This is a genomic window from Agrobacterium sp. V1, assembly GCF_030518355.1.
GTDB classification, from domain to species: Bacteria; Pseudomonadota; Alphaproteobacteria; order Rhizobiales; family Rhizobiaceae; genus Agrobacterium; species Agrobacterium cucumeris.
This window is the reverse complement of record NZ_JAULSF010000003.1, coordinates 173015-283010: the sequence shown is the minus strand read 5'-3', so window position 1 is coordinate 283010 and position 109996 is coordinate 173015. Positions and strand designations below refer to the sequence as shown.

Genomic DNA, 109996 nt, shown 5'->3' with positions numbered 1-109996 from the left:
CGCAATCCACAGCAACGATTGTGCCGGTCATGGCGCTGGCGGCGTCCGAAGCCAGAAACAGGATGGGCGCGGCGATCTCATCGGGCCTTGCGACGCGCTTCATCGGTGTCATCTCCATCCAGACCGGCATCAGGGTTTCGTCTGAAAAACCGCCACGCGACATGACCGTATCCACATAGGTGGGCGCAACGCAATTGACCCGAACGCCGCGCTCAGCCCATTCGCCCGCGAGGCACCGCGTCATGTGGTGAACGGCGGCCTTGGCCGTGTTGTAATGCACCTGCCGCTGCGGCTTGTTGGAAATCAATCCGGACATTGAACCGAGGGTGACGATGGAACCGTGTCCGCGCGCCAGCATCGGTCGGGCGAATTCGCGGCATGACCAGTAAGCGCCGTTGAGATCGACATCCACCACCTTCAGCCAAACCTCATCGCTCATCTCTTCGCCCGGCGTGTCGGGCCAAGCGATGCCCGCATTGGCGATCAGGATGTCGACGGCGCCGAAGCGGTCGTTGGCGGCCCGCGCGGCCTCGGCGACGGCCTTCGCATCCGTTACATCCAGCTGCATGGCGTCCGCCGCATGGCCTTGTGCCTTCAGTTCCGACAGACCCGCCTCCAGTACTTCGGCATTCATGTCGGAAATGATGACATGCGCGCCTGCTTCCGCCAGCGCTTGCGCTGTCGCAAGGCCGATGCCGCGCCCGCCGCCGGTGATGAAGGCAGTTTTTCCATCCAGACGAAATCGTTCGAGAAACATCGTTTTTTCCTTCAGGCCTGTTTGAGGGCGGCGGGGGCGGTCGCGACGCCCCGATTGCCGAGAACGAGAAGGCATCCGGCCGTGAAACTGTCGCCGAGGCCGAGCGTGGTGACGGGCTTTTCAACATAGGGTGAGGCGCAGGCAACAAAGGTCCAGCGGCCTTTCCGCACCCGATTGTCGAAGGGCAACGCGTGGAACTGCGCCAGCGCATCGGTACGGATCGCGTTTGCCGGTTCCCCATTGGCGGCCCGGGCGCTGGCAATGGCGCATCCGGCCATCAGCGCCAGTTCCTCCTCGTCGGGGTCGTTGCGTGTCACAGCGGCCGCCCAGGTGTCGGCATGCACGCAGATGCGGTCGACATTCAGCCGGTCTCCGAGAGCGATCAGCGCCTCCATCGGATGCTGGGCTGTGCCATCCATTGCCAGCAGTTCCGAATGGCTCATGCCGAGCGAACTGATTGCGCCACTGGCGTGATCGAGCAGCTCGCTTACGGCGTTCTGCGAAGCATAACCGGCAAGCTCGAAATGCACCGTCTTCAAGCCCGCATCCATCCAGTCGTGGCTGAGCGCAAAGACATGGCGGGCGGCGGCACCGACATTCTCCGCGGCCTCGTCGTTGAGGCCGGACAGAAGGCCGGCAGCGGCGGTGGAGGCGCGCTTTCGAGATACCGCCTCGAATGCCGCATCATGCTGGATACCGCGATCGCAAAAACGCACGATGATGCGTGTCGAACGATTGGGGGTGAGCGCACCGATAGGCTTGCCCGCCGTGAATTCGAAGATGAATATTTCGGGAATATGCCTTTCTGTCGGCGTCACTCCCGCCGCTGTTTTGAGCGCATGGCCCTCGGCCAATAAAACGCCCGGCGGGATCTGGCGAAGCTGCTGCTCGTGGCGGTCCTCCAGCGCCACAAGAGAGGCAACGCCGAGCCGCGAAAGCACCCAGGCGGCCTGCGGCCCGGTGCCGCCCAGCGCGTAGCGAACATCCAGATGGTCGCGCAGCCATTGCGGGCCGTCTACCCAGTCGGCGCGTACTTCGCCGCCGATGCCCTTTGCGGCGCGCGCCAGCAACATGGCGGCGAACTGACCCGCCGGCGTTTCGGCTGCAGCATCGAGAAGCGGCTGCATATTGTGCATGTCGACCCGTGCATCGACACAGGTGGACATGCCGCACAAGAACAGCCCCGCCCGCGAAAGCGCCGATGTTCCAATCGGACCGGAGCGCGGATCCGCAAGCGCGGCATAACGCTCCCCCCAGTCGCCTGTAAAAACGTCACCCATAGCCGAGTATCTCCTCCTCACGCGGCAATGATGTCAATTGCTACCATTATCTCTCAAATCGTCAACGAGATTTTATGCTGAAAATGCTATTTTGCTAGAATTTGCGCAATGCAGCGCATTTTTATAGCGGCGCAGCACATGTTTTGCGCATGCGAACGTCTTGGGTGGCGCGATGATTGTCGACTTTGCGAAAAATAAAGATATTTCAATCGTATGGATGGATGCCCAGTATGGCCCGATGTTTTGTTGGTGTGACATGGAAAAGCGCCGAAAGATGTCTGAATAAAATATTTAAGATATTGATTTATTGTTATAAAATTTGAATTTTTATGAGTTTGGATTTCATCCTTCGGTAAAGACTATGGGGCGAGCTCCCGTCGTTTAGAGAGAAAAAGATAGCTATTGACAGAATATGAGAAGCGGCCGTTTATGAATGCAAGTCTGCGGTCGCAATCGAAGCGCTGGCAGCCGAACTCCAACATTCATTGAGGGCTACGATGGTCACGAGACTCGACAGAAAACTGGCGAATATTCGCGCAGGGCGCTACAAACCGACTGATTTTATCATTGCCGACGCGAAGGATAGCGATGTCGGTGCAGGGGTCTCCGCCACCGGTTTCGATTATTCCGTCAAGCCGCCCCGCCGTCGCACCCGCCAGGAATTCATCACCCAGATCGAGGAGATCATCGATCAGGACGTGGTCGACATCATGCTGGTGTCGCAGTCCAATCTCGATCTGCTGGACGAGCGCGGCGCGTTTTCCGGCAGCGATGTGAAACCGGCTATTCGCGGCAATCTCGAAAGCATGTGCTGGGGTGGCGTCCGGCATGGCACCTATACACAGTCGCCATCCGTGCCTTTCCGCGATACGGGCCTTGCCCGCGCCATCGCCAACTACCCGACCTCGGGCACTGATCTCTGCCTTTATTCGGTGTGCTTCACCAACGACCTCGACCGCGACATATGCACGCTGAAAGCTTTTGCCGAGTTCCGCGCCGAAGCATCGAAGCACAATTTCAAATATTTCTACGAGGTCTTCAACCCGAACATCGATATCGGCCTGACGCGCGAACAGACCGGCGAGTTTGTCAATGACCACATCATCAAGTCACTGGCGAGCGTGCCGCGTGCCGAACGGCCGCTGTTTCTCAAGATGCCCTATAACGGGCCGAAGGCGCTCGAGGAACTCGCCTCGTTCGATTCCGAACTGATCGTCGGAGTGCTTGGCGGCGGAGCGGGCACCACCCGCGATACGTTTGAGCTGGTGGCGCAGTCGGAGCGTTACGGTGCGCGGCTCGCGCTGTTCGGGCGTAAGATCAATCTGGCTGAAGCACCGCTCAATCTGATCGTGCTGATGCGCGCGGTTGCCGACGGCGCCCTGAAGCCGGAAGAGGCGGTTCGCGCCTATCATGGCGAGCTGCAGACACTGGGGCTTTCCCCGGTACGCCCGCTCGCGGACGACCGCGTCATTACCGAGGATGTGCTGAAAGCGGCGGCAGCCAAGGGGGCCTGAGAGCTGCCGGGATTTCGAGTGAACGCGGCTCTGGGGAGGGCCGCGACAAAATCGGGCGGCAGGTCCGCCGGCATCTTTAAACAATGCGTCTTTAAACAATAAAGGGAGGAATATGATGAGGAAGACGTTGTTTCTTGCAACGACAGTTCTGACTGCCGTTCTGTCCGCTGCTGTCGCGAATGCTGCCCAGAAAGAAGTGACCGTATGGTCATGGTTCGTGCAAAGCACCATGAAGAAGTCGATCGCGGCCTTCGAGAAGGCCCATCCAGACGTCAAGGTGAACTACACCTACTACAATTATTCGCCGGAATATATCACGGCGCTGAAGGCGGCGGCGGCATCCGGGAGTTTGCCTGACATCATCGGCCTGCAGCCGGGGTCCCTCACGCAGCAATATCGCGATAATCTGGAGCCCGTAAACGACAGCGCCGCCAAGCAATGGGGTGCAACGTGGGAGGAGAAGATTTTCCCCGTCAACCGCAAACAGATGTTGATGGGCAACCCCGCCGGCGACAAGAATTTCTACATCATTCCCCAGGAATCGCAGGTTCTCTGCATCTGGTACAACCGCAAGCTCTTCGAAAAACACAATATCGCTGTGCCGAAGACTTATGCGGAACTGAAGGCTGCCGCCAAGACGCTGAGCGATAACGGCCTCATCCCGATGTTTCAGGGCGCTGCGGACGGCTGGCAGAACGAAAACGTCTTCCTGATGCTCGCCAACCAGTTTTCCCCCGGCATCGTCGACAAGGCGCAGGAGGGTGAAACGCCGTGGACCGCGCCGGAGCTGGTGGCCGCCATGAAGGCGTGGAAGGGTCTGTTCGATGACGGCATCTTCCAGCAGGGTGCGCTTGGCGCGCACGCCTATCCGACCGGCGCGCAGCTCTTCGCACAGGGCAAGGTGGGGATGATGGCGCTTGGCTCCTGGTGGATGCAGGAAAGCAAGTTCCCGCCGCCGCTCTCCGAATATGTACAGAACATGGACGGGTTCGACTTTTTCTACATGCCTCCCGTCAAGGAGGGCAACAAGGCAAGCCCACCGGTTGGCGGCATCGACATCGGTTATGGCCTGACGAAGAATGGCGGCAAGAATGACGCCGCATGGACTTTCCTTGCCGAGCTGACCAACGGTGTTGGTCTGCAGGAGGCGCTGAACGACCTGAACGATCTGCCGGCCTTCGAGGGCCATACGCCGAAGGGCGATATTACCGACCACGTCAAGCAATTGTCGGCGCGGTTCATGGCAGATCTGCCCAAGGCCCAAAACCAGCGCTTTTCTTCCCCGGCCGTGGCCGAGGCGCTGGACAACGCACTGGCGGGTGTAGCCGCCGGCAGCATCGAAGCCGAGGCCGCGCTGGCCAAGGTGGACGAGGCGACCAAGAAAGCGCTCGCGTCCAAGTGACAGGCGGCCTCAAGATGCCGGGCGTTGCCAAATGCGCCCGGCGTGAAGCGCATCGACCACGACAAGACCTCCCAGGTGCGCTTCAACACCTTTCTATGCCGTTTCGTTTGGTGGCGGCGTGATTATCAATCGGTGAGAACCCATGCGTGCAGAAGTTTTAAGGGCCGGCGCTACGCCTGTTATCATTGAACGCAGCAGAGTTTCGAGGACGTCCATGCTTTATGTCTTCGCCCTTCCTGCCGTTCTGCTGTTCGTCGTTTTCATTGCCTATCCAATCCTTTGGGTGACGGGACAGAGCTTCTATGCGGCTTCCGGCGAGGCACGCAGCTTTGCGGGGTTTTCGAATTACGCCATGGTTCTTGGTGACCCCACCTTCTGGATTGTCGTGCGCAACATGATGCTCTGGGGTGTCATCACAATTCCAGTCCAGATGCTGGTTGGCGGGGTGCTCGCCTGGTTCATCGAACGGCACACGGACCGGCTGCGCGGCTTCTTTCGCACTATGTTCTTCCTGCCCGTCGTCACCTCCGTTTCGGTGGTCAGCCTTGTCTGGGTGCAGATTTATGCGCCCTATTACGGCATCGCGCAGGAATATCTGAAATATGCGGGCATCGTCATGGCGACCTCGCCGATCGGCGATCCGAAAACGGCGATCTACGCGCTCATCGTCGTCAACATCTGGCAATGGACCGGATTTTCCATGCTGATGTATATCGCCGGCATCGCCAACATGCCTTCCGAGGTGCTGGATGCGGCGCGCATCGACGGCGCTAGGGGTTTCAAACTCGCGGTGAATGTCGTGGTTCCGATGCTGGCGCCTGCTACAAAATCGCTGTTGCTGCTCGGCGTCATCGGCACACTTCAGACCTTTCCCATCGTGCATCTGATGACCGGTGGCGGCCCGAACCGGGCAAGCGAGGTTTTCGGCACCTTCATCTTCAAGCAGAGCTTTGTGCTGGGCGATACCGGCAGCGGTGCGGCGCTTTCCGTGATCGTTCTTGTCGTGGCGCTTGGCCTCTCGCTACTGCAGATCGCAGCACTCGGCGCGCGGCTGACGCCTGCCGGAAAGGATCGGTCATGACGGCTTTTGCCCGCAACCGCGCACGCGGCCTTCTCGTTCATGCGGTGCTGTTCATCGTGCTCGGCATCTGGATGATCCCCCAGGTCTATATGCTGTCGGTGGGCCTTAGAACTCCGGCCCAGGCGTTCGATGCCGCGCTCTTCACATGGCCGGTTACCTTCGACAATTTCATCACCATTATCCGCGACAACCCGCTCGGCGGCATCTTCTTGAACAGTCTGATCGTGACCATCGCAACGGTGGCGATCGTGGTCGCCGTATCCTCGCTCTTCGCCTTTTCCATTGCCATCCTTCGGCTCAAAGGCACGCTGTTTCTGTACACCACGCTTCTGACCACGTTGATGGTGCCGCTCGCCTCCATGGTATTGCCGCTTGCCATTCTCCTTAAGAATTTCGGCTGGGTGAACACCTATATCGGTCTCATACTGCCCTATGCCGCACTTGGGGTGCCGTTTGCCATGGTCATCCTGAAATCCTTCATGGAGGACGCACCACGAGAATTGTTCGAGGCGGCGCGGGTGGATGGCTGCAATGCCTGGCAGACCTATTGGCACGTGGCGCTGCCACTGGTGCGGCCTGCGCTTGTGTTTGTCACCATCTGGCAGTTCATCGTCACCTGGAACGAATTCTTCCTCGCGCTGATCGTGCTGACGAAAAGCGAGATGAAGACGCTTACCATCGTGCCTATGCAATATTCCGGCCTTTATATGGCCAATCCCGGCGCGCTGTTTGCGGTGCTGACGCTGATCGCGCTTCCCCTCATTCTTCTATATGTGCTGGTTCAGCGCGCCTTCGTGCGTGGCCTGACTGCCGGTGCGGTGAAAGGCTAGACACATGGCGACGGTTTCGATCGATAAAATCACCAAGGCTTTCGGCAGCCTGACGGTTATTCCCGAGTTGTCGCTGACCATCGAGGACGGCGAATTCTGCGTGCTCGTCGGTCCCTCGGGCTGCGGAAAATCCACACTGCTGCGCATCATCGCCGGGCTGGAGCCGATCAGTTCCGGACGTGTACTCGTGGATGGCGCGGATATGAGCGATGCCGAGCCGCCCGAACGTGGTGTGGCCATGGTCTTCCAGTCCTATGCGCTCTATCCGCATATGGATGTTGCCCGCAACATCGGCTTCGGGCTGGAAATCGCCCGAACGCCCACAGCTGAAATTGGCGAGCGGGTAGGCCGTGCGGCCGGGAAACTGCGGCTTTCGAGCTATCTGAAACGCAAGCCGCGGGAACTGTCCGGCGGTCAACGCCAGCGCGTCGCAATCGGCCGGGCGATGACACGCAAGCCGAAGCTGTTCCTGCTCGATGAACCGCTCTCCAACCTTGATGCGGCACTGCGTGTCGGCATGCGAGTGGAGATCGCCCGGCTCAAGGCAGAACTCGGCTGCACGATGATCTACGTCACGCATGACCAGGTGGAAGCGATGACGCTTGCCGACAAGATCGTCGTCATGAACGGCGGACGCATCGAGCAGATCGGCTCGCCACTGGAGCTTTACCAACGCCCCGCCAATATTTTCGTCGCGGGTTTCATCGGCTCGCCCGCGATGAACCTTCTCAAAGCACGCGTCGTCTCGGTCGCTGAAGGGGTCGCCACCGTATCTCTCGCAGCAGGCCCTTCATGTGAGGTTGCGGTTTTGAGGCGACTCGAACCAGGTGACGAGGTGACGCTCGGTATCCGGCCCGAACATATCGCAATCGGTGACGGGCAGGGCGGGCAGTCGCATCCGATGAAAGCGACAATGGTCGAGCTTCTCGGCAGCGATACCTTCATCCATGTCCGCGAAGGCGAGGAAACGATCACAATACGCGACAGCTTTGGCCGCATGGCGAGGGCTGGTGACCGGATCGTCGTGTCTTTTCCGGCCGCCGCCTGCCATCTGTTCGATGCAAATGGGCAGAGGATTTCGCGGGATATGAAGACCCCACAAGAGACTGCACCGGTACATGTTCGGATCAATTGAAACTATGTGGAAGGGGTGCCGCATATCCGGCACGATGAGGGAGGAAGACGGGAATGACGGATTTTCAGGGCAGAACGATCCTTGTAACGGGCGGCAGCGGAGGTATTGGCGGAGAAACGGTGCGCCATCTCGTGCGCGCCAAGGCCGATGTCATCGCGGCTGGGCGTTCGCAGGAAGCGCTCGATGCCATCGCGAAAGAAACCGGTTGCCGCACATTGACATTCGATCTTGCCCGCGACGAGGAAATCCGCGCCGCGCTGGAGGGACTGGACCTGTGGGGCGTTGTCAATTGCGGAGGTTTCGGCGGCGAAATCGCCACGCCTATGGATACCGATATCGCCATCTTCGACAAGGTCATCACCATCAATGCGCGTGGTGCGCTGCTGGTGACGAAATACGCCACCCAATCCATGGTCAGGCTTGGCAAGGGCGGCGCCATTGTCAACGTGTCTAGCCAGGCAGCTCTTGTGGCACTGCCGGGCCATATCTCCTATGGGTCTTCCAAGGCAGCTCTCGACAATATCACCCGCTGCTCGGCGCTGGAGCTTGGCCGCTACAATATCCGCGTCAACAGCGTCAATCCAACCGTCGTCATGACGCCGATCTCGTCCGGCCACTGGAGCCAGCCGCACGTGGCCGAGCCTTTCCTAAAGCAGATGCCGCTTGGACGGTGGGCCAGCGAAGCGGAAATTGCCGCCCCCATCGTTTTCCTGCTCAGCGACGCAGCCTCGATGATTACAGGTGCTTCGCTGCCCATCGACGGCGGTTTTACCTGCTGTTGATTGGATGCAAATAAACCGCGTGGCATGATCAACTATGATGCATCAATCTTCACAGGCGTAAGGGCAATGAACCGGTCGAGTATCCAGCACCCGAACTTGAGGCCGTCCTTGACAAGACGCTCGGCGTGCCCCTGTTTCAGGAAAGTGCGATGCGGGTCGCCATGTTTTACGCCGGTTTTACCGGCGGTGAGGCTGACTAGCTGCGCAAATCGATGGCCACGTCAATTTCACCGGAGGCGTTTCGCGTTTCAAGGACAAGCTCGGTCTCCGGCATGGTGAAGAACGGCTATTCATCGGAGTTTGCCGAAAAGACGTTTTCGCAGCTCGAAGGTTTTGGTTCCTACGGTTTTCCGAAGAGCCATGCAGCCTCCTTTGAACCGATCGCCTACGCTTCGAACTACATCAAATGCCATTATCCCGATGTTCTTTTGCGCAGCACTTCTCAACAGCCAGCCGATGGACTTTTATGCGCCCGCCCAGATTGTCGGTGATGCGATCAATCATCGCGTCGAGGTGCGGCCGGGTCCACTGTTCCGACCGAAGCGCCTATCCAGTTGGAAGAGGCCGATGCGGTTGGTAAATGCCCTGACCCGCGAAGGCGGGATGATTTCTCCCGATGCGATGTCAGGCGATATCGTCGAAGCTCTAGCCAATGGGGGGTCTCTTTCGACTTCGTGGCGTTCTCATCGGCACGGTGGCCATTCAATGCTATTCAGGGCTGCTGGGCGTGCGCCTCCCCATGGCTGCCATACTGACCGGCGATGCGGACATCGCTCAGGATTATGCCATCAGTCGAGAGGTTGAAGATATTCTGCCGCCGATCGTGGAGTTGCTGCAGGACGTCGACGCCAGCTTCCGACCCGTTCCACATAGATCGGGATCAGCGGCTTCGTTGGCATTTCAGAATGCCGACGGCTACAGGGTGGAATTCTTGACATCGAACCGCGGTTCATACGACTACATCGATCAGCCGGCGAAGATGCCCGTCCTTTGGCGGCGCCAGCGCGGATCCACTTCGCTTTCTCGACTTTCTCATCAGGGAACCCGTAAGTACAATACTGCTCCACCGAAGCGGCATCCCAGTCGTTGTCCCCGATCCAACTCGATATGCGGTCCACAAGCTCATAGTCGCCAGCCGCCGCCACATTGACGGGCAGGGGCCAGCGAAGCGCGAGAAGGACCTTCGCCAGGCCGCGCTGCTTTTTGAGGCACTGCAGCAGACAAGGCGATCCGCCGACTTGGCCCTCGTCTACAACGAAGCATGGGAGCGCGGGCCGGCGTGGCAGGAAGCTATCCGAGTCGGGGCGGGGATGCTGCCCGCACCAGATGCGGACCGGTTCAAAACGGTCCTAATCGATGGCGCAAAAAAAACCGCGAAGATATTGAACTTCCGTTTAGTGAATAGACCATCATCGCATCGAACGCCAGGCTGCTGATTTCGTTCGAAGTGGCGCAGACAAATTTGGTGTCAAGGGTTCATTCTGCTCAAGAGCTTAAAAGTAATGAAGCTGATGCACTCATCGCTGCCACGGCGATCGTGCACGGTCTAGTTGTCGTCACACGCAACATTCAAGATTTCCAAGGAAACCGGCGTTGTTCTCGTGGCCCCCTGGCGCGGCTGAACAAGGCACGCAGGGCGCCGCCGTTCCGAACTCCGCACGGACGCGTGGTTGACTTGGCAGCGTAATGGTCGGCAGTTCGACTCCTATCAAGAGCTAAACCCATTCAGATGAGCTTGACACCTCCTTAATTAGGCGAGACCGTACCATGCGCCGCGGCCAGCACCGCGAAGGACGAGGTGCCCTTGATCCACGAGTGCCTTAAGATGATCCTTGATGGTGTGACGACTTGCATGGGTGATCCGGACAGCCTCCGCAACCGTGATCCGCCCGTGCTCGCGCGCCAACTCGAGCAATGCGACGGATAATTCCGGCATGTCGGCGAGGATAATACGCTCGCGCTCCATTTTCTTCTCAAGCCTGATCTTCTGTCGATGCAGGGCTCTTAAAAAGAACTCGATCCAGGGATTCCAGTCGGGCTCGGCGCTGCGGATAGTTCCCTGCGTGCGGCGAAGCGAGATGTAATAGCTCTCCTTGCTTTGCTCGATGATGCTTTCGAGCGAGCTGTAGGGGACGTAAGCGTAGCCGGCCCGCAGAAGCAACAAGGTGGTTAGAACGCGCGACAGGCGGCCATTACCATCCTGAAAGGGATGGATTTCAAGGAAAACGACGACGAAGATGGCGATGAGCAAAAGTGGATGGAGCAGCTTTTCTCGCCCTTGCTCATCCAGCCAGGCGATAAGGTCCTCCATTCGACGCGGCGTATCGAACGGCGATGCCGTTTCGAAAACGATACCGAGGCTCTCGCCCTGTTCGTTAAACGCTTCGACGTTGTTGGAAAGGGTTTTGTAGGCACCGCGATGCCGCTCGTCTTTCGTCGAATGCGCAAGAAGGTCGCGGTGTAGCTGACGGATATGATTCTCGGTGAACGAAATAGTTTCGTAAGCACTGAAGATGGTTTCCATCACTTCCGCATAGCCGGCAACCTCTTGCTCGTCACGTGTGGTAAACGACCCCAGCCGAATGTTTGCCAGCAGCTTTTCGACCTCTCGGTCGGTGAGGCGTGCCCCTTCAATACGTGTGGAGGAGCCGACACTTTCGATCGTGGCGACACGTCTCAGGCTGGATAACCGCTCAGGTGCAATCCGGCCGATCGCACGCCAAGCACCTTTGAATTCGTCGATTTCGGCGATCAGCGACAGGATTTCGGGCGTGATCCGGACGGTCGCCGTTTTTAGAATTTCCATTTTCCCATCTATTCCCATCCAATTCCTGAAGCGCTGTTATGCACCATTTATTTATCCATTTCCATCCAATTTTCACGGCAGAGCTTGTGAGATCTGACGGTTAATCGTGCGCCACCATACTGATCAGTTTTCACCTCGAGCGGACCCACACTTTTGCAGCGAGACGAGAGAAGATGTGCGAGGACAACAGCTTTCAAAAATTCGAGACGGTCCTCCTATGATTGACGAGGCACTGGCGAACGCGATCGAGGACTGGGATTTCTAAGTCTCTGACATCCCGAAGAGTCCGGATGAGATCGACGCGAAACGATAGCGCGGCCGTAGGTTTGATTCGGTTCAAGAGCAAAAAACTATTTTGGAATAGCGAGGTTGATGGTTCCCTTTAAGGTAACGCTGAATTTTTCAATTGTTGCAGATTACGTTCGCCTGGAAAAGATTGACGATTTTGGCCCGTTGAAAATCTCAACGGCCTATGTCGTATTCCCGTTGTCCGGCTTGCGAAAATAGGTTGACTATACTAGATTTGAGGAAATGTTATAGGGTGCCTCAAATGAAGCAAATCGACCTCATGTTCCGGACGATGGTCGCGGAGTTGCAGCAACGGACTTTTGATGCGCAGTGGTCGGCCGATTTCCCACCCACTGGTCGCTTTGTCTCGGTCAAGGTCGACAACCGCTCATACTGGTATTTCGACCAACCGGATGGCAAAGGTGGTCAAAAGCGGCGCTATGTCGGCCCTGCTGATGATGACGAGATCACAACCCGGGTTGAAGCCTTCAGGGGCGAAAAGGACGATTACCAGAACCGGCGAAAGATAGTGGCGGCACTGACGCGCGAAGCGGGTCTAATTGCTCCGGATCGCTTCACAGGCACAGTTGTTGAGGCGTTGGCATCGGCCGGTTTATTCCGGCTCCGTGGTGTCCTCGTCGGCACAGTCGCGTTCCAATGTTATGCGGCCCATCTCGGTATCCGCCTGCCTATGGCTGCGATCCTGACGGGTGACGCGGATCTGGCTCAAGATTACGCGATCTCGAGCGAGGTCGAAGATTCAATTCCGCCGATTGTCGCTCTCCTACAGTCCATCGATCCGTCATTCCGGGCCGTACCCCATGTTTCCGGTTCCCCTCGCTCCAATGCTTTCCGCAACTCGACCGGTTACCGAGTAGAGTTCCTGACGACAAACCGGGGATCGGAAGATTACGCGGATCAACCGGCGCAAATGCCGGCTCTCGGCGGCGCGTCTGCCGAACCTCTGCGATATATGGACTTCCTCATCCGTGATCCGGTGCGGACGATCTTGCTGCATGGTGCCGGTGTCTCGGTTGTGGTGCCCGACCCATCACGGTTCGCCGTTCACAAACTGATCGTGGCCGGCCGGCGTCAAGATGATGCCGGTGGCAGGGCAAAGAAAGAAAAGGACTTGCGTCAAGCCGGAATGCTGTTTGAGGCATTGCAGGAAACCGGAGCCGGCCGCGATCTGGCAGATGCTCTTCGCGAAGCATGGGGCAGGGGTCCATCTTGGAGAAGTGCGATCACAGCGGGCGTTGATGCCATCCAGCGGCAATATCAACCGTCCGTCCATCGCACGTTCGGCATTCTACCGGCTGATGAAATAGAAAAGTTCCGAATCCTATTACAGGAAAAGAACGCTTAATGAGAAGGGATGTATTCAATTTACTAAAGGAAATCAATTGGATCTGGTTTCTGCCGGGGTGCTTGGGTTCGAATCTCATCAAGAGCTTAACTCTAGCAATCGTTTTAGATTGCGCTTGCACGGAGGGGGTTGATGATCTCAATCCCCTGAAAATCTCGCTCATTGTCGGTGACAACAACACAGCTATTCGATTGAGCGATGGCGGCCACGATCGTGTCCAACGCACTACGGGGGCGGCCGGTTGTCCTTCCTTGTGCCATCAGCTCTCCCCACACGAGAGCTGCCTTCTCGTCAAATGGAAGAATGCGACCTGCGAAGAGTGACTGGGGGCCCTCTTTGCCTCCAAACCAAGTTTCGAGAGCAGCTCGCTTCTTACCTGCCGGCTTCTCGAGTATTCCTCGGTGTATCTCGGCGATAGTGAGTGATGCGATGAACAAATCATCGTCAACTTGTTCAGCCATCCACGTTAACAACGACGCTGAAGGCTCTGGTTTCGTAATATTGCTTAGAATGTTGGTGTCGAGCAAATAGCGCATTACAAATCTATCTCGCGACCTTCTTCGCGTGAACGGGCTGTATCTAGCTCTGCGCCAACCAGTGGCGATCGGCGGAGTGCCGCGAGAATCCCTCCCTTTTTCGGCGGCTCTCCGGCGAGAGTTTCGCTTACAAAGGCGCGTAGATTGGCCGCCTCCGGGCCATCTTCGGCCAATCGGCGGGCAAGTGATCTAATTAAGCCGCGATCACTCTCACGCCCGAGGACCTCAAAACGAGCGAGACCGCGGTCGCCTAGGCGTCTTCTATAATTCTGAATTGCGCGTGTCTGCGAGCTAGCCATGGTACCCTCCGGATATTTCCAGTAATATAGCCAGATGCTGAGATTTCTGCAAGTCGCCCTAGGGAATGATCGTGGCGTAGTTGACGAGCTGATTTGGTCAGAATAGCGGGGTCTGCGGTTCGTAACCCTTCAAGAGCGAAACGAAGAGGTCGGCCCGGACGGGGACTGTCATCACTATCCGAGCCGAATATCTCATCTGATCTTACGCAGCTTCCCAAACCTGATTTAGTATTTTGGCAGCTAAGGCCGCCTTGTCTTGCGGTAAAAAGCGACCGTAGTGTTGCTGTACGACATCGGGCGTGTCTTGAATGGCATAGCTTGCCTGCTCGTAGGATCCGGTCTGCTTCAGAATATGCGTCGCGAGAATGTCCCGCAGGTTATGGGGTCCGTGCGGCAACAGGCCCTTGATGGCACCTCGCCCGGTGTAAGGGTTATAAATGCCGTAGCGTTGGATGACGGTCCTCCAAGCCTCGTAGAATGTGGTCGAGTTGTAAGCTGCGTCGATGCTGGTCGTTTTCACCGTCTTGACGAACAGGGTTCCGGGATCTTTGGCTCTTCCAAGGAGGACACCACGATGACGGTCGATATAGGCTTCGAGATATTCGTAGAGGTCGAGCAGGTTCGGCAGTATCAGCCGAAACGGTTTCTGTCCGAAGAAGGATGAACCGGAGTTTTTGAATGCGACCGACGGGATAAGGACCTCCCACCCATGGTCGCGATCACTCCAGCGCAACTCACCGCATTTCATATCCTCAAGCCGGCGTTCCGAGGTCGGATAGTGTCCGCGCGGGCAAACGCGTAACTGGCGAAGGTTCTTTTGTCTGAGCCCAAGGTGCAGGCCAAGCCGCAGCAACAGGAATGATCTGACGGCTTCGGCCGCCGGTCGGGGGTATCTGTTCTCATCCGGCATACGTCTCACGATCTCGTCCGTGATCTTGCGATATTCCGCTAACGGACTGTCCGCTTCAAGTACACACATGATCGGCTCGAATGGATCGCGATGCACGCGCATCACTCGCTGGATCTCCTTCGACCGGTTGGCTGCATGCCGATGAAATGCGTCGCACGCACCGTGCCAATCACGGGCCGCGACTTCGATTTCCTCCTGCTCAATCAAACCCGCGATGGGCCTGACATTCCGAAGCAGCTCCGGGTGCTGCCGTATCCAGCCGACGTCCGCGCGAGTAAGAGCCTGGGCGACCATCAGCATGTCTTCTTCCCACTTGGTATAGAAACCACGTCGCTGTTCCCGCCACTGCAGATACCAGTCCCAAACACCGGGGAATACGAGAAGCCCAAAGCTCAACTGGCTAAGCGGTACGCCGAAACCTCTTACTGCGCCATTCGGTGAGGAAGCTAGTGCGCCGAACATCAAGCCGAGATGTTCTATCTTCTGAGAGGCCGTTTCCTCTCCCCAGACACCATTCCGTTGAAAGCCAATGGCAGTTAGGGTCGATGTTTTGAAACGGATAAGGTCTGCCATTTCCATTGCAAGCCTTGGCGGTGCATCGATAACCCCGGACAGCAAATCCGGATCATCGTTTTCTACCACTGGATTCTGATTGGTGCCGACGGCGGGTGCAAAGGACCGGGGTGATATGGAACTGCCGCCATAAGTGACACCGGGAAAGCGGATGGCATAACGTTGCTTGCTGGCCGCTGCCTGATATCGGCGATACTCTGTCGATCCGGAAATGATCACCCGGCGCACCCAATCGAGAATCTCCTCGCGCTTGGTAAAGGGCAGGCTGCTGAAGTCATCTGGCAGATGCACTGAAATCCTGCGCCGCTCAGCCGGGCTGATATCGCCGAGTTCATGACCATAAAGGGAGCGCGCCTGGTGCGGTAGCTTGTCCTTGAAATATCCTTCCTGCAACCGATAGCGCCGCTCAATGCGGCGCAGGATATTAAAGCTGGCAACGGAGCGGGGAACGCGCTCCCCCTGCATCCAGGATAGCAGCGTCTTGTTATCGAATGTCTCATCCAGATGAACAACGGCGCGGTAGAGCTGCCAATAAGTGTCGCCGAACCGACGCATATGGTAGACCAATGCGTCCTGAAAGCTCGCCGGATCTTCTGTCGCTTCAAATAGTGCTTCGGGGAACGGGCTTATCGGTTTTGGTTCAGGGCCGCGCTGTGTCGACGCAGACCTGGCAAAGGCACCGTCGGTCGCCGCGCGTTGCGGCTTTCTGATCGAGGATGCGGAAACTGCCTTCTTTGCGGGAACAATTTTGTTCGGGCGAGCCTTTGACTTTGGTGGCCGTCGCTCTTCGGCTGCCGGTGGTGCGCCGAGCCATCTGATGATGGCATCCAGCCCTGGCCGGAGCTGCTTTTTCAGCTCTGCCGTCAGCTCGGCTTCGACCCCACAGGCCTGACCGATCATCGTCCAGTCGATATGGCCATTCAGAAGTGGTGGCGATTTTCGGTCGACAATCAAACTGACCAGATAGGGCCGTATATTCTCCAACGCTCGCCTGGATGCGATTGGAGCGATACGAAGCTCGCAGAATTCCGAAATTTTTCGCTGAAAATGACGTGATGAAAGGTCGTGTTTGGTCATGCTCATTCCGTTTCTCTCGACACCAGTGCCGAGGGCGAGCGGGAATAGGGGGCGCCCGTTAACAAAATATGTTTAGGGCAAGAGGTTATCTGTTGATCGCTGCGTCTTGAATGGAGAGCCGCAGCTTGTGGCACTGAGCGATAGACGGACTTGCAATAGCTCATATATGGCAATAATTATGAGTTATAGAGAGGGGTGCTATAACTCATGAAATGGAACTGGTAAAACACGGATTGGCCAAACTTCAGGCACGACACCGCAAGCCTGGTACCGTTGGAGCAGAAATTCCTGCAGTCCGCTGGCGAGGTGATAGGTGCTGTCCGGCATTTCAACGAGGACGACAGCAACCAACTTCGCATTGAGTTGCTGAGCGACGAAGCGGTCAAGACCTCAGAGATTGAGGGGGAATTTCTGGATCGCGTGAGTGTCCAGTCGTCACTCCGCCGACAGTTCGGGCTAAACACTGATGACAGACAGATCGGCCCCCAGGAGCGGGGGATCGCCGAGATGATGGCGGATGTCTATCGAAGCTGGCATGGGCCGCTGCGTCATGAGGGACTGTTCCACTGGCATTCAATGCTGATGGCGGGAAACCGATATATTGAAACAGTTGGTGCTTACCGCACGCATGGTGACGCCATGCAGATCGTGTCGGGTCGATTGGACAAGCCCACCATCCACTTCGAGGCTCCCCCGTCTCGCCAGGTTAGCGATGAGATGGAGACTTTCGTCGCGTGGTTCAATCGATCCGGGCCAGGTGGTCAAATGTCGCTTCATGCTTTAACGCGCGCAGCCGTAGGCCATCTGTACTTTGAAAGCATACATCCATTTGAGGATGGCAACGGCCGAATTGGACGCGCGCTCGCTGAGAAATCCCTGGCGCAAAACATAGGGCAGCCAAGCCTCATTTCACTCGCCTTCACAATCGAAAAGAGCCGGAAGGCCTACTATTCCGAGCTTGAGCGGCACCAACGCACGCTTGATATCACCGACTGGATCATTTTCTTTTCAGAAACGATCCTTGATGCTCAACGGGCGACGCTTGAGCGCATCGATTTCTTCATTCAGAAAGCAAAATTCTATGATCGTTTTCGGGGCCAGTTGAACGAGCGGCAGGAAAAGGTAGTCGCGCGCATCTTCAAGGAAGGCACGGCTGGCTTCAAGGGGGGGCTAAGTGCCGAAAACTACATTTCGATCACAGATACATCCCGCGCTACAGCAACACGCGACCTTCAGCAACTCGTGGAGATCGGTGCACTGACGCGTACGGGTGAACGTCGGCATACCCGGTACTCGCTGTCATTGCAGAAATAAATTACTGCTAGTCAAATGAACTCCACCAAAGTCACTATCTAGGTGAACGATTGTTCGATTCCCGTCGTTTGCTCGATTTTCCTGCCAGTGGTCGTGTGGGTAGAGTTGCTGGGACACGCGAACTCGTCATCGATGGTACACCCTAATTGCCGCCTACGCCACGACGGAAGCAACAGTTCGGATCCGCTCCACCTCACGGCACGTTCGCCCCTTCAAGAATAATGGATGCTGAAACAAGGGTTTCATCATGGGTGCCGACGTCAAGGATCGCGGCGTCCACGCCTCCCTCCATCAATGCATCCAGAACGTCTGCCAGTTATCGAAGTGGCCCTATATGAGTTGCCTCCGCGTTCACTAGCCGGCATGCCGCAGTCATCATAAGTCGCCCCTCCACAATTTAGGAGCTTCTTGCCTCTGAATTGCCGTAGCACGAGAATGTCCTCGCTCAGGTTGGTGCGGCCTCCACGCCCAACGACGGTGAAGGTCTCTCCTTCGCCTCCACACAACCATCAGCTTCTGAGTGGAAAGGCAAGCATAACAACGAAATCGTATCGTTCGCCACGACCAGAACCAAAATGCCGGTCAGTGGTTCCCGAAAATTGCACGCGGCCTTCCGCCAATGACCCTCACAGGAACAAACGGGTCAAACTGATGGTTAGGGCTGAGAGCGAATACAGGACTTAAAATATGCAGCGGTACTTCTTCCACGTACGGGAAGCTGACGGTCTCTCGGTTGATCTGATTGGCACCATGCTCTCAGATGACCAGCGAGCCCTCGCCGAAGCTGCGCAGGCAGCTAGAGAGATGCTAGCGGAGAAACTTCTGAAGAACGAAGTCGTAGATGGCGCAGAGTTTGAAGTTGTCAGGGGCGACGGTGTTTTGATCGCGAAAATCCCGCTGAAATCGGTGATGCGGTTCGAGTAGACTATCCCCCGGCGTGCAAAGGCGAGAACGCGGTTCGGAACGGTTGCCTTGGATTTCTGCTGGAGAAAACTAAGCAGCGTACAAGTAGCGTTGTACTACCGCTTGCGCACAAACTGACCAGCGCACTCGCAGGCCAACTTGTTAATCGTCGATCACTGGTTGGACTAGCCGCATTGGGATTCAGTATCTTTTTTCAGCGCCTCCTCTATTTCGTCCGCGGACACCTGCAAGAACTGGCGCGTCACTAATTGGGCGGAGATAGCAGGTATCTCAAGGTGCGTTGCGACGGGTTGATACGAAGGAAAACTGAGACCTTCAATAAGTTGTTCATCAACGACTAGACGATATGTTCCAGCTTCTAAAGGCATTACCAAGCCCTCCAGCACGAAGGGATTCGCGAAGGTGATTTCACTGTATGTCTTTCGTTCTTTCATAATCAAATACTCTTTCCTGACGAGAGTTCTGGCGCCCTGAAGGTGATTAAATACGGGATCGCATATTACGACCGGCCTTTGTCGTCCAGGTCTGTTCATCAACCGTCAATCGAGCGATCACGCGGTTTCCTGAAAAAGTTCAAGACGTATATAGTGTTGCGTGGGACACTTTTGATGACAAGCACCGGCGTTGATTGGCAGGAATGGTCAAGTGAGGCCGCATTTCCAAGGCGGCGTTTCAATTGTGCTGTGAGAGCATCGGCAGATGTTTCTCCCGCAAGAAACAGTCTCATTACAAGAAACGCGGCCGTGTTGAATTGTCGCTGGTCATTGCCCAGCAATGTGGCGTTATAGCCTGCACTCTTCAAAACTGACTGGATCATCTCCATCTCTTCCGGGGAGATGGCTGAAAGGCTAGGGCGGGAAGACATATTGTCCTCCTCTCGTTGGGGCTAGGGTAACCGACCCTCAACCAGTAGTGCCCGTGACATCGCTACCGACACCTCACAGTGCGCCTGAATAGCTTTAGACGCAAGCGAATACGGTTTTGGAAAGCCTCAGCAGAGTTCACCGGCTATTCGCGGGTCGTCATTGAACGGCTGCTGAATTTTAGCGCTTTGGAATTTCCTTGCTAATGGACCACAAAGCGCGCAGGCTCTTTTCTTCGGTAGCTTTTTTGAAGGGCGTTACCGCTTCAAGGTGAAATCCCTTGGCCCCAACGAAAGGAGGACACGATGTCTTCCGCGCAAGAATACGGCCCGATTTCGTCTCACGACCTGAATATGTTGCGCTCCCTGTTGTCGGATGCTGGCTTTGAACGCGATGCGCACGTGGATGACGACCGGTCATTCAACAGGGCCACCCGCAAGATAATTGATCTTTTTCAGGGTGGAATGACCGACCCTTCCAAACTCAAAGGAGAAATGCTGTTTCTGTTCGGAGTACAGAAACAGGAACGCGTGCCCTCTCGTACACCACTCCCGAGATACGCAATCCAAGGTCTTCCGGGGTTCGGCAGATAGTGGGGAACACCTGTGCGCGCATATGTTCTTGGAAGCATGATGCTTTGGTCAGCTTTCTTTCTGATCTGGTATTTGTTGACGCTTTATACCGCCAGCAACGACCTTGAGGAAATACGACCCGGTCCAGCGGGAGCAACCGTTATGTCTGCGTCCAGATGCGGTGTCGAACTGGCGGCTCTTCTCGCGATGGGCGACAAGCTCCTGAAGGCCGGCGGACCAGAGGTACCAGCAGAGTTGCGCACAAATATCGAAGGCTGCATATTCTTTGATGCGGTAAGTAGAGACGCGCTTGCGAAGACGCAGCTTAAAAGGTTTTTCCCGGAAAAAAGATAAGCTGCGGAAAGCGGCTTTATGCCGCGGCCAAATACGGTTTATCGGGCACGGACCGTGCGGTGATATCGTACCTTTTCCAGCGCTTCGTTTATGGAACCGCGACAACACGCCTATTGGATCAGCGCGGTAGCAACGGTGATCCTGTATCGTTGACTGTCGCAGATCGAAGCTCATCCAAGCGTCCCGAGAGTCCGTCAGATCTGTCGCCAATCAGCCAAGCTGGCGGGAAAGCGGGTAGCCGGGAGCGTCGTAGAGCGCACGGATCTGCGCTTTGACTGTATCGGGGCCTCGTCAATCTCCAGAAGAGAGCCCCGTTATTGACCGTGTGGCATGTATTCTACAGCGAACCGGAGAGCTTCGGCTGCTGTTTCGAACCGCCGATAGCGAGGGCCGCTTGCTCGCTATCACCTAGTTCGCGCTTGCGTTGCTGCAACTCGTCTGGAGCTTCAGAAGCTTTTCGGCATTGGTTCTTCGAATAATCAGGGAGCATAGTGCCCTTTGGCTGGACGCCTGCAGTCGGAGATCTCCGAGAGACAGGCCCGGTGCATCCGCTACCAGCTCAGCATCGCCAAATTGCCTTTGGCAAAAGACATCGACGGCTTCGACTTCGCCGACACGCCCGTCAATGAATCCCTGGTGCTCTGCCGCTCTTTCGCTCCAGGGCGACAGGATGTTTCGTTTATCGACGGCAGTGGTGCGATGGCAAAAAAGGCAGGTGCGAGCCTTCACGCTCTACCGGTGCTGGTCGTTATCCAGCCAATTCTTTTGTAACCACCTCGAACCGCTTCAAGATGGCCGGCCCGAAAGCGGTAGACAGGGCGACGTCGGTCGCATCGCGTCCTGTCGCCATCAATATGCGTCCGATGCGCGGCATGTTGTGACGGGCATCGACCGTATACCAGCGCCCGCTGAGATAGACCTCGAACCAGGCGCTAAAATCCATCGGGTTGGGGTCTGTCGGCACGCCGATATCACCGAGATAACCGGTGCAATAGCGGGCGGGAATATTCATGCAGCGGCAGAGAGTGATCGCAAGATGCGCAAAATCGCGGCACACCCCGATCCTGTCGGTGAACCCGCCGTAAGCCGTCCTCAGCGGATCAGCTTTCTCGTAGTTGAAGACAATATGGGAATGGACGAAATCGACGACAGCCTGAACACGGGGCCAGCCGAGTGGTGTAGCCGAGAAGTTTTTCCAGGCGAAGTCCGCCAGCCGGTCAGTGTCGCAGTAACGGCTGCCCAGCAGGAACACCAGAACATCGTCTGGTAAATCCTTGATATCGTGTTGGAAGGCGTTTTCGGGAACGGGATCCGGCAGACCGCTGTCATATATGTCGAAGCGCGTGGAGATCGTCGTCAGTCCGGGCGGTGCAGATATGCGGCTGCAGGCGTTGCCGAAGATGTCCAGATAACCCCAGGCCTCGACCGGCCGGTCGAAGGTCAGGACCTGTTCGGTGAGCAGATCCGCGCGCCGGCCGGGATGGATGTTGAGAACCAGCAGCATCGCCGTCTCATTCTCGCACTCATAAGCAATATCGAACCCGGCGCGAATCTTCATGCAGCACTATCCCTGAAAGAGCCATTGTCATGTCCTTCAGGATGCAACGCTTTCATACTCGCGGCGTTCCGGCCGGTGGTCAGGTTTTCCAGGCAGGTCTTGTGCGGACGGCGATAACGGCGCGGATATCGATCAACGTGCGCGGGCGCGTTTGGCGAGCAGAGCGGATGTTGCCGCGGTACGATCAGACAATTCCTTCGCAAGACGGGCTTCCCGAAGGCGCAGGGTCTTTGCATCGCGGGATTGCGCAATGGAATCTAGCTCCTCAAGCGCTTTTTCCTTTGCGAAGAACGGTGTCTGGATATGGCTGAACGCGAGCTCGGCCTTCTGGCGGGAAATACTGTATTTTTCTGTCATGGGTGTTCCGATGATGATGCCCGGAGAGCGAGCGAAAAACAAAAGGCCAGGCAATTTGCCTGGCCTTGATTGGGTTGGCGTGCTTCCGGCAGTGCCAGTACATCCGTGGTCAAAGGGAAGCACAGACCCTTAGGCAACCTGCAGATTGCAGGCCGACATTTTGCCCGACTTGTTGTCGCGCTCGAGCTCGAAGCCGATCTTCTGACCTTCGACGAGTTCGCGCATGCCGGCGCGCTCAACGGCGGAGATGTGGACGAACGCATCGGCGTCGCCATTGTCAGGCTGAATGAAACCGAAGCCCTTGGTGGAATTGAACCATTTAACTGTGCCAGTGGTCATGATGAACCCTTTTCTTAGCAATAGAGAAACCACAGCACTCATGCGCTGCGGATGATGATAGCGATTTTGAAAGGAAAGGTTCGTTCAGAACGCGGTGCCAGACGCGTGACAAGCAAAGCTAAGCAAGCAAATTCGATTGCCCCTTATATCCTGCCTCTGCCGGGATGTCAACTACTGGTTTTTGAAGATATTTCATCTCGTCACAAAGTTGTGTTCTCATTGGATGGCGTGTGGCCGTCCATCGCCTTGTTTTCCGCGCAATCCGGGCGCATGGTCAGGCTTCGTCATGCTAGCCGCATGGCGCTGCGGTGTCAGAGAGGCGCCGTCTTCTTTTCTTCGTCCGGTTGCAAATGTTTGCGCAAGCGCTGCGGTGTCATTTTTGACGATGCCGCGAAGTTTTACCTATTGCGAGAGGCGCGTGCCGGTAGCGGCGATAATACACCATCAGCCATTTCTTTATGCCTCCGCGTAACGTTCGTCCGGCGGAACATGGCAACAGCGGCGTAGAATGAAACGGGCTCCACGCGGACGAAATCCGCGTACGAGTTCCACATGAAAGGCAACACCATGGAAACGTGCAACGAACACCGGCGCCAGGCGCTGAGGATAGAGATCTGGGAGAACGAAGGCGGCGCTCCCGTCTCCGATACGCTCGAGACTCAATATGGAAGACGGATCGAGAGGGATAAGAGCTGGACGATATACCATGTCTTCACCGGCGTGCCGGTGCGCATCGGCGGCCGCAGGCTGACCCGTCTCAGCATAGCGGAAGCGACCGACGGCATGCTGTCCCTCAACCGGCGTAACGCCCTGCGCAGGAAAGAACGCACGGGGAGCAAGTCATGACGCTCGCTTTCCCCAACACGGCCCGCAGTTTTGACGAGGTGCGTAAAGCGGTTCGCTTTTTCGGCCATGACGGCATGTTCGAAATCCGGTTTTTTGTCGAGGCCGAGGCGCTCGCCAAGGGCCGGGGACACGCCATGAGCATGTCGGAAGCCCAGTGCCTTTCCTCTTTCGACGCGATGCGCGTGGCCATCTACGCCGCGGCACAGAAGGTCTACGCCAAATCGCGTCGTAATATGAATATCCTGACTGCCTCCGACCTCGGCTAACCAGTCGCTGTGGATATTCCTTTCCCGAAAGTGCCTGCGCCACCAGGCGCGGCATCGCTGCCGCGCCTGGTGGTGATTTCATTTCACTGGCGGTGAAGCCTTTCCGAGCTTTACCGAAGGTTCCCGACCCCAGATACGAAGCTTGCCGAGGTTCGATACGAAGCCGGCGAGGCCTTCCTCCCCGCGGAGGGCAACGGTGCCCTCATCAAGAGCGTCGGCAATGCCGGCTTTTTCCAGCAAGGGTAGCGCCGACTGATCATAGCCGATGAACTTGCAGTGCTGGAAGGCATCGGCCACGAAGTCGCGCGCCGTTGCCTCATTGACCAGATCGTCTATCGCTTCGACGGAGGTCAGCAGTGCGACCGCATCGAAAAGAACGGACGACCCGCCATCGATCATGTGATGGGCCTTAAACCAGCTGCCATCCGAGGCAGTGACGCCGCCGACTTTCGGCGCGATCAGTTCGCAGACGGCTTTCTCCTTGGCAATCGCCGACATCAGGCCATTCAGCAGCTTGGCATCGACCCCATCGGTGACGAGGATACCGAGCTTGCGGCCTTCGAAGCGCTTGGGGCTGCGCTCCACAATGCTGAGCGCTGGTGAGGGCTCCAGATCCTGACGGGTCGGCATAGCCGCATCCGCCGGCTTCGGCATCGACTTTAATCCCAGCTTCTGCGCAACGGTGGTTGCCAGCGTCTCGTCGATGTTCATCAGATGCGACACCATGCGTTCGCGGATAACAGGTGTTTCCACCTTGCTCAGTTCGAATGTCAGGGCGGCGGCGATGTGACGCTGCTCGGGTGGTGTCTGGCTGATATAGAATTGTCGGGCCTGGCTGTAATGATCGGCAAAGCTCTCCGGGCGCAGCCGCGCCTTGCTTCCCTGTTCTTCGGCCGGGAAATGGCGATAGCCGCGGCGCGGCGATTCCCGCGGACCTTCACCAAACGAGTTCGGCTGGTAATTCGCCCTGCCGACAGGATTGCGCATTGCCATGTGGCCATCCTGCTGGAAATGCGCAAAGGGACACTTCGGCGCATTGATGGGCAGGTGGGTGAAGTTTGGCCCGCCAAGCCGTTTTAGCTGGGTGTCGAGATAGGAGAAGTTCCGGCCCTGCAACAGCGGATCATTGCTGAAGTCGATGCCCGGCGGCACGTTCTGGGTCATGAAGGCGGCCTGCTCGGTCTCGGCGAAGAAGTTGTCGGGCATGCGGTCAAGCACCAGCCGTCCGACCGGCTGCGGCTTCAGTATTTCCTCGGGGATGATCTTTGTCGGGTCGAGCACGTCGAAGTCGAAGCTGTCGGCAAAGTCCTGGTCGAACAGCTGCACCTGCAACTCCCATTCCGGGAAGTCGCCGGATTGGATGGCTTGCCAGAGGTCGCGGCGGTGGAAGTCGGGATCGGCACCGTTGATCTTGACCGCCTCGTTCCAGGCGACCGACTGAAGCCCCAGCTTTGGCTTCCAGTGGAACTTGACGAATGTCGATTCTTCCTTGGCATTGACCAGGCGGAAGGTGTGGACGCCGAAACCTTCCATGAAGCGCAAGGACCGCGGTATGGTCCGGTCCGACATGGCCCACATGATCATGTGCATGCTTTCCGGCGTCAGGCTGATGAAGTCCCAGAACGTGTCATGGGCGGTCTGGGCCTGCGGAAACGCCCGGTCCGGCTCCTGCTTGGCGGCATGGATCAGGTCGGGGAACTTGATGGCGTCCTGAATGAAGAACACCGGAATATTGTTGCCGACGAGATCCCAGTTGCCTTCCCGGGTGTAGAGCTTGACGGCGAAACCACGCACATCGCGCGCAAGGTCGGCCGAACCCTTGTTGCCGGCAACCGTTGAGAAGCGGACGAAGGCCGGGGTCTTTTCGCCCGCTCGCTGCATGAAATCCGCCCTGGTATAGGCGGAAAAGGATTCGTAGGTCTCGAAGAAGCCGTGCGCGCCGTAACCGCGTGCATGGACCACGCGCTCGGGAATGCGCTCGTGGTCGAAGTGGAAGATTTTCTCACGGAAATGGAAATCATCCACGACAAGCGGCCCTTGCGCGCCGATCCGAAGAGAATTCTGGTCGTCGGCAACCGGCCCGCCCTGAGCGGTCGTCAGCACAGGCGAGTCTGTTTCGGCCGTCTGGTGCAGCTCGCCGCCGGCGTCGCGCTCTAGCTTCTAGTCGTGAATAGTGACGGTCTCAGTCTTGTCTTGCGGTGATTTGCTGTTGGTGGTCTTGTTACTGTTGGTGGTCCTGGCCATGGTGTGGCTCCTGAACTGGAAGGGGCCTATCGCGGCCCGGAAATGAAAAAGCCGTCCTGAAAGGCGGCCCGAACAGAGTGGGCGGCTCACGCCATTTTCGGCTGGGCCTTCAGTGTCTGGTTTGCGGAAAAGCCGATGTCCCCGAGCATGTCAGGAAACACGTCGTGCAATGTCTTTTCCGCAGGCATCCGGGAATCCGATCAAATTTTGAGTGCTGGACTTGGAGAACCCTCGAACCGTGGCGACGTTCCTGCGGCGTCAAAATAATTCTCATCCCGCCGCATGCCTGCTCGCGCACCACGTCGGCAAGCCATTCACCGTCACGGAAACGCAAACGCCATCCAATTCTATTTGCAAGGGGGTGGAACCATGCGGCGAGCATAGTGTTTGCTGTGTGAGCCTGCTCGAAAGGCTGCAACGAGGAAAAAATCATGAAAAAACTTCTCTTGGCCGCAGCGCTTGTCGGCGCCTCGACGCTTGCCGCCTTCGCACAGACCACCCCCGCCCCTGCAACCGATGGGAAAACGCCCGCCGTGGCCACGCCCGAGACCAACAACCCGACAGCCCCTGTCGACGGCGCAAACAGCTTTACCGAGGAACAGGCGAAAACACGCCTCACGGAGGCCGGATATACCGATGTCACCGGCCTTATGAAGGATGACAAGGGTGTCTGGCAGGCCAAGGCCTCGAAAGATGGCAAGCCGGTAAGCGTGGCGCTCGACTATCAGGGCAACATTGTCGCTAACTAATTCAATCTTCAGGAGAATCCTATGAAGACCGTTACAGGACTTTTCGACGACTACTCCGATGCCAGCGCGGCCGTTAGCGCGCTCGAAGAACGCGGTGTACCATCCTCGGATATCAGCATCGTGTCCAACAATGCAGATGAACGCCACGGCAAGTCTACTAATGCCGCTGAAGGCGCCGGCACAGGTGCCGGCATCGGCGCCGCCGTTGGTGGCGTGGGCGGTCTGCTCACCGGCCTCGGCGTCATGGCAATTCCCGGCGTCGGGCCGGTGGTTGCCGCAGGCTGGCTTGCCGCAACAGCGGCGGGCGCAGTAGCCGGTGCCGTGGCAGGCGGTGCCGCCGGCGGGCTTATCGGCGCACTGACGGAGTCCGGCGTGCCGGAAGACCATGCTCATGTCTATGCGGAAGGCGTTCGCCGCGGCGGAACGCTGGTAACCGCGAAAGTGGAAGACAGCCTTTATGCGGACGCGCAGGACATCCTGCGCCAGTCCAACTGGGTTGATCCCGATCAGCGCCGTGAGGCCTATGCCAAAGAGGGTTGGTCACGCTTTGATGACACGCTGGATCCTTATGAGCCAGCTGAAATCGAACAGGAGCGTCTGCGCTACAGGCGTTAGACCTGACAACGAAGAAAGGCCGGCATCTGCCGGCCTTTTCTTTCAAATTCAAAGGGCAGACGAGAGTGCCGGTCGTCGCAACAGCATTCTCTGCAGACAGCAGGCGAGGGCGGTCGTAAAACACGGTTCAAAACGCTTCCGGAACGTATCATAAAGCTGGCGAGCAGTTCACTGGCAGCCCACTGCAAAAGCAAGCACCTGCTTTCTGCGGTGTTATTTCCGGAGGTCGTTGTTCATCGCCAGGAGATCAGTTACGATTAAACAAGCGCCAGAATACGAGCCGGTCCTCCTGTCCCGCCGCGGTGGGTTGGCGCGCCAACGACGATTGTCGCTCCCTTGATCGGTAACGCCTCAAGATTGTTCAGCCCTTCGATACCGTAGCGGCCGGCTGGAAGCCAAGAATTATGCACGGCGAAATCGGCAGAGTTGCCCGGATCCAGCGAGAGCGTGTCGACGCCAATCGCAACGGTGTCGCGTTCGAGCAGTAAATCGGTCGCCGACTTGCTGAAGCCGGGAAAGGCGAATTTTCCAGCGTCGTCATTACGGAAGGCGGGGCTCTTAACCTTTGTGGCCCAGCCAGAACGCAACGCCACGACGGCACCTGCGGGAATCTCGCCATTTGCGCTGATCCAGCGTTCTATATCCGCCGCCTCAAGGGTCGAATTGGCATCTTCCTTGGCGCGATCGGTGATGTCGATGATGACCAGAGGCGCGACCAGCTTTTGAGGTTCCAGCTGATCAACGCTGGCGCCATCGGCGCTGAAGTGGAAAGGCGCATCGATATGGGTTCCAGTGTGCTCGAAAACCGTCAATTTATGGAGTTGGTATCCGTCCTTGGCGATATCTGCTGACCATTCGAATTCTATTCCGGGCTTGCCATCAAATGTTGGAAAGGTTGAATCGTACACATGAGTGAGATCAACGACTTTGTGAGCCGTCTGAGCAAGGACCGGTTTCGCCAGGTTTCCCGCAGCCATCGCCACACCCGCAAAGGCCGCACCTTTGAACAGCATACGACGCGACAGCATGTTCTTCTTCACGTCTTCTATCACGCAGTGATTACACATCCCATCTTCCCTCCGTTACGAAATCTCTGTTCATGACGGTATCGGAAAACCCTGGTGAAGCAAGATTGGTCGTTCTCAAGGTCTCAGCTTTGGTAGAAAGACATGTTAAATCCACATCGGCGTCGCGGAGCCAGTTTTTGAATGTTGGCTTCCGTTCCCGGCGAAGAATTCCTGCGCATTTGGAAATAGTAACCGAGTCGGATAAGGCTTGGCACGGGTCTGCTCCCAACTGTCGCGGATCTTTTGAGGTTGGAAGTGACAGACGAATTACCCGGTCAACTTGATAGCCTGCATCGCGCCACCTTTGACTATTTCTGGTCCGGAAGCCATCCTGAGAGCGGGCTGCCCAGGGATAGGATGCGATCCGATGGTTCGCCGATCCATGAGATCACCTCAATCTCGGGTGTCGGGTTTGGTTTCCTCTCGCTCATCGTTGGCGTTCATCGTACGTGGATAAGCAAGCGGGACGCCATTGCGCGTGTGTGCCGTATGCTGGAATCTCTGGCTGGAGTGAAGCGTTTTCACGGCGCCTTTCCTCACTTCGTCGATACATCGAGCGGAAAAACAATACCATTTGCGAAATACGATGACGGTGGTGATCTTGTCGAAACCGCGCTTCTCGTTCAGGCGCTTATCTGCGTTCGCGAGTTCTTCAGCGGCGAGACATCCGAAGAGATTGGTTTACGCCGGTCTGTCACTGAAATAGTCGATGCCGTCGAATGGAACTGGTTTACCAGGGGAGAAACAGGGCCGCTTTTCTGGCACTGGAGCCCTCGGTATGCCTGGGCGAAAAATCTGCCTATTGTGGGCTGGAACGAGGCTCTGGTCTGTTATGTGCTGGCGGCAGGTTCAGTTGCGCATCCGATAAGCCCGGAGTGTTATCATTCCGGGTGGGCGCGTAGTGGCGCAATTCGGAATGGATCGAATTATCTCGGTGTGCGGCTGCCGCTTGGCGAGCCATATGGAGGCCCGCTCTTTCTCTCGCATTATTCGTTCTGTACGCTTGATCCACGAGGCTTGGGGGATGTTTACTGCTGTGATTATCTGGAGCAGGCTCACGCCCATTGCCAGATTAACTACCGCTACTGCCGAACCCGATATGCAATGGAGGTCGGATGGGGTCTGTCCGCCTGTGATGGGCCAAAGGGTTACGTCGTCAACTCTCCGACCAACGATCATGGTATCATCGCGACGACGGCAGCCCTCTCCAGCATGCCTTTTATGCCGCTGCGGTCACAACAGGCGGCGCTACGCTTCCTGCAATGGAGTGACAGCGCGCTCATCGGCCACTTCGGCCTGATGGATGCCTTTCAGCCTTCAATGGGCTGGGTCTCCGGAACGCATCTTGCAATCAATCAAGGCCCGGTGGTCACAATGATGGAGAACCATCGCACTGGTCTCATTTGGGATTTGTTCATGAATGCGCCGGAAGTGAAGAACGGACTGGCGCATCTGGGTTTTTATCAGGACAACTCTCATGAGGGGACGAAGGCGCATGAGGCTGGTAGATCAATACTTCGGGGCAATGCAATGTCGTGATGTGTGCCGAAAGGGTGCCGTTACCTTCAAGGATCGGAGCCGCGGCAAGGCACGCATCCCGAATTTCAGAGCACGGTCGACAATGCAATGTCACGACAGGGGGTGACGGCGCTGGCGCGGAGTTCGCGGTGGTCTATGACAGTGAGATGTTTCTGATGGAGATGGAAGAGGTTGGCAACCTGGCCATGAACCGAGACGGAACGTTGACATTGCCGAGCTGATTTGAAGCGCATCATCCGCCACTGATCTGACGGAAAACTGTATATTTGGGGTGAGTTACTCTTGATGAAAAATAAGTGGTTTTGGGTATGGCTCTCGACACTCGCGATACCGGTCTTCTCGCTGATCGTGGTTCAAATCGATACGAACTCTGGAGCCTCGATCGGCGGCGGCGGTTACGACCTCGGCCCGTTTCTATATTCTTGGCTGTTGATTATCGTCACAGGCGTGTGGTCGCTTTGCACTCTTGTAACCGCGCTAATTCTTCGTGATCGGGCGGCGAAGATACGAGCCTTGGGCTTGACCGCGATGGGTTCTATTACCTTCGTGACGGTCCTGCTCCTTTACCAAAATAACCTTTCATAGATTAATTGGAGAGTTAGCAGCTCAGACTTTTCCCGACAGAGCCCGAAAATTAATCAGGGCGTTCAGCGTCGGGTGGACGTCGATTGAAAGCTGTTTCAATGGTTTAGGGAGTTCAGATGTGGGGCTGGAGGGATGATGTTCCCGCAGCCGGCAAGCTAGTTTGACTAGAATGGCGGGAAGACTGGTTCGAAACCCTTCAAGGCGAAGACGGCTGGTTGATGATCGTATGCGCTTAAGTAGATCTAGGATGTATATCCCATTGACATATCCCAACTAAAAAGCTACATAGGCTACGTCCTTATTAGGCAATTCGGAGGTATCCAGATGGAGCAAGGCTCAGTATTCCAGAGCAATCGGAGCCAAGCAATACGGTTGCCAAAGGCGGTCGCTTTGCCCGATGACGTAAAGCGGGTCGATATCGTTGCGGTGGGACGCACTCGCATCATCGCCCCAGCCGGTGAAATCTGGGACAGTTGGTTTGAAGGAGCAGAGGCGACATCCGACTTTATGATTGAGCGCGACCAGCCTGCTTCGCAAGAGCGCGAGGCATTATAATGCTGAAGTACATGCTGGATACCAACATCTGCATTTTTACGATTAAGAATCGGCCTCAGCACGTGCGCGATGCGTTCAATCGCTCACACGATCAGCTTTGCATCAGCTCGGTCAGCCTAATGGAATTGATTTACGGAGCGGAGAAGTCAGCTAGTCCAGAAAAGAACCTTTCCGTTGTGGAGGGCTTCGTGGCGCGCCTCGAAGTGCTCCCATATGATGATTTCGCGGCAAGCCATTCGGGTCAATTGCGAGCAGAATTGGCGCGCAGTGGAACTCCTATTGGCCCATATGATCAATTGATGGCGGGGCATGCGCGCTCGCGTGGACTGATTATAGTCACCAATAATCGCCGTGAATTTGATCGCGTACCCGGATTACGAGTGGAAGACTGGGCCGCTTAGTTTCAAATATTGATCGCCTGCCGGATTTCCGCAAGCATTCCACCACCGGGTCGTCGCACCGTATCCCATCAATTGCGCGGTTGCGGAATGGCGGGGTCGGTGGTTCGTATCCTTTCAAGATCAGAAAAAGGCGATCCGACATTGTGCTCCATGACGGTTGTGGTCCATTCCGGAAGATGGCCTTGCGCCCTCGTTCCGGCCGTGCGAGCAGCGATTGCATCATGCTACCCTGCTCCTGGGATAGGTTGGGTACACCGTTCGATGATCTCAACCTGAAGCTCGCGATCCCATCCAGCCTGATCGGCAAGACGAATAGATTGTCGGCGTACTGAAGGAGCTTGAGGCGCGCGCCGGTCTCGAAGCTTTGCTGCAAACACGGCATCAACGATGCCAGCATTTATAAGCGGAAGGCCAAGTTCGGCGGTATCGACGTGTCCGAAGCCAAGCGGCTGATGCGAAAGAAGCGGTAACGCCCGCAGCGAAGTGACGCGCCGTTGCGCATCTGATGGACCAACAGCGGATGAGCGAAGGGCGGTCATGTATGGCCATCGGCTTTTGCCGGATGACGATCTGTTACGGAACGAGATGCGATGACGATCGCAACCTTCGGGAACGAATGAAGGCATTGACGTAGGCTTTGGGTATCGCCGCACTCACGGGCTGCTAAGGCGCGAGAGGCACCTTGTGAACCGCAAGATGATCGTTGATGACAGCGGCAGCGAGTTCACCAGACAACGCGATCCTGCAATGGACAGATCGGACTAGGGTGGATCGGCACTATATCGTGTCGGGCAAACCTATCCAAAACATCTTCATAGAGAGCTTCAATGGATGGCTGTGAGACGAGTTCTTGAATAAATGCTCTTCTCGTCACTGATCCATGCCCGATCTAGGTGTTTGATCCCGACATGTCATGGCCTGGGGTTCGAATGAAGATTTCCGGCTTCGTCTCGCTGAGTTGGCGGATGGCTTCGTAGGGTGTTTTGAATCGTAATGCCTTGAGTTGTTTGGTGTAGTTGTAGGCCAGCATCCAGTCCCGGACATGACGCCGCAAGTCAGTGATCGAGGTGTAGTGAAACGACTTAACAGTCGCGTCTTTGATCGTTCTGACCATGCGTTCAGCCTGCCCATTCGTCCATGGATGATTGGGCTTGGTCTGACGATGCTCGATATCGTTCGCTGCGCATACCGCACCGAAAATGTGATCGACGAACCCACGTTCTGTCCGTTTGTCATGCTGCACGAATTGGACGCCGTTATCCGTGAGCACTGTGTGGATCTTGTAGGGTACTGTTTTGACCAAGGCCTTGAGGAAGCTGGCTGCTACAAGCTTTGTCGCCTTGCGATAGATTCTAGCGACGACGATCTTCGAAGTGCGATCGACTGCGACGAAGAGGAAGGCCTTGCTATCCTCGTATCGCAGCTCTGCAATATCGATATGGAAATAGTCGATTTCGTAGGATTTGAACCGCTTAGGCTTTTCACGATCCGCCTTCGGCAGACGGGAGATACCGTGGCGCTGCGAGCAGCGGTGAAGGCTCGAGCGCGATAGATGGGGGATCACATCTTTCAGTGCGATATAGACGTCGTCCAATGGCAACTGAGCTTGAACTCTCAATGAAACGATTGACGCCTCTTCGAGTGCCGACAAGACCGTACTTCTGCGCTCCTTTGGACCCATCGCGCCGTCCTCGACACCCGGTCGAGATCGCCATTTCCTTACGGTTTTCTCGTCGATGCCGTACCGCCGCGCGAGCGCCGCGGTTGGAGCTTTCGATCGCTGTAATTCTGCTCGAATGGCGTGCGTGGTCTTGGCGCTGCCGTGAAGAAATTGGCCCATAGAGTTTCCCTCTGTGATCGCGGCAATGATACGCCATCACACTGCGGGACTAAACACTTAGTGCGTATGAGCCGTTCGACACGATGCAAACCGTAAGAAAAGCCCTCGGTAAGAAGATCATACCGGGCATGGCGGCTTGCAGCACGGTTGCACTGCGAAATTACTTATCGGATACCTCACATAGCTCCCGCTGCACCCGGCCAGTAATACGACGCCGGCAGGGCGCGCGCGCCGAAGACCGCCTGACCGACACGGACAATGGTTGCCCCTTCTTCGACCGCCCATTCAAAATCGCCCGACATGCCCATCGAGAGGTCGCCTAAAGCTGCGCCCTGCGGCGCATCGGAACGCGCGCGGTCGCGGATGTCGCGCAGGAGGCGGAAGCAGCGGCGGACCTCCGTTTCCTCGGGCGTGAAGGTTGCAAGGGTCATGAAACCCCGCGGGCGTATTGCGTCAAATGCCATCAATTCCTTGAGAAAGGGTGCCACGGCATCGGGCGCGAGACCAAATTTGCTGGCTTCGCCTGATGTGTTGACCTGCACCAGAACGTCCAGACCACGTCCAAGAAACTGCAGGCGCTTTTCAAGCGCTGTCGCCAATGACAGGCGATCGAGCGATTGCATCTCGGAGGCGAAACGCAGGACATCCTTGACCTTGTTGGACTGAAGATGGCCGATCATCGACCATTGCGCCGGTTCGCCGGAAAGGGCTTCGGCCTTGCTGCGCCCTTCCTGCACCTTGTTTTCACCGAGATCGCTCGCTCCGAGCCGGATGGCTTCACGGACGCGCTCGGCCTCGATTGTTTTTGTGACCAGTACAAAGCGGACCGCTTCGGGTGGCCGGCCGGCACGCGAGGCGGCGGCGGCGATCCGGGCCGTGACGCTGGAGAGATTGGCCGCAAGCGTGCCCTCAGGTTTGGAGGTGTTGGTCATGCCTCAGCCAGTCCGCGTGTGTTTGAATGTTCGGTTTCGTATTCAAAGTCGAGCTCCCTCAACCATTCGGCGAACATCCTGCGGGCGGCTTCGCGCAGCGCTGGTCCGTGACGCAGGGCATCCCTGCGCATGGTGCGCGGATCGATCCCCGCATTCGCCAGTTCAGCGGCGTGGCCGACGAGCCATTTTTCAAGCCCGGAACCAGCATCAACCTCGGGGTGGAACTGAAGCGCCAGGACATTGCGGTCAATCGCGAAGCCCTGTGTTGCGCAAAGAGGCGTTGTTGCCAGATTGACGGCTTCCCTCGGGGTTTCGAAGGTATCACCATGCCAATGCAGCATGGCGACGCCCTCAAGATGCCGCAGTGGCCCCAGTCGCCCCGCATCGGTCAGCGTCACTTCCGAAAAGCCGATTTCCTTGTAGCCCATAGGTTCGACATTGGCGCCGAGTGTAGCCGCGATCTGTTGCGCGCCGAGGCAGATGCCGAGGATCGGCCGCCCGGTGTAGAGGCGATGACGGATCAAGGCCCGTTCTTCGACAAGAAAGGGATAGGCCTCGGTTTCGTAAACACCAACCGGACCGCCCAGTATGATCAGCAGATCCGGCTCCGCCGGTTTGAAGGTTGCAAGATCCACCTCGCCCAGATCGCAATAACGCAGATCGTAACCGGCTTCGTAAAGCACGCTTTCGAAACTGCCCAGATCCTCGAAATGAACGTGGCGAATGGCTGTTGCAGTCCTCGGCATCATCCTGCTCCCGGTATCAGCGAAGGGCTGCAAGATCGGCACCGTGGTTTATATGATAGACGGTGCCTTCGATGACGAAAGCCGGCACGGACTTGACGCCCGCCCGCTCGGCTTCCGCGAGGCGAAGCTTGTTTTCTCCCAGATGAACGATCTCGACGTCGAATTGGCTTTTATCGAGGAGGGCTGCAAAGCGCTGTTCGGCATCAACGCAGACGGGGCATCCGGCATGGTAGAATATTGCTTTCTCGGCCATCGTATTTTCCTTTCGATTTCATCGGAGCGACGGGGTTGTCGCGCCGGTATCTGCCATGCAATAAATCTTATCCGGCCTAGTGTAGTGAGCCGGATTTGAGAAAATGGATATGCCGGATGGGCAAGGGCACGACGCTTACGATCGAATGGCGGCAGAAGGAGGGGGAACCTGTCTTTCTTGCGATAGCGCAGGCAATCATTACGGAGATCGAACGCGGGCGGCTGAAACCCGGTGATCCCCTGCCGGGTACCCGTGCACTTTCGAAAAACCTCGGTGTGAACAGGAATACGGTGGATGCAGCCTATCATGAGCTGCTGATGCAGGGTTGGTTGGTGGCCGAGGCATCACGGGGCACATTCGTTGCGGGAGATCTGCCGGACTTTGCACAACACCGGCCCATGCAGCAGCCCGGAGGCGTGGAAAAGACCAGTGCTGCATTTGGCAAGCAGCCAGTGCTGAACCTCTCCGACGGGGCGCCTGATTCCCGCTTGGCGCCGACCGTGCCGCTGGCGCAGGCATTTCGCCGTGCGCTGAATTCGCCCGCATTCAGTGCCGATCATGGTTATGGCGATCCACGCGGCAGCGCCCATCTGCGAAGTACGCTGTCTGACTACCTCAAGGACGAGCGTGGGCTTGCGGCGGATGCCGGCGATATCATGGTGACACGCGGCAGCCAGATGGCGCTTTTCCTCGCCGCCGCAACCTGTGTCGAGCCTGGCTCGGCCATCGCGGTTGAAAATCCGGGTTATCCGCTGGCCTGGGCGGCATTCCGCGCGGCGGGAGCCCGGACTGTCGGGGTGCCGGTGGATACCGGCGGGATCGATATTGATGCGCTGGAACAGCTCGCGGTGCAGGACGCAACGCTCAGAGCCATTTATGTCACGCCGCACCATCAATATCCCACCACTGCCACCCTCAGCGTCTCCCGGAGACTGCGTTTGCTCGATCTGGCGCGCCGTCACCGTCTGACGATCATCGAGGATGATTATGACCATGAATATCGCTTCGATGGGCGTCCGGTCCTGCCGCTTGCTGCCAGAGCGGAGACGGAAACGCCTGTTATTTATATCGGGTCGCTTTCCAAGCTCATCGCACCGGGTATCCGTATCGGCTACGCAGTCGCACCGCCGATCCTGCTGCGCCGGATGACCGATCTGCGCGAAGCGGTTGACCGGCAGGGTGACCTGCCACTGGAACATGCCCTTGGTGAGTTGATCCTCGATGGCACGCTCAAGCGTCATGCACGCAAGGCACGGCGGATCTATCATGCGCGCCGGGATCATGCCGCCGCCCTGCTTGCCGAGCATTTTTCCGAAGTGGCGGATTTCACGCTGCCCGCCGGTGGGCTGGCCATCTGGCTGCGCATGCGTCCGGGGGTGAGTGCCGAAAGCTGGGCGCTGAACGCCGGCCGGCTTGGCCTTGGCATTCTTCCCGGGCTTCGCTTCGCGCTTGAGCCCGCGCATCCGCCGGAAGCTTTCAGGTTCGGCTTTGCCAGCCTCAGGGAAGCGGAGCTTGAGCGGGCGGTGAGAATATTGAAACAGGCGGGACCGTAATGGCAGGCCTGCGATCCGCGGGAATGCGCTTTGTGAAGACAGGAAACGCCGGGCTTTTGGCCCGGCGCCGTCCAACAAAGGGGCAAACCCTTCTTATATGGTCTCGATGCAGGTTCAGCGTGTTCGCCTGCTGCTGCGACGGTTTATTTTTTGGATGTCAGCGTGCTGTAGCTGGTCATCAGGTTGCGGTAGTCGGGAATATGGTTCGCGAAAAGCGCGCCCAGCCCTTCAATATCGTTACGCCAGTCCCGATGCAGTTCGCAGGCAACGCCGAACCAGCTCATCAGCTGCACGCCGGCCGCACTCATGCGGTCCCATGCCGAATGGCGGGTGACCTCGTTGAAGGTGCCTGATGCGTCGGTGACGATAAATACGTCGAAACCGGCCTCGATGGCTGATAATGCGGGGAAGGCCACGCAGACTTCGGTCACGACACCAGCGATCAGCAACTGCTTCTTACCGGTCGCCTTCACCGTCTTGACGAAGTCCTCGTTGTCCCAGGCATTGATCTGGCCGGGACGGGCAATGTAAGGCGCATCAGGGAACAGTTCCTTCAGTTCCGGCACCAGCGGCCCGTTCGGCCCGTCTTCGAAGCTGGTGGTGAGAACGGTCGGAAGTTTGAAATATCTTGCAAGATCGCCCAGTGCAAGAACGTTGTTCTTGAATTTGTCCGGATCGAAATCCCGTACCAGCGACAGCAGGCCGGTCTGATGGTCGACGAGAAGAACGGCAACATCATCCTTGTTGAGACGTACATATGGCTTGGTCATTGACGTGTCCTTTCAGGAGCCAGAGGTTGAATCGCCGCCCGCATGATTGGTCTTGCGGTCGGCGTCTGTGGAATGAATTAAAGCTATACCGGCAACAAAATCAGGAAAAGATTGTTATAATCGACGCTGCGTTCTATGAGTGAGACGATGGATGATTTGAATGATCTTTATTATTTCGTGCAGGTGGTGGACCACGGCGGTTTCGCCGCGGCCGGCCGCGCCATCGGCCTGCAGAAATCCAAGCTCAGCCGCCGCATCACGCTGCTGGAGGCACGGCTGGGCGTTCGCCTGATCCAGCGTTCCTCACGCCGTTTCTCCGTTACCGATATCGGGCAGGAATATTATCGTCGCTGCCTGGCTGTTCTGGTCGAGGCGGAGGCCGCGAATGCGTTGATTGCGCAGCATCACGACGAACCCCGGGGCCTGTTGCGGGTAAGCTGCCCCACTGCGCTGATCTCATTCCAGTTTGGCGCCCTGTTCGCCAAATTTCTCACCGCCTATCCCAAGGTTGACCTGCATCTGGAGAGCACCAATCGCCGGGTGGATGTGATCGGTGAACGGTTCGACGTTGCCATCCGCGTGCGTTTTCCGCCGCTGGAACAGGCCGATCTGATGATGCGGAAACTGGACGACAGTTCGCAATTTCTCGTCGCGCAACCGGGGCTCCTTAAAACACCCGTCACGACGCCCGCCGATCTGGCCGGGTTGCCAAGCCTTGCATGGACATCCGCTTCGCAAAATTACGAATGGCGGCTGGAAAGCGAGAATGGTGAACGGGTGGTCATACCGCATCGTCCCCGTCTCCTCACGGATGACATGGCCGCCCTGCGCGATGCGGCGCTTGACGGCGCCGGGATCGTGCAATTGCCGACGATGATGATCTGGAAGGACCTTTCCGCCGGCACATTGGTTCCTGTCCTGTCGGAATGGCGCCCTGCATCGGGCATCGTGCACGCGGTTTTTCCTTCACGGCGCGGTCTGCTGCCATCCGTGCGCACGCTGATAGACTTTCTGGCGCGGGAATGTGCCGCGCAACGACAGGCAATCGATGAGAGTCTTTTCCTGCGGAAAACGGACGCGTTGTAACAGAGGCAGCGTGGGCAGGTTCCGGCTGATGCGCCGCAGCGGTCATTTATTGGTAACGGGTTTTGTCTTCTCCTCGGCCGAAATCATTGCATATTCATCCGCCAGAAAATCCAGCAGCGCGCGTACTGATGGCAGAAGGCCGCGGCGTGACGGGAAGGCGGCATGGATAATGCCGCTTCGCGGCGCCCAGTCAGGCAGGAGGTCGATCAGCCGCCCCGCTGCCACATCCTCCCTGACGACCATGGTGGGAAACTGGCAGACGCCAATGCCCTGGAGTGTCGCAAGCCGCAGGGCGACCATGTCATCGGTAATCAGCAGCGGCTGATAGGGAATGGCAGCCGAGGCACCGTTGGGACCAAGCAGGTTCCATTCAAAACTGCTGTGGGATGAACCCCAGGCGAGGCCGGGCATGTTAACGAGATCGGCCGGAACGGTGATGCCTGATTTGACGATTTTCGGACTTGCGACCAGCAGCTGCTCACTTTCCGCCAGCTTGCGGATGACGAGATCGCTGTCTTCGAGCGGTGGAAACCGCACGCGGATGGCAAGGTCGAAACCCTCGCGGATAACATCCACCCGGCGGTTGGTGCTTTCCAGATGGACTTTCACCTTGGGATATCTGGCCATGAAGCGGGCGATCATTTCTCCGACCTGAAAATAGATCACCGATGCGGGGCAGCTGACCCGCACCGTGCCCTGCGGTTCTGCCCGCATGCGATCGATCACTTCCAGCGCGGCGTCCGCTTCCACCACCATCGCCAGACAATGGCGGTAGAACTCCTGGCCGATCTCGGTAATGGAGAACTGCCGGGTCGTGCGCTGCACCAGCCTCACGCCAAGATCCTCCTCCAGCAGGCCGATGCGGCGGCTCAGCCGTGAGCGGGGTAGGTCCAGTTTTCTGGCGGCGGCCGAGAAGCCGCCTTGTTCCACAACGTCGACGAAAAGGCGCAGATCGTTCAGATCGGGCATGGTGGCGGCCTTTCATTGTCCTGTTTTCAGGACGGTATATCCTGATCTTCGATCTTCCGGCCAGTTTGTTCCAGAACTATTTTGCTCTCACACGATCACCAGTGACCCTTCGCAAGAAAGAAGGGAATCCAGGAGACTATGATGAGACAGGTTCTTGGTATTTACAGCAGCACATCGCCGCATTGGGTGGGGGACGGATTTCCGGTTCGTTCCATGCTTTCGTACATGACCCAGGGCGAACATATCAGCCCCTTCCTGCATCTTGATTATGCCGGGCCGGAACGGTTTGCGCCGGGCAAGATGCCACGGGGCGTCGGCGCTCACCCGCATCGCGGGTTCGAAACGGTGACCATCGTCTATCAGGGCGAAGTGGAGCATCGCGACTCGACCGGCAGCGGCGGTCTGATCGGCCCGGGCGATGTTCAATGGATGACGGCCGCTGCTGGCATCCTGCATGAGGAACGCCATTCGCAGGCCTTTACGAAACAGGGCGGTACGCTGGAAATGGTGCAGCTCTGGGTGAACCTGCCGGCCAGGGACAAGTCCGCGCCGCCCGCCTATCAGACCGTGCTCGACGGCGATATTCCCGCCGTGGCGCTGCCGGACAATGCCGGAACCGTGCGTGTCATCGCCGGCGACTATGCCGGGCACAAGGGGCCGGCGCGCACCTTCACGCCGATCAATGTGTGGGATTTGCGCCTGACGCAGGGAGGGCGCACGATATTCGACCTGCCGGAAGGGCATAGCGCCGGTCTTGCCGTTCTTCGCGGAACCATCACGGTCAACGGCACGCGATCGGCACGGGATGTCCAGTTCGTGATGCTTGATCGCGAGGGAGGCAGTTTCGAGATCACCGCCGACAGCGACGCAACGGTGCTTCTGCTGGGCGGTGCGCCGCTTGGCGAGCCGGTTGCCATGCAGGGGCCGTTCGTCATGAACACGCCTGAAGAATTGCAGGAAGCCTTCATGGATTTCCGGGCCGGAAAATTCGGCGGCATTCCTGCCTGAGCCATTCCCGTGGCTTTGCAAGGGGCCGCGGGCCTCACCGGGCGGAAGTGATTTTTGCCCACAAGTCCATGCTACCAACCAAGGAGACTTACAATGAGTACACCTGCCAATTTTAACGGCCAGCGGCCTGTCATCGACCCTGATGATGCGGTGATGCTTCTGATCGACCACCAGAGCGGTCTGTTCCAGACGGTGGCGGACATGCCGATGCCCGTTCTGCGCAATCACGCCACAGCGCTTGCCAGAATGGCAACGCTGACGAAGATGCCCGTTATCACCACGGCATCGGTACCGCAGGGCCCCAATGGTCCGCTGATCCCGGAAATCCATGAAAACGCACCGCATGCGCAATATGTGGCGCGTCGTGGCGAGATCAATGCGTGGGACAATCCGGAGTTCGTCGCCGCCGTCAAGGCGACCGGCCGCAAGACGCTGATCATTGCCGGCACCATCACCAGCGTGTGCATGGCCTTCCCGGCGATTGCTGCGGTTCAGGATGGCTACCGGGTGTTTGCGGTTGTTGATGCTTCCGGCACCTATTCCAAGATGGCGCAGGAAATCACCCTAGCACGGGTGGTTCAGGCCGGAGTGGTGCCGATGGACACGGCTGCGGTTGCCTCGGAACTGCAGAAGACATGGCATCGCGACGATGCCCAGGAATGGGCGGCAGTCTACACCAAGATCTTCCCTCCCTACCAGCTTCTGATCGAAAGCTACATGAAGGCGCAGGCGGTCGAGAAGAACCACGAACAGCTCGATTCACAACGCGGCTGATCGCAAGAAGCAAAAGGGCGGCGCAGCTTGCGCCGCCCCTGTGGTTTATTTTCAGGAGGTTTCGGGACCATGAGGCAAGCTTTAGGTAAAACGGCTTTTCTGGCGGCGGGCTGGTTTCTTTTGGCCGGTACGGCCCTTGCCGGAGGCCCGGATTTGATCCTCTATAACGGTGCCATCGTAACGATGGATGACAGCAGACCGCGCGCCAGCGCACTGGCGATCGCTGGTGACCGCATTTCCGCCGTTGGTGATGACGAGACGGTCAGGGCATTAAAAACGGACGCCACGCGACTGGTGGATCTCGAAGGAAGAACCGTCATTCCAGGTCTGGTGGATACCCACATCCATGCCATTCGGGGTGGCCAGACCTACAAGTTCGAGACCTACTGGTACGACATGGCTTCGCTTGAAGAAGCGCTGGACCGTCTTGCGCAGGCGGCAAGAGCGCGGCCAAGAGACGCATGGGTTGCCGTTGGCGGCTCATGGATTCCGGAGCAGTTCGATGAAAAGCGGCCGCCCGCCGTCGAGGAACTGGATCGCGCGGTGCCTGATCATCCCGCATATGTGCAATATCTCTACGACTACGCCCTGCTTAACACCAAAGGTATGGAAAGACTGAAGCTCGACAGTCCCGAACCCGCCGTTCCCCCGGGCATCAAGGTCGAACGTGATGAAAAAGGCGTCGCCACCGGCAAGCTCTATGGCCATATCGGTGCGTTCAACGCCCTGTTCGCTGCAATCGACCGGACCGGCGAGGAGGCGAAGACAGCCAGTCTGGTGGCCTTTTTCGAGCGGCTGAACCAGGTGGGCGTGACCGGCCTCGTCGACCCATCCGCCGGTCCGGCGGAGGCCTATGAACCGGTCTTCGCGTTGCAGCGGCAAGGCAAGCTGACGCTGCGCGTGGGTTATCGCATACCCGCGCTGCAACCGGGCAATGAAGCCGCCTGGTTCACCGATGTCATGGCCTTCCGGCCCGCGGTGCAACCGGAGGGAATGGTCAATTTCCTTGGCATGGGTGAAAATCTGGTGTTCGGCATGAATGACGGTGTGCTTATGGGGTCCGGGTTCAATCCGCCGCAAGCCTCCCGTCTTGAGCTCGCGCGGGTCGCCACTTTTGCGGCAAAACGGAAAATTCCGCTGGAGATTCATGCCTATACCGATGATGCGGCGAGCGCGATCCTGGACGTGTTCGAAGTGGTCGATCAGACCTATCCGCTCAAAGGCCTTCGCTGGGCAATGGCGCATCTGAATACCGGTTCCCTGCGGACGCTCGATCGGATGAAGCGGCTCGATATTGCGTTCAGCGTGCAGATGGGTCCCTATTTCGAAGGCCCGTCCATTCTGCGGGCGAATTCGCGCAAGATCGTCGAGATGTCGCCGCCGACGCGGCAGGCGCTGGACCGGGGCATAATGGTTGCGGGTGGGACGGATTCGACCCGGATCGGCGTTTTCGGTGTTTGGCAGGCCATGGAATATCACGTGACGGGACGTTCGCTCGGCAATGCCATCCAGAAGCCGGAAGATCAGTTGCTAACGCGCGAGGAAGCATTGCGGCTTTATACCAAAAACGCCGCGTGGATCAGTTTTGCCGAAGAGAGCCGGGGCACACTGGCGGAAGGCAAGCTCGCCGATCTGGCAGTCCTCGATAGATCCTATCTCACCATTCCCGCCGAAGAGATCGACCGGATCCGTTCGGTTCTCACGATCGTCAATGGCAATGTCGTGCACGACCAGCCGTGCCCGGGCTGCGGCGTTAGCGGCGGATAAACGCTGTCGCGCTCAACTAGGACCGAAGCGCCTGATCCGTGATGCTCCTCTCAAGGGCGCATTCCTGCGCGAGAAAGTCGAGCAGCGCGCGAACCGATGGCAGCAGCCCGCGACGCGAGGCGAATACGGCGTGTACGATGGCAGATCGTGGTCGCCAGCCCGGCAGCAGGTGGATCAGACGTCCGGCCTTGACGTCCTGCCAGACGAGGGATGTCGGAAGTTGAACGACGCCCAGCCCATCCATCGCCGCCAGATGCAGGGTCGTCAGGTCGTCTGTTACGATACGGGGATTGTGGGACACTCTGACGGTTTGCCCTTCATGGTTTTCCAGTTCCCACTGATAAGCCGGCCGCGACTGACCCTGTTCGAGGCTGGGAAGGCTGTGAAGATCGGCGGGTGTGTTGACTTCGCCTGAGACCAGGCGAGGGCTGGCGACGAGGCACTGGTGGCTGTCATCGAGCTTGCGCATAACGAGACCAGTATCGTTGAGCGGTGGAAAGCTTGCGCGGATTGCCAGATCGAAGCCCTCGGCGATAACGTCGACCGGCCGGTTGAAGCTCTTGAGATGTACTTCGACGGCGGGATGCGCCCGGGCAAAACGGGCGACTATCGCGCCGAACTGGAATTGCAGCAGGCCAACCGGGCAAGCCATGCGGACGACGCCGCGCGGCTCGACATGAAATTCGGCAACGGCCTGTTCGGCGGCATCGGCCTGGGTGAGCATGGCGACGCAATGGCGGTAATATTCCTGGCCGACTTCAGTGACCGAGAAGCGGCGCGACGAGCGGTTGAGCAATCGGACGCCCAGCCGATCCTCGAGAACGCAGAGCCGCCTGCTCAATTTGGACTTCTGCAGTCCAACCGCGCGTGCGGCCGGCGCAAAGCCTCCGTGGTCGACGATCTGAACGAAGTAATAGAGGTCATTCAAATTTCGCATCGTTTCCCAGTTAGAACGATGCGTCCGAGAAAGCAACCTATCGAGCTGAAATTGGAACACTCATACTATTTCAACGGCTGCTCCAAAAAGCCTCCGACCTTGCTGTCCGGTATTCGTATGAGCCTGAATTAAAGAGGCTTTTTATCGAAAATGCCGCCAGTCGGTGGCGTGCCCTCCAAATGAAAAGGAAGATCCGCGAATAAAACAGCCAATTTTGAAAGTCTGCATCCTGTTATCAATCCGATGACGCGGTGACGTATCGAATGGCCACCAGACATGCACACGACAAGTTGTTCAGGTCGTTACAGCCGCTCTCCCAATCGTCAATTTCAGAGGTGCGGGGCGATGATAAATTTGCCGAAAGCGCCGAAGCAAGATTCACCAGGAACCTCCCATGACTGCAAAGATAAATGATGTGATAATCCTTCTGGCGCGCTTTTCCATCAGCGCCCTCTTCCTGCAGGCCGGTGTCGGCAAGCTTTTCGAAATTTCCGGTTTTGCCGGGTCTCTGGCTGCAAAGGGCGTGCCTTTTGCCGGCCTTGTCGTATACCTCGTGATCTTGGTGGAAATCCTCGGTGCCGCCGCCTTGATATTCGGAGTGAGGGCCAGAGAGACAAGCGTGATACTGCTGGCTTTCACCTGTGTCGCGACCTTGCTCAGCCACGCGTTCTGGTCGTTTCCGGAAGAGGCGCGTTCTGCCCAGCAGGGGCAGTTTTTCAAGAACCTGGCCATCGTCGGGGGCCTGTTGTTGTATTTTGTAACCGGACCCGGCAGGTACCGCCTGGGGCAGGGTGCGAAGTAGCGCCGGCCGCTGCGGCATAGGGGCAATCCGGTGGTGTTGTTATGTTACCGGATGCTCCTACAAATCGCTACTCAAGGCGAAAGACATCGGCGGTGTCCTGGCGTTCTCGCAAACCCTTGCAGGATTGATGACGCAATTGGCCGTCTGCGGTCCACGCCCGAAACTTGATCTGCGCAATGAGTATGAGCTCAACCCAGCCAAACCGATATCGGCCTTTCCAGTTGGGCAACAGGCCGTGGCTTTCGCTTCCAGCGCAGTCTGTCCAACGTCTTGCACACGGCCTGATCATCTCGGCCTCCTTGAAGCCCGTAACGACGTTTCCGACATTGACGAGCTTGTTGTCGCGCCCGGTACAGAGATGCCGGAACGCGAATTTTTATCGCCATAAGTTCCGTCGACATGCTCGAAGATCTCAGACATCGCGTGCTTGAAGCAAATTCGGGGCAACAGGTGCTGGGTATCATCAAAAATGCCCCGGTCATTGATCTGACTGACTTTTCGATGCCAGGCATGAATGGAGCTCAACTCGCAAAGGCTGTACGCGAATTGCGCCCAGCCCTGCCGATCCTGGTCGCGACGGGTTATGCGGATTTGCCGGCAGGGACCGAAATGGGTCTTCCACGACTGGGAAAACCCTACACGCAGGAACAGTTAGAGCGAGAGATCGCCAGAACTCTTTCCTGAACCATAACGCCCCATTATCCTGCGCCAGAGCGTGGATCTCGAATGCGGGATTGTTAACCGACGACCGTTCCGGGTCCACCGGCACTACCGAAGAAGTCCGTCAATATCAAATTCTTCCCAGCCTTTCAGTTCTGACGCCGTTTGATCAGGTTTGTCCGGGGCATCTTTCTTTGCCTTGCGGTTCGCCTTCAACAACCTTGTCAGTTTCGCTCGATATGCGGCTTGCTGCCTCTTTTCTGCTTTAGCCTCAGCATCCTCTACGCGCCATTCATCGACGACGCCTCGGTCAAGCAGATCTTCGACCACTTTGGGGTCAAAGACATGGAACGTGATCTGACGAGCCCGCCCATTCAGCCGGACCGTTCTGGTCCCCGCGCTCGTGAGACGCCCGTCGGCAAGCCAGCGATGCCTTTCCCCAGCTTTGATGGTGAGAATATCCTGTATCTCCCGGGGAATGATCGGCAGGAGTTCAATTCCTTCCAACGCGCGCGAGATGATCACCGCTGCCGTGTCAAAGGCAGTTTTCTCATCTGCCGGCATCGCGAGGATCAGATCAGGGCCATCGAGTGAAAGGGCTTTTTTAGAAACGAAGGGGAGCCGGGACTTTATCTCCTGAAGGATGCCCTTCGCCCGCACTGCTGACCCAAGCGTGGCGGCGGGCGACAGCGTCCATGTCCTGAGCAGCTCTACGTGGGGTTTTTCGGTTTTCGGCATGCTTGATAAATGGGGAGAGCACCCTGGCAGGTCAACCACAGTATCGCAACGAATGATCGCTGGCGCTCTGCGCTTATGGAAGACATGACTTGGCGCTGAATAACCGGACCTCAACACCTGCCTTTGAGGCGGTGCGCCATGTGGCGTACCGCGTCTGTCGAGTGAGACGAATATATCAGTGCGAGACTGCCGCGGTGCCGAGCGCCAGAGCAGCAGGTGAACTTGAAGTTTTAACGCGAAGTGGTTTCAGCCAGGATTGCCTCCAGCCCGTCTATTGTGAACGGCTTCGGCAATTGCAATGCATCCGAAATGCCAGATGTCGATCTTGCGCCATCGTCACCACTGGCAAACACGATATGCATGGCCGGCCAGCGCTCCCGAGCCTGCCGCGCCAGATCAGTCCCCGACATTCCCGGCAGACCGACATCCGTCAGCAGGACGTCTATTTTTTCTGCCTCGAGAACGGCAAGTGCCTCTTCGGCCGAGCCGGCTTCAAATACCTCGTGGCCGAGTTCAATGAGCATATCGACTGTTGACATCAGGATAAGCGGCTCGTCTTCCACGACAAGTATTCGTACCTGCGCCAGGGGGGGCACAGGATGACTTTGCATATGTGCTATCTCATCGCGGTCGAGCTGCTCGACCGCAATTTGCTGCTGCCGCGCGTTACTCAACACGTGGCGAACCTTGCGGGCAAGCGCTTCGCGCGTATAGGGCTTGGACAGCAATTCAACGCCTGTATCAAGCCTGCCGCCATGGACGATCGAGTTTTCGGTGTATCCCGACGTGTAGAGAACCGCGATGTCTGGAAAAAGACCCTTGACCTTTCGCGCAAGTTCCGTGCTCCGCATAGGGCCCGGCATGACGACATCGGTAAAGAGCAAATCGACATGCACGCCGCTGTTGACGATTGCAAATGCCGATTGAGCATCGTGTGCTTTCAGCACCCTGTATCCGAGATCGGTCAAAAGCGCGACCGACGTATCGCGCACCCCGTCGTCGTCTTCCACGACGAGAACCGTTTCTGTGCCGCCGCTTGTCGGGATGACACTAACGTCAGCCAGGCTGTCTTCCACTTGCATGGTGCGCGGCATATAGAGCTTCATGCTCGTGCCAAGCCCGACTTCGCTGTAAATTCTCAGATGGCCGCCGGACTGTTTGAGAAAACCATAGACCATGGAGAGGCCCAGACCACTGCCTTTGCCTTCGGTCTTGGTGCTGAAGAACGGCTCCAGAACATGTTCAATAATGTCCGGCGGTATGCCTGATCCGGTATCGGTCACCGCCACGAGCACGTATTGTCCCGGGTTCACGTCGTCGTGCGTGCGTGCGTAATCGTCGTCAAGTACGGCATTTGCCGTCTCGATCGTCAGTCGCCCGCGGCCATCCATTGCGTCCCTGGCGTTGATAGCAAGGTTTAATATGGCGTTTTCCAGCTGTCCGGGATCGATCAACGTATTCCACAACCCGCCAGAAACGACAGTTTCAAGCTCGATCTCTTCTCCCAGTGCCCGGCGCAACATGTCGTCCATATTCTGGATCAACTTGCGGACATTGACGACTTTTGGTTCGAGCGGCTGCCGACGCCCAAACGCTAACAGCTGTGAAGCCAGTTTCGCACCTCGGGCAACGCCGGCCAGCGCATTCTGAAGGCGTTGTTCTGCACGGGCGTTACCGCCGATGTCCTCGGACAACAGCTGCAGGTTGCCGCCGACAACCTGCAGGAGATTGTTGAAGTCATGCGCGACGCCGCCGGTCAAATTGCCCAGCGCCTCCATTTTTTGCGCCTGCCTCAACGCGAGCTGCGCAGTCTCGCGCTCGACCGTTTCTTTCTCCAGTTCCAGAAGCGCGCTCCGTAGTTCGTGGGTGCGCTGCTCCACCCTCTGCTCAAGCGTGTGATTGAGGCTCTGCAACTGGTCTTCCGCCCGCTTCTGGTGCGTGACATCGAAACCATCGACGAATATGCCCGTGACATCTCCGGTCTGATCAAAGATGGGCTGATAGATGAGGTTGATGAAGCGCCTGTCAGGCTCTTTTTCATCGTCTCGCTGCAGTGAAACGGGAAGGGAGCGACCGATGTAAGGTTTGCCGGACCGATACACTCCATCCAGCAACTCAAAAAAACCCTGGTCGGCAACGTCTGGGAGCGCGTCCCGGACACTCATGCCGATCAATTGACGATGCCCGACCAATTGAAGATAGGCGTCGTTGACGAGTTCGAAAACATGATCCGGCCCACTCAGAATACACATGAAGCTGGGGGCCTGCTGAAACAGGGCCCGCATGCGGTCTCGTTCCGCGGTCCGCTGTTCGACTTCAGACGAGAGCTGGCGGTTAAGCTGCTCAAGAGCGATAGCGGCTCTCTCTTTGAGTTCAGCCACCTCGGCCAGCGTTGCCGCCCTTTGCCGTTCCGTTTCGAATGCCTCGGCATTGGCAAGGCGAGATGTAATCTGGCCTGCAACGAGCTTCAGGAAATCAAGATACTCGTCGGTCACGGCGCAGTGAGGATTAAGCCCGCTGATCAATACACCTTTCGGTTTGTCGCCGCCCTGGCCTATCAGGGAAATCACAACCGCCTGGGTCGCTGCTTTCGGCCATGGACCAGAAGGAACATCGGCAATGCGTGACAGGTCGATCAAATCGACAGGCTGTTGCTTCCACGTGGTTTCGAGGTCCCAGATGGTATCTCCGCGACATATTTCCGGCGGCAAAAGCATATGGTCGTCCGACGCACCGCAAACCCACTGACGCTGCGCATGGCCGTTTACATCGAAAAGATACAACGCGCTAAAGGGCAGGTCCCGGGAGTTTTCGCAAAGAGCTGCGCGTGACGCCTTGATCACTTCGCTCGACGTTTCAGCAGACGCCAGTCCCGACGCTAGTGCCCGCATCGTCGATACACGGCGTTCTGTGATGACCCGCTCCGTATCTTCGCTGACGGTGCAGAACACGCCCTCAACGTCGCCGTTCTCGCCGATAAGCGGGCTGTAGGAAAAGGTGTGATAGGTTTCCTCGGAATAACCGTTTCGCTGGAGCAGCAGCAGAAGTGCCCTATCCCAGGTCGACTGACCCGTTTCGTATACGGTTGCCAACCTGTCCTTCACATCATCCCAGATTTCAGCCCACAGTATTTTTGTCGGTACACCGAGGGCGTTAGGATGCTTGTGGCCCAGCGTCGGGCGATAGGCGTCATTGTAGAAGAAAGCAATGTCCGGGCCCCAGCCGAGCCACATCTCAAACTTTGACGTCAGCAGCAGGCGCAGCGCCACCTTCAACGTTTCAGGCCAGGTGTCAGGCGGTCCGAGAGCGGTACTTGCCCAATCACGCTTACGCATTAATTGCGCCATTTCGCCATCGCCTACAAAAATGTCCTTGTAATCGTCCGAAAATTTTAAGGTCATGGCCCTTCCGTGAGAACATCGCATGGCACAATTCGCCATTGATAACGCTCACCCCGCCAGTTAGTTCTGGGGCTAGTCGGTTTTTGCAACTGGTGGAGAAATGTGACGATGAGCCAGGCGTTGTTGCAGCCTGAATGGAGTGCTGACGATCTCAAACGGGCGATCAAATCGGCCGGGGTCGCTCTCTGGACCTGGATCGTGGATGACGATACGTTCGTGATGGACACCAAAGCCTATGAGCTATGGGACATCGGCGTTGAGACAGACCTTACCTTCGAACACCTGTCGGCGAAGGTCCATCCGGCTGACCGGGACCGCGTGCGAGCGGCGTTTGTCGCTGCCCGGGGAATAGACGGCCCCTTCGAAATCGATTTTCGCATCCTGACGGACGCCTCGGATGTCCGGTGGATTTCCGCGCGGGGTCAAGGCAACGAAGGTGACGCTGCAACCAAGAAAATGACCGGTATTTTCCTTGATGTCACGGGACGCAAGCAGGCCGAGGAGGGCCATGAGCTGCTCGCCGGCGAGATGAGCCATCGCGTGAAGAACCTTCTCGCCCTGGCTTCCGGCCTGACCCACATTACGTCGCGTGCCACACAGACAAAAGAGGAAATGGCGCAGCAGTTAACGCAGCGCCTGACTGCCCTTGGCCGCGCACATGAACTGGTTCGACCTCTGCCCGACGGTCAGGGAAACGCAGCTTTGCTTGGTGATCTCTTTACCGTGCTTCTGGCGCCCTACGATAACGTTGGAGCGTTCGCCGGCCGTATACGGGTCGCGGTTCCGCGCATGGGGCTGGGTGAGAAGGCTGCCACGAGCCTTGCCCTTGTCGTCCATGAGCTGGCAACGAATTCGCTGAAGTACGGGGCACTGTCGAATGATGTTGGATTGCTGGATATTTCAGGTGCTGTGGTTGAAGATCACGTCGAGATTATCTGGAACGAGCAGGGTGGCGAGACCGCCGAGCCCCTCGCATCGACGGAGGGTTATGGTAGCAAGTTGTTGCACAGGACAGTTTCGGGCCAACTGGGTGGGGCGATCAGTTATGACTGGGTTGAGGGCGGCGTTATAGTGACGCTGAAGTTCAAGGCGAGTTGCCTTACGTCCTGAGGCGTTGCCGCATGCTCGCTTGGCGGGCGCATCCATATCCTGAAACAGACACGAAAAGGATGTTCGGTCCGTGGGAGACTGTCAGATACAGGTCATCGTTCAGGATTAAGGCTTGGCTGGAAGGAATGGCAGGCACACTCCCCCGCAAATTTGCGGTTCACCCAGCGTCCGGGCTCCCAGCCTCCTCTCCCATGGCGTCCGCGAACTTTCGCATCAACCTTACAAGATCGTCGATTTCACTCGCTTCCCAGTCTGCAAAGACAGAGAGGGCGATCCGCTCACGTGCGGAATCGATTTTGTCGGTCATCGCCTTGCCCTTCGGCGTGACGACAGCCTCGTTTACGCGGCGGTCAGCGGGGCTTTGCCGCCGTTCTGCAAGTCCAAGGCTCTCCAACTTTGCGACCTGGCGACTAACCGTGGTGTAATCACGTCCGACGCCAGCCGCCAGATCCACGATGCCGACCGGGCCGCGCCGCTCAATCCCCACCAGAAGGGGGAAAAGGGCGCGGTCAAGCGCAATTCCAGCTTCGCGGACAAGTGCCTCATCGCGTTGGGGCTGGTTCATAAGGATGACGATATCAATCAGCGAACCGTGTAGTTCCCGGATTTTTTGGTTAATATGTGTATTTTGCACATTTTTTGTTGACGGCATGTCGTATCTCCTATTGTGTGCATAGTACACATATAGAGGTGGATATGACAAACGATTTTGACACAGATGTGCTCATCTGCGGTGCGGGAGCGGCTGGCCTAACGTTGGCGATCGAGCTTGCACGGCGAAGGATTTCTTTCCGCCTGGTTGAAAAGGCCAGCGAACCGTTCGCGGGCTCACGAGGCAAGGGCATCCAGCCGCGGACGCAGGAGATATTCGAGGATCTCGGTATCCTCGACAAGGTTGTTGCTGCTGGTGGCCTCTACCCCCCGATGCGCGATTATTGCGGCGACGGGAGCTTCATTGAAAAGGATCTCGGGGAGCGGTCTCTTGTGACACCGGCGGAGCCATATCACATTCCGCTGATGATCCCGCAATTCCTGACGGAAAAGATTCTGCGTGACAGGCTGACCGAACTGAGTAGCCGGGTCGAGTTCGGATGCGAATTGACCATGTTCCAGCAGGACAGCCGCGGGGTCACTGCCCATCTGTCTCGTTCAACAGGTGCGGAGACCGTTCGCGTACGCTATCTCGTCGGCGCAGATGGAGGCCGCAGCCTCGTACGGCAGGCACTTGGCATCGCGTTTCCCGGCAAGACGCTGGGTGTTCGCGCAATCGTTGCCGATGTTGCGTTAACCGGGCTCGGACGCGATGTATGGTGGCAGTTCAACAGTGGCGATATGCAACGGATGATCGCCATTTGTCCGCTCAGTGGAACCGATCTGTTCCAGATTCAAGCTCCGATCCCGCTGGAGGGGAACGTTGATCTCTCCGTCGAAGGCCTGGAAAAGATGCTCGTCGAGAGGACAGGCCACAACGACGTGAGGGTGCAGACGGTCAGTTGGGGATCGGCCTATACGATGAACGCCCGGCTAGCAGACAGTTACCGGGAAGATCGCATCTTCCTGATGGGGGATGCCGCCCATATCCATCCGCCGACTGGCGGCCAGGGTCTCAACACAAGCGTGCAGGATGCTTACAATCTCGGGTGGAAACTCGCAGCCGTGCTTTGCGGAACCGACGATGAGCTTCTCGACAGCTACGAGGTCGAACGCCGTCCAGTAGCGGAGGAGGTTCTCGGCCTGTCAAGCCGGTTGCTTGATGCTGGCAAGCAGGGCGAGGTGCGCCGTGGCCGCGAGGTACACCAGCTCGATATCGGCTATCGGCAATCATCACTCTCCCTCGGCGCGGCCAGCCGCAGCCACGGCCTACGTGCAGGCGATCGTGCACCGGACGCACCGGTATTGGGGGCGGCGGGTCAGCCTTCACGGCTCTTCCAGTTGTTCGCCGGTCCGCATTGGACGCTCCTCGTAAACGGACAACGGAGCGTGGAATCCCGATCCGGATTGCATATCCACCGTCTCGATCAGAGCGGGGATGTGCTCGATGCATTTGGGTGCGCCCGCAATGCGTACGGATTGGCGCCGGACGAGTGCGTACTGATCAGACCTGATGGATATGTTGGCGCGATCCTGGCGCTTGATGGAGCTGGCAAGGCGCAGCTTGAAACCTATCTCGACCGTGTAGGCCTGCCGTTGTGTGGAACTCAATGCAAGAGGCACGGACTATGACAACCAAGCCGCTATCTGAAATTGCTGCGGCAAAACCGTTCGATTGGCGGATTATCTTTCCCGTCTTCGCAATCGTCTTCGCCCATGCTGCGGGAACGGCTGCTGTCTTGCCGGTTCTGCCGTTCCAGATCCGCAGCCTGGGGGGCTCTCCCCTCGTTCTTGGCATTGTCATTGCCGCAGAGGCTGTCGGCCAATTTGCCTCGGCTCCCGCTCTTGGCCAGCTGTCAGATCGTTTTGGCCGCAGGCATGTCCTGTTGATGAGCCAATTGATTGCGGCGGCCAGCCTTTTGCTGCTCGCGTTTGCACCGAGTGTCGCATTCATCCTGATCGCTCGTGCGCTGTTTGGGCTCACGGGAGGAAATATCGCGGTCACTGCAGCCTATATTGCGGATCATACCGATATCGGAAGCCGCAGGAGGGCCATGGGCATTTTGATGGCAGGTGCGGGCCTTGGCGGCATTGTCGGCGCGGGGCTTTCGGGCTTCTTGTCCGACATATCATTGACGGTACCCATTCTGGTCGCGCTTGGTTTTGTTGTTACCTCAATCGTTGTCACATCGCTTTGCCTGGACGAGGGGCAGCCGACAAAGTCCATGGAAAGGCGGCCACAGGGCGAAAAGATTTCGTTTCGCGCAATCCTTGCGTCACCGGTCGTCCGTGCTCTCGTCGTCGTTATGCTTTGCCACTTCTTCGCCTACAGCACCTATATCTCGCAAATACCGGTGTTCCTTGGTGATACATTTGTGTGGCGTGGTCATGCTTTTGGCGCAAAGGAACTGAGCTATCTCATCATGACGGACGGGGCGGTCAATGTCTTTGCGCAATTCTTCCTGTTGGGCTGGCTTGGCAAATGTCTCACCGAGCGCAACCTGATTCTCCTGATATTTCTTTTGATCTCAGCAGGCTTCCTCACAGCAGGCGTTGCTACCAGCATACCCGTGCTTGTTATCGCCGTTGTGTGTGTCAGCACGGGCGATGCCCTTGCAAAGCCGACTTACCTTGCGGCGCTGTCTATCCATGTTCCTTCCGAGCGGCAGGGCGTGGTTTTGGGTGCAGCACAGTCCCTGGTCGCGGTGACGGATGTTGTCGCACCAGTTCTGGGCGGGTTTATACTGGGATACGCGTTCTACAGCGTCTGGATCGGCATCGCCGTAGCTGTGGCCATTACCGGAGCCGTCATCGCGGCGGCCCGGCTGCCGCGGCACGGCGCCTCCGAGGTGTAACAATGCGCCTTGTGCCGGTATTGGCGGGGGCTTGGCCAAATTTGATTGCGCTCTGTATCTCCATTTTGTTCGTCTCGGGAGGGTGTGTGGCGCCCAATCGCCCCACCTATAGCGCATCAGAAGCCAGTCGCGCGCAGATCATCGGTTTCGAAAATATCAGGTCTCACGCGGATGACCCGCGAGCTCCAAAATCGGTGTACGACCCATGGCGGCCTATCATAGGCAAGGATAAACCCGCTATGCTCGCCATATCGGGCGGTGGTGCAGGTGGGGCTTTCTCGGTCGGCGTTCTTTCTGCCTGGAGCGAACTTGGTACCCGGCCAAGCTTCCAGATCGTAACTGGGGTCAGCACGGGAGCACTCATCGCGCCATTTGCGTTTCTTGGCTCCGATTATGATGGGCGACTACGAAGCTTCTATCTTTCCGATGACGCCCGCCGTCTCGTCGACATCGACTGGCGAGGGTTTGGTGTCTTTTCCGCAAGCCTTCTTCAGGGAAAGGCGCTCCGTGAGATGGTCGAAGACAACATCACCCCGGAAATCCTCGGCCAGATTGCACAACAACATCGCGCGGGTCGCCGCCTTCTCGTAATGACGACGAACCTCGACACACAGCGCGCGGTTGTCTGGAACATAGGAGCGATTGCTAGCACCAAGAGGGCGGACGCTCTTCACCTGGTTCGCCAGATATTGATTGCTTCGGCAAGCGTTCCGGGCATCTTCCCGCCTGTTTCCATCAACACGGTGGTTGACGGCAGGCGAATTGAAGAGCTGCACTCCGATGGAGGCAGTTCGGCGCAGTTTTTCACGTTGCCTGAACAGCTGATCGTCGCGCCAGGCCGCACTGGCGAGGGGAAACTGCACATCTATGTCATCATCAACAACGCGCTAATACCGGAATTTTCGATGACTGCCAGTAAGGCGTTGCCGATTATGGCGCGAGCGTATGCTATACTCCTGAAATCACAGACCAAGCAGGGGTTGATTGCCCTCTATAATTTCAGACAAAGATCGAGCATCGACGTTGCGATAGCGTGGATTGATCAGCAGGTACCCTATTCCATGACCGACCCACTAAACGGCGCTTATATGCGTACAGTCTATCGCATCGGCTACCGAAAGACGCTCGAGGGTCGCCTTTGGACTCGGCACCCGGAGTTTACCATCTCGCAATAAATTCCAGCGGAGCAACAAAAGTCTGCACTTCACCTTAGTTGCTCTGGATCGCATCCCAGGCAGAGTTGTCGAGGTCTTGGCATCGATCGGTTTATTCCGGTTCCATGGCGTCCTTGTCGGCACAGCCGCGTTCGGATGTTATGCCGCCAATCACTGTATCCGGCTGCCTGTGCCCGCAAAGGCGTTGGACGGCAGCCTGCGGAAAACATTTGGCTTCGGAAAGGTAAGCTCTTCATAAATCTGGTTAAAGCCCGCCACAATGAGGGGGCCTGCAAGGTCATCTTGCATCAGAACGTGAGAAAGATGAGGATCGCATTGCACTTGCAAACCGTGATGCGGATCCGAGGTCAGCCAGTCGGTCACGCTCGTCAGCAACCTTATCCTGGATGCCTCCACGGTCCTTTTCGATGCCCTTGGCGCTTCTGCAGCAAAACGCAGCCATGGTCTTGATCGTCATCGGCGAAACGCCCACACCATAACCTTGCACAATCCGCGTATATATCACCACCGCATCGTTGGGGATTTGGTCGTGAACGGCACCCACGCAAGCGCCGAACGGAGCCGTGGGAATGGCACCGCAGACGGAGAGGGAAAAGTCCGAAGCATGATCAAAACATTTGCGGCATGACAGTCGATGGGCGTCACAGCCTGTCGTTCTGTATCCACGCAGTGCAAGTCGCGATCATTTGCCCTTCTTGGGTTTTGATAGAAGGAGACCTTCTCTCTGCATTTGCTTGCGGGCCAGTTTTCTCTGACGGCCGATCGCTTCAGCTTTTTCTCGCGCTTTGCGGATGGACGGTTTCTCAAAAGCTTCACGCAGACGCATTTCGCGGAAAATGCCCTCACGCTGAAGCTTCTTCTTGAGAACGCGTAGTGCCTGATCGACGTTGTTGTCGCGGACGAGAACCTGCATATATCCCTCTCGACACCAATCATTGTATGCGCTGCTACAATATCCGGTTTCGCGCCAAAGCCAATATCTACCAAGCTGCAACTGACATCTATGACAAGAGTTCTCTGAGCACGGTCACTGCCAGATTGTGGTCTTCGACATTCGGAAGGCCACTGACTGCAACTGTGCCGATAAGCGTTCCACCTTTTAGGATCAATGGAATGCCGCCTCCGCTTGCGACGTAGTCGGCCGGTGGAAGCTTGAATTTTTGATTGAAATCATAGCCCCCTTCTTCAGCTTCCAGTCTGAGTTGCAGCGAGCTGCGATGGAAACGGTGAACTGCTGCGCATTTCCGGCGAGTCCAGTCGAAATTGTCGATCGTTGCTCTGCCAACTAGCGTTGCAAAAATGACGTCCATGCCATGGCGAACTTCGATGGCCACCGGCAAATTGCCCTCATGCGCCCTATGGCGAATTCGTTGTCCAAGCGCCCAGGCGAACTCGTAGTTGAACGCCGCCAGTTCCAGCGACTTTTGCTCTTCGGCCAAAGCCGCCAGTGAAGGTGTTGGTTCTGTCATTTTAGCGGTTCTCCTGTCGTAGTATTGGGGTTTATTCGGCGCCGAATTCGCCCCAGCCTCTGCTTTACCCACAAGTGCTTCTATTCGCCGATCTGGATTTTTCCCCAGCCAGAGTGTGATTCAGCCGCGAAGTGGTTCCGTTCTTTTCCTGCGCGTGGCCAGGAAGACGTTTTTTAATATGGGATAGCGATTGCTTCATAAATCAGCCTTCCCTGAAGGCAATTAGGCGTTAATTGATGCTTTTTCGATTTATTCTGAGGCTATAATATAAATATTCTCTCAGAAACCGGCGTATCAGCGTCGATATTTTTTAGCAGTTTCCATTTCCGCAACTGAAGCAGGGCGCTTCCGCCTTTCGGCGAAATAATCTGGGAACCATCGCCCACTTCCTTTGTTAGTGCGGTCATCCAAACGCGGCGCACGTTTCTGAACCGCTCTTCTTGAGCAGGATGACAGGTGCGTATTGCGTCGGCATCGGTGTCAGCCGCAAGGTGCAGCGCGCTATGAAAAAATTCTTCACCGTTTTTGCGGGTCGTACGGCATCTTTTTCCGGTTCGCCAACAGCGTTTGTGGTGGCGCTCGGCACAGTCATCATCTGGGGTATCAGCGGGCCGCTCTTTGGATTTTCGGAGGTTTGGCAACTCGTCATAAACACGGGTACGACCATTGTTACATTTCTCATGATCTTCCTCGTGCAGAATTCGCAGAACAGGGATTCTGCGGCGATGGAGGCAAAACTTGATGAGCTCTTGAGGGCTGTTGAGCAGGCTCGTGCAGACTTCATCGGGATCGAGCACCTCACGGAGGAGGAAATCGACGATATCCGTGCGCGCCTGGAAAAAGAGTGTGGCCGAAAAGGTGAAAAGCCTCCTCCCCACCACGCCATGACCCGGTTGCTCTCGCGACGTTGATCACGGGGATTTTGCAAGAGGGGAGGGCGGAACTTTTTCAGGCGCTGCTCATCGAAACCAGTAAACGGCGAAGTATCGCCTGTTAGAAGGAGTTACCATGGCCCTCAGAGCCCTTGCATTAAACGCGACCCTCAAGTCCTCCGCAGCAACTGAACACTCATCGACGGAAAGATTGCTGGAGCTCATCCTCCAGGAGCTTGGTGATAATGATGTTCAAGTCGAGACGATCAGGCTTGCCGATCATGACGTCAAAGCCGGCGTCACCTCCAATGAGGGGGAAGGAGATGCCTGGCCAGCCGTCCGGGAAAAAATCCTCGCCGCCGACATTCTTCTTTTGGGAACACCGATATGGCTCGGACAGCCCTCAAGCGTATGCAAGAGGGCGTTGGAGCGCATGGATGCATTCCTTGACGAAACCGATGAGCAGGGTCGGATGGTCTCCTACGGCAAGGTTGCTGCGGTTGCGGTCGTCGGAAATGAAGATGGTGCCCACCATGTTTCGGCGGAACTTTTTCAGGCGCTGAATGATGTCGGTTTTACGATTCCCGCAAACGCAGTGGCCTACTGGGTTGGCGAGGCGATGGGTTCAAAAAACTTTGTCGAGCTTGAAGAAACCCCGGAAGCTGTGAAGAGCATGATCAGTATGCTCGTGCGCAATACCATGCATCTGGCCACTCTTTTGAAAAATGCTCAATATCCGGCCAGTGAAGACTAAAGCATTTTGCAGTTGCTTGTCATCGCGTGCCCTCGCGGTTCTCCCTGACAGAAGCCTGAAGTTCGCTGCCTGTCCTATAACGGCCACCGGATGAAAAGGTATTTTCCATACCCACTCACTATTTTCGGAACTCTCGTCAATCCGGTTTGTTCGGGAGGGCGTCCACAAAGGCCAGAGACGGAATTCCCGTCTCTCAAGGGCGCGCGACATGATCCAAACGGAGGAAAATCCAGATGAAGAAGACTGTTTTCGTGGCGTTGCTTCTAGGGGGCTCCGCCCTTTCGGCTTTTGCCCAGCAGGCACCGACAGCCAATCCCGGCGGCGATACGCCGGCTGTGTCGACACCGGATACCAAGAACCCCACCGCTCCGGTGGAAGGCGCCAACAGCTTCACCGAGGCTCAGGCCAAGGAGCGGATGGAAGAAGCCGGTTACACCCAGGTCAAGGACCTGGCAAAGGATGACAAGGGCGTGTGGATGGCATCGGGGATGAAGGACGGAAAAACCGTGACCCTGGCGCTCGATTACCAGGGCAACGTCGTCGCCAAGTAAGGCGCGCAGATTTTTTGGGAGAAGTAATATGAGAACCGTTACTGGACTTTTCGACGATTATGATGACGCAAGCAATGCTGTCAGTGAACTTGAGAGTGCGGGCGTCCCGTCAGGCGATATCAGCATTGTCGGGAGTAACGCCGACAGTCGACATGGAGAGGATTCCAATGCCGCCGAAGGTGCCGGTACTGGCGCGGGAATTGGCGCGGTAGTCGGTGGTGCCGGCGGTTTGCTTACCGGTCTCGGATTAATGGCGATCCCCGGCGTCGGGCCGGTCGTGGCGGCTGGCTGGCTTGCTGCAACGGCCGTCGGCGCCGCAGGTGGCGCCGTTGCCGGTGGTGCCGCAGGTGGACTGATCGGGGCGATGACCCGATCCGGCGTTTCCGAAGACGACGCCAACCTTTATGCGGAAGGCGTGCGAAGAGGCGGCACCGTCGTTACGGCGAGGGTGGACGACGACCTCGCATCGGTGGCGGAAGATATCCTCAAGCGGTCCAACTATGTCGACCTGCCGGAACGTCGCGCTGCCTATCGCGACCAGGGCTGGACCCGTTTCGACGAGACGGCAAGGCCTTACGCAGCTGAAGATATCGAGCAGGAACGGAACCGGTATCGCCGTTCGGCAATCTGATCGGGCTGTCCGCTTTCCTTGACCAAGGGGCACGGCTGCGCCGCTGGCCCTTGGTCAATCTTTCTCAGGAGCTAACATGGCCAAAACACCACAACATCCCTCAACCGCCGGCGCGGCAGCCCCCGTTACCATTCATGACCAGAAGCTCTCCCGGGGCATGGGTGGCGAATTGCACCAGAGGGCGACCGGTGACGAACCTGTTTTGACCACCGCCCAGGGCGGTCCGGTTGCTGACGACCAGAATTCCCTCAGGATCGGCGCTCGAGGACCGCTCGTCGTTGATGATTTCCATTTCCGTGAGAAGATTTTCCACTTCGATCACGAGCGAATTCCCGAACGCGTGGTCCATGCGCGTGGTTATGGGGCACATGGTTATTTCGAGACTTATGAATCGCTTGCCGCCCATACCAAGGCTGACCTCTTCCAGAGGGCGGGTGAAAAGACCCCGGCCTTCGTGCGATTCTCGACCGTTGCCGGCAACAAGGGGTCTGCTGATCTTGCGCGGGATGTGCGCGGGTTTGCCGTGAAACTCTATACTAAAGAGGGCAACTGGGATCTCGTCGGCAACAACATCCCGGTGTTCTTCATTCAGGACGCGCTCAAGTTTCCGGATCTCGTCCACGCTGCCAAGCAGGAACCAGATCGCGCCTTTCCGCAGGCACAAACGGCGCATGATACATTCTGGGATTTCATCAGCCTCACGCCCGAAAGCATGAACATGGTCATGTGGATCATGTCTGACCGCACCATCCCGCGTTCCTTCAGGTTCATGGAAGGCTTCGGCGTACACACGTTCCGTCTCATCAATGCGAAGGAGCAATCGACTTTCGTGAAGTTTCACTGGAAGCCGAAGCTTGGGTTGCAGTCGGTGGCCTGGAACGAGGCGGTGAAGATCAATGGTGCCGATCCTGATTTCCATCGTCGTGATCTGTGGACCTCGATCCAGTCGGGCAATTTTCCGGAATGGGAGCTGCAGGTTCAGCTTTTCGACCAGGATTTCGCCGACAGCTTCGATTTCGACGTCCTTGATCCGACCAAGATCATTCCGGAGGAGATATTGGCGCCGAAACCGGTCGGCCGGCTGGTGCTCGATCGCATGCCGGACAATTTCTTTGCCGAAACCGAACAGGTGGCGTTCATGACGCAGAACGTGCCGCCGGGCATAGATTTCAGCAATGATCCACTGTTGCAGGGCAGGAATTTTTCATATCTCGACACGCAACTGAAGCGTCTCGGTGGACCGAACTTCACACATTTGCCCATCAATGCACCGAAGTGTCCTTTCGCGCATTTCCAGCAGGACGGCCATATGGCGATGCGCAATCCGACAGGACGGGCCAATTATCAGCCGAATTCTTTTGGGGAAGGGCCGCGGGAATCTCCGGAGCGAGGTTTTCAGCATTCCGCGGCGCAGGAGCAGGGTCCAAAGGCAAGGTTGCGGCCGGAAAGTTTTGCCGATCACTACAGCCAGGCGCGGCAGTTCTACATCAGCCAGACGCCGCCCGAACAACGTCATATTGCCTCGGCGCTCACCTTCGAACTTAGCAAGGTCGAAACTGTGGTCATTCGTGAAAGGATGGTTTCGCATCTTCTTAATATCGACGAAACACTTGCCACAACCGTAGCGCAAAAACTTGGTCTGCAATTCATGCCGAAGCCGGCCGACGCGGCCGTGCCAACCCGTCAGGACCTTGAACCATCAGAGGCGCTCAGCATCCTTCAACGAGGTCCGAAGCGATTTGAAGGCCGCAAGCTCGGCATCCTCATCACCGACGGCGTTGATGCGAAATTGCTGAAAGGGCTGACCAAGGCGGTGACTGCGGAAAAGGCTGTCGTCGAGCTGATAGCGCCGAAAGTCGGCGGTGTAACAGCCTCGGACGGCACCTTCGTCGAAGCACACCACATGATCGATGGCGGTCCCTCGGTTCTTTTCGACGCGGTGGCGCTGCTGACATCGGCGGCGGCCGTCAACGAACTGACCAAGGAAGCAACTGCCCGGGATTTCGTCGCGGACGCATTCCAGCACTGCAAATTCATCGGCTACGAACATTCGGCGCTGCCATTACTGGAAATCGCCGGAATTGCCGATGCCATGGATGAAGGCGTTCTGCCCTTGCCAGGCGAGGCAGGGCTTGCAGCCTTCGTGTCCGAACTCGGCAAGCTGCGGATCTGGGCCCGGGAGCCATCGCTGAAACTCGGCAAGGCCTCCGTTCCCGTCGATAAAGGATAACAAACACTCATTGCCACTCACCAGCAAGCAACAGGAGACTGAAATGGCTCAGAAGACATTGGAAGACCTTTTCTTCGACACGGTGAAGGATATTTATTTTGCCGAACGGCAGATCCTCAAAGCGCTCCCCAAAATGGCGCGGGCTGCACAGTCACCGGATTTGAAGGCGGCATTCGAAAAACACAGGGACGAGACCGAGGTCCATGTTGAGCGATTGCAAAATGTCTTTGAACTGCTTGGCAAGCCGGCACGCGGCAAGACCTGCGAAGCAATCCAGGGCATCATCGCCGAAGGCGAGGAGATCATGGAAGAGTTCAAGGGCTCGCCGGCGCTTGATGCCGGGCTGATCTCTTCGGCACAGGCCGTGGAGCATTACGAGATTACCCGTTACGGCACGCTGAAGACCTGGGCGGTAGAGCTTGGCATGAAAGAAGCAGCCAAGCTTTTCGAACAGACGCTTGGTGAGGAAAGCGCGACTGATACAGCTCTCTCGTCGCTTGCCCAGGCGAGCGCCAACGTCAAGGGCAAAACAAAAGCGGCGTGATCCAACACTGGAAGTGTCGCTGACATAAGCGACACTTCCCCTTCTGCCGAATGTCCGTTTCCGCGAGGCTGAACCATGAGGCTGTTTCGTGACAATGGATTGACCATTGTCCTTGTCGTCGCTTCCCTGGTGACGATCGGCGGGATGCTTGCAACTGGCTGGGCGGTTTACAACGACGAGCTCGCGCAGCATCAGGCCATCCCCCTTACGCTTTTTTCCTACGCAAAGAGCGGTCATTTTCTTTCAGCTCTGTTTGAAAACTGGGAAAGCGAGTTTCTCCAGATGTCGGCCTATGTCGTGCTGACTGCGTTTCTTTTTCAAAAAGGCTCGTCGGAATCCAGGGACCCCGATGAAACGGCATTGCAGGATGAAGACCCGGCGCAAAAAAAGATGATCCGCAAGCGCCCTGGCCGGTGAAAGCAGGGAGTTTTATTCGCGCCCTTTATTCCTATTCTCTGGGGCTCGTGCTGTTTGCCCTCTTTATCGTTAGTTTTGTCCTGCATCTGAAATACAGCGCTGAGGCGGCGGCGGAGGAGGCTGCGATGCATGGCGAGCCGGTAACGACGCTGGTTGCACAGCTGGGAAGTGTGGAGTTCTGGTTCGAATCCTTTCAGAACTGGCAATCGGAGTTTCTCTCGACCGCCGTTTTGGTCGTCCTCTCCATCTTTCTGCGCTTCCGGGGGTCGCCGGAATCAAAGCCCGTTGCTGCGCCTCACGGTGAAACCGGCGGATAAGGGGAGGAGGGATTGATCGAGTTTTCGTCCGATGGGGACTGGCGGCACCTATGCGTCGACATGCAGCGTATTTTCGCAGAAGATACGCACTGGCATGTCGAATGGATGGAGCGTATCAGCGGGCAGGTGGAGGCTCTGGTTCAAGTCGATCCGGCCCGATGCATCTTCACCTGTTTTGTGCCTCCGGAAACCGTCGAGGACGCTCCCGGCGCCTGGCGGGCTTATTACGAAAAATGGCCGATGATGACACGTCGGGAATTGGCGCCTCAACTCATCAATGTCATTGCCGCGCTGTCGCGCTACATTCCGCCTGCCCGGATCTTCCGCAAAAGCGTTTATTCTCCGTGGCAATATGGAGGCCTGGGCGACATCCTGCGGGAAGAGCATGTTTCGACGGTGGTGATCACTGGCGGAGAGACCGATGTCTGCGTTCTTGCCACCGTGCTGGGGGCGATAGATCAGGGTTTTCACGTCATCCTGGTCGAAGACGCGCTTTGCAGCGGAAGGGACGCCACACACGACGCAGCCCTGAAGCTGCTGTCTGGCCGTTTTTCCACGCAGTTGCAGGTATGTAATACCGCGACCCTTCTTGCGGCGCTTCCTTTGCAATCTGCGCCCCAATTAAAAAGGCGGTAGGAGCGTTATTTCCCGTCCGGTTCGGCCATTTTTCGATGTTGTTTGGCAAGGGTCTCAGCCGGCGTCACATTCGCCGCGGCCGACATCAGCTTGTTTTTCCAGCCGGACACGACATCGCCATCACCATTCATCATCGCGTCGTAACCGGTCTGCGCGACGAAGCCGGGATCGTCCTTTTTCTGTCTGCCGACTGGCGTGTCGAGCATATCCGCGCGCTTGAAGAATGCCGTTTCGGTTGCTCCGGGCATCAGGCAGGTGACTGTGACACCCGTGCCATCCAGTTCTTCCCGAAGCGCGAAAGAGAAGGAATTGATAAAGGCCTTGGTAGCATTATACACCGCCTGAAAGGTGCCGGGCATGAAACCAGCAATGGATCCCGTCAACAGAATCCGCCCGTTGCCTCGCTGGCGCATGCCGCTGCCAATCGCGTGTACCAGCGCGACCGTGCCGCTTATGTTGGTGGCGATCACCTTTTGGATCGCCTCCATTCTCTGGTCGAGAAAACCATTGCCGAGACCCTGTCCGGCATTAGCGAACAATAGATCCACCGGACGCTCTTTTGTCGCGATGTGGCAGAGAAGTTTCTCTACGCCTGTCTGCGTCGAAAGATCGGCCTGCACCGCTTCCACCTGTGTGCCCGCTGCCCACAACTTGGTTGCCGCAGTCTCGATTTCCGTCTCGTCGGCGACGATGATGAGGTCATAACCGTCCTGTGCCGCGCACCTGGCCAGCTCGTAACCGATGCCCGTCGAGGCGCCTGTGATGACCGCGAGGCCATTTCCAGATTTTTCCGCCATCATGATCGCCTCCTATGGCTTCAACACGACTTTGATACAGCCATCGTCGCGATGACTGAATGTCTTATAAAGATCAGGCCCCTCATCGAGGGAGGCGCGGTGAGTGATGATGAAGGAAGGGTCGATTTCGACTTTCTCGATACGGTCCATCAGGGCTGGCAAATAGGCTTGCACCGGCGTCTGCGCCATCCGGAAGGTCAGGCCGCGATTGATCGCAGAACCCATTGGTATCTTGTCCAGAAGACCGCCGTAGACGCCGACGATCGAGACGGTGCCAAAGTTGCGGCAGCAATAGATCGCCTGACGCAGCACATGCGGACGGTCGGTTCCCATGAAGGTGGCGACCTTGATGCGGTCGAGCCGGGAATCCCATCCCGCCGCCGGATCCGCCTCTGTCCCCACCGCGTCTATGCAGGCATCTGCACCGCGGCCATGGGTCAGTTCCATGATCCGTTCGTAAATATCCTCGTCGAGATAGTTCAGTGTCAGCGCGCCCGCAGCCGCTGCAAGTTCGAGACGTTCCGTTACCGCATCAATGGCGACAACCCTCTCGGCACCGAGCAGGAAGGCGGAGCGGATAGCCATCTGCCCCACGGGTCCGCAGCCCCATATGGCGATTGTATCACCGCGCTGGATATTGCAGAATTCCGCGGCCATGTAACCGGTCGGAAAAATATCGGACAGGAACAGAACCTGCTCGTCCGTCAGGCCATCCGGAACTTTGACGGGTCCGACATCGGCAAAAGGAACCCGCATATACTCGGCCTGTCCTCCGCTGAATCCGCCCAGAAGATGGGTGTATCCAAACAGCCCGGCCGGGGAATTCCCCCACATTTCACGCACTTTATGCGGATTGGGGTTACTGCGCTCGCAGCCGGAATAATATCCCCTTTTGCAGAAGAAGCACGCGCCGCAGGCAATCGTGAAGGGTACGACAACGCGGTCACCGACCTTCAGCGACTTATTGTCCTTTCCAACTTCGACAACTTCACCCATGGTTTCGTGGCCCATGATGTCGCCACTATGCATATCGGGCATGATGCCATTGTAGAGGTGAAGGTCGGAACCGCAGATCGCGCAGGCTGTCACCTTGATGATGGCATCGCGGCCGTGCTCAATCTGCGGATCGGGAATGCTTTCGCAGCGAATGTCGTGTTTGCCGTGCCAGGTCAATGCCTTCATGGTCTGTACTACTCCCGTGTCGGTGGATGCATCGGATGAGTGACGTTTCCGCCTAACCGGCGACGCTCTTCAAAGTTCCGCACCAGCTTTCCGGATGGATAGTGGTGGGCACCGCCTGGTCACCTACCCTTTCGAGGAACAAGCCCGCGTCACGAAAGTTAGGCCGCCAGTCTTCACGGCAATGAGGAGGTCGCGGCATGGCCCGCGCGATTGATCACGAAACCGGCAGCAGCCTGAATATCGAGGCAGCGACGCCGAAGGTAATTAAAATCACCGTGGGCGAGCGAACCATTCTTGTGGGAGTGCTGAACACTGGCAGCATCTTGACGGTGCAAACAAAAGATGGCGCAGCACCGCAGTCCATCGAACTGGTCATCGAGGATCTTGTACGATGATGTATGATTTCCGGGTTATTAACCGCGGAAATCGCCTTCGTCGGTGTCCCGCTCGTCGTAGTTGATGTCCCAGTCCTTCTTGGGCTCCTTGACGCCCGGCGGCAGTTTTTTGACTGTCGCATCGTCGGAACCGGTGATAACTCTTGGCTTTGCGCTGGCCACGCCATTGTTTGTCGACGTTTTTTTGCCGCGGGCAAATTGCGGTTCGCTGTCCTTGTGAATTTGCTTGAGCTTGTCTTCCTTGTTCATGACATCCTCCTTGATCTGCCGCCTAACCGTTATCTCCCGTTAGTGTTCCCTCAAACCTTCCCGAAAGTCGGAACCTGTTCAGCTGGACATGGTTAGGAAGACCGGCCGGACGGGCGAAACTCCCGTCCTTTGCGTGTTCTTGAAAGCGGAGATGGAACGATGAGTCGACCAGACGACGATAAAAAGCCCGAGCCCGGTACGGATGATGCCCGCTCCACCGATAGCGAAGAAAGCCGGCGGCACAGGGAGCAGACGAGAAAAAACGCGGAACGCATGATCGAACAGCGGCATCCGAGAGAACAGGACACTGGCGCAAAGGATATCTGATCCGCCGGTCTCGCCCCGACGATTGCCCTAACCATCACCATAGAAGGTGCCATTGTACGTTGGCGTACAGCAACCAAGCGGCTCGGGAGCCATTTTTCCATAGTGAAAGGATGGGAAAATGGCCAAGCACGCTGTGAGTGGAGTTTCCGGAAACACGTTGAGTGAAGCGCAGCTGGAGGTGTTGCGGATCGGTATTGCAGATCTCGCGCCAGCATTGACGGCTTTTGCGCGCCGCTTTGTCAGGAGGGAGGAAGATGTCGACGACCTGGTTCAGGAAACCATGTTTCGAGGCCTTCGGTCCCTTAATGGTTTTATGCCGGGAACGGCGTTAAAATCATGGCTTTTTACGATATTGCGCAACACTTTCTGCACCCGCTACAAGGTGGCGAGACGCGAATGTGTCGGTTTGCCGGTTGGCATCGAGCAGACCATGTCCACTCCGGCCAGCCAGGAGTGGCGTGTGGAGCATCAGGAAGTCATGCGGGCCATCAACGATCTCGACAATGACCAGAAAAAAGCCCTTCTCCTGGTAGCTGAAGGAATAAGTTATTCGGATGCCGCAATCATCTGCGGCTGCCGCGTTGGCACCATTAAAAGCCGCGTTAACAGAGCAAGAGAGACCCTGCGGCGCAGCTTATACTGAGGAACCGCACAATTACGTCTAGCGACGTCCGGATGGTCTTAGCCTGTTGAGGATCCTGAGGCTCAAGCTGTGGCCTGTTGGCTCTAATTTTTGCAAAGCACCTGAAGGCGCTTGACACGCTCCCGGTCATGACAGGCGCTGAGGGCAGGTTCGAGCGCGGCGTGCAGATCATCCATATTTGTCGGCTCGACCTGCCTGTCGCAACCCCGCCTCAATGGCAGCGCCGTTTGCATTGATGATGGTTTCGGCCAAGCCGCCCGTGCGACCGAAGATTGGCACCCGCCCCATGACGTCGATAGTGGCCCGGAACCACAACAATAATGCCCCGGCCGTAAAAGGCGTGCGCAATCTGTCCTGCTGGCGACCTTGATGTGTATTTGTTCTTATTTTTGTTTGCCGGGCCGGTCTGGGTCGGGCGTTAAATTTAGTATTCAGGCCGCCATCGTCGCCCGAACGGGCCATGATGTGGTCGCCGTAGCCGCGGCAACATCTTAGCCGACGCGCAGTTTGGTTCGAAAGTAGAGGGTTGCCAGCCGCTGAAGTTTCAGCGGATCAACGACACCGCGATCGTACATCTTCAGGACATAACGGGCGACATCTGCCCGGCACAAAGCGGGGTTTCGTTCTACGGACAGAACATTTTCGTAAGCTGCCTCAATAATATTCATGTCCTCGTTCAGGAAAATTCCCGAACTCTGGTATTCGTAATTGACTTGCATTTCACCTCCTTGGAACGCGCCTGGCGTTTCACAGCGTGAGGGAAGATGCATTTCATACTATACGTAAACGGCCAAAGGTAAATGTTCGAAAGCGTACCGAGCGCTACTCGTGGACCCCGGCGGCTTCGCCAAGTCCACCATTCCCGACAGGGATGAGATCATCAAGCTCAGTGTCAAGCGGTTTCGCGTGCACAAAACGGGCAAACACACGATCGCTTTCCTCTTCGGGCATGCCGTAGAAATCGCGTGCATAGGTCTCCAGCGTCTCACGGTTCCTGATTATGACCTTCCCCCTCTCCGACCGGATGGATCCCTGACTTTCAAGAACGTGGAGGGCATCCGTTACACTTGCGCGTCTGACCGCCAGCATGGTTGACAAAAAATCATGGGTCAGTTGCAGTTGATTACCTTCCACCCGATCGTGGCACAACAGGAGCCAGCGCGCGAGGCGCTCGGTGACGGGCTGGATGGCGTTGGAAGAGGCCGTGTATTCTACCTGCGCCCTTGCGACATGCAGGGCGCTGATCAGGATGTCGGAAAATATTCGATATTTTGCAAGCAGCGCTTGGAAAGATTGGATATCGATGGACAGCGCTTCACCCGGCGCCTGCACGACGACCTCGGTCAGGCTTCTTTTTGCGCCCACCAGAGCACCAGCCGGCACGAAACCCTCTTTGCCGACAACACCCGCCTCTGTCTTTCGCCCCGATCTGGAAACGACAACGACGGATGCGATGCCGGAATACATAAAAAAAACTCGCTCGATCGGGGAACCGGCCGAAACCAGTTTATCCCCGAGCTCAAGTTTGACTGGAACTGCGGCGCGTAGGACTTGTCGCCGAATATCGTCATCAAGAAGGGCGAGCAAAAAATTCGCTTCCCCATTTCCTGCGGTTTTCTCTGACATAACACACCTCGCTTTAGTGTCTGATGCCTCCTCCTTGCGCCATCAAAGCGGAAACAGTGTTTTCGATATCTTCCGAACGTCCGGAGAGCACAAAAGGTCCCGTCTCACTGTTCAGGATTGCCTCGGGCACAAAAAATAAATAGGGAACGGCGTGCTCATCCAGTTGATCGGTGAGGCGCAGCATGACGTCTGCCTCGTAACGAACATCGATAATCGCTGCGGAAAATCTGAGCGCGTCTTCACTCTTTATGACGCTGGCGGAATATGGTCCATCCAGAGCGATCTGAGCATGGAACCAGGCCATTCTGATTTCCGGTGTAACCGTATCTGTCATGCCGATGATTGCGATGGTGAGGCGATTAACAGTCTGCATGCTTTACTCCTCGCATACCATCGGCATGCGTGTGGCGTTTCCCACCATAATGCCTGAACGGGGCGATGCAGCCGTCTGGTCGTCGATTTCATCAAAAACCGCGAGGTGGGCGCGCCGCATTTCAGAATTCGTCTCGGAAAGTGCGAGGCCGATACTCGAATATGCCGGGGAATTAAACAAGAGCTGCGAAGTTCCATGCAACGGTTTGTTACCCTCCGGTCGCCAATGTTGTGGTGAAACAATCGCGCAAAAGCGACGTTGGAGCGCTTCGACACCGGACCATCGCGGGTCATGCGCCGCGTCCGTAAGCGATAGCTTTGTTCGAAATTCGCACAGGTCGGCATCGATGCCGGCGGATGTCACAGAGGCAAAAGGGGCGTAGCAGACCACCATGCTTGTGCGGTTGTGATTTGCGCTGACGATTGTATTCGCGCTCTCTTTCCCATGGAAATGCGTCATGGCCAGACGACCTGACGCCTTAGTCTGTAACGCGTCCTAGACTTTACCTGCTGTCAAATCGTGACCATCAATCGAAGATGGAAAGCTGACTTCTGCACTCCTGCGCCGTAAAGGAATATCCACCTGATAAGGCACGGCCACCATAACCTGGAAGGAGGCAGGAAACCGGTTGGTTCCTGCTGTATCAGTGAGAGTGCGATTGTCGGGTTCGGCAGTGGAACATACCGCTTCCTCTGCCAGCGATTTTTCGTTTTCCAGCAACTTCACGGCCGTTAACGCGATATGTCGGCTGGGGTAGACTGCCCTCAGGATATCACCAACGACAACCGCCCATCCATTTTCGTGCGCCATGATTCGGTATTCGATTTTCTTTTGCATGGTTTTCAAGCCTCCCTAAGCGACGCACCTAACAATGGTGGGAAAAGCTTGTTCCGGATGTCGAAGGCGAATGACGTGACTTTGTTGCGCTTAGGTTACTTCGGGAAGGACTTCACCGATCCTGCGCAGGTCGGCCACGAAGGCACGGTGTTGGTGACCAGCTTCCGTGCGGCCACGAAGCCGCAGCGGATTAAGAAGGAGATATGGTGACGAGAAGGCGTGTGCCGTGCGGCCTCCTAAGGATCAGCCCGCATTCCTTTTGCGCGTGTCTGTAGCAGTAGGGCACTCCTGCTCGCAGGGTCATGGTCGCCAATTTCCCATGGGCCGGGGTTTGGGTATATGATGTTATCTTGACACCGGCCAAAATTTGGAATTCTGGCCATTCTGCGGAGTAGATGCGACCCTTTTTCCCGAGTTGGTACGGAAACGTACTCACTGTTTTCTTTACGTTTTCTGCTGCTAATGTGCCGGCCGCAGATTGAGGTTTCGAGCAGGGGGCGAACCGGGCTGACCGCTATGCTTGGATCAAATTTTCGTATTAACAATCGATTGTTGAAAGCCCTGACCAGCGAAGGGTTCTCACGGCTTATACCCCATATGGAGCTGGTCGAACTGCCCGCCGGACATCAACTTGTCGCTGGGGGGAAACCCATTTTACATCTCTGTTTTATCGAGAGTGGCCTCGCCTCGACCGTTGTCCACAATGACGGTGGTAAAGGCATTGATACCGCGCTCGTCGGGAGGGAGGGTGTCACTGGCTGGCCTGCTGGGTGCGGAAACAACGCCGGATGAAACCGTGATGTGCGTGGGTGGTCGTGGCCTGATGATCCCGGCGGTAGAAATCAGGCGGGAGATGGAGGAGAATCCGCGTCTGCGAGAGCTTTTGCTGGGTTACATCAATATCTGCCTGCTTCAGGTCGGCCAGCTTGTGTTGGCAAACGGGCAATATAGCCTGCGCGAAAGGCTCGCACGCTGGCTGCTGATGTGTCACGACAGGCTTGATACGGATGATTTGCCGATTACCCACGAGTTTCTCGCAACGGTCCTTGGCGTTCGGCGACCTGGCATCACCAACGAGTTGCATGTGCTTGAAGGAATCCATGCGATCCGTGCCAGCCGGGGAAATGTCCGGGTCACCAACCGCCGTGTGTTGGAAGAGGTCGCCGATGTGACCTATGGCGTTCCCGAGAAAGAATATGAACGACTGATCACCCAGATGCTGGCGGACGTCGCCACACCTTCAGTCTTTTCGGTCTAGGGCATCGGCAAAGCGGACGACTTTCAGCAATTCGTGCTGTTTATTACGGATAATGATGCATCCTTCCGATATGTCCCGCCCTTGCAGGATCGCTTCGCTCATCAGTGCGCGTGCGTCCTTGACCGCCTCTTCGATCGCCTGATCGAGGGAGGGGAGTTCGCTCCCTTCCTGGTCGTCAAGAAGATGTTGCCCGCTGATGACGTTGAAGAAAAATCGTGGCATGTCGGTCTTCCCCAAGTAATGGCCTGTTTGCCGCTGGTGTCGGGCGCGGCTTTCCTCCTAGCCAAACTGTCGTAGATATTGCGCCTGTTTTTCGAGCCGTGTCGCGAGCTCGGAAATGCTCATATTCGTCACGCATAAATGGATGGCACATTCCAGAAACTGCAGCGACGAGCGCCTGAGAAAATCCTGTTGCTGCTCATATGCCATTTTGGAAATGCGATCGGATTTACCGGGTTTTTCCCTCATGGTCTGTTCCTCGGTTTGTGTTTCGTGCGCCTAACCGAGCGGACCCGCAATTGTTTCGAAAAAATTCTCGTGAGGGCTCGCTGCTCTTCGGAACCTTGCCGCAGCAAAGCAGTTCGGGAGCATCGACACCTAACCGGAGGCAACGATGACCAATAATTCCCCACAAGATGGCGCTCCCGGCACCACAGAGCAATCTCCCCGCTGGGAAGGTCCGGAAGAAAATCGCCCCAGAGGTTACATGAAACCAAAGGACGATCCAGAACACGACCGGGATGCTATCGGCGAAAACCTCAAAGATCCTCGCAAAAAGCGTGTCTCGGATGCGATGAAAATGCGCGATGACCAATAGACGCATCGGTTGATCCAGTGCCTCCCAAGGACACGAGGAATGAATGCCTACCTCGACGAAAACTCCAGCAATCACCCGGTAGGTTGGTCCGGCTGTCTCACCTGAGAATGCAAAGGTACTTCTGGAAATCAGGAGACCCGCCTTGGTGTCGCTACGCGACCAAATTTCCAAGCATTTTCGAAAATGCCCTGGAGCGCTCGTCGGCCTTGCCATCAGTGAACAAGGCGGCGCCTATGACTGCGAGATCGACGTTGAGTTTTTCGAGACGACCAAAGTGCTCCGGAACGATCTTGCCGTCGACGATGGTGTAAAGACCGATCGGCCGCTCGGACAGCCGTTCGAACGCATGTTCGTCAAAGGAGCCGCCGCCGGCCGGCGCCGTCAGGAAGAGGCAACCATCCGCTTGGTCGGCGACACGTGCGAGTTCAGATACCGCCGTCGTGTGCCTTATTGCCGCGAAGGGCTTCGCGCCGTTCGCGCGGACGATGCTGGAGAGTTCGGCGAAGTCCTCGCCGGATTCCAGATGAATAGCAATCGATCTCACGCCCATTTCCGAGAACCGGATAACGGATGCCCTAGGCCGTTCCACCATCAGATGGACGTCCAGCGGCGTGGAGGCGCATTTGGCAAGATCACGGATGATCCTTGCCGTCAGTCCATATTCAGGCGCGAAGATGCCATCCATGACATCGAGGTGCAAGGATTCGATGTTCGGCAGCACGGCGTCGATTTCTTCAGCTAGCCGGAAGGGGTCAGCGGCATATACGGATGCGGAAAGGGCTGTCATGCGACTGGTGCCCACGCGGCTTCTCGGAGCTTGCCCAACGTCCATTCTTCGACGGGCTTCGGCTCTGCCGTGCAGTACCCGTGCTGGAAAATCGCAATGCGGTCGCAGATTTCCACCAGCTCTTCCTCCTCGGAAGATACCACGATGATGCATCGGCCCTCGTCTGCGAGGTGCCGGATGATGTCGTATATGTCCGATTTAGCGCCGATATCGACACCCTTGGTGGGTTCGTCGAGAAGGATCAGGTCGGCGTTCTGCTCAATGATGCGGGCGAGCAGAACCTTCTGCTGATTGCCTCCGGAAAGCGATTTTGTCGGGGCGTCGAGCCGTCCGCGGGTTCCAATCGATGCAAGAGTTTTCCGAGCCGACGCGCGAGCCCCGGTCAGATCGACCAGTCCCGTGCTGCGATAGCGGGTGAGCGTCGACAGCACGACATTCTGGAAGGAGGACATGAGAGGGATGAAGCCGTCATGCTTCCGCTCTTCGGTCAGGAATGCGATACCGCTTTCGATCGCACCTTTGGGAGACGAGGGGACGTAGCGCTTTCCTGCGATCTCAACAACGCCCGATGATACCGTCTCTATGCCGTAGAGCGTACGGAGGAAGCGCGTCCTGCCGGATCCGACGAGACCATAGAGGCCGAGTACCTCGCCCCGTCGGGCTTCGACGTCGGCGCCCCTCAGTCGCATCCCGGAAAGCCCTTTGACCTTCAGGAAGACGTCGCCGGCTGTGCGAGCCTTGCGGCGGCTAGCGACGTGCTTGCCATGGGCATCGCCGACGATCGCGTCAACGATAGAATGTTTGCTGACGTCCGCGCCCGCCGCGTGGTAGACGACGCGCCCGCCGGAGAGCACTGTGGCCTCGTCGCAAACGGTGAGAACTTCGTCAAGCTTGTGGGACACCAGAACTACACCGATGTTGCGCTCAAGCGCAATGCGCCGGACATGCGCGAGCAGCTCGGCGGACTGGTTGCCGTCGAGTGCGGTGGTCGGCTCGTCGAGGAATAGGTAGCGGGCCTTGCCTTCGAGGTTCGCGATCACCTCAAGGAGTTGCTTTTCGGGATGGGAAAGACCTTTGACGCTACGGGTGACATCGACGTGCAGGCCGTAGCTTGCGAGCAAGGACTTGGAGTAGGCATTCATCTGGGAGGTCTGCTTCAGTCCATGAACCTTGACTTCCCGTCCAAGGAACAGGTTCTCCGACACTGTGAGGTTCGGTATCAGCCGCAGTTCCTGGTAGACGCAGCCGATGCCCTTGGCAAGCGCCTCTCGGGGGGAGGGCAGTACGACCGTTTCGCCGTCCACGACGAGTTGGCCACTATCCTGCGGCTGAGCACCAGCGAGAATCTTGAGCAAGGTAGACTTCCCGGCACCGTTATGGCCAAAAAGACCATGGATGGTGCCTGGCTTCACCTCGAAATCGATGCCGTGCAGAACCCCGACGCCTGCAAAAGACTTGGTGATGCCGGTCGCCTTGTAGCTGGACATGTCGCTTACCTCACAGATTGGGACAGGTGCCCGGGCGCGCGGGTGTCACGCGCCCGGTGGAGCTCAGTAGGCCCTGTCGATGGTTGCGCCGGCGTTGTCCTTGTTGACGAGCAGTGGCGGGCTGTCGATCACCGGATCAAGCTTTGCGCCATCAAAGAACTTCTTGATGTTCTCGACCTGGATCTGTGCGAGCTTTGCAGGTTCCTGAATAGCGCCAGCCTTCAGCGTAGTATTGTCTTCGATGTGCTTTACACCGAGCTTGTCAACGAAGGCGTAGAGCTTCACGTCATCGCGGCCGAGCTGTTCGATAGCGGCAATCGCGCCCAGGGCAGACGGTTCAGTGTCTGAGTATACGACAGTGATCTCAGGATTGCCCTGCAGCATCTCGGTTGTGACCTTCAACGAGGTGGTTTCTTCCACCTTGCCGTTGACGAGAGCGACGAACTTGACGTTCGGGTTGGAAGCCAGGGCTTCCTTGAAACCAGCGTCACGGGCATTCGCTGCGACCGAGGTCGGCTCGCCGACGATGCCGATGACAGCCTTGCCGTCAGCGCCGATATCCTTGAGAAGCTGCTTGCCGATGTAGACGCCACCAGCCTTCTGGTCAGTCTGGACGGCTTGCTCGACCGTCAGGTTCTCAGCCTTGAGGCCTTCCGGGTCGGGAAGAAGGTTGATGGTGAAGACTGGGATCTTCGCCTGGTTCAGCTCGGAGACCGAGGCGACGCAAGGACCGGACGAGACGCAGTTCAGAGCGACTGCGGCAACGCCCTGCTGAACCATGGTCTGAACCTGGGAAAGCTGCTTTGCGTCGTCGTTGTCGGCTATCAGCACGCGGACGTCGAAGCCCTGCTTTGCGCCGTTCTCCTCGAAGCTCTTCTTCATGGCGACGTAGTAGGGATTCGTCAGGTTCGGAAGGGCAACGCCCAGAACCTTTTTGTCCTGCGCATGGACGGCAGCGGCCGACAGCGCAAGGGACATCCCAAATGCTGCCAATATGGAATTTTTCACGAGTTTCTTCATCGTTCTCCTCCTGTTTGATGAATCGGGTTTGCCGGATCGGCCGGCACCGTCTTGGTTCGCGCGTTCAGGCGCTGGCCGAAAACTTCTTCTTCATTAGGGCGAGCCACGGCATGGAAAGCCGGCTGGATGAGCGCATGGTGTCGAAAGTCACGCCGACAAGGATGATCAAGCCGATGACGAGAGGCTGCCAGTAAGCGTTGACGTTCAGCACGTTCATGAGGTTGGAGATGGTCGCGATCAGCGTGGCGCCGATCATCGCGCCCCAAATGGAGCCGATACCGCCGAAGAGACTGACGCCACCGACGACTGCGCCTGCAATCGAGAAAAACAGTTCGTCGCCGCGACCCGCAGTCGGATACCCCGTCATCAGGCGGGAGCCGTAGATCAGTCCACCGCAGGCGCCGCAAAAGCCCGAGATCGAATATACCAGGATCGTGATCCGCGAAGTGTTGACGCCCGCAAGACGCGCTGCCTCGACATTGCCGCCGACGGCAAAGATGTGCGTTCCAGTCACAGTGCGCTTGATGAAGAGCGCGGCTCCAATGACGGCGATGACGAGAGCGATGACGGGGAAGGGGATGCCGAAGAGCTTGTACTGGCCGATGAAGCGGTAACCGAAATCCATGACGCGGATGGACTCAGCACCCGTGATGATCTGCGGGATCGACGCCGCGACACCCATCATGGCAAAAGTTACGATGAAGGGCGGTACGCCGGTCTTATCGATGATCAATCCATTGATGGCACCCGCAAGGGCACCGACCGCGAGAACGAGCACGGCGGCGACGGGCCACGGAAGCCCGACATATTCCATGAACACCGCAGCGATGACGCAGGTCATGGCCACGATCGAGCCGCACGACAGGTCGATGCCGCCCGTGAACAGTACGAAGGACTGCCCCAGGCAGAGGAAACCGATGACGGCCCCGTTCAGCAGCAGCACGAAGATGTTTGAAAACGTCAGGAAGTTCGGAGACGCGATTGCGCCAGCGATCATAACGACGAGAAGAACCAAGGCGATGCCTGCTTCGGCAGGAACACGAATTCCTTTGTCGTCATGCGGTTGGATCTGTGCCATGTCTGTCATTCCTTCCTCCACTGTGCAAGGGGCAGGGCAGCGCGATAGGCGCCCCGCACCTCTTCCATCCGCGCGGCATCTCGTTCGCGCGGCTCCGCCACGATTTCGTATCGAGGCTCCCACTGTTGTGCGATTTCAGTCGTATGGCGTCCGGCCGCTGCTGCGGCTGCCTGCACCGCAGCGCCCGCTGCGGCGGCTTCCGGCAGGTCACAGGTCCAAACCTGGTTCCCTGTGAGGTCGGCGAGGATCTGACGGTATGCCTTCGAGCGGGATGCGCCGCCTGTCACGATCAAGCGGCCGTCGCGTTCGACGCCAAGTGATGCGAGATAGTCGCCACCCTCAAGGAGACCGCAGATGACGCCTTCGACGGCAGCACGGGCAATCTGCCCCGGCTCGATGTCGCTTCTGATTCCAGCGAGAATACCGGTAGCACCCGGCAGATTGGGTGTCCGCTCTCCGTCAAGGTAAGGAACCAGCACCACTCCTCTGGCGCCGGGCTCAGTCGCAAGCGCGAGGGTGTCGAACTCTTCGGTGGTGGCTCGGAGGACACGCCGAAACGCATCGGTGACCTTTGCGGAGTTCAAGGTGGTGATCATCGGCAGGAAGGCATCGGCAGCATCAGCGTATCCGTTGATGGAGCCTGTGGCATCCTTGATGCCGACCGTAGTGCGACCGTAAAGCGTACCACTGGTGCCAAAGGAGATGATAACGTCGCCTTCGCGTATGCCCATGCCGAGCGCTGCGGTCATGTTGTCGCCAGAACCAGCACCCACAACAGCGCCCTGAAGCGCTTCCAGGCCGTCGATGTGTTGCACCAGGCCGGATCCTTCGCTGGAGCCGATAATTTCCGGAAGGACCGCCTCCCAGTCGACGTCCGACACGGCGAGATCGGCGAGCGCAAAATCCCAGGAGTTTGTAAAGGGGTTGAAGTAACCCGTTCCGGAGGAAACACCACGTTCCGTGGCCGCCCGGCCGCTCAGCCTGTAGAGCAGGTAGTCTGAGGGCAACATGATCCGCCGCGCCCTGGCAACCATTCCTGGATGTGCGCGCTCGGTCCATGCGAGCTTGCTGACGGTTAGTGCTGCGGCAGGCACGGAGCCAGTGCGAGCGGCCCAATCCTTCTGTGGAAGCTTGTCAAGAAGGATCGAGGCATCGTGGGCGGACTGAGTGTCGTTCCACAGCTTGGCGTCGCGAAGCGGCAGCCCGTCTTCTGCAAGCATCACGAGACCGTGGCCCTGAGCGCCAACCGAGATACCAGCGATGCGCGGGAGATATGTCGTCAGTTCGCCCAAGGCCGACACAAGCGCCTGCCACCAAGCCTCGGGCGCCTGTTCGCTGCGTGGCGGCGTAGTTGGCGGATGCGGCTTGCGGGCCTGCGCGACGACGGCTCCGTCTTCCAGGCGTCTCAGCACAACCGTGCATGACTGGGTGGAGGAATCGACGCCAGCGACGAGATCGCGTTGCATCTGATCAGCCCTCGGCGTTCTGAAGGCGCTTCAAGCTGTCTTCTGCGTCACGCCCGACAGCGCCCGACGGATGCGTGAACAGCAGTTTGTCCCAACCGTAGCCTCGTGCGGCACGGCAGACTTCGACGAGGGCGTCGGTGACGGCAGCGGTCGCAAGCGAACTGCCAGTCGCGACGACGGCACCAAGATCGCTGTCTGCCGGAAGGGTCAGCTGGATGACCTCGTCGGACATCTGGGCCAGCGGGGACTTCGGATCTGCGGTGATGGAGACGAGACCTGCGCAGAGTGTCTTGGCGCGGGCGCAGAAGTCGTTCAACTCGTCAGAGCTGCCACCCTTTGAAAGGGCAAGGACCAGGTCATCCTTCTGAAGGACGCCCAGGCCGCCGTGTAGGCCGTCTGCCGGCGGCAGGTAGAAGGCGGGGGTGCCGCCGACTGAAAGAAGATGTGCGGCCCGGCTGGCGATTGCGCCAGACGTGCCACTTCCGGTGACCAGGATTTTGCCCTTGCACTCGATAAATTTTTTGGCAACCGCGAGGAAGGTTTCATCAACCCCGTCAAGCGTTCCAAGAATGGCCGCGGCATCCGCACGGATTACCTGCTTAGCGCGACCGACCCACTCGTGTTCTGACTGCATAGGAAGCCTCCCTGATGGCGGGAGTCATATGCCACTCTACTAAAGTCGTCAAGTGAGTATGAACGCGCTCATTTGAGCGAAACTGCCATTTAGCTGGACATGAGCTTCCTCGCAACACCAGCGTCGGTGATCAGCGTGGTGACCCACTTGCCCTTGAGTGTTGCCCGGATGGCGTCAGCCTTCTCGATGCCGCCGCCGATGCCGATGCGCTCTGGAATGCGCCGCAATTGCTCGGTGCTGAGGCATAGTCCGGTCTGGTCGAGCGGACTGGCGACGACTTCACCCGTTTCGTCAATGAGCGTCGCGCATACGTCGGCGCAGACGTTTTTCTTCAATGCATCGCGGCGCCAGTCTTCCGGGAAGCCGGAGCACAGGCACGACTCCGCCGGGCGCCACGATCCGATGCCCACAGCGAGCACGTCGATCCTGTCGTAGCGGGACATGGCGCTCGCAATCGAAGTCTCGTTCCGAAGCCTTGCGATCAGGTCGGGATCATCGACCCACATGGGGCCGAAGAGCGGGTAAGCGGCTCCGCCACTGGCGCGCGCAACGCGGTGAACCAATTCGGTCGGATTCTGCGAAAGGTCGAGGCCTGCGGGGCTGCCTCCGGCCTGGACGACATCCACTCGCGGCAGGCGGCCGAGGGCTTTTCCAGTCGCCGAAAGGGTGCGTCCCCAGCTGAGGCCGAGCAGTTGGCCGTCGATCAGCGACTCTTCGAGATAATCGGCTGCGAGCAGCCCCAGTGGCTCGAACAACTCACTCGAGTGCAGATCCGGCCCGTCGAGGACCAACGCCGCCTTCAACCCGAACTTCTGTCGAAGCTTCTCCGCAAGCTCGGTGTTCATGTCGCCCTGGTCATTGATCTCGATCTTCACAATGCCGTCGGCGAGGGCTGTGTCCAAAAGGCGGGCCACCTTGAACCGCGAGATGCCCAGTTCGTCGGCGATTTGGGATTTGGTCTTCTGCTCGATGTAGAAGCGACGAGCGACGAGGGAGGCTTGGAGCTTCTGGAGAGGGCGTCGAGGCATTTGAGTAAATCTTCGCTCATTTGTTGCAATTGGCTCAACCTTTTGACAGATTGCGCACCGATGGGCAACGGTACGCTAGCGCCGCTCCCGCAACGACCCATCCCCTCCTCATACCGAAGAAGAGACCATGTTAACCTCCACCCCCTTTGAAAGTCAGCGTTTCGGCGCGTTTCTGTTCGACATGGATGGCACCATCCTTGACTCCAGTGCAGCCTCAGAACGCGTTTGGGGCGGCTGGGCCAGGGAGAACGGAATCCCGACGCCGCCGTATCACGGGCGCCGGGTTGAGGACACGATGGCTGACCTCCGCAGCGTCGGGATTGATCCGGTAAAGGGGGCTGCGGAAATCACGGAACGTGAACTTGCCGATCTGGCAGGGGTTGTTGCCATTCCTGGCGCCGCCGAATTTCTCGATATGGTGCCGACAGGGAGATGGGCAGTAGTGACATCTGCGCCGAAGCAGCTTGCGCTCAGGCGTATTGCCGCCGCCGGGCTGCCGCTGCCAAAAGCAATTATTGCCGCTGAAGATGTTACAAGAGGGAAGCCGAAGCCCGATCCTTTCCTTGCAGGAGCCAGGCTCCTGTCTGCGGACCCGAAACGGTGCCTGGTTTTCGAGGATGCGGACGCAGGCATTCACGCAGGAGAGGCTGCGGGAGCCTCGGTGCTCGTTATCACCCACACAAACAGCGCCACGCTCAAGGGCCGCCCGACATCGCCGGACTACACGCTGCTTGGTGTTCGGGCGACCGGAGATGCGTTGATGATCAAAGCTGTCTGAACAACGGCATCAGTCCGCGGGCTATTCGCCGAGCAATGGCGAACGCCGACGATGGGATCACACGGCTCAGGTGGTTTACTCCTTGTCGTTTTCTTCGTCCGTTTGCTCAAGCCGGCAGGTGGCGGGCGGCAGATCCCGCGGATTGGTACGCGTGCGAGAATGAAGGTGTCAATCCTCTGGCGGATAATGGGCGGAGCAAACCACGCCGGTACAGGGCCAGGTGCCTGGAGGGTCCTGAATGTCACACACCTCAATCTCGCCCTCCTCCAGTAATCATCTTCCTGAAGATGTGAGATCGGTTTTGCGTGCTGGCATCGCAGGATGGTGGGTCAAACCTGATGCCTCAGGGTTTCGATGATCGCTTTCATTGCTGGCTATATCTGTCGTCTTTTGGGGTAATACAGGCTATAGTCGATAAAGGGTTCGCTTCAGTTATCGAGAGCCGCCTGCAATCTGCCTTCGGCCATAGGGTCGTTGACAATATTTTCCGGAACATAAGCTCTTCCAGAGCTCTTTAGGGCCTCATCGATCCAGGCTCGTTCCTAAAAACAAAACGGGACCGCTGCCACAAGTGCTAAACCGGTGCAAATCTCACACCGCCCTGGGGGCTCATGTAACGGGATTGCGGGCTGACAGACGTCTTGCACGCTCCAGCATGCGAGACCCCCACGACGACAGCGGGCAAGCTGCCGCACAACGTTATTTTCACTTTACTCCCGTCACTGCGCTTGCGGGAGAAGTTGTTCGGTAGTGTTCCATGCGTCGCGAAAACCCAGTGCAATGGCGCCATGCTCCATTGTCAACACAAGTGTGTGGGCGCCGTTTTCGAGAGCGAATTGCTTTTCGGAAACGCTCCATGCCGGGAGCAACCAGTGCTTTCCAGCGGATTTCGCTGCCTCGGCAATGGTCTTCAGATCGGCAAAATCAGCATCACTGCGCTTGTAGGAGCCGCGACCGCGTCGCAGTGAAAGATCGCTTGGGCCAACGAACACGCCGTCCACCGTGTCGAACGACAGGATTTGCTCGATATCTCTCAATGCGCCCGCATGTTCTATCATCGGGTAACATCTGGCGCGCTGGTTCTGACTGGAGAACCACTGATCATCTGGACTGCCATAGGCGACTGTACGCCCGCCTGCGAAACTGCGATCCCCGCCAGGTGGAAATTTTGCGAATGCACATATTTTCCCGGCATGCGCAGCGTCGAGAATATGAGGTATGATCACCGCATCGGCGCCAAAATCCAGCGCCTGCTGGATTGGGCCGCGTTCCGGCCCCAGCACCTTTGCCAGTACCTCCAGCCCCAATCCCTTTAGACCCGGAATGAACTGCTCGAGTGCATCGAGATCAAAGCTGCCGTGTTCGATATCCAGCACGACTGCACCGTACCCGATGGAAGAAGCAATTTCTGCGGCGGCCATGTTTGGTCCGGAAAGCCAGACGGCCGATTTATGTCCGGGATTCGATACCATCGTACAGGGCTCCTGATTTGAAAGAAAAAGGTCGTCGCATTTGTCCAAGGGCGCTGATACGAACGATTTCGTCGGCTTCTTGTCGCGTCAGGTGGTCGAGCAAAGATGGAACTGCGTTCTGTCTCTGCGTTTCCTTCGGGCCGCGCTCGTGATTTCTACCCTCGGTGTCATTGAAAAGTATTGCAAAACCGGGCGGTATAATCTGTCCGAAAAGCGCTCTCGCTTAGTCCGCCCGGTCTTTTCGCGGCCCGATATCAGTCCAGCCGATCTTTAATGGCCCGCGTTACGATATAGGTGAAGTAGCGCTGGATGCCGATTTCCATGGCGAGCATCCGGTCGACGAGACGCTGATAACTGTCGATGTCAGTGGTTTCCACGCTCAGGAAATAATCGACGCCACCGCCCACCGACCAGCAGGACATAATTTCCGGTATGTCAGTGACAGCGCTCTCGAAGCGTTTGAAATCCGCATGGCGATGGCTGGCCAGTATTATTTCCATCAGCACCCGAACAGGCAATGGCTGTTCTGCCCTCGATATGCGGGCGTGATAGCCGGTAATCACGCCCTGTGTCTCAAGCCTTTTCAACCGCGCCCAGGCAGGGGTGGCCGACAGGCCAACGGCCTCCGCCAACGCCTGTTTGGTCAGGCGTCCATTGCGCTTCATGGCCTCGATAATGCGCAGGTCTATTGCATCCAGTTTCAAGTTTTTCTCCATGAGACCGCCGCAGACAGTGGCGGCAGGCGGAATGTGGGTGGCTCGAACATGTTTTAATAATGCACATGGAAACATACTTGACTATGATTTTTACATATGAAATGTTTTTTGCATAAACATAAAACAAGAGGGCGAACTTATGTCACTGTCGAAACTGGCCTTGCGTGCATTATGTGCATTTGCGGCCCTGGCTCTTCCCGGATTGTCCGTAGCCAATACGCTGAACGTGCAGATTACCGCTGATATCAGAAGCTCCCAACCGGGCATAAATCGCGATGCCGGCACGGATTCCGTCATGCTCAACGTGGTTGAAGGACTGGTTGCTGCAGGTGAAAAGGGCGAAATTCGTCCGATGCTGGCCAAGGAATGGACGGTATCCGACGATGGCAGGACATATACATTTATCCTGCGTGACGGCGTGAAATTCCACAATGGCGAGACGATGACCGCTGCCGATGTGCAGTGGAGTCTCGAAAAACTCATTCGTGATCCGGAATTCAGCTGCAAGACCTTCTTTGATGGCAGTCGTGACGCCAAGGTGGAAACAATCGAGGCAAAGGACAACACAGTTGTCGTGACGCTCGATCGTCCCGATGCGATGTTCCTGAACTATATGGCGCAGGCGCAGTGCGGCTCCACCGGTATCGTGCACCGTGCTTCATTCGGAGATGACGGTAAGTGGAAAGCGCCAATCGCCACAGGCCCGTTTGAGTTCGGCGAATGGAAGCGCGGACAGGGACTGACACTGAAGAAGTTCACAGACTATTCCATTTCAGGCGAGCAGCCCGACGGTTACGGCGGTCGCAAGGAAGTCCTTGTTGACGAGGTGAAATACGTTGTGGTGCCCGACACTGCAACGGCAGTCGCTGGTCTTAAAAGTGGCGCGCTGGATGTGCTGCCCTACCTGCCGCCAGGCGAAGCCGCAAAGCTGAAGGACGAAAAGGACTTCAACATTGTTGCGGCTCCTCACGGTGGCCTTGTGACCATGCTATTCCAGACCGCTGATCCATTGATGTCGAAGGTCGAAATGCGCCAGGCCGTCATCGCCGCGCTGGATACACCGCAGATCGTCGATTCCGTAACTTACGGACTGGGTGTTCCCAACAATTCGCTCGTTGCATCCGGCTCGCTTTATCATACGGCAGCGCATGACAAGGGTTACACCTATGATCCTGATGCCGCGAAGGCACTGCTGGCCAAGGCTGGTTACAAGGGCGAGAAGATCAATATTCTCACTAACCGTCGCTCGGCCATCAACTACGATACTGCAATCATCGCACAGGCCATGTTGCAATCCGCCGGTATCAACGCGGAAATCGAAGTCCTTGAGTGGGCAAGCCAGCTCGACCGTTTCAACAGCGGCAAATACCAGATCATGGCGTTCAATTACTCCAACCGCACCGATCCGGCGCTCGCCTATCAGACGGTTGTCGGTTCGAAAGCCAAGAAGGCCAATGCTGTCTGGGATGATGCTGATGTCAGCAAGCTCGTCAATCAGGCGCTGCAGGAAACAGATCAAGTAAAACGTCAGACAATCTTTGATGATCTGCATGCCCGCTTTCGGGAGCAGGCCCCGCTGGTGATGCTGGCCAATGGCCTCGATGTCGGCGTGTCCGGACCGAAGGTAAAGGGATATCGCACCTGGCAGGGCTTTGCCCGGTTCTGGGGTGTCGAGAAAACCCAGTGAGAATGACTGGCGGATACTGACCATGCTGAAATTTGCGCTGAGCCGACTATTGTCGGCAATCCCCACCCTGTTCATCGTCTCGGTGGCGGTGTTCTCCCTCATCCGCCTGATACCCGGCGACCCGGCCAGTCTGATGCTCGGCGATCTCGCTGATGCGGATGCGCTGGCCGCCGCCCGCAAGTCGATGGGACTGGACCAACCCGTGCCGCTGCAATTTGTCATCTGGCTCGGCAATGTCATGCAAGGTGATCTTGGCCACTCCGTGCTGAATGGCCAGCCGGTGCTTGACCTTGTGCTGCAGCGTTTTTCGACCAGTGCGTGGATGGTGCTGATTGCAGTTGGTCTTTCCGTTCTAATTGCCGTGCCACTCGGCATGGCAGCGGCATGGAAACACAATGGCGGACTTGATCTCGCTATTGTCGCCATGTCCACCTTGCTGCTTTCAATCCCGACCTTCTGGTTGGGATTGATGATCCTGCTTGGTTTCGGGCTCAAACTCGGCTGGTTGCCGGTACTGGGTTATGTCTCTGTCACCGACGATCCGGTCGCCGGATTGATCTACCTGATCATGCCGGTGGCAACGCTGGCGTTGCACGAGGTGGGCATCATCGTGCGTATGGCCCGCGCCTCGACGCTTGATGTGCTGCGGCTTGATTACATTACCCATGCCCGCGCCAAAGGGTTGGGTGAGACGGCTGTCCTTCTGCGCCATGCGGCACGCAATGCCTTCGGCCCGACCTGGACGCTGATTGGTCTTATCCTCGGCAACCTTCTCGGCGGGGTTGCCGTGGTGGAAACCGTCTTCACCATTCCGGGTCTCGGCAGACTGATCGTCGATTCCATCTATGCCCGCGATTACGCTGTCGTGCAGGGTTGCCTGCTGTTTGTGGCCGTCACCTACCTGCTCGTCAATCTGCTGGTTGACCTGCTCTATCCCCTGTTCGATCCAAGAGTGACTGCAGAATGAAACGCCATCAACGAAACCGTATCCTCGGCGGCGCCCTTCTCGCCTGTTTTTTCGGGGCAGCGCTTGCCGGACGCATCTGGACACCGTTTGACCCGATGCGCATTAATCTGCGCTCCAAGTTGCAGGCACCGGATGCAATCCACTGGCTTGGAACCGATGAGTTCGGTCGTGACGTCCTTTCCCGGCTGATGACGGCGGCAGGTACCAGTGTCTCGATCAGTCTTGTAACTGTGTGTATCGCAGTTCTGGCCGGCGTGTCGTTTGGTGTTCTGGCGGGTTATGCCCGTGGCTGGACGGACCGCGTCATCATGGCATTCAACGATGCGCTGCTGGCGTTTCCCAGCATGTTGCTCGCGCTGGCGCTGCTATCGATTACCGGTGCCAATATGTATGGCATCATTCTGGCGCTCGGCATCGCCTATACGCCCTCTATGGTCCGTGTGGTGCGCGGTTCGGTGCTGTCCCTGCGTGAGCGGGAGTTTATCGAAGCGTCCCGCATCATGGGCAATTCGGCTGCCTATACCATGTTCCGCCATATCGTGCCGAACTGCCTTGGTCCGGTGATCGTGCTGGCAACCTCGATGTTCGGGTCGGTGCTGCTAACTGAAAGTGCGCTCAGCTTTCTTGGTCTTGGTGTGCCGCCACCAGCGCCGACCTGGGGCAACATGCTGGCCAGTGGCCGTCCCCATATCGCGGAAGCCGTATGGCTCGGCATCTTCCCTGGTCTCTGCATCTCCCTGTCTCTGCTTGGCATAAATCTTTTCGGTGATGCGATCCGCGACCGTTTCGACCCCCGCATGCGAGGATTGTAAGCAATGAACCAGCCTCTTATTCAGGTCGAAAATCTTAGCATTTCCGTGAATGGAATTGATGATCACCTTATCGTCCGAGATGTTTCGTTCAGCGTTGAAGCGGGTGAAATCGTCGGTATTGTTGGCGAGAGTGGTTCGGGGAAAACCATGGTGGCACGCAGTCTCATGGGTCTCCAGCCCCCGGCGATTGCCATTTGCGGCGGTGATATCCGTTTCGAAGGTCGCTCTGTACCATCGATGAAAGGCAAGGAAATCCGCGCATTGCGGGGTTCTCGGCTGGGCATGGTGTTTCAGGAACCGATGACCTCGCTCAATCCGTCGATGACCATCGGCAAGCAGCTCGAAGAACCACTGAAACTGCACACACGGCTGGACGCTGCGGCGCGGCGCGCCAACATTCTCGATATTTTGCGGCGGGTTGGAATTCATGATCCCGAAGGTGCCTTGCTGGCATTCCCGCATCATTTTTCCGGCGGCATGCGCCAACGCATGATGCTGGCATCTGCCATGCTGTTGCGACCATCACTACTGATAGCCGACGAGCCGACCACTGCGCTTGATGCGCTGGTACAGCGCGAGGTGCTGGAGCTGATGCTGGAGATGGTGCGCAGTGAAAACACCGCACTGTTGATGATCAGCCACGATCTACCCATGGTGGCGCGTTATTGCGACCGCGTCATTGTCATGCGGCAGGGCGAGATTGTCGAGCAGGGGCCGGTTAAGGATATCATTTCCAGCCCGCGTCATGATTACACACGCGAATTGCTGCAATCCATGCCGATGCGTGGGCCGCTCAGAGACATCGATCCGCAATCGAAACCGGTCATGGAAGTGCTCGGCATAGAGGTTACATACAGCGCCCGCGCAGGTTTTATGGCGCCGCGGAAGACCAAGAAGGCTCTGCAGGGTGTCGACCTTGTCGTGCGGCCGGGTGAAATCGTGGCGCTGGTCGGCGCCTCCGGTTCCGGCAAGACCACGCTTGGCCGTTGTATTGCCGGACTGGTTCCTGCCTCTGCCGGCCGTATTTTCTTTGCCGGTGAAGAGGTGAAACCGGATTCGCCAGCATGGCGCAATTACCGCCTCAATTGCCAGATGATCTTTCAGGATCCGTTCGGTTCACTCGATCCGCGCATGAAAATCCGTGATATCGTCGCAGAGGCCCTGCGCCACGACACCATGTCGACGCGGCAAGAAAAGCTGAACCGCACCCGCACCATTCTGGAAGAGGTCGGGCTCGACGGGCGTTATCTCGATCGGTTCCCGCACGAGCTTTCCGGCGGTCAGCGTCAGCGCGTGGCGATAGCCCGTGCCATTGTCGGGCGGCCGCGGTTCGTGATCGCTGATGAGGCCGTGTCGGCGCTTGACGTTACCGTGCGCGCCAGAGTGCTGGAACTGCTGGCTGATCTGCAGAAGCGATATGGATTTTCGTGCCTGTTCATCAGCCATGACCTGGGTGTGGTCGAGCAACTCGCCGACCGGGTGGTGGTGATGCGTGATGGTGCAATCGTTGAGCAAGGCAATCGCGACGACATTTTTGACGCTCCGCAATCGAAATATACGCGCGCCTTGCTTTCCGCCATCCCAACCCTGACCCGCACCGAAACCGGCGTTTCGCTGAACTGGCGTTTCGCTGAAACGGAAAAACAGCAGGCGGATGCATTGCAATGAAAATAACAGCAGTAACCACGGATCTGCCACGGGCAACACCCGCTTCGCGTCGCACAGATCCGGCGATAATCCTTGCCATGCTGGATGAGATCAAACGTCACGATCTCGAATTGCATAGCCTTCTCATCTGGCAGGATGACGCGCTGATCACCAGCGCTTACTGGGCACCTTATTCACTTGCTCGCCCGCATATGATGCATTCCGTGACCAAAAGTTTTACCTCCATGGCCGTTGGCCTGGCGGTGTCGGATGGTCTGCTGTCGGTCGATGACGCGGTGCTGCAATTTTTCCCTGATTATGCAGGACCGGTCGACGATAATTTGCGGGCCATGAAGGTACGGCATCTACTGACCATGACCAGCGGTCATGGGCGCGGCATTTCCGGTGGCTCCTGGCGCCGGGTGCTTTCAAGCTGGGTGGAGGATTTCCTGCGCCAGCCCAGTCCCTACAATCCCGGAGACGTGTTCGTCTACGACAGTGCGGCAAGCTACATGCTGTCTGCCATCGTGCAGCGGGTCACAGGACGGTTGATTGCCGATTACCTCAGCGAGCGGATATTCCAGCCAATGGGCATGTCTGCCAAAATGACATGGGATACGGGCACTGACGGCGTCAACACCGGTGGTAACGGTCTCAGCTGCACCAGTGAGGACATGCTGAAACTCGGCATATTGCACTTGCAGGGTGGTGAATGGCAGGGCCGACAGCTTTTATCGCGCTCGTGGGTGCAGGCGGCAACCGGCATGCAAATTCGGGACGTGGTGCTCGGTGTGTTTACCGGAGACCACTATCTCGGGCCCGATGAAGTCGGTGATGGTCAAAAGGTTAGCCGGCGGGAAGGCTACGGATATCAATGGTGGCGTGGTCCTCATAACAGCTTTTCCGCCAATGGCTTGTTTGGTCAGTATTGTATCGTCCTGCCGGAAGAAAATGGTGTCGTGGCGTTTACCGGCGGCTTGGAAGACAGTGATCGCCGTGTCCATCAGCTTATCTACGACGTGCTGCGTCCCGCACTCGGGAAGGGTGGCGGTAAGTCTGAGAGTGCCGAGAAGCTAGACGCGCGTCTAGCTGGGTTGCGGCTTGAAAATTATGCAGAAACGGCGTTTTCGTCGAAAAAAGTGCCGTGCGGCACATGGATGATCGAACCCAACGATCAAGCTATCGCAAGCATTGCTCTTGCCTCCAGCAGTAACGAGCTGAGTGTCATTCTCCGCGACGCCGACGGTGAACATCAGGTGCGAACAGGATGTGGTTTTTACATTGAAACTGTCACCACTATGCCCGGCGCAAGGCTGCACCATTCCTACCAGCCAGCCGGCGGATTGAGGGTCTTGGCCTCGTCCCGCCTTCTTGAAAAAGACGGTGTCGACACGGTTCTGGAAATGGACTGGATATTCGTTGAAACGGCGTTTCGCGATACTGTCCGCTTACGCTTTGCAGACGGCTCGGTGACGCTTTCGAGGCGGGTGAACGTCAATTCGTCCGAACTTGAATTGCCTGACATCAAGGGGCGACTGCTGGAGCAGCATGCAAGGGAGAAACAGCATGGTTGACGATGAACCGGTTTCGATTTCCCGCATGACGCATGAGAGATTTGCGGAGCGTATGAAACGCCCCGCAGTCATTCTCATTCCGCTTGCATCGCAGGAAGAGCAGGGGCCGCATGCGCCGATGGGTGATTTCATGCTGACCGAACGCCTGGCGGAAATGAGCGCCAGGGCGGGCGACGGGCTGACAGCTCCCGTGCTTCCTTTTGGTCATGCCGAATTTTTCCGGGCCATCGCCGGTGGAGTTCAGCTGCGTGCCGCGACATTCGCCGCCGTGCTTGAGGATATACTGACCTCGTTCCTCGATCACGGCCATGAACAGCTGCTGATTTTTAACGGTCACACAACGAATGCACCGCTGATCGATCAGGTTTGCCGCAAGTCGCGCCGTGAAAAAGGCGTGCTGATACCGGCACTGAACATCTGGCAGAGCCTGCCGGATAGCCTATGGAAGACGCTTTATGGTGATGATGCTGTACGTGTGCGCGGTCACGGCAGCGAACCGATGACCTCGGTCTATATGCATCTTTTCCCCGAACTGGTTCGAACAGAGGCGATGCGCGATCCCGCGCCGCGTGGCAGCGTATTCGGTTTGCCTGTCGGTGGTGTCTCTGCCACTCGTTTTGAAGGAATACCGGTCCAGATACCGCTTGATTGCACCGAGGTCGATCCGGACGGCATGCTCGGGGGTAGGGCTTGGCTGGCAAGTTCTGAAAAAGGTCAGGTGATCTGTGACCACATTGTTGGCCACACTGCCCGGTTGATGCGCCATCTGGCCGGTTTCGATCCACGAAACGCTGTACAGCCTTTTCAGGTATCTGCCCCGGGGCCGTCGCAAGGAGAAAGCCATGACTGAACTACGCATCGGCGCAATGCCGGATACTCCTCCTCAGGAGGTTATCGAGGCGTTGCAGCAGATTGAAACGGCCAGTGTCGGGCATCTGCGTCATACCGGTTTCATGAGCGGCTCCATTCAGGCGGTCTTGTCGCAGCAACGGGCCCGTGCCGGTATTGCCGTCACGCTCGCTATTCCCGCCATGTGCTCAACCCTATTGCACTACGCGCTGAGCCAGGTGCGCCCCGGCGATATGCTGGTGATCGACCGGCTGGGTGACAGTCGCCATGCCTGCCTTGGCGGTGCCGTTGCGCGGGCTGCGCGTATGGCTGGTATTGCCGGTGTCATCATTGACGGTCCGTGCACCGATGTCGCGGAAATCATCGCCGAAGGGCTGCCCGTGTGGTGCCGTGGTGTTTCGTCTGTCACGACCCGCCAGCTTGATCTCGGTGGCACATTCAATCGTCCGATCGCGTGCGGTGGTGTGCCGGTCTTGCCAGGCGATATCGTATTGGCGGATGCGTCTGGCGTGGTGGTGCTGCCAGCAGATGAGGCAGCAGAGATTGCGGCGATCTGCATTGCCCGTGAGACACGTGTTGCCCGCACCATGCAGCGACTGCTCGACGGCGAAAAGCTCGGCGACATCACCCGCGCAGTAGATAAGGTCAATGTGCGCCTCAACCCGGGTGCAACGGAAGGAACACAAAAATGACCCCGCTCTATGGCCAGTTGCAAGATGTCACGCTGGACGGCGTACTTTCGGTGATTGCACCCCGCGTACCTCTCGTTCCGATGGTGTTCGATAGTCCCCATAGCGGTCTGGACATGCCCAGGGGATTCAGGCCTGCTGTTTCCGCAGAGCGTGTGAGAGTGGCGGCAGACACCCATATCGATGATCTGTTTTTGTCGGCATGTGATGTCGGTGCGCCGTTGCTGAGTGCGCATTTTCCCCGCAGTTTTCTCGATGTAAACCGGTCCTTGCTCGACATGGACACCCAGCTTGTGGACGGCGATTGGCCTCATCCGGTGCGTGACAGCGCAACCGCAAAACGCGGCATGGGGTTGATGTGGCGTTATGCCTGGGGCGATGAGCCAATGTATGCGGCACCCATGAGTGTGGTGGAAGCTGAGGCGCGGATCGCCACCTACTGGCAGCCCTACCATGAAAACTTGGCTGGCCTGCTGAATGCAGTCTACAGCCGGTTTGGCCGTGTTTATCACATCAACTGCCATTCGATGACCGCGGTTGGCCATGCGATTTCGTCTGATCCGGCGGGAACGGTGCGGGCAGATATTTGCGTTGGCGATTTGCACGGCGGGTCGGCCTCCGGTGAATTTGTAGCACTAATCACCGAAACTCTTGAAGCGGAGGGGTTGGTCGTTGCGCTCAACAAACCTTTTCGTGGTGCGGAGCTGGTCGCGGCTTATTCGAACCCGGCACTTCAACGCCACAGTGTGCAGTTCGAGATCAATCGCAAACTCTACATGGATGAGACAACGCGCGACTGTAACGATGGTTACGAGGCATTAAAGGGCGTGCTCGCCCGCATGAACCGCGTGCTGGCCGATTACGCCAGTCAGCAACCACCGAAAAAACTGTAAGGGGAATTGTTTCATGTCTGCCCAGCAAAACGCCGTGCCACTCAATTTCTATCGCCGGGGCCGTACACCTATCTTTGCTTCGCGCATGGATCAGCGCTTTTCGTGGTGCTGCTATATTCCCGAAGGATATGATCCGGCCGGTGAAGCCATTCATCCGCTTGCCGTCCTCGTTCATGGGAGCCTGCGTGATGCTGATATCCTGCGCGACGAATTCATCGATTTTGCCGAACAACATCAATGCGTCCTGCTGGCGCCGCTTTTCCCGGCCGGCATTGATGACCCTGATGATCTGCACAACTACAAGCACATGATCTATCACGGCATTCGTTATGATCTTGTTCTGCTGGATATGATCGATGAACTGGCGATGGGTTACCGTGTCGAAAAGGACAAGGTGCTGATGCACGGCTTTTCTGGTGGTGCACAATTTGCCCATCGTTTTCTCTATCTTCACCCGCGTCGCCTCCAGGCCGTTTCGGTCGGCGCACCGGGTACCGTCACGCTTCCCGACGATCGCGCCAATTGGTGGGTCGGTTTAAACGGCATGGAAGAGATATTCGGACAACCCATTGATATCGAAGCGATACGTCAGGTGGCGGTGCAGTTGGTGATCGGCGATGCGGATATCGAAACCTGGGATGTCACCGTCGGGCCAAAATCATCCTTCTGGATGGAGGGCATCAATGATAGCGGTGAAACACGCGTCGAGCGCTTGCGAGCCTTGGAAAAGGGTCTGAAGGCGATTGGTGCCGAGCCACGCTTCGATACGGTTGCGGGCATCAGCCATGATGGCACCGGCATTCAGCCACCCGTCAAGGCATTCTTCTCGGCTGTTCTCGAAGGTTCGGGCTGAGGAACCATCGGTTCAGCCGAGGACTGCAGTGTTCAGTGCTCGGCTAGAACGGATGTGGCGACCCACCGCGACACGTTTTTTGTACCCTGCGGCTCGTCAATCGTGACGCAGCGTGTGTTGACCACAAACTCAGGTCTCTCAACGGTTACAGTGGCGCGTTGCGTGCCAATCGTCGCGTGGAAAAGAACCTGCTCCGGGCTGGAAGTTTCGCTCTCCGTATCCGTCTTATGAAGTGTCATCTCCCCCGCTATGCCGCGTTGTCGCGCCCATTCCAGCAGCGCGATTTCCGCAGTCTGCGCAGGCGCGTCGTAGGAGGGGCTGCCGCGATAGGCGGGCAAGTAGGCAATGCCCTGTTCAAGGCAATTGAGAAAATCGCCCACCTGCGATGGCTCCAGTCGGCTGTAACGGGCTCGTTGTGGTAAAACGACAAGCGAGGCGGCAAAACGGCATCCGCCGAGATGGGTAGATTGCAGGATACGGAAACGACTTGGGTCTGCCGCCTGTCGCAGCGCCTTCCATGTCGCAAAGCCGTAACGGGCGCAGCAAGGGTCCTGTTTGCCATCGGTGCAGCACACGATGGTCATGCGAGGGTCATGTCGGCCATCAAGCACGCCTCCGCCGGCCACATGCAGCAGCAATTGTTTGGCTTCCTCGGGCGTGACATGGTCCCTGACAATGCCCTGGTGTGTGAAGCCGATGTCGTCGCCGTCCACCAACGCAACGTGAATGCCCGCGGCATTGGCGGCCAGAATTGCCTGCCCGAGCCCTTCTGGCATGTTGTGCGATTTGATGCGTGGCACACGCCAGTCACCGCGCGGCCAGTGCAGCAGCACATAGCTTTTTGACGATGGGCCAAGTCCCGACGCTGGTTCGCCGCGTTCAGCACACAGGTCACGGCAAAAGATACGTATTGCCATCTGCAATCAATCACCGAGACGGGCAGGACGCGCGTCGCCGCTGGCGGAAGAACGGCTGAGATGGCGAAAGAGGATGGCCGAAGCCAGCTTGCGGTCATCGCTTTTGATGGCTTCGAGGATTGCAAGATGGTCCCGCGCCGCCTTGCGTACACCAGCTTCGCTCAATTCAGCAAATTCGGCATATTCGGTCATGCGTCGCAGGCTGTTCTGGCGGCGGATCGCCTGTTCGAGAAAGCGGTTGTTTGCCCAGGAAACCACGGCTTCGTGGAATCGGGCATTTGCCTCAAACCAGGCGGATCCTTCGATCGATGCCAAGGGGGCGTTCAGAAGTGCCGTCTGTTCACTTTCGAGCGCCAGCAGCATCTCCATGTCCACCCGGAATGTATCCTCCATCACGGCGCCGCATTCGATGATGGCGCGGAAGGCATAACTTTCATTGACCGCCTGTCGGTTGTCGAGGCATTCAGCAAAACGCCAACCGTGCCCGTCACGCCGTTCTGCCAGTCCTTCGGCAGACAGGCGCATCAGCGTGCGACGCACGATACCACGTGACGTGCCGAAATGTTCCAGGAGCTCAGTCTCGGAGGCTTCGCTGCCGATCAGGCCGTTTGCTCTTGCGTGCATGATTTTCCGGTAGAGTGTATCCACCCCTGAAGGGGGAACCATTTCTTCCAGCCTGTCTTTGTCGGCTGGTGCACGCACCAGTGCAAAACCGCGATTGTCGATCTGGGCCAACATGCCCTTTTCCGTCAAAAATTGCAGGACCTGCCGGACGGGCGTCCGGGAAATGCCGAACTCACGTGCCAATGCGGCATCAGAAATCTTCTCGCCGGCCGCCCAGCGTCCTGCACCAATGAGGGGCATCAATTTGCGAGCAACCTCGATTTGCAACGAGCTCAATTCACCTGCCTCCAGTGTGAACGGCTCGGGTGTGACCACATTTCCACTCAAAAAAAGGACCAACCTCTGAAATAAAATGATTTATAGACGCGCATAATACAAAAATAACTTTTTTAAAGGTTTTTTACAAGTGTGCACATGTTTGTGACCCTGGCGGGTTTCGCCAGGCGAGGCGCTCTTGCAGACGCCGATGCCCTCCTGCCGTGACTGAGACTGGAACTGCGCGACGCTCTTGGCGGATCAACGCGTTGCGCGACGAACCATGACCGTTGTTTGTCGCCGTCCGAGCTGCTCATTACCCTGCTGGGACGATGACGACGCGTCCGAGGATGGAATTGCCTTCGGCATAAGCATGGGCCTCAGCCGCTGCCATCAGTGGAAACGTCCTGTCCACGATCATCTTGAGAGTGCCGCCCGCCGCCCGATCCAGCATCCCGGACACCGTGTCGTAAACATCCGGCTTTTCCAATTGCGTTCCCATGAAGACCCCGAAAAGCGATTGGTTCGCCTGCAGCGCCGGCCAAAGGTCGATGCTGAGCTGTGAACCTCCGGCATTGCCGACAAAGACCAAACGCCCCTCGGGGCGCAGCGCCGCAAGAGAGTTTTGCAGGGTTGTCGCCCCTACCGGGTCCACAACGAGATCGACACCGCGACCCTCGGTGAGATACATGACCCTGGCAACGATGTCGGTCAAGTGATGGTCTATCGCATGATCGAGGCCAAGTCCGAGGAGAGGTTCAATCCTCTCGCTCCCAGAGACTGTTGCAAGCACAGTCGCACCTGCCTGCTGCGCGAGCTGAATGGCGGCGAGCCCGACGCCGCCGGCACCTGCCTGAATGAGGACGGTTTCGCCCCGCTTCAGACTACCCCGTGCGAAGAGGCAGTGATGGGCGGTCCCGAATGCGATCGGCAGCGCTGCGGCAGCCACCATATCTAATCCTTCCGGCACAAGCCAGGTCCGACTGGCGGCGACCGCACGTAACTCTGCGTGCGACCCGGCGAGATCAAAGCTCGTCACCCTTTGGCCCACATGACGATCCGATACATTTTCTCCAATTGCGATGATTTTTCCAGCGGCCGAATAACCGACAACATAGTCAGGATGAGGCGCGGGCGTGGACGCGCGATTAATCAAGTCCCCACCTTCAATGGCGGCGGCTTCAATGCGGATCAGGACGCCATCGCTGGCGCAAACCGGATCTGGGACATCCACGTAACGCAGGACGTCCGGTGAGCCCGGGCGATCATAGACGGCCGCTTTCATGGTTATCTCGATGCTCCCTCACTTGAGACAAAAACTGAACACATCGTCAAACGGCTCCGTGTCGGTTGCATTCACTTCGTGACGAACTCCAGAAGATCGGCGTTCAGCACATCGGCGTTGATGGTCAGCATGCCGTGCGAGAAGCCGGGATAGGTCTTCAGCGTGCCGTTTCTCAACAGCTTTACCGATTTCAGCGCGGAGTCGGCAATCGGCACGATCTGGTCGTCTTCGCCGTGCAGCACTAGTGTCGGTACGCTGATCGCCTTCAGGTCTTCCGTCTGGTCGGTTTCGGAGAAGGCCTTGATCCCGTCGTAGTGGGCCTTTGCGCCACCCATCATGCCCTGCCGCCACCAGTTCTGGATCACGCCTTCCTGCGCGGTCGCACCATCACGGTTGAAACCGTAGAACGGGCCGGACGGCACATCGCGGAAGAACTGCGCGCGATTTGCGGCAAGCGCCGAGCGGAAGCCGTCAAAAACCTCGATCGGCAGGCCTTCGGGGTTTTCCGTGGTCTTGAGCATCAGCGGTGGCACGGCGGAAACGAGCACGGCCTTGGCAACGCGGCCGGCGGGTTCGCCATGTTTGGCGACATAACGGGCAACTTCGCCGCCGCCGGTGGAGTGGCCGATATGGACGGCATTCTTCAGGTCGAGCGCCTCGGCGACGGCAAAGGCGTCGGCGGCGTAATGATCCATGTCGTGACCTTCGGCAACCTGGGCAGACCGGCCATGGCCACGGCGATCATGGGCGACGACGCGAAAACCCTTGGAAAGGAAGAACAGCATCTGCGCATCCCAGTCATCGGAAGAGAGCGGCCAGCCATGATGAAAGACAATCGGCTGGGCATCCCTGGGCCCCCAGTCCTTGTAGAAAATCTGTACGCCGCCGTCGGTCGTAACAAAACCCATGCTGTGTTCTCCTTCTGGAGTGTCTCGGATGGTGGGCCTGCAGCACGCGCAGTACCCGATGGAAGGACGATGCTTGTGGTCAGTGCGAAGACCGAGATCAGGACATAGCGGCGGCGGAGCGGTAGGAAAAGAACGGCTCACGTGACAGAACTTGCCGTTAAAAGTCTTTCCTGTCGGGTAAAAGCGGCGAGGGCCGGCAGACGGATAGCTCCGCCCCTTGCCAAAATGCTTGCCAGGTTGGCGGCGATCAGTCAGCCACCGGCGTATTGAGAAGCTGCTGCTCCCAAAGATATGCGATGCCGCTGCCGCCGAAGTGCTGAATGAGAACCTCGGTCAGCTCCTCGACATGCTCGGTGCGCGCCCAGTCGCGTTGCCATTCGCTAGCGAGCGCCATCACGGTCATCGGGTTCGCGCCGGCCGCGATCATCCGCTGGATAGCGACTTCGTGAGATTCCTTCGAAATCCCGCCCGACGCGTCGGTGATCACGGTCACGTCCCAGCCTTCGCCAGCGGCCTGGATCACAGGCATTGCCACGCAGACCTCGGTCCACAGCCCGGCGATGATCAGCTGTTTGCGGCCTGTCGCCTTGACCGCGTCCACGACCTTCTCGTCCTGCCAGGTGTTGACCCAGGTCCGGTCGATGACCTCCTGACCCGGAAATACGTCGGTGATCTGCTTGAAGAGAAGTCCGCCGCGCGCTGCGATCACGCTGGTGAGAATGGTTGGAACATTGAAAGCTTTTGCCAGCTTCGCCAGCGCGGTCGTGAGATTGACCACGGCTTGCGGATCGTGGCTGTTGAGATTTGCGAGCTGATAGGGTTGATGGTCGATCAGAACGAGGACCGAATCTTCGGGACGAAGAAGAGAATCGAGGCCGTTACGAAGGGTCATCAAGACTTCCTTTCTCTGCCGCCATGGACGGCGATGGGTTCAAGAGAGACACGCGCCAACGGGCGGCGTTGCCTGGAAGCAATTTGCTGTTCCTTTTGGTAGGGCGATAGTGCCATATTCTGGCTAGCTGTGTCGCGAAATGAGGAACGCCGGAATGGACATTGAAGATCTCCAGACATTCGTCGCAGTCGCTGATGCCGGTGGTGTTTCGGCCGCTGCGCGTCGGCTCGGCGTCTCAAAATCTATTGTCAGCCGGCGGTTGTTGCGGGTTGAGGCGGAACTTGGCGTTCAGTTGCTTGCGCGAACGACCCGCGGCGCTGCGCTCACGGAAGCTGGGGTCACGTTCAGGGACCACGCGGCGAGAGCCACCGCTGAGATCGATACCGCCAGGGAAACGCTCCTTCCCACCGGTGAGCTACGCGGTCGCTTGAGGATCGCAATGCCACTTACTTTCGGCCCGACCCACTTTGCCCCCGTGCTCGCGGAAATGGCGCGTCTGCATCCGCGGCTTCACATCCACACCTCCTATAGTGATCGCTTCGTCGATCTCGTCGCAGAAGGTTTTGATTGTGCGATCCGTGGCGCTTACCTCCAGGATTCAAACCTGATCGCAAAGCGCGTCGGGCCAATCCATGGAAAGCTTGTCGCCAGTCCGGCTTACATCAAGGCGCACGGTGCCCCTGAGACGGTAGAGCAACTCGGCAACCATCAGGCACTGATGCAGGGAACCGAACCCTGGCAGTTCATGGATGGCGACAGGATTGTCACGGTTCAACTGCAGGGCAAGTTCAAGGCCGACAGCGCCACGGCGCTTGCTGCAGCGGCGGCGGCAGGTCTCGGTATCGCCTGGCTGCCAGATTGCATCACGCATGCATATGTGTCCTCCGGCGCATTGGTTCCGATAATGGCGCGCTACCCGGTCCCTCCGGGAGCCGTGTATGTCGTACGTCCGCCGAGCCAGCATCCCACCCGTAAAGTCCGTGTACTTACTGAAATGCTGGCAGAGTATTTCAAACGGAACCCGGAACTATGGGGCGTGGATAGTTGAGACGTGGACGGAGGAAAGCCTCGTCTGAAAACTGCGTTCAAATGGTCGGCACATCTGAGATCGGCTATGGTGTGCGTGAGCGGTATTCCGGTGGTACGAGCATCCTTCGCTGCATCATGGATGGTGCCTAGGCTTGGCCGTTTTACCGACACGCGACCTGACATAGAGGTTCGTGTCGAAGCCACGTCGAATCTTGTTGATCTCGGGCGGGACCGCGTGGATATCGCTATCCGGCATGGGCTAGGAAATTACCCAGGCCTTGTATCGGAACACCTGATGGCCCCGGTCCTTTTACCGGTAGCAAGTCCGAAGCTGCTTGAGGCCGGGCCGCCATAACGACGCCTGCGGACTGCCTCGGCTGGCCGCTGCTTCAGGATTCCGACCGATCCGACTGGCATCTATGGTTTAAAGCTGTTGGCGTGGCGGACGATCCTCTTGCTGAACGCGGCCCGGCCTTCGAGGATGATTATTTGCTCGTTCGTGCGGCGATCGCCAGTCAGGGCCTCGCGCTGGATCGGCCATGGCCGACCGAGTTCGCATATTATGCGGTGACATCTCCTGAGGCTATTAAGCGACAGCCAATACGAGATTTTATCAACTGGCTGAAAGAGGATGCCGTGCGAGACGCCCGTATTGCTGGATGAGTGCCGGCTTTTTAGTTTTCGTCGTATGGGCTGTAGCAGTTCATCCTTGAACCCATCCCGGCTACACACAATGATCGCGTAATCTATCTTATGGAACTTTGGAGTGGGCCCACAAGCAGTTGGCTCAACAGAGCATATTCGTTTATGACCGTCAGGCGTTTTCCCTTATGTCTTGAAAAATGCTGGTCGAGGCGTTGTGAATTCCCTTGAACTTCCACGGCTCGCGGCTTTTCACTTTTGAACCAAATTGCATGTCGGATGACATGCGGTACTGTGTGACCTAGCCTGTGCGGGCATCAGGTTCGATCCCGTTCGACAGGACTCTCCTCGTGCGGTTCAGACATTCCAGCGTTCTTGCCCCTACTCATAAACCGAACTGGATGAAATCCTGAATGAGGCTTCACAGTAAATTGAGGACATCGTTTTTTAAGGGAGGTCAGGCACCGCGGCGGTGAGGACTGATATCCTGTTCAAAAGCAGCAGGCATGTGGGTCAAATCCGCTCCCAAGGCCCCTTGTCTTGACATTGATATCTATCGTTTCGAGAGGTAGCTGCGGTTGCATCGATGAGAAAGCAGTAGCGCGTGTGAGGCGCATACTGGCTGGACTGCTTGAGCATTTTGGAAACAAGAGGAGCCCACAGGTTACGCGGACTCGACAACCATCTGTGGCGACCATGGGTGTACGCTAGCGGACCATCTTCGGAGTTGCCAGATCCCTCCCTCGCGAGGTAGCCTTCCATGTTTAAAGGCGGGTTTCAACGAAAGCGAAGCGATGGACCGGCCCCGGCGATCAAGGCAAGCAAATGAGGTATCAAATGCGTGAACACAGCCGCGGTGACGATAGTCCAGTGGTTGCTTCCAGTGCCCCGCACGCCACGGTGAGCGAAACCTTGGGTGGGCCGGCGTCCCGCGACTTTCTTGAGACTTCGCCGGTTGCAGGCTATCTCACCGACGAAGCCGGCATCATCATATACTATAATCAGTTGGCTGCCGACATATGGGGCGGCAGGCCACGCTTAAGGGAGGTCAGATTCTGCGGGTCCCTTCAGCTCCGCACGCCGGATGGCAGGCTTTTGCCTCATGCAGATAGCCCCGTGGCGACGGCTCTGCGGGAAAAGCGGGCGGTGCGAAACTATCGGGTGCTTGTTGAGCGGCCAGATGGAAGCCTGCTCCCGATCCGCGTGTTCGCAACACCGATATTCAATGCCAGGGGTGACCTGTCTGGCGGGGTCAACATGCTTATCGAAGAGCCTGATGACCCCCCTGCTGATGAAATCACACAGCGTATGAGGGCCATTATCGAGTCCTCCGACGATGCGATTCTGGCAAAAGATCTGAACGGTATAATCACCGACTGGAATAGAGGCGCTGAACAATTGTTCGGTTATACCCGGAAAGAGGCAGTGGGCCGTTCGGTCACTATGCTGATCCCGCCGGATCGAGCCGATGAGGAGCCCAGCATTCTCGCGCGCCTCCGACTTGGCGAAAAGATCGACCACTACGAAACGGTTCGCCAGCGCAAGGACGGCACACTTGTTGACATATCCTTGTCTGTATCGCCGATCCGCAATCGCGCGGGTCACGTCATCGGTGCCTCCAAGATCGCGCGTGACATCACGGAACGTCGGCGCGCTGAAGAACAACAGCAGTTGTTAATCCAGGAGATGAACCACAGGGTAAAGAACCTCTTCACCGTTGCGAGCAGTCTGGTGTCGCTCAGCGCAAGAACGACAAAAACATCGGCCGAACTCGCAGCCGTGCTCCGGGAGAGGCTGGGCGCTCTTTCACAGGCCCATATGCTGACTGTTCCGGCAGCCTCCGCCGAACCTGATCGCCTTGCTCATGCAACAACCCTTCACTCCCTGCTCAAAACGGTCCTTGCCCCATATGATCAAGGCGGAGCTCACGCAACGGTCAGGGGCCCGGATATCGTTCTAACCGGCAGGTCGCTGACGAGTTTTGCTCTTTTGCTACACGAGTTCGCTACCAACGCGGCAAAATACGGAGCTTTGTCAACCGAACAGGGAGGCGTTGAAATCATGTGTGACAGCGGTGACGAGATGTTCACTCTCACCTGGACCGAAAGAGGGGGGCCGCCGGTCGAGAGAACGTCAGACGGAGAAGGTTTTGGCACAATTCTCGCCCGGGCGACCATTGGTAGCCAGCTTGGTGGAGAAATTCGCCGTGAGTGGAAACCAGATGGCTTGGTTATTCGGCTGACTGCAGCCCGCGATCGCCTTTAGACCGATCGCTTGATGAAAGGCCGTATCGAACTCGAACTATTTGAACCTGAGTACAGATTTCAGGGGAATTCTTGCGATTAGAAGCCCGTCGCTACGCACCACTTCAAACGCGCTGCCGTCGAGGATTTCATTTTTAAGAATTTTCTCGGCCAACATTTCCTTTGCCGCCTGGACGGCTTCACTCCTTGCCTGTTCGTCCGTTGAAAGAAAGGCCCCCACCCTATCCACAGACAGCCCCTCTGCATCGCGCAGGTGGAAAAAGTACCTTGGCATTGCGAATTCCTGATATGTCTTCGGGACTTGGGTGGTAACGAATTTTACCAACGCTGGTTCCGCCAGCCAACCTGTGACATACGGTACCGCATTGTCTTCCCTCGATGGGTAGCAGGACTTACCCGTTCTTCAAATCCGTTATGGGCGGCAGACGCCGGCTGGCGATTTCAGACAGTTTCCGGCAAGACATTATGCGGTGAAGCTAAGGTGCGCGACGCTTTCGTTGCCGTTTTGGGCTTTTGTTCTCTCGCCCTCGCTCATCGCCGCGCAAACCACTCGAATGGTCTGTGTTGGGAAAGGGAGGTCAATCACAGGCCGGAGCTTGAATTTGTCCTCATGGCACGACCCAGAAAGGCGCGAATCTCCTGCCAGGCTGCGTGCAACAACGGCTATGGCGGCGTCTGCCGCCAGATTTGCTGGATCTGCTGACATGCACGTGCGGATTGGCGCTGACCTATAGACCAACTGGCGAGCCAGAACAGTAATTTAGATAAAATTTACCGTAAGTCTTACCGATTTGAAACGATCCCGTCATGCTACGTTCACCCAAGTCGAAACGGGAGAGCGGCTATGATGGTATGGACCTTGGAGAGGCTTGAGCAAGAGCGTCTAGACCTCATCGAGGTCGTCGATAGTCTCAAGAAGTGGGAACGCTTCTCGAAAGATGACCCTAACATCATCTCATTACAGATTGCGGCACATATGATGCGGCTTAGTGAATTGGATGAGGACCTGGCAGGCCTACGCAGTCAGGAAAATTGCCAGGTAGAGCGCCTGGTCCCCGGTTGACCTTCGCTATCGGACTATGTGGCAAGCATTCACCGGCAGACAGCGGTCTCCAAACATGCCGATCACCTGCCGCTCAATCGGCAGGCTCAGATCATGACCAGACAGGGAATCGATCTCGACCTCGGTCAACGGGTGAACCGTTTGTCGGTTTTGTTTCGCATCATCTGTCCCGGTAACTGCCGAAATGTCAGGTCGCTCTCAGGTCGCCAATCAGTGTGGGCACCAGTTCTCCGACGGTCGGATGGATCGGGACCGCCCAGCGGAGTTTTTCGGTCGTAGCTTTCAGGTTCATGGCATCGAGAACGCCGTAGACCGCCTCGTCACCCCCCACCCCGAGGAAGGCGGCGCCGAGCATCTGGTCGGTTTCAGCGTCGGCGACGAGTTTCATGAGGCCTAGCGTCTCGCCCTTCTCGACGGCTCGACCGACCCGGCTCATAGGTCGGGTCGAGACCTTGATCGCGTGGCCGGCTTCTTTCGCTTGACGCTCCGTCATGCCCACACGCCCAAGGGGAGGGTCAATGTAGAGACCATAGCCGAGGATGCGATCCGACGCCTTGCGGTCGCCGCCATCGAGGAGGTTTGCGGCTACAATCTCGAAGTCGTTGTAGGATGTATGTGTGAAGGCCCCTTGCCCGTTGCAGTCGCCAAGCGCCCAGATGCCATCGGCCGTCGTCCGCAGGCGCTCATCCACCGTGATGAAGCCGCGCCGGTCAGTCTCAACACCCGCGAGGTCGAGGCCGAGATCATCAGTGTTCGGCTGGCGTCCAAGGGCGATCAGGATATGGCTGCCATGAACTTCGCCGTGATCAGTCCGCACGATGACATCTGACTCATCTTGGGCGACCGACAGGAATTTGTGATTCAGAAGTACGTTGATGCTATCCTTGGTCAGTATATCCGCGATAGCTTCCGAGATATCCGTGTCCTCCCGGGGCGCCAGGTGCGGACCACGCTCTATGATGGTCACGTCCGCGCCGAAGCGCCGATGCATCTGGGCAAATTCCAGTCCGATATAACTGCCGCCCAGAACAATCAGGTGCCTCGGCAATTCCTCGAGTGTGATCGCCGAGGTGCTGGTGAGATAAGGCACGTCGGCCAAACCCGGGATGCCGGGGACACGCGGCCGCGCACCCACATTGATGAAAATCTGCGGGGCGGTATAGTGTTTACCGTCCACGAACACGGTCTTCGCCGCAACAAATTTGGCGTGACCAAAAACCACATCCATCGTCTCGAAGCTGTCGAACCAGGACGCCAGACTGCTTCTCGCGTCAAGTGTCACTTTCCTGGCGCGAGCTGCCACGACTGACATGTCCACGGTTGGTTCGCTATCAATCTTGACGCCGAACTCCGATGCACGCCGTGCGACTTCAGCAGTCTTGGCGCTGGCGACGAGAGCCTTTGTCGGCATGCATCCGGCGTTCACGCAGGTTCCGCCGAGAAACTTCCGTTCGATCAAGACTACTTTGCGGCCCATCGCCGCCATACGTGCGGCGAGGAATGGTCCGGCTTGTCCGGCGCCGATGAAAATTGCGTCGTATTCTCTCATGACACGGTCCCTATAATGAGCAATGCGAGCACGATGGCGACCGCATCTTCGACGAGGGCAGCAGGAAGGTCACGGCCAAGCCGGTTGGCGAGATAAGCCCGACCTGATGCACCGCCAAAGGTTCCGACTATGGCGCCGATGACACCCGCTACTAGCCCAACAACCACAATTCCCCCAGTTGCGGCGATTGTCGCACCGCTGAGAGCGCCCATCCCGATGCGTGCTCCGAATTGCATGGGGACTTTGCGCGAAGGCGTGCTGGCAAGCTGGTCGGTGATGAGTTCGACGATGGCAAGGGCGGTGAAAATCACAACGGCCCAGATCGATCCCATGAAGGAGAGACTGCTTTGGGAGATGTCAAGCAATCCGAGATAAGCACCCCAAGTGACCGCGGCGGGAGCGATCATCGTACGCAGCCCGGCGACAATCCCTGTGAGGATCGTGAGAAGAATGAGCATTCAAGTCCTCTGAGCGTTACGCAAATCAAAACCGTACCGCAGTGCCTGGATGGCGGACGGAGGGACTCCACGTCACGTCTGGGCCATCCGGAGGCGTAAGCTCTGGGAAACGCCGAGTAATCCGCGTTGACCTCGTCCGGATTGATCGTCCACATGCCGCGGCCTAGATCTGTCGGGTGTTGAGCGTAGCATTCCTGAGCGGTTTGGTCGACAGCGCGGGGCGCGGTGGCTCTTCGACCTATCTGGACGCCCGCGTTGGACGGCGGGCACAGGTCTGTCGATCAACTCGAGGTTTTCGGTAAATCTGTTTCCGGGAAGGTCTTCATGCAATAATGCTGTGTTGCGCCATCATCAGCGATGTGCTCTCTCGCCGTGACTTGTCGAGGGGGCTGTCTGACTATGCCGACACGATTGCCGGGAACGTCTGTGAGGCGCCCATCCGCGACTATCAACTTAAGTGGCCGCGCTGGATGGTTGGGAAAAACTTCGACGATACGGGCGATTTGAGGCCGGTGTTGCTGACGTCTGGCGGTTCTGATTTTCGGTTCCAGCTAAGGTACAGCTAACAAGCGGCATGGAGGCGCAAAGCAAAATGGCCAGACTGAGTGAGACATAACCGACCATCGCCCGGCTGATACTCGCTGTTGCCCTAAGCCTCGATCTTCGATGGTGTCATGCGGGCATATCGAGCAGGGGGTATGCCAACGCGCCGGGCAAAGGCGACGGTGAAAGTACTTGCCGACCCGTAGCCCACCCGTTCGGCGACGTCCTCGATTGTCAGGCCCCCATCCCGCAATAGCTGCTTTGCCAGCGCCATGCGCCACGTCAACAGATATTCCATCGGCGAAACTCCGACAATGCGATTGAATCGCGCAAAGAAAGCCGAGCGGGAAAGCGCAGACTCGCCTGCGAGACCAACGACGGTCCAGGGGTGATGAGGACGGGCATGCATTGCACGAAGGGCGCCTGAAAGGCGCTCATCCGCCAGTCCCCTGGCGAGTCCCGGCGCGGCGGCAGCCTGCGTTGAGGACCGTAGAGCCTCGATCAACAGGACCTCGATAAGACGTTCCATAACCAGTTCGCAGGCGGCGCGCCGATCCCGCGTCTCCTCATCAATCAACTGCATCAGGATGGCAAGCCGAGGTTTGTCGTGAACCAGAACAACCTCCGGCAACAAGGAGACCAGCAGCGCCGCATCCGGTGCGCCGAAGCTGCAATGTCCGATGCGCATGCGAAGACGAACCGGACCGTCAGGTGGGCCGATGCGGAAATGCCCTTCATTGATCTTTATTGGCGCCATGGCCGGCAGATCAGCTGTTGCATTGATGCTCTCATTGACGAGATCCCGCATGGCAGGAGCGAGAACGAAGTCTCCTGCCTGGAGGGTCAAAGTTTGATGCTTCGCGAAAGTAACCCGGCAACTCCCTTCCAGGATCGCGCAGTAGAATGGCTCCCCCGTCGCCTCACGATGTATACGCCACGCGCCGGCACATTCCACCAGTTTCGATAATCGCGCGGCTGGCTGTAGAAGTGTGACGATTTCTGCAAGAGGGTCTGTGGGCATGATCAGGACTACCGCTAAAGAAATGAGGACTTTATCGTATATAAAGTCTTCCATCGGGTCACTACCATAATGTCAGTCCCGTATATGGAGATAACGATGCCGACAATATTGATTACCGGTTGTTCCTCTGGTTTTGGTCTGGAGACAGCAAAGCTGTTCCTCGAAAGAGGCTGGGATGTAATCGCGACGATGAGAACGCCCAATGAGGGTTTGCTTCCGGTATCCGAGCGTCTGCGTGTTCTCGCGCTCGACATTACTGAACCGGAAAACATCGCACGGTTGGTCGGGACAGTGGGTCACATCGATGTTCTCGTCAATAATGCCGGCCTCGGCGCACCATCCCCGGTCGAATTGACCACATCACAGACTGTGCAGGCGCTCTTTCAGACAAACACGATAGGAACGCTGGCTATGCTCCAGGCGGTTGTCCCACAGATGCGCGTTCGCCGAGCTGGCGTGATCATCAATGTCACCTCCTCGGTGACGGTCAAACCGCTACCGATCATAGGGGTATATCGCGCCAGTAAGGCGGCCGTGAATGCATTCAGCGAGTCTCTGGCGATCGAAATGGAGCCTTTCGGCGTCCGCGTACATATCGTTTTGCCGGGTCGTTCGCCACTAACCCGTTTTGGCACCAATGCCCGCCCTCATCTGCGCGGGATGGATGAGGCAGACTATTCTCCCCTTCTTCTGCAATTCATCAAGAATGTTCAGGACGACAAGGGCCCCGTCACCCATGTGCGCGATGTTGCCGAGGCGATTTGGCAAGCTGCCAACGATCCGTCGACTCCGCTGCGCATCGCTGCAGGCGCAGATGCAGCGATCTGGATGGCCGAGGAAGGCCTATAGTTAAGGAAGCGCCAGTCCAGTCGGTGTTACCTGACTTTACATTTTTCAGCCGGGCGCGTTCGACACTGGTATCATCGAAGAACATCTACAGCAAAGCCTGGGTGCTGGAGCAGCACATTCCTCCGTCGTCCAGCTTTCGCTAATATCTGATACGTTAGTCTGCGATTTCCTTTTTGCCATCACTGACGTTCGAACGCATTTGTCCCTGTGAGTTCAACTGATACCTCCCAAAGACGCTCCGCTTCTTTCTCATCGACGGCGTGGTATTTCACGCCCGTCAATGGAGGGGTACCGTCGTCCGCGCGAATAGCCACATCACAATCCTCGCAATACAGCCCACCCAACCCTTCAAGCCGTGGCGTCGTTGCTACCCAGACGGCAGTTGCAGCGCCCTGTTCCGTTGATTTAAGTGGGATAAGTGGGTTCCCGTCAGCATCGATCCAGCCGGCCGCTACCATTTCTTCAACGGTCAGATGTCGCTGAAGCGGGGTTGCGATGCTTCCTGGATGCAAAGAAAACGCCCGGACATCATCTTTGCGCCCAAGTCGATCAAGCTCTACGGCAAAGAGTGCGTTGGCCGTCTTGGACTGACCATAGGCAATCCATTTGTCATAACCGGAAACGAAGTGAAGATCATCCCAACGGATCGGAGAGAAATGGTGTCCCGCCGATGAAACCGAAATGACCCGGGCGCCGCCAGACAAGACCGGCCAAAGCCTGTTCGTTAGCGCGAAGTGACCGAGGTGATTGGTGGCAAACTGCATCTCCCAACCTAAGCCGACGCGCATTTCAGGAGAGGCCATAACACCGGCATTGTTTATCAGAATGTCGATATGCCTGCCTTGGTCGAGAATTTTTTCCGCAAAGGCATCGACGCTTTTCAGATCTGACAGATCGAGTGCCTCTACGATAACACCTGGGATAGTGTTCGTCGCGACTAGTGCTTCGTTGGGATTGCGGGACGCGACCGTTACGACCGCGCCTGCTTTCGACAGAGCTCTGGTCGTTTCAAGACCCAGACCTGAATGTCCCCCGGTTACGATCACCTGCTTCCCGGAGAGGTCGATATTGGACAGAACGTCAGCTGTTGAGCTATCGGCTCCGAAACCTGAAGGAAGCGGCTTTTGGTGGTTAGTCATGTAAACTCTCCAATAGGTGTTGGCTGTATTTCTTGCTTGTCGGAAAAAGATGATGCAAACGCATGGAACAATCCATGCTAGACAGTGCAAATATCTTTTTCGATCGTTCGGATTTGCAACATGGACCCTCTGTCGAACGCACTTTCGCTATTGAAACCCAAGGGAACCATAAGTGTGGGTCTTGATGCCGCCGGGGACTGGGCAATCGATTTCCCGGCTCACGAAGGGATAAAATTCAACGCGGTGATGAAGGGCTCTTGCTGGCTCACGGTGGAGGGCGAGCTGCAGCCGCGCCGTATTGAGGCCGGGGATTGCGTACTGTTTACGCGCGGCTATCCCGTTGTTGCTGCCAGTAGCCTTGGATTGCCAGCGATCGAGGCGGCATCAATCTACGACGGCGCTTTAAACGGGATGGCAACGTGCAATGGAGGCGGCGATTTTTTTCTGATCGGCGGGCGCTTTTCTTTTGAGAAGAATCGCTTCGATCAGCTGTTTGCATCTCTGCCTGCTGTGGTTCACATCCGTGGAGCATCTAGACAGGCAGAGTTGCTGAGATGGTCTCTGGAGCAGCTTGCTGCGGAACAGGCTCAAAATTCACCCGGTAGCGCGCTGATGGCTGAGCATCTGGCGCATATTATGTTGTTGCAGGTACTGCGGCTCTGGTTGGAATCGTCAGAGGATCAGGGAGGTTGGCTGGGTGCACTTGCCGATGCGCGCCTCTTTCGGGCAATCGCTGGCATGCATGCCGAACCCGCGCGACGCTGGACGGTGGCGGACCTAGCTGGTCTCGCTCATATGTCTCGCACGACGTTTGCCGTGCGCTTTCGCGAAGTGGTTGGGCAAACCCCACTCGGCTATCTCACCAACTGGCGTATGCAACTCGCTGCGGATCTCCTCCAATCGACAGAAAGGAATGTGCGAAAGATAGCCTTTTCCGTAGGTTATTTGTCGGAGGCAGCTTTCAGTACAGTCTTCCGGAGGGTTCTCGGCTGCACCCCAGTTCAGTATCGACGCAGCATGTTGAACGCATCGAACAATCGCAATTTGTGAATGAGGTGGAATTGGGTTTGTCAGGTGCGAAGGAGATTTGAGGAGACGCGATGAGACGAAACATCATTGGATCAGAACATGACGAGGCCGCCGTCGACGGCATATTGGCTTCCCGTCACGTAGCTAGCGTCGTCCGATAGCAGGAATAACGCCACCGCTGCAGCCTCCCCAGGCTCCGCAATGCGTGATAGCGGCGCCAGTGACGTCAGGCGCTCTTCAAATTCAAGCTCCTGCTCGGCCGACAGGAAGCTGCGGAGGTTCGTCTTTACCGCACCCGGAACCAGGACATTGACGCGGATGCTGCGTGGTGAGAGAGCAGTCGCCCAGCATCGTGCCATCGACACGAGCGCGCCCTTGGTCGCCGAATAGATGCTGGTAATGGCCGTCCGCTCGTA

The 109996-nt window shown here is 57.3% G+C and carries 112 protein-coding genes and 14 pseudogenes (2 of these 126 cut by a window edge); 68 read left to right on the top strand and 58 right to left on the bottom strand.

Going from position 1 to position 109996, the window contains the following annotated elements:
• On the bottom strand, window positions 1–757 hold the 5' portion of the coding sequence (locus QSV77_RS24965) for an SDR family NAD(P)-dependent oxidoreductase (protein ID WP_035225337.1). The gene continues 17 nt to the left of window position 1, outside the view; the window shows 757 of its 774 coding nt (coding positions 1–757); it begins with the start codon at window positions 755–757; its stop codon lies beyond the left edge, outside the window.
• 11 nt (window positions 758–768) lie between these two features.
• A complete protein-coding gene (locus QSV77_RS24960) occupies window positions 769–2037 on the bottom strand; it encodes an ADP-dependent glucokinase/phosphofructokinase (protein ID WP_302735525.1) in 1269 nt (422 codons plus the stop codon).
• Between the two features lie 497 nt (window positions 2038–2534).
• Between QSV77_RS24960 and QSV77_RS24955 the strand changes: the two genes are divergently transcribed.
• From QSV77_RS24955 to QSV77_RS24915, 9 genes and pseudogenes are all read left to right on the top strand, one after another.
• Complete coding sequence (locus QSV77_RS24955) at window positions 2535–3551, top strand: hypothetical protein (RefSeq protein ID WP_302735524.1); 1017 nt, start codon at window positions 2535–2537, stop codon at window positions 3549–3551.
• A gap of 115 nt (window positions 3552–3666) precedes the next feature.
• On the top strand, window positions 3667–4953 hold the full coding sequence (locus tag QSV77_RS24950) for an ABC transporter substrate-binding protein (protein WP_302735523.1): 1287 nt from the start codon (window positions 3667–3669) through the stop codon (window positions 4951–4953).
• 214 nt (window positions 4954–5167) lie between these two features.
• A complete protein-coding gene (locus QSV77_RS24945) occupies window positions 5168–6034 on the top strand; it encodes a carbohydrate ABC transporter permease (protein ID WP_302735522.1) in 867 nt (288 codons plus the stop codon).
• Complete coding sequence (locus tag QSV77_RS24940) at window positions 6031–6864, top strand: carbohydrate ABC transporter permease (RefSeq protein ID WP_302735521.1); 834 nt, start codon at window positions 6031–6033, stop codon at window positions 6862–6864. The genes QSV77_RS24945 and QSV77_RS24940 overlap by 4 nt, the downstream gene beginning before the upstream one ends.
• Window positions 6865–6868: 4 nt before the next feature.
• Complete coding sequence (locus QSV77_RS24935; RefSeq protein ID WP_302735520.1) at window positions 6869–7999, top strand: ABC transporter ATP-binding protein; 1131 nt, start codon at window positions 6869–6871, stop codon at window positions 7997–7999.
• Window positions 8000–8052: 53 nt separating this feature from the next.
• The gene (locus tag QSV77_RS24930) at window positions 8053–8781 is read left to right on the top strand and encodes an SDR family oxidoreductase (protein WP_271363614.1); all 729 of its coding nucleotides are present in this window, start codon (window positions 8053–8055) and stop codon (window positions 8779–8781) included.
• Between the two features lie 47 nt (window positions 8782–8828).
• Window positions 8829–9303: pseudogene (gene dnaE2 / locus QSV77_RS24925) on the top strand (error-prone DNA polymerase); the annotation flags it as partial.
• A 48-nt stretch (window positions 9304–9351) separates the two neighbouring features.
• A pseudogene (locus QSV77_RS24920) lies at window positions 9352–10186 on the top strand (GSU2403 family nucleotidyltransferase fold protein); the annotation flags it as partial.
• A gap of 90 nt (window positions 10187–10276) precedes the next feature.
• Window positions 10277–10403 (top strand): annotated as a pseudogene (locus QSV77_RS24915) (VapC toxin family PIN domain ribonuclease); the annotation flags it as partial.
• 128 nt (window positions 10404–10531) lie between these two features.
• Here the strand turns inward: QSV77_RS24915 and QSV77_RS24910 are convergent.
• Window positions 10532–11587 carry a Fic family protein gene (locus tag QSV77_RS24910; RefSeq protein WP_302735519.1) on the bottom strand — a complete coding sequence of 352 codons (1056 nt, stop codon included), beginning with the start codon at window positions 11585–11587 and terminating at the stop codon, window positions 10532–10534.
• Between the two features lie 550 nt (window positions 11588–12137).
• Between QSV77_RS24910 and QSV77_RS24905 the strand changes: the two genes are divergently transcribed.
• A complete protein-coding gene (locus QSV77_RS24905) occupies window positions 12138–13241 on the top strand; it encodes a GSU2403 family nucleotidyltransferase fold protein (protein WP_302735518.1) in 1104 nt (367 codons plus the stop codon).
• Between the two features lie 104 nt (window positions 13242–13345).
• On the opposite strand, the gene QSV77_RS24900 is transcribed toward QSV77_RS24905, so the two are convergent.
• The 3 genes from QSV77_RS24900 to QSV77_RS24890 form a co-directional block, all read right to left on the bottom strand.
• On the bottom strand, window positions 13346–13777 hold the full coding sequence (locus QSV77_RS24900; RefSeq protein WP_142172457.1) for a type II toxin-antitoxin system VapC family toxin: 432 nt from the start codon (window positions 13775–13777) through the stop codon (window positions 13346–13348).
• The gene (locus QSV77_RS24895; RefSeq protein WP_302735517.1) at window positions 13777–14076 is read right to left on the bottom strand and encodes a hypothetical protein; all 300 of its coding nucleotides are present in this window, start codon (window positions 14074–14076) and stop codon (window positions 13777–13779) included. Before QSV77_RS24895 ends, QSV77_RS24900 begins: the two co-directional genes overlap by 1 nt.
• Window positions 14077–14278: 202 nt before the next feature.
• Window positions 14279–16636 (bottom strand): hypothetical protein, encoded by a 2358-nt coding sequence (locus QSV77_RS24890; protein WP_302735548.1) that lies wholly within the window; start codon window positions 16634–16636, stop codon window positions 14279–14281.
• Between the two features lie 207 nt (window positions 16637–16843).
• On the opposite strand from QSV77_RS24890, the pseudogene QSV77_RS24885 reads away from it, so the two are divergent.
• Window positions 16844–17950: pseudogene (locus QSV77_RS24885) on the top strand (Fic family protein).
• A 687-nt stretch (window positions 17951–18637) separates the two neighbouring features.
• Window positions 18638–18874: a hypothetical protein gene (locus QSV77_RS24880; RefSeq protein WP_302735516.1), complete on the top strand. Its 237-nt coding sequence runs from the start codon at window positions 18638–18640 to the stop codon at window positions 18872–18874.
• Window positions 18875–19038: 164 nt separating this feature from the next.
• Here QSV77_RS24880 and QSV77_RS24875 read toward each other — a convergent pair whose 3' ends face one another.
• From QSV77_RS24875 to QSV77_RS24860, 3 genes are all read right to left on the bottom strand, one after another.
• Window positions 19039–19308, bottom strand: coding sequence for a hypothetical protein (locus QSV77_RS24875; RefSeq protein ID WP_302735547.1), 270 nt, complete (start codon window positions 19306–19308; stop codon window positions 19039–19041).
• Window positions 19309–19406: 98 nt separating this feature from the next.
• Window positions 19407–19739, bottom strand: a complete 333-nt coding sequence (locus tag QSV77_RS24870; protein WP_302735515.1) for a hypothetical protein — start codon at window positions 19737–19739, stop codon at window positions 19407–19409.
• A gap of 639 nt (window positions 19740–20378) precedes the next feature.
• The gene (locus tag QSV77_RS24860) at window positions 20379–20837 is read right to left on the bottom strand and encodes a hypothetical protein (RefSeq protein ID WP_302735513.1); all 459 of its coding nucleotides are present in this window, start codon (window positions 20835–20837) and stop codon (window positions 20379–20381) included.
• A 336-nt stretch (window positions 20838–21173) separates the two neighbouring features.
• Here QSV77_RS24860 and QSV77_RS24855 point away from each other — a divergent pair.
• Window positions 21174–21302, top strand: a pseudogene (locus tag QSV77_RS24855) (IS21-like element helper ATPase IstB); the annotation flags it as partial.
• Window positions 21303–21411: 109 nt separating this feature from the next.
• Here QSV77_RS24855 and QSV77_RS24850 read toward each other — a convergent pair.
• From QSV77_RS24850 to QSV77_RS24840, 3 genes are all read right to left on the bottom strand, one after another.
• Window positions 21412–22221, bottom strand: a complete 810-nt coding sequence (locus tag QSV77_RS24850; RefSeq protein ID WP_302735512.1) for a transglutaminase family protein — start codon at window positions 22219–22221, stop codon at window positions 21412–21414.
• Between the two features lie 132 nt (window positions 22222–22353).
• On the bottom strand, window positions 22354–22578 hold the full coding sequence (locus QSV77_RS24845) for a hypothetical protein (RefSeq protein WP_003499608.1): 225 nt from the start codon (window positions 22576–22578) through the stop codon (window positions 22354–22356).
• A gap of 129 nt (window positions 22579–22707) precedes the next feature.
• The gene (locus QSV77_RS24840) at window positions 22708–22917 is read right to left on the bottom strand and encodes a cold-shock protein (RefSeq protein ID WP_302735511.1); all 210 of its coding nucleotides are present in this window, start codon (window positions 22915–22917) and stop codon (window positions 22708–22710) included.
• Between the two features lie 51 nt (window positions 22918–22968).
• On the opposite strand from QSV77_RS24840, the gene QSV77_RS24835 reads away from it, so the two are divergent.
• From QSV77_RS24835 to QSV77_RS24825, 3 genes are read left to right on the top strand one after another with little or no spacing between them, the layout of a single operon-like run.
• Window positions 22969–23424, top strand: coding sequence for a hypothetical protein (locus QSV77_RS24835; RefSeq protein ID WP_302735510.1), 456 nt, complete (start codon window positions 22969–22971; stop codon window positions 23422–23424).
• Between the two features lie 45 nt (window positions 23425–23469).
• Window positions 23470–23763, top strand: coding sequence for a hypothetical protein (locus tag QSV77_RS24830; RefSeq protein WP_142174885.1), 294 nt, complete (start codon window positions 23470–23472; stop codon window positions 23761–23763).
• On the top strand, window positions 23760–24029 hold the full coding sequence (locus tag QSV77_RS24825; RefSeq protein WP_302735509.1) for a DUF1488 domain-containing protein: 270 nt from the start codon (window positions 23760–23762) through the stop codon (window positions 24027–24029). The genes QSV77_RS24830 and QSV77_RS24825 overlap by 4 nt, the downstream gene beginning before the upstream one ends.
• Window positions 24030–24107: 78 nt before the next feature.
• Here the strand turns inward: QSV77_RS24825 and catE (QSV77_RS24820) are convergent.
• Window positions 24108–26273: pseudogene (gene catE, locus QSV77_RS24820) on the bottom strand (catalase C).
• Window positions 26274–26704: 431 nt separating this feature from the next.
• Here catE (QSV77_RS24820) and QSV77_RS24815 point away from each other — a divergent pair.
• Together QSV77_RS24815 and QSV77_RS24810 are read left to right on the top strand one after the other, a co-directional pair.
• Window positions 26705–27022, top strand: a complete 318-nt coding sequence (locus tag QSV77_RS24815; protein ID WP_302735508.1) for a PepSY domain-containing protein — start codon at window positions 26705–26707, stop codon at window positions 27020–27022.
• A gap of 21 nt (window positions 27023–27043) precedes the next feature.
• Entirely contained in the window at window positions 27044–27637 is a 594-nt protein-coding gene (locus QSV77_RS24810; RefSeq protein ID WP_113083552.1) for a general stress protein, read from the top strand.
• Between the two features lie 257 nt (window positions 27638–27894).
• Here the strand turns inward: QSV77_RS24810 and QSV77_RS24805 are convergent, their stop codons facing one another.
• Window positions 27895–28704, bottom strand: coding sequence for a cyclase family protein (locus QSV77_RS24805; RefSeq protein WP_302735507.1), 810 nt, complete (start codon window positions 28702–28704; stop codon window positions 27895–27897).
• A 357-nt stretch (window positions 28705–29061) separates the two neighbouring features.
• Here QSV77_RS24805 and QSV77_RS24800 point away from each other — a divergent pair, with 357 nt between their 5' ends.
• Window positions 29062–30243 carry a glucoamylase family protein gene (locus QSV77_RS24800; RefSeq protein ID WP_302735546.1) on the top strand — a complete coding sequence of 394 codons (1182 nt, stop codon included), beginning with the start codon at window positions 29062–29064 and terminating at the stop codon, window positions 30241–30243.
• A gap of 65 nt (window positions 30244–30308) precedes the next feature.
• Here the strand turns inward: QSV77_RS24800 and QSV77_RS24795 are convergent.
• Window positions 30309–30488 (bottom strand): annotated as a pseudogene (locus QSV77_RS24795) (IS6 family transposase); the annotation flags it as partial.
• Window positions 30489–30528: 40 nt separating this feature from the next.
• Between QSV77_RS24795 and QSV77_RS24790 the strand changes: the two are divergent.
• The 4 genes and pseudogenes from QSV77_RS24790 to QSV77_RS24775 form a co-directional block, all read left to right on the top strand.
• Window positions 30529–30828: a hypothetical protein gene (locus QSV77_RS24790; RefSeq protein WP_302735506.1), complete on the top strand. Its 300-nt coding sequence runs from the start codon at window positions 30529–30531 to the stop codon at window positions 30826–30828.
• 324 nt (window positions 30829–31152) lie between these two features.
• A complete protein-coding gene (vapB, locus tag QSV77_RS24785; protein ID WP_271363628.1) occupies window positions 31153–31383 on the top strand; it encodes a type II toxin-antitoxin system VapB family antitoxin in 231 nt (76 codons plus the stop codon).
• The gene (gene vapC, locus QSV77_RS24780) at window positions 31383–31784 is read left to right on the top strand and encodes a tRNA(fMet)-specific endonuclease VapC (protein WP_302735505.1); all 402 of its coding nucleotides are present in this window, start codon (window positions 31383–31385) and stop codon (window positions 31782–31784) included. Before vapB ends, vapC begins: the two co-directional genes overlap by 1 nt.
• A gap of 316 nt (window positions 31785–32100) precedes the next feature.
• Window positions 32101–32622, top strand: a pseudogene (locus QSV77_RS24775) (transposase); the annotation flags it as partial.
• A gap of 51 nt (window positions 32623–32673) precedes the next feature.
• On the opposite strand, the gene QSV77_RS24770 reads toward QSV77_RS24775, so the two are convergent.
• From QSV77_RS24770 to QSV77_RS24755, 4 genes are all read right to left on the bottom strand, one after another.
• Window positions 32674–33624 (bottom strand): IS481 family transposase, encoded by a 951-nt coding sequence (locus tag QSV77_RS24770; protein ID WP_302735504.1) that lies wholly within the window; start codon window positions 33622–33624, stop codon window positions 32674–32676.
• A 176-nt stretch (window positions 33625–33800) separates the two neighbouring features.
• Window positions 33801–34556 carry a YggS family pyridoxal phosphate-dependent enzyme gene (locus QSV77_RS24765; RefSeq protein WP_302735503.1) on the bottom strand — a complete coding sequence of 252 codons (756 nt, stop codon included), beginning with the start codon at window positions 34554–34556 and terminating at the stop codon, window positions 33801–33803.
• The gene (locus QSV77_RS24760) at window positions 34553–35302 is read right to left on the bottom strand and encodes a glutamine amidotransferase (RefSeq protein WP_302735502.1); all 750 of its coding nucleotides are present in this window, start codon (window positions 35300–35302) and stop codon (window positions 34553–34555) included. The genes QSV77_RS24765 and QSV77_RS24760 overlap by 4 nt, the downstream gene beginning before the upstream one ends.
• A 16-nt stretch (window positions 35303–35318) precedes the next feature.
• On the bottom strand, window positions 35319–35555 hold the full coding sequence (locus QSV77_RS24755; RefSeq protein ID WP_302735501.1) for a thioredoxin family protein: 237 nt from the start codon (window positions 35553–35555) through the stop codon (window positions 35319–35321).
• A gap of 116 nt (window positions 35556–35671) precedes the next feature.
• On the opposite strand from QSV77_RS24755, the gene QSV77_RS24750 reads away from it, so the two are divergent.
• Window positions 35672–37108 (top strand): PLP-dependent aminotransferase family protein, encoded by a 1437-nt coding sequence (locus QSV77_RS24750; RefSeq protein ID WP_302735500.1) that lies wholly within the window; start codon window positions 35672–35674, stop codon window positions 37106–37108.
• Between the two features lie 143 nt (window positions 37109–37251).
• Here the strand turns inward: QSV77_RS24750 and ycaC are convergent, their stop codons facing one another.
• A complete protein-coding gene (ycaC, locus tag QSV77_RS24745; RefSeq protein ID WP_302735499.1) occupies window positions 37252–37878 on the bottom strand; it encodes an isochorismate family cysteine hydrolase YcaC in 627 nt (208 codons plus the stop codon).
• 147 nt (window positions 37879–38025) lie between these two features.
• On the opposite strand from ycaC, the gene QSV77_RS24740 reads away from it, so the two are divergent.
• Window positions 38026–38964 (top strand): LysR substrate-binding domain-containing protein, encoded by a 939-nt coding sequence (locus QSV77_RS24740; protein WP_302735498.1) that lies wholly within the window; start codon window positions 38026–38028, stop codon window positions 38962–38964.
• Window positions 38965–39006: 42 nt separating this feature from the next.
• Here the strand turns inward: QSV77_RS24740 and QSV77_RS24735 are convergent, their stop codons facing one another.
• Window positions 39007–39933, bottom strand: a complete 927-nt coding sequence (locus tag QSV77_RS24735) for a LysR family transcriptional regulator (RefSeq protein ID WP_302735497.1) — start codon at window positions 39931–39933, stop codon at window positions 39007–39009.
• Between the two features lie 141 nt (window positions 39934–40074).
• Between QSV77_RS24735 and QSV77_RS24730 the strand changes: the two genes are divergently transcribed.
• From QSV77_RS24730 to QSV77_RS24720, 3 genes are all read left to right on the top strand, one after another.
• Window positions 40075–40941: a pirin family protein gene (locus QSV77_RS24730; protein ID WP_302735496.1), complete on the top strand. Its 867-nt coding sequence runs from the start codon at window positions 40075–40077 to the stop codon at window positions 40939–40941.
• A gap of 93 nt (window positions 40942–41034) precedes the next feature.
• Window positions 41035–41715: a hydrolase gene (locus QSV77_RS24725; protein ID WP_006311664.1), complete on the top strand. Its 681-nt coding sequence runs from the start codon at window positions 41035–41037 to the stop codon at window positions 41713–41715.
• A gap of 69 nt (window positions 41716–41784) precedes the next feature.
• Window positions 41785–43482, top strand: coding sequence for an amidohydrolase (locus QSV77_RS24720; protein ID WP_302735495.1), 1698 nt, complete (start codon window positions 41785–41787; stop codon window positions 43480–43482).
• A 16-nt stretch (window positions 43483–43498) separates the two neighbouring features.
• On the opposite strand, the gene QSV77_RS24715 is transcribed toward QSV77_RS24720, so the two are convergent.
• Window positions 43499–44419 (bottom strand): LysR substrate-binding domain-containing protein, encoded by a 921-nt coding sequence (locus tag QSV77_RS24715; protein ID WP_302735494.1) that lies wholly within the window; start codon window positions 44417–44419, stop codon window positions 43499–43501.
• A 394-nt stretch (window positions 44420–44813) separates the two neighbouring features.
• Here QSV77_RS24715 and QSV77_RS24710 point away from each other — a divergent pair, with 394 nt between their 5' ends.
• Window positions 44814–45221, top strand: a complete 408-nt coding sequence (locus QSV77_RS24710; protein ID WP_302735493.1) for a DoxX family protein — start codon at window positions 44814–44816, stop codon at window positions 45219–45221.
• 67 nt (window positions 45222–45288) lie between these two features.
• Here QSV77_RS24710 and QSV77_RS25865 read toward each other — a convergent pair.
• Window positions 45289–45555, bottom strand: a pseudogene (locus tag QSV77_RS25865) (ATP-dependent DNA ligase); the annotation flags it as partial.
• Window positions 45556–45599: 44 nt separating this feature from the next.
• Here QSV77_RS25865 and QSV77_RS24705 point away from each other — a divergent pair.
• Window positions 45600–45905: pseudogene (locus QSV77_RS24705) on the top strand (response regulator); the annotation flags it as partial.
• Window positions 45906–45989: 84 nt separating this feature from the next.
• On the opposite strand, the gene QSV77_RS24700 reads toward QSV77_RS24705, so the two are convergent.
• Both QSV77_RS24700 and QSV77_RS24695 read right to left on the bottom strand, forming a co-directional pair.
• A complete protein-coding gene (locus tag QSV77_RS24700) occupies window positions 45990–46619 on the bottom strand; it encodes a hypothetical protein (RefSeq protein ID WP_302735492.1) in 630 nt (209 codons plus the stop codon).
• Window positions 46620–46849: 230 nt separating this feature from the next.
• Complete coding sequence (locus QSV77_RS24695; protein ID WP_302735545.1) at window positions 46850–49966, bottom strand: response regulator; 3117 nt, start codon at window positions 49964–49966, stop codon at window positions 46850–46852.
• Between the two features lie 162 nt (window positions 49967–50128).
• On the opposite strand from QSV77_RS24695, the gene QSV77_RS24690 reads away from it, so the two are divergent.
• Window positions 50129–51130, top strand: coding sequence for a sensor histidine kinase (locus tag QSV77_RS24690; protein WP_302735491.1), 1002 nt, complete (start codon window positions 50129–50131; stop codon window positions 51128–51130).
• A 157-nt stretch (window positions 51131–51287) separates the two neighbouring features.
• Here the strand turns inward: QSV77_RS24690 and QSV77_RS24685 are convergent, their stop codons facing one another.
• Window positions 51288–51782, bottom strand: a complete 495-nt coding sequence (locus QSV77_RS24685; RefSeq protein WP_302735490.1) for a MarR family winged helix-turn-helix transcriptional regulator — start codon at window positions 51780–51782, stop codon at window positions 51288–51290.
• A 44-nt stretch (window positions 51783–51826) separates the two neighbouring features.
• Between QSV77_RS24685 and QSV77_RS24680 the strand changes: the two genes are divergently transcribed.
• The 5 genes and pseudogenes from QSV77_RS24680 to QSV77_RS24660 form a co-directional block, all read left to right on the top strand.
• On the top strand, window positions 51827–53353 hold the full coding sequence (locus QSV77_RS24680; RefSeq protein ID WP_302735489.1) for an FAD-dependent oxidoreductase: 1527 nt from the start codon (window positions 51827–51829) through the stop codon (window positions 53351–53353).
• Window positions 53350–54576, top strand: coding sequence for an MFS transporter (locus QSV77_RS24675; RefSeq protein ID WP_302735488.1), 1227 nt, complete (start codon window positions 53350–53352; stop codon window positions 54574–54576). Before QSV77_RS24680 ends, QSV77_RS24675 begins: the two co-directional genes overlap by 4 nt.
• Before the next feature lie 86 nt (window positions 54577–54662).
• Entirely contained in the window at window positions 54663–55751 is a 1089-nt protein-coding gene (locus QSV77_RS24670) for a patatin-like phospholipase family protein (RefSeq protein ID WP_302735487.1), read from the top strand.
• Window positions 55752–55827: 76 nt separating this feature from the next.
• Window positions 55828–55989: a GSU2403 family nucleotidyltransferase fold protein gene (locus QSV77_RS25860; protein ID WP_368045867.1), complete on the top strand. Its 162-nt coding sequence runs from the start codon at window positions 55828–55830 to the stop codon at window positions 55987–55989.
• Between the two features lie 105 nt (window positions 55990–56094).
• A pseudogene (locus QSV77_RS24660) lies at window positions 56095–56379 on the top strand (hypothetical protein); the annotation flags it as partial.
• Between the two features lie 54 nt (window positions 56380–56433).
• Here the strand turns inward: QSV77_RS24660 and rpsU are convergent.
• Entirely contained in the window at window positions 56434–56664 is a 231-nt protein-coding gene (gene rpsU / locus QSV77_RS24655; RefSeq protein ID WP_302735485.1) for a 30S ribosomal protein S21, read from the bottom strand.
• Between the two features lie 88 nt (window positions 56665–56752).
• A complete protein-coding gene (locus QSV77_RS24650; protein WP_302735484.1) occupies window positions 56753–57220 on the bottom strand; it encodes a heme-degrading domain-containing protein in 468 nt (155 codons plus the stop codon).
• A 503-nt stretch (window positions 57221–57723) separates the two neighbouring features.
• Between QSV77_RS24650 and QSV77_RS24645 the strand changes: the two genes are divergently transcribed.
• From QSV77_RS24645 to QSV77_RS24610, 8 genes and pseudogenes are all read left to right on the top strand, one after another.
• A complete protein-coding gene (locus QSV77_RS24645; protein WP_302735544.1) occupies window positions 57724–58131 on the top strand; it encodes a low affinity iron permease family protein in 408 nt (135 codons plus the stop codon).
• 97 nt (window positions 58132–58228) lie between these two features.
• Window positions 58229–58846, top strand: a complete 618-nt coding sequence (locus QSV77_RS24640; protein WP_302735483.1) for a flavodoxin family protein — start codon at window positions 58229–58231, stop codon at window positions 58844–58846.
• Between the two features lie 233 nt (window positions 58847–59079).
• A complete protein-coding gene (locus QSV77_RS24635; protein ID WP_302735482.1) occupies window positions 59080–59397 on the top strand; it encodes a PepSY domain-containing protein in 318 nt (105 codons plus the stop codon).
• 28 nt (window positions 59398–59425) lie between these two features.
• The gene (locus tag QSV77_RS24630) at window positions 59426–60028 is read left to right on the top strand and encodes a general stress protein (RefSeq protein ID WP_302735481.1); all 603 of its coding nucleotides are present in this window, start codon (window positions 59426–59428) and stop codon (window positions 60026–60028) included.
• Between the two features lie 76 nt (window positions 60029–60104).
• A complete protein-coding gene (catE, locus tag QSV77_RS24625) occupies window positions 60105–62258 on the top strand; it encodes a catalase C (RefSeq protein ID WP_302735480.1) in 2154 nt (717 codons plus the stop codon).
• Window positions 62259–62301: 43 nt separating this feature from the next.
• The gene (locus tag QSV77_RS24620; RefSeq protein WP_302735479.1) at window positions 62302–62802 is read left to right on the top strand and encodes a ferritin-like domain-containing protein; all 501 of its coding nucleotides are present in this window, start codon (window positions 62302–62304) and stop codon (window positions 62800–62802) included.
• Window positions 62803–62877: 75 nt separating this feature from the next.
• Window positions 62878–63536: pseudogene (locus tag QSV77_RS24615) on the top strand (DUF6766 family protein).
• Between the two features lie 12 nt (window positions 63537–63548).
• Entirely contained in the window at window positions 63549–64172 is a 624-nt protein-coding gene (locus QSV77_RS24610; protein WP_302735478.1) for a cysteine hydrolase family protein, read from the top strand.
• Window positions 64173–64177: 5 nt separating this feature from the next.
• Here QSV77_RS24610 and QSV77_RS24605 read toward each other — a convergent pair whose 3' ends face one another.
• Window positions 64178–64972, bottom strand: a complete 795-nt coding sequence (locus tag QSV77_RS24605; protein WP_302735477.1) for an SDR family oxidoreductase — start codon at window positions 64970–64972, stop codon at window positions 64178–64180.
• A 9-nt stretch (window positions 64973–64981) separates the two neighbouring features.
• Window positions 64982–66151: a zinc-dependent alcohol dehydrogenase gene (locus QSV77_RS24600; protein ID WP_302735476.1), complete on the bottom strand. Its 1170-nt coding sequence runs from the start codon at window positions 66149–66151 to the stop codon at window positions 64982–64984.
• 197 nt (window positions 66152–66348) lie between these two features.
• On the opposite strand from QSV77_RS24600, the gene QSV77_RS24595 reads away from it, so the two are divergent.
• The gene (locus tag QSV77_RS24595; protein WP_302735475.1) at window positions 66349–66546 is read left to right on the top strand and encodes a hypothetical protein; all 198 of its coding nucleotides are present in this window, start codon (window positions 66349–66351) and stop codon (window positions 66544–66546) included.
• An 18-nt stretch (window positions 66547–66564) separates the two neighbouring features.
• Here QSV77_RS24595 and QSV77_RS24590 read toward each other — a convergent pair whose 3' ends face one another.
• The gene (locus QSV77_RS24590) at window positions 66565–66795 is read right to left on the bottom strand and encodes a hypothetical protein (protein ID WP_302735474.1); all 231 of its coding nucleotides are present in this window, start codon (window positions 66793–66795) and stop codon (window positions 66565–66567) included.
• Between the two features lie 159 nt (window positions 66796–66954).
• Between QSV77_RS24590 and QSV77_RS24585 the strand changes: the two genes are divergently transcribed.
• Window positions 66955–67122 (top strand): hypothetical protein, encoded by a 168-nt coding sequence (locus QSV77_RS24585; RefSeq protein ID WP_302735473.1) that lies wholly within the window; start codon window positions 66955–66957, stop codon window positions 67120–67122.
• Between the two features lie 118 nt (window positions 67123–67240).
• Window positions 67241–67765 carry a sigma-70 family RNA polymerase sigma factor gene (locus tag QSV77_RS24580; protein WP_302735472.1) on the top strand — a complete coding sequence of 175 codons (525 nt, stop codon included), beginning with the start codon at window positions 67241–67243 and terminating at the stop codon, window positions 67763–67765.
• 168 nt (window positions 67766–67933) lie between these two features.
• Here QSV77_RS24580 and QSV77_RS24575 read toward each other — a convergent pair whose 3' ends face one another.
• From QSV77_RS24575 to QSV77_RS24550, 6 genes are all read right to left on the bottom strand, one after another.
• On the bottom strand, window positions 67934–68227 hold the full coding sequence (locus QSV77_RS24575; protein ID WP_302735471.1) for a hypothetical protein: 294 nt from the start codon (window positions 68225–68227) through the stop codon (window positions 67934–67936).
• Between the two features lie 29 nt (window positions 68228–68256).
• Complete coding sequence (locus QSV77_RS24570; RefSeq protein ID WP_302735470.1) at window positions 68257–68484, bottom strand: hypothetical protein; 228 nt, start codon at window positions 68482–68484, stop codon at window positions 68257–68259.
• A gap of 103 nt (window positions 68485–68587) precedes the next feature.
• Window positions 68588–69391 carry a Crp/Fnr family transcriptional regulator gene (locus tag QSV77_RS24565; protein WP_302735469.1) on the bottom strand — a complete coding sequence of 268 codons (804 nt, stop codon included), beginning with the start codon at window positions 69389–69391 and terminating at the stop codon, window positions 68588–68590.
• A gap of 13 nt (window positions 69392–69404) precedes the next feature.
• Complete coding sequence (locus QSV77_RS24560; RefSeq protein ID WP_302735468.1) at window positions 69405–69764, bottom strand: hypothetical protein; 360 nt, start codon at window positions 69762–69764, stop codon at window positions 69405–69407.
• A 3-nt stretch (window positions 69765–69767) separates the two neighbouring features.
• Window positions 69768–70223: a hypothetical protein gene (locus QSV77_RS24555; protein WP_302735467.1), complete on the bottom strand. Its 456-nt coding sequence runs from the start codon at window positions 70221–70223 to the stop codon at window positions 69768–69770.
• 36 nt (window positions 70224–70259) lie between these two features.
• The gene (locus QSV77_RS24550) at window positions 70260–70601 is read right to left on the bottom strand and encodes a hypothetical protein (RefSeq protein ID WP_302735466.1); all 342 of its coding nucleotides are present in this window, start codon (window positions 70599–70601) and stop codon (window positions 70260–70262) included.
• A gap of 57 nt (window positions 70602–70658) precedes the next feature.
• Here QSV77_RS24550 and QSV77_RS24545 point away from each other — a divergent pair, with 57 nt between their 5' ends.
• Together QSV77_RS24545 and QSV77_RS24540 are read left to right on the top strand one after the other, a co-directional pair.
• Window positions 70659–70811 (top strand): hypothetical protein, encoded by a 153-nt coding sequence (locus QSV77_RS24545; RefSeq protein ID WP_302735465.1) that lies wholly within the window; start codon window positions 70659–70661, stop codon window positions 70809–70811.
• A 306-nt stretch (window positions 70812–71117) separates the two neighbouring features.
• A pseudogene (locus QSV77_RS24540) lies at window positions 71118–71859 on the top strand (Crp/Fnr family transcriptional regulator).
• Here QSV77_RS24540 and QSV77_RS24535 read toward each other — a convergent pair.
• Window positions 71842–72081: a hypothetical protein gene (locus QSV77_RS24535; protein ID WP_302735464.1), complete on the bottom strand. Its 240-nt coding sequence runs from the start codon at window positions 72079–72081 to the stop codon at window positions 71842–71844. The pseudogene QSV77_RS24540 and the gene QSV77_RS24535 overlap by 18 nt on opposite strands.
• A gap of 391 nt (window positions 72082–72472) precedes the next feature.
• On the opposite strand from QSV77_RS24535, the gene QSV77_RS24530 reads away from it, so the two are divergent.
• Complete coding sequence (locus QSV77_RS24530; protein ID WP_302735463.1) at window positions 72473–72676, top strand: hypothetical protein; 204 nt, start codon at window positions 72473–72475, stop codon at window positions 72674–72676.
• Between the two features lie 151 nt (window positions 72677–72827).
• Here QSV77_RS24530 and QSV77_RS24525 read toward each other — a convergent pair whose 3' ends face one another.
• The 7 genes from QSV77_RS24525 to QSV77_RS24495 all read right to left on the bottom strand — a co-directional run bounded on the left by QSV77_RS24525 (window position 72828) and on the right by QSV77_RS24495 (window position 80176).
• On the bottom strand, window positions 72828–73463 hold the full coding sequence (locus QSV77_RS24525) for a hypothetical protein (protein ID WP_302735462.1): 636 nt from the start codon (window positions 73461–73463) through the stop codon (window positions 72828–72830).
• Complete coding sequence (locus tag QSV77_RS24520; RefSeq protein ID WP_302735461.1) at window positions 73460–74950, bottom strand: sugar ABC transporter ATP-binding protein; 1491 nt, start codon at window positions 74948–74950, stop codon at window positions 73460–73462. Before QSV77_RS24520 ends, QSV77_RS24525 begins: the two co-directional genes overlap by 4 nt.
• A gap of 63 nt (window positions 74951–75013) precedes the next feature.
• Window positions 75014–75970, bottom strand: coding sequence for a substrate-binding domain-containing protein (locus QSV77_RS24515; protein WP_302735460.1), 957 nt, complete (start codon window positions 75968–75970; stop codon window positions 75014–75016).
• A 64-nt stretch (window positions 75971–76034) separates the two neighbouring features.
• Window positions 76035–77048 carry an ABC transporter permease gene (locus QSV77_RS24510; RefSeq protein ID WP_302735459.1) on the bottom strand — a complete coding sequence of 338 codons (1014 nt, stop codon included), beginning with the start codon at window positions 77046–77048 and terminating at the stop codon, window positions 76035–76037.
• A gap of 5 nt (window positions 77049–77053) precedes the next feature.
• Window positions 77054–78514 (bottom strand): xylulokinase, encoded by a 1461-nt coding sequence (locus QSV77_RS24505; protein WP_302735458.1) that lies wholly within the window; start codon window positions 78512–78514, stop codon window positions 77054–77056.
• Between the two features lie 4 nt (window positions 78515–78518).
• Window positions 78519–79148 carry an SIS domain-containing protein gene (locus QSV77_RS24500; protein ID WP_302735457.1) on the bottom strand — a complete coding sequence of 210 codons (630 nt, stop codon included), beginning with the start codon at window positions 79146–79148 and terminating at the stop codon, window positions 78519–78521.
• An 89-nt stretch (window positions 79149–79237) separates the two neighbouring features.
• Window positions 79238–80176 carry a sugar-binding transcriptional regulator gene (locus QSV77_RS24495; RefSeq protein ID WP_302735456.1) on the bottom strand — a complete coding sequence of 313 codons (939 nt, stop codon included), beginning with the start codon at window positions 80174–80176 and terminating at the stop codon, window positions 79238–79240.
• 127 nt (window positions 80177–80303) lie between these two features.
• On the opposite strand from QSV77_RS24495, the gene QSV77_RS24490 reads away from it, so the two are divergent.
• Window positions 80304–80954, top strand: coding sequence for an HAD-IA family hydrolase (locus QSV77_RS24490; RefSeq protein WP_302735455.1), 651 nt, complete (start codon window positions 80304–80306; stop codon window positions 80952–80954).
• Window positions 80955–81673: 719 nt separating this feature from the next.
• Here QSV77_RS24490 and QSV77_RS24485 read toward each other — a convergent pair.
• Together QSV77_RS24485 and QSV77_RS24480 are read right to left on the bottom strand one after the other, a co-directional pair.
• Window positions 81674–82426, bottom strand: coding sequence for an HpcH/HpaI aldolase/citrate lyase family protein (locus tag QSV77_RS24485; protein WP_302735454.1), 753 nt, complete (start codon window positions 82424–82426; stop codon window positions 81674–81676).
• Window positions 82427–82680: 254 nt separating this feature from the next.
• On the bottom strand, window positions 82681–83130 hold the full coding sequence (locus QSV77_RS24480; RefSeq protein WP_302735453.1) for an Lrp/AsnC family transcriptional regulator: 450 nt from the start codon (window positions 83128–83130) through the stop codon (window positions 82681–82683).
• Window positions 83131–83344: 214 nt separating this feature from the next.
• Between QSV77_RS24480 and QSV77_RS24475 the strand changes: the two genes are divergently transcribed.
• The 9 genes from QSV77_RS24475 to QSV77_RS24435 are packed head-to-tail and all read left to right on the top strand — an operon-like array spanning window position 83345 to window position 93113.
• Window positions 83345–84829: an ABC transporter substrate-binding protein gene (locus QSV77_RS24475; RefSeq protein WP_302735452.1), complete on the top strand. Its 1485-nt coding sequence runs from the start codon at window positions 83345–83347 to the stop codon at window positions 84827–84829.
• Between the two features lie 22 nt (window positions 84830–84851).
• Entirely contained in the window at window positions 84852–85796 is a 945-nt protein-coding gene (locus tag QSV77_RS24470; protein ID WP_302735451.1) for an ABC transporter permease, read from the top strand.
• Window positions 85793–86608 carry an ABC transporter permease gene (locus QSV77_RS24465; RefSeq protein WP_302735450.1) on the top strand — a complete coding sequence of 272 codons (816 nt, stop codon included), beginning with the start codon at window positions 85793–85795 and terminating at the stop codon, window positions 86606–86608. The genes QSV77_RS24470 and QSV77_RS24465 overlap by 4 nt, the downstream gene beginning before the upstream one ends.
• A 3-nt stretch (window positions 86609–86611) precedes the next feature.
• A complete protein-coding gene (locus QSV77_RS24460) occupies window positions 86612–88276 on the top strand; it encodes an ABC transporter ATP-binding protein (protein WP_302735449.1) in 1665 nt (554 codons plus the stop codon).
• Complete coding sequence (locus QSV77_RS24455) at window positions 88273–89829, top strand: serine hydrolase (RefSeq protein ID WP_302735448.1); 1557 nt, start codon at window positions 88273–88275, stop codon at window positions 89827–89829. Before QSV77_RS24460 ends, QSV77_RS24455 begins: the two co-directional genes overlap by 4 nt.
• A complete protein-coding gene (locus tag QSV77_RS24450; RefSeq protein ID WP_302735447.1) occupies window positions 89822–90679 on the top strand; it encodes a creatininase family protein in 858 nt (285 codons plus the stop codon). Before QSV77_RS24455 ends, QSV77_RS24450 begins: the two co-directional genes overlap by 8 nt.
• Window positions 90672–91370 (top strand): RraA family protein, encoded by a 699-nt coding sequence (locus QSV77_RS24445; protein WP_271363643.1) that lies wholly within the window; start codon window positions 90672–90674, stop codon window positions 91368–91370. Before QSV77_RS24450 ends, QSV77_RS24445 begins: the two co-directional genes overlap by 8 nt.
• Window positions 91367–92260: an N-formylglutamate amidohydrolase gene (locus QSV77_RS24440; protein WP_302735446.1), complete on the top strand. Its 894-nt coding sequence runs from the start codon at window positions 91367–91369 to the stop codon at window positions 92258–92260. Before QSV77_RS24445 ends, QSV77_RS24440 begins: the two co-directional genes overlap by 4 nt.
• A 13-nt stretch (window positions 92261–92273) precedes the next feature.
• A complete protein-coding gene (locus QSV77_RS24435) occupies window positions 92274–93113 on the top strand; it encodes an alpha/beta hydrolase (RefSeq protein ID WP_271363645.1) in 840 nt (279 codons plus the stop codon).
• Between the two features lie 32 nt (window positions 93114–93145).
• Here the strand turns inward: QSV77_RS24435 and QSV77_RS24430 are convergent, their stop codons facing one another.
• From QSV77_RS24430 to QSV77_RS24410, 5 genes are all read right to left on the bottom strand, one after another.
• Complete coding sequence (locus QSV77_RS24430) at window positions 93146–94030, bottom strand: sucrase ferredoxin (RefSeq protein WP_302735445.1); 885 nt, start codon at window positions 94028–94030, stop codon at window positions 93146–93148.
• Window positions 94031–94036: 6 nt separating this feature from the next.
• A complete protein-coding gene (locus QSV77_RS24425) occupies window positions 94037–94930 on the bottom strand; it encodes a GntR family transcriptional regulator (RefSeq protein ID WP_302735444.1) in 894 nt (297 codons plus the stop codon).
• Window positions 94931–95225: 295 nt separating this feature from the next.
• Entirely contained in the window at window positions 95226–96194 is a 969-nt protein-coding gene (locus QSV77_RS24420; protein WP_302735443.1) for a zinc-binding alcohol dehydrogenase family protein, read from the bottom strand.
• Window positions 96195–96265: 71 nt separating this feature from the next.
• Window positions 96266–97102, bottom strand: a complete 837-nt coding sequence (locus QSV77_RS24415; protein WP_302735442.1) for an alpha/beta fold hydrolase — start codon at window positions 97100–97102, stop codon at window positions 96266–96268.
• A gap of 247 nt (window positions 97103–97349) precedes the next feature.
• Window positions 97350–97994 (bottom strand): hydrolase, encoded by a 645-nt coding sequence (locus tag QSV77_RS24410; protein WP_302735441.1) that lies wholly within the window; start codon window positions 97992–97994, stop codon window positions 97350–97352.
• 154 nt (window positions 97995–98148) lie between these two features.
• Between QSV77_RS24410 and QSV77_RS24405 the strand changes: the two genes are divergently transcribed.
• From QSV77_RS24405 to QSV77_RS24395, 4 genes are all read left to right on the top strand, one after another.
• Window positions 98149–99042 (top strand): LysR family transcriptional regulator, encoded by an 894-nt coding sequence (locus tag QSV77_RS24405; RefSeq protein ID WP_271363651.1) that lies wholly within the window; start codon window positions 98149–98151, stop codon window positions 99040–99042.
• A gap of 66 nt (window positions 99043–99108) precedes the next feature.
• Window positions 99109–99378, top strand: a complete 270-nt coding sequence (locus tag QSV77_RS25855) for a LysR substrate-binding domain-containing protein (RefSeq protein ID WP_368045869.1) — start codon at window positions 99109–99111, stop codon at window positions 99376–99378.
• An 83-nt stretch (window positions 99379–99461) separates the two neighbouring features.
• Complete coding sequence (locus QSV77_RS24400; RefSeq protein WP_302735440.1) at window positions 99462–99686, top strand: hypothetical protein; 225 nt, start codon at window positions 99462–99464, stop codon at window positions 99684–99686.
• Window positions 99687–100502: 816 nt separating this feature from the next.
• Entirely contained in the window at window positions 100503–101930 is a 1428-nt protein-coding gene (locus QSV77_RS24395; protein ID WP_302735439.1) for a PAS domain S-box protein, read from the top strand.
• A gap of 36 nt (window positions 101931–101966) precedes the next feature.
• Here QSV77_RS24395 and QSV77_RS24390 read toward each other — a convergent pair whose 3' ends face one another.
• On the bottom strand, window positions 101967–102254 hold the full coding sequence (locus tag QSV77_RS24390) for a hypothetical protein (protein WP_302735438.1): 288 nt from the start codon (window positions 102252–102254) through the stop codon (window positions 101967–101969).
• A gap of 522 nt (window positions 102255–102776) precedes the next feature.
• Here QSV77_RS24390 and QSV77_RS24385 point away from each other — a divergent pair.
• Both QSV77_RS24385 and QSV77_RS24380 read left to right on the top strand, forming a co-directional pair.
• A complete protein-coding gene (locus tag QSV77_RS24385; RefSeq protein WP_302735543.1) occupies window positions 102777–102992 on the top strand; it encodes a hypothetical protein in 216 nt (71 codons plus the stop codon).
• Between the two features lie 18 nt (window positions 102993–103010).
• Window positions 103011–103112: pseudogene (locus QSV77_RS24380) on the top strand (transposase); the annotation flags it as partial.
• Between the two features lie 67 nt (window positions 103113–103179).
• On the opposite strand, the gene QSV77_RS24375 reads toward QSV77_RS24380, so the two are convergent.
• The 3 genes from QSV77_RS24375 to QSV77_RS24365 form a co-directional block, all read right to left on the bottom strand.
• Window positions 103180–104541 (bottom strand): FAD-containing oxidoreductase, encoded by a 1362-nt coding sequence (locus tag QSV77_RS24375; RefSeq protein WP_302735437.1) that lies wholly within the window; start codon window positions 104539–104541, stop codon window positions 103180–103182.
• A complete protein-coding gene (locus QSV77_RS24370) occupies window positions 104538–104999 on the bottom strand; it encodes a DUF4126 domain-containing protein (RefSeq protein ID WP_302735436.1) in 462 nt (153 codons plus the stop codon). The genes QSV77_RS24375 and QSV77_RS24370 overlap by 4 nt, the downstream gene beginning before the upstream one ends.
• Before the next feature lie 649 nt (window positions 105000–105648).
• Entirely contained in the window at window positions 105649–106563 is a 915-nt protein-coding gene (locus QSV77_RS24365; RefSeq protein WP_302735542.1) for an AraC family transcriptional regulator, read from the bottom strand.
• A 96-nt stretch (window positions 106564–106659) separates the two neighbouring features.
• On the opposite strand from QSV77_RS24365, the gene QSV77_RS24360 reads away from it, so the two are divergent.
• Window positions 106660–107412, top strand: coding sequence for an SDR family oxidoreductase (locus tag QSV77_RS24360; RefSeq protein WP_302735435.1), 753 nt, complete (start codon window positions 106660–106662; stop codon window positions 107410–107412).
• Between the two features lie 179 nt (window positions 107413–107591).
• Here QSV77_RS24360 and QSV77_RS24355 read toward each other — a convergent pair whose 3' ends face one another.
• Entirely contained in the window at window positions 107592–108551 is a 960-nt protein-coding gene (locus QSV77_RS24355) for an SDR family NAD(P)-dependent oxidoreductase (RefSeq protein WP_302735434.1), read from the bottom strand.
• Between the two features lie 120 nt (window positions 108552–108671).
• Here QSV77_RS24355 and QSV77_RS24350 point away from each other — a divergent pair, with 120 nt between their 5' ends.
• Window positions 108672–109601: an AraC family transcriptional regulator gene (locus QSV77_RS24350; RefSeq protein ID WP_302735433.1), complete on the top strand. Its 930-nt coding sequence runs from the start codon at window positions 108672–108674 to the stop codon at window positions 109599–109601.
• A gap of 71 nt (window positions 109602–109672) precedes the next feature.
• Here the strand turns inward: QSV77_RS24350 and QSV77_RS24345 are convergent, their stop codons facing one another.
• Window positions 109673–109996: the final stretch of an SDR family oxidoreductase gene (locus QSV77_RS24345; RefSeq protein ID WP_302735432.1), read on the bottom strand. The gene runs 417 nt beyond the window's last position; the window shows 324 of its 741 coding nt (coding positions 418–741); its start codon lies beyond the right edge, outside the window; it ends in the stop codon at window positions 109673–109675.

What these genes read in the sequence shown, in the direction of transcription:
- QSV77_RS24960 (WP_302735525.1), bottom strand. Translation starts at nt 2,037, where the DNA reads ATGGGTGACGTTTTTACAGGCGACTGGGGGGAGCGTTATGCCGCGCTT.
- QSV77_RS24955 (WP_302735524.1), top strand. Translation starts at nt 2,535, where the DNA reads ATGGTCACGAGACTCGACAGAAAACTGGCGAATATTCGCGCAGGGCGC.
- QSV77_RS24950 (WP_302735523.1), top strand. Translation starts at nt 3,667, where the DNA reads ATGAGGAAGACGTTGTTTCTTGCAACGACAGTTCTGACTGCCGTTCTG.
- QSV77_RS24945 (WP_302735522.1), top strand. Translation starts at nt 5,168, where the DNA reads ATGCTTTATGTCTTCGCCCTTCCTGCCGTTCTGCTGTTCGTCGTTTTC.
- QSV77_RS24940 (WP_302735521.1), top strand. Translation starts at nt 6,031, where the DNA reads ATGACGGCTTTTGCCCGCAACCGCGCACGCGGCCTTCTCGTTCATGCG.
- QSV77_RS24935 (WP_302735520.1), top strand. Translation starts at nt 6,869, where the DNA reads ATGGCGACGGTTTCGATCGATAAAATCACCAAGGCTTTCGGCAGCCTG.
- QSV77_RS24930 (WP_271363614.1), top strand. Translation starts at nt 8,053, where the DNA reads ATGACGGATTTTCAGGGCAGAACGATCCTTGTAACGGGCGGCAGCGGA.
- QSV77_RS24910 (WP_302735519.1), bottom strand. Translation starts at nt 11,587, where the DNA reads ATGGAAATTCTAAAAACGGCGACCGTCCGGATCACGCCCGAAATCCTG.
- QSV77_RS24905 (WP_302735518.1), top strand. Translation starts at nt 12,138, where the DNA reads ATGAAGCAAATCGACCTCATGTTCCGGACGATGGTCGCGGAGTTGCAG.
- QSV77_RS24900 (WP_142172457.1), bottom strand. Translation starts at nt 13,777, where the DNA reads ATGCGCTATTTGCTCGACACCAACATTCTAAGCAATATTACGAAACCA.
- QSV77_RS24895 (WP_302735517.1), bottom strand. Translation starts at nt 14,076, where the DNA reads ATGGCTAGCTCGCAGACACGCGCAATTCAGAATTATAGAAGACGCCTA.
- QSV77_RS24890 (WP_302735548.1), bottom strand. Translation starts at nt 16,636, where the DNA reads ATGACCAAACACGACCTTTCATCACGTCATTTTCAGCGAAAAATTTCG.
- QSV77_RS24880 (WP_302735516.1), top strand. Translation starts at nt 18,638, where the DNA reads ATGCAGCGGTACTTCTTCCACGTACGGGAAGCTGACGGTCTCTCGGTT.
- QSV77_RS24875 (WP_302735547.1), bottom strand. Translation starts at nt 19,308, where the DNA reads ATGAAAGAACGAAAGACATACAGTGAAATCACCTTCGCGAATCCCTTC.
- QSV77_RS24870 (WP_302735515.1), bottom strand. Translation starts at nt 19,739, where the DNA reads ATGTCTTCCCGCCCTAGCCTTTCAGCCATCTCCCCGGAAGAGATGGAG.
- QSV77_RS24860 (WP_302735513.1), bottom strand. Translation starts at nt 20,837, where the DNA reads ATGAGCTTCGATCTGCGACAGTCAACGATACAGGATCACCGTTGCTAC.
- QSV77_RS24850 (WP_302735512.1), bottom strand. Translation starts at nt 22,221, where the DNA reads ATGAAGATTCGCGCCGGGTTCGATATTGCTTATGAGTGCGAGAATGAG.
- QSV77_RS24845 (WP_003499608.1), bottom strand. Translation starts at nt 22,578, where the DNA reads ATGACAGAAAAATACAGTATTTCCCGCCAGAAGGCCGAGCTCGCGTTC.
- QSV77_RS24840 (WP_302735511.1), bottom strand. Translation starts at nt 22,917, where the DNA reads ATGACCACTGGCACAGTTAAATGGTTCAATTCCACCAAGGGCTTCGGT.
- QSV77_RS24835 (WP_302735510.1), top strand. Translation starts at nt 22,969, where the DNA reads ATGATGATAGCGATTTTGAAAGGAAAGGTTCGTTCAGAACGCGGTGCC.
- QSV77_RS24830 (WP_142174885.1), top strand. Translation starts at nt 23,470, where the DNA reads ATGAAAGGCAACACCATGGAAACGTGCAACGAACACCGGCGCCAGGCG.
- QSV77_RS24825 (WP_302735509.1), top strand. Translation starts at nt 23,760, where the DNA reads ATGACGCTCGCTTTCCCCAACACGGCCCGCAGTTTTGACGAGGTGCGT.
- QSV77_RS24815 (WP_302735508.1), top strand. Translation starts at nt 26,705, where the DNA reads ATGAAAAAACTTCTCTTGGCCGCAGCGCTTGTCGGCGCCTCGACGCTT.
- QSV77_RS24810 (WP_113083552.1), top strand. Translation starts at nt 27,044, where the DNA reads ATGAAGACCGTTACAGGACTTTTCGACGACTACTCCGATGCCAGCGCG.
- QSV77_RS24805 (WP_302735507.1), bottom strand. Translation starts at nt 28,704, where the DNA reads ATGTGTAATCACTGCGTGATAGAAGACGTGAAGAAGAACATGCTGTCG.
- QSV77_RS24800 (WP_302735546.1), top strand. Translation starts at nt 29,062, where the DNA reads ATGCGATCCGATGGTTCGCCGATCCATGAGATCACCTCAATCTCGGGT.
- QSV77_RS24790 (WP_302735506.1), top strand. Translation starts at nt 30,529, where the DNA reads ATGAAAAATAAGTGGTTTTGGGTATGGCTCTCGACACTCGCGATACCG.
- vapB (WP_271363628.1), top strand. Translation starts at nt 31,153, where the DNA reads ATGGAGCAAGGCTCAGTATTCCAGAGCAATCGGAGCCAAGCAATACGG.
- vapC (WP_302735505.1), top strand. Translation starts at nt 31,383, where the DNA reads ATGCTGAAGTACATGCTGGATACCAACATCTGCATTTTTACGATTAAG.
- QSV77_RS24770 (WP_302735504.1), bottom strand. Translation starts at nt 33,624, where the DNA reads ATGGGCCAATTTCTTCACGGCAGCGCCAAGACCACGCACGCCATTCGA.
- QSV77_RS24765 (WP_302735503.1), bottom strand. Translation starts at nt 34,556, where the DNA reads ATGACCAACACCTCCAAACCTGAGGGCACGCTTGCGGCCAATCTCTCC.
- QSV77_RS24760 (WP_302735502.1), bottom strand. Translation starts at nt 35,302, where the DNA reads ATGCCGAGGACTGCAACAGCCATTCGCCACGTTCATTTCGAGGATCTG.
- QSV77_RS24755 (WP_302735501.1), bottom strand. Translation starts at nt 35,555, where the DNA reads ATGGCCGAGAAAGCAATATTCTACCATGCCGGATGCCCCGTCTGCGTT.
- QSV77_RS24750 (WP_302735500.1), top strand. Translation starts at nt 35,672, where the DNA reads ATGGGCAAGGGCACGACGCTTACGATCGAATGGCGGCAGAAGGAGGGG.
- ycaC (WP_302735499.1), bottom strand. Translation starts at nt 37,878, where the DNA reads ATGACCAAGCCATATGTACGTCTCAACAAGGATGATGTTGCCGTTCTT.
- QSV77_RS24740 (WP_302735498.1), top strand. Translation starts at nt 38,026, where the DNA reads ATGGATGATTTGAATGATCTTTATTATTTCGTGCAGGTGGTGGACCAC.
- QSV77_RS24735 (WP_302735497.1), bottom strand. Translation starts at nt 39,933, where the DNA reads ATGCCCGATCTGAACGATCTGCGCCTTTTCGTCGACGTTGTGGAACAA.
- QSV77_RS24730 (WP_302735496.1), top strand. Translation starts at nt 40,075, where the DNA reads ATGAGACAGGTTCTTGGTATTTACAGCAGCACATCGCCGCATTGGGTG.
- QSV77_RS24725 (WP_006311664.1), top strand. Translation starts at nt 41,035, where the DNA reads ATGAGTACACCTGCCAATTTTAACGGCCAGCGGCCTGTCATCGACCCT.
- QSV77_RS24720 (WP_302735495.1), top strand. Translation starts at nt 41,785, where the DNA reads ATGAGGCAAGCTTTAGGTAAAACGGCTTTTCTGGCGGCGGGCTGGTTT.
- QSV77_RS24715 (WP_302735494.1), bottom strand. Translation starts at nt 44,419, where the DNA reads ATGCGAAATTTGAATGACCTCTATTACTTCGTTCAGATCGTCGACCAC.
- QSV77_RS24710 (WP_302735493.1), top strand. Translation starts at nt 44,814, where the DNA reads ATGACTGCAAAGATAAATGATGTGATAATCCTTCTGGCGCGCTTTTCC.
- QSV77_RS24700 (WP_302735492.1), bottom strand. Translation starts at nt 46,619, where the DNA reads ATGCCGAAAACCGAAAAACCCCACGTAGAGCTGCTCAGGACATGGACG.
- QSV77_RS24695 (WP_302735545.1), bottom strand. Translation starts at nt 49,966, where the DNA reads ATGGCGCAATTAATGCGTAAGCGTGATTGGGCAAGTACCGCTCTCGGA.
- QSV77_RS24690 (WP_302735491.1), top strand. Translation starts at nt 50,129, where the DNA reads ATGAGCCAGGCGTTGTTGCAGCCTGAATGGAGTGCTGACGATCTCAAA.
- QSV77_RS24685 (WP_302735490.1), bottom strand. Translation starts at nt 51,782, where the DNA reads ATGCCGTCAACAAAAAATGTGCAAAATACACATATTAACCAAAAAATC.
- QSV77_RS24680 (WP_302735489.1), top strand. Translation starts at nt 51,827, where the DNA reads ATGACAAACGATTTTGACACAGATGTGCTCATCTGCGGTGCGGGAGCG.
- QSV77_RS24675 (WP_302735488.1), top strand. Translation starts at nt 53,350, where the DNA reads ATGACAACCAAGCCGCTATCTGAAATTGCTGCGGCAAAACCGTTCGAT.
- rpsU (WP_302735485.1), bottom strand. Translation starts at nt 56,664, where the DNA reads ATGCAGGTTCTCGTCCGCGACAACAACGTCGATCAGGCACTACGCGTT.
- QSV77_RS24650 (WP_302735484.1), bottom strand. Translation starts at nt 57,220, where the DNA reads ATGACAGAACCAACACCTTCACTGGCGGCTTTGGCCGAAGAGCAAAAG.
- QSV77_RS24645 (WP_302735544.1), top strand. Translation starts at nt 57,724, where the DNA reads ATGAAAAAATTCTTCACCGTTTTTGCGGGTCGTACGGCATCTTTTTCC.
- QSV77_RS24640 (WP_302735483.1), top strand. Translation starts at nt 58,229, where the DNA reads ATGGCCCTCAGAGCCCTTGCATTAAACGCGACCCTCAAGTCCTCCGCA.
- QSV77_RS24635 (WP_302735482.1), top strand. Translation starts at nt 59,080, where the DNA reads ATGAAGAAGACTGTTTTCGTGGCGTTGCTTCTAGGGGGCTCCGCCCTT.
- QSV77_RS24630 (WP_302735481.1), top strand. Translation starts at nt 59,426, where the DNA reads ATGAGAACCGTTACTGGACTTTTCGACGATTATGATGACGCAAGCAAT.
- catE (WP_302735480.1), top strand. Translation starts at nt 60,105, where the DNA reads ATGGCCAAAACACCACAACATCCCTCAACCGCCGGCGCGGCAGCCCCC.
- QSV77_RS24620 (WP_302735479.1), top strand. Translation starts at nt 62,302, where the DNA reads ATGGCTCAGAAGACATTGGAAGACCTTTTCTTCGACACGGTGAAGGAT.
- QSV77_RS24605 (WP_302735477.1), bottom strand. Translation starts at nt 64,972, where the DNA reads ATGATGGCGGAAAAATCTGGAAATGGCCTCGCGGTCATCACAGGCGCC.
- QSV77_RS24600 (WP_302735476.1), bottom strand. Translation starts at nt 66,151, where the DNA reads ATGAAGGCATTGACCTGGCACGGCAAACACGACATTCGCTGCGAAAGC.
- QSV77_RS24595 (WP_302735475.1), top strand. Translation starts at nt 66,349, where the DNA reads ATGGCCCGCGCGATTGATCACGAAACCGGCAGCAGCCTGAATATCGAG.
- QSV77_RS24590 (WP_302735474.1), bottom strand. Translation starts at nt 66,795, where the DNA reads ATGAACAAGGAAGACAAGCTCAAGCAAATTCACAAGGACAGCGAACCG.
- QSV77_RS24585 (WP_302735473.1), top strand. Translation starts at nt 66,955, where the DNA reads ATGAGTCGACCAGACGACGATAAAAAGCCCGAGCCCGGTACGGATGAT.
- QSV77_RS24580 (WP_302735472.1), top strand. Translation starts at nt 67,241, where the DNA reads ATGGCCAAGCACGCTGTGAGTGGAGTTTCCGGAAACACGTTGAGTGAA.
- QSV77_RS24575 (WP_302735471.1), bottom strand. Translation starts at nt 68,227, where the DNA reads ATGGCCCGTTCGGGCGACGATGGCGGCCTGAATACTAAATTTAACGCC.
- QSV77_RS24570 (WP_302735470.1), bottom strand. Translation starts at nt 68,484, where the DNA reads ATGCAAGTCAATTACGAATACCAGAGTTCGGGAATTTTCCTGAACGAG.
- QSV77_RS24565 (WP_302735469.1), bottom strand. Translation starts at nt 69,391, where the DNA reads ATGTCAGAGAAAACCGCAGGAAATGGGGAAGCGAATTTTTTGCTCGCC.
- QSV77_RS24560 (WP_302735468.1), bottom strand. Translation starts at nt 69,764, where the DNA reads ATGCAGACTGTTAATCGCCTCACCATCGCAATCATCGGCATGACAGAT.
- QSV77_RS24555 (WP_302735467.1), bottom strand. Translation starts at nt 70,223, where the DNA reads ATGACGCATTTCCATGGGAAAGAGAGCGCGAATACAATCGTCAGCGCA.
- QSV77_RS24550 (WP_302735466.1), bottom strand. Translation starts at nt 70,601, where the DNA reads ATGCAAAAGAAAATCGAATACCGAATCATGGCGCACGAAAATGGATGG.
- QSV77_RS24545 (WP_302735465.1), top strand. Translation starts at nt 70,659, where the DNA reads ATGTCGAAGGCGAATGACGTGACTTTGTTGCGCTTAGGTTACTTCGGG.
- QSV77_RS24535 (WP_302735464.1), bottom strand. Translation starts at nt 72,081, where the DNA reads ATGCCACGATTTTTCTTCAACGTCATCAGCGGGCAACATCTTCTTGAC.
- QSV77_RS24530 (WP_302735463.1), top strand. Translation starts at nt 72,473, where the DNA reads ATGACCAATAATTCCCCACAAGATGGCGCTCCCGGCACCACAGAGCAA.
- QSV77_RS24525 (WP_302735462.1), bottom strand. Translation starts at nt 73,463, where the DNA reads ATGACAGCCCTTTCCGCATCCGTATATGCCGCTGACCCCTTCCGGCTA.
- QSV77_RS24520 (WP_302735461.1), bottom strand. Translation starts at nt 74,950, where the DNA reads ATGTCCAGCTACAAGGCGACCGGCATCACCAAGTCTTTTGCAGGCGTC.
- QSV77_RS24515 (WP_302735460.1), bottom strand. Translation starts at nt 75,970, where the DNA reads ATGAAGAAACTCGTGAAAAATTCCATATTGGCAGCATTTGGGATGTCC.
- QSV77_RS24510 (WP_302735459.1), bottom strand. Translation starts at nt 77,048, where the DNA reads ATGGCACAGATCCAACCGCATGACGACAAAGGAATTCGTGTTCCTGCC.
- QSV77_RS24505 (WP_302735458.1), bottom strand. Translation starts at nt 78,514, where the DNA reads ATGCAACGCGATCTCGTCGCTGGCGTCGATTCCTCCACCCAGTCATGC.
- QSV77_RS24500 (WP_302735457.1), bottom strand. Translation starts at nt 79,148, where the DNA reads ATGCAGTCAGAACACGAGTGGGTCGGTCGCGCTAAGCAGGTAATCCGT.
- QSV77_RS24495 (WP_302735456.1), bottom strand. Translation starts at nt 80,176, where the DNA reads ATGCCTCGACGCCCTCTCCAGAAGCTCCAAGCCTCCCTCGTCGCTCGT.
- QSV77_RS24490 (WP_302735455.1), top strand. Translation starts at nt 80,304, where the DNA reads ATGTTAACCTCCACCCCCTTTGAAAGTCAGCGTTTCGGCGCGTTTCTG.
- QSV77_RS24485 (WP_302735454.1), bottom strand. Translation starts at nt 82,426, where the DNA reads ATGGTATCGAATCCCGGACATAAATCGGCCGTCTGGCTTTCCGGACCA.
- QSV77_RS24470 (WP_302735451.1), top strand. Translation starts at nt 84,852, where the DNA reads ATGCTGAAATTTGCGCTGAGCCGACTATTGTCGGCAATCCCCACCCTG.
- QSV77_RS24465 (WP_302735450.1), top strand. Translation starts at nt 85,793, where the DNA reads ATGAAACGCCATCAACGAAACCGTATCCTCGGCGGCGCCCTTCTCGCC.
- QSV77_RS24460 (WP_302735449.1), top strand. Translation starts at nt 86,612, where the DNA reads ATGAACCAGCCTCTTATTCAGGTCGAAAATCTTAGCATTTCCGTGAAT.
- QSV77_RS24455 (WP_302735448.1), top strand. Translation starts at nt 88,273, where the DNA reads ATGAAAATAACAGCAGTAACCACGGATCTGCCACGGGCAACACCCGCT.
- QSV77_RS24450 (WP_302735447.1), top strand. Translation starts at nt 89,822, where the DNA reads ATGGTTGACGATGAACCGGTTTCGATTTCCCGCATGACGCATGAGAGA.
- QSV77_RS24445 (WP_271363643.1), top strand. Translation starts at nt 90,672, where the DNA reads ATGACTGAACTACGCATCGGCGCAATGCCGGATACTCCTCCTCAGGAG.
- QSV77_RS24440 (WP_302735446.1), top strand. Translation starts at nt 91,367, where the DNA reads ATGACCCCGCTCTATGGCCAGTTGCAAGATGTCACGCTGGACGGCGTA.
- QSV77_RS24435 (WP_271363645.1), top strand. Translation starts at nt 92,274, where the DNA reads ATGTCTGCCCAGCAAAACGCCGTGCCACTCAATTTCTATCGCCGGGGC.
- QSV77_RS24430 (WP_302735445.1), bottom strand. Translation starts at nt 94,030, where the DNA reads ATGGCAATACGTATCTTTTGCCGTGACCTGTGTGCTGAACGCGGCGAA.
- QSV77_RS24420 (WP_302735443.1), bottom strand. Translation starts at nt 96,194, where the DNA reads ATGAAAGCGGCCGTCTATGATCGCCCGGGCTCACCGGACGTCCTGCGT.
- QSV77_RS24415 (WP_302735442.1), bottom strand. Translation starts at nt 97,102, where the DNA reads ATGGGTTTTGTTACGACCGACGGCGGCGTACAGATTTTCTACAAGGAC.
- QSV77_RS24410 (WP_302735441.1), bottom strand. Translation starts at nt 97,994, where the DNA reads ATGACCCTTCGTAACGGCCTCGATTCTCTTCTTCGTCCCGAAGATTCG.
- QSV77_RS24405 (WP_271363651.1), top strand. Translation starts at nt 98,149, where the DNA reads ATGGACATTGAAGATCTCCAGACATTCGTCGCAGTCGCTGATGCCGGT.
- QSV77_RS25855 (WP_368045869.1), top strand. Translation starts at nt 99,109, where the DNA reads ATGGTGTGCGTGAGCGGTATTCCGGTGGTACGAGCATCCTTCGCTGCA.
- QSV77_RS24395 (WP_302735439.1), top strand. Translation starts at nt 100,503, where the DNA reads ATGCGTGAACACAGCCGCGGTGACGATAGTCCAGTGGTTGCTTCCAGT.
- QSV77_RS24385 (WP_302735543.1), top strand. Translation starts at nt 102,777, where the DNA reads ATGGTATGGACCTTGGAGAGGCTTGAGCAAGAGCGTCTAGACCTCATC.
- QSV77_RS24375 (WP_302735437.1), bottom strand. Translation starts at nt 104,541, where the DNA reads ATGAGAGAATACGACGCAATTTTCATCGGCGCCGGACAAGCCGGACCA.
- QSV77_RS24370 (WP_302735436.1), bottom strand. Translation starts at nt 104,999, where the DNA reads ATGCTCATTCTTCTCACGATCCTCACAGGGATTGTCGCCGGGCTGCGT.
- QSV77_RS24365 (WP_302735542.1), bottom strand. Translation starts at nt 106,563, where the DNA reads ATGCCCACAGACCCTCTTGCAGAAATCGTCACACTTCTACAGCCAGCC.
- QSV77_RS24360 (WP_302735435.1), top strand. Translation starts at nt 106,660, where the DNA reads ATGCCGACAATATTGATTACCGGTTGTTCCTCTGGTTTTGGTCTGGAG.
- QSV77_RS24355 (WP_302735434.1), bottom strand. Translation starts at nt 108,551, where the DNA reads ATGACTAACCACCAAAAGCCGCTTCCTTCAGGTTTCGGAGCCGATAGC.
- QSV77_RS24350 (WP_302735433.1), top strand. Translation starts at nt 108,672, where the DNA reads ATGGACCCTCTGTCGAACGCACTTTCGCTATTGAAACCCAAGGGAACC.